This is a genomic window from Pseudooceanicola marinus (assembly GCF_020177265.1).
Classification (GTDB): domain Bacteria; phylum Pseudomonadota; class Alphaproteobacteria; order Rhodobacterales; family Rhodobacteraceae; genus Pseudooceanicola; species Pseudooceanicola marinus_A.
The window spans coordinates 277,608-390,140 of the sequence record NZ_JAIVMC010000004.1 but is presented as its reverse complement, the minus strand read 5'-3'; the positions used below and the strand labels follow the sequence as shown (position 1 = coordinate 390,140).

Sequence of the window (112,533 nt, the reverse complement as noted above, 5' to 3'; positions counted from 1 at the left end):
CGGACTTCGACGCGGCCCATGAACTGTTCAGCGATCTGCGCGCCCGCTGCCCCGTCGCCCACTCCAACGACATGGAGGGGTTCTGGATGCTGACCCGCTACGAGGACATCGAGACCGCGATGTCCGACCCGGCCCTCTACTCCACCGCCGTGCAGAACGTGGTGCCCCGCGTCGCCACCACCGGACGCCGCCCGCCGCTGCACCTGGATCCGCCGGAACACACGCCCTACCGCAAGGCCATCGCGCCACTGTTCCGCAAGGAACGGATGCAGCACTGGAACAAGGTGGTGCGCGAGATCTCGGACCGGCTGTTCAAGGACATCCCCGCCATGGGCCGCGCCGACATCTGCGGCGAGTTCTCCTTCCACCTGCCGATCCACGTCCTGGCCGAGTTCTTCATGATCTCGGAGGAAGGCGCCTTCCGCATCCGCAAAATCGGCCACGCCTTCAACCTGGCCCTGCAAACCAAGGATTTCGACGCGATCCAGAAGCATTCACTGGTGCTGTACGACATCGCCCAGGGGATCATCGACGACCGCAAGAAAAACCCCCGCGACCCCGGCGCAGACCCGGCCAGCGCCCTTCTGGCTGCGCGGGATTTCGACGGGGAACCTCTGCCCGACCAGGGCATCCTGGGCACCATTCGGCAGCTGCTGGTGGTGGGCATCATCGCCCCCACGACCTTCCTCGGCTCGGCCGCCGTGCATTTCTGCCGCCACCCCGAACACTTCCAGCTGCTGAAGGACCACCCGGAGAAAACGCCGCAGATCACCGAAGAACTGCTGCGCCTCTACACGCCCTATCGCGGCTTTGCCCGCACGCCGACGCGGGACGTGGAGATCGGCGGCGAAAAGATCTGCAAGGATGAGCCGATCGCGCTGTGCTTCACCTCGGCCAACCGTGACGAGACGGTGTTCGAATGCCCGCACGAGTTCCGCCTGGACCGCGACAACCCCAAGCCCGCCATCGCCTTCGGGCGCGGGCCGCACCGCTGCGCGGGAGAGCCGATCGGGCGGCTGATGATCGAGGCGGCACTGGAAAGCTGGGCCAAGTACTGCAACGGCTTCGAGGCCGATGGCCCCACGCCTATGACCACCTGGCCCGAATACGGCCCCTTCGCGGTGCCGGTCCGCTTTCTCTGAGCACACCTAGCGGGGCCCTAGCGGGCCTCGAACACCTCATCGGGCAGGCGCGCCACATGGGCGTTGCCGTCCCGCACATGGGTGCGCATGGCCACCTCGGCCGCCTCGGGCGCGCCCGCCAGGATGGCGGCGGTGATCACCCGGTGACCGCGGTTCGACCGGCCCACGGATTCCGCCACCTCCTCCCAAGGCATCTGCACCCGGATCAGCGGAATACGCACGCGCGTGATGAACTCCGAGGCATGCACATTGCCCGACAGTTCTTCGATCAGCCGGTGATAGGCGCGATTTTCCATACCGAAGGCATCTAGGTCGCCCGCCACCTCGGCCGCATCCATGCGCGCCTGCGCCGCCTCCAGCTCCTGACGCTGCACGTCGGTCAATGTCCGCTCGGCCGCCAGACGCGCCGCCAGCCCCTCCAGCACCTCACGCACGCGGCCCATCTCGATCAGCTCGACCCGTGAATAGCGCCGGACCAACACGCCGCGATTGGCCACGAACTCCAGGTAACCCTCGCCGGTCAGCATGCGAAAGGCCTCGCGCACGCGTCCGCGCCCGACCCCGAACTCCTCCGCCAGATCCATCTCGATCAACCGCTGTCCCAAGCCGTAGCCACCACTGAGGATTCGGCCGCGCAGCGCCGCCGCGATTCCCTCCGAACTCAGATCCTGTTTCGGCATGTCGTCCGCCATCCTGCGCCTCCCCCACGGGCTGTTCGGGCCATCATCTCGCGAATGGTCGACAAAGGCCAGCGCAAGATTGTTGACAATGAGAGGCAGTGATAGGACACTCAGGACACTAAAGGAGCGGCCCGCGACCGGGTTGCAGGGAGGAAAAATGAAACATCTGACACCGCGCCGCCGCGCGGCAGTGATGGGTGCGTCCGCGCTCGCGCTGCTCGCCGCCTCACCGGGGACGGCGGAGACACTGACCGTCGCCATCCCCACCTTCTCGGAACAGACCATGACCCCTTGGGCGGGGTCGGGTCAGCGCAAGACATACCTCGACCTGGTCTACGATTACCTCGTCTACCTGGATGCCGACGGCAACGCGCAGCCGGGCCTCGCCACCAGTTGGGAGATGAAGAACGAGGGCCAGACCTGGACGTTCCACCTGCGCGAGGGCGTGCCGTTTTCCGACGACAGCTGCGGCACCGTCACCGCCGAGGACGTGGCCTATTCCATCGAGCGGATCATCGACGAGGACAGCCGCGCCGGCCCCGCCTCGACCATGCGCCGGGTGATCGACAGCGCCGAGGTGGTGGATGAACACACGGTGCGCCTGAACCTGAAGGCCCCCGACTTCCTGCTGGCCACCGGCTACATGGGCGAGGCCCAGCAGGTCGGCATCGTTTGCAAATCCTACATCGAGGCCCAGGGCGAGGGCGCCGACAGCGCCATGCCCGTCGGCAGCGGTCCCTATGTGGTGTCAGAGTCCGTCGACGGATCGGAGATCACCCTGTCGCTGCGCGAAGGCGTCGAGCACTGGCGGGTCTCACCCGATTTCGACACGATCAGCTTCAAGGCCGTGCCGGAGGAGGCCACGCGCGTGGCCATGCTGCAGGCGGGCGAGGCCGACATCGCCCCGGTCAGCTTCGACTCGATCCCGGGCCTGGAAGGCAGTGACCTGCGGATCGTGTCGGCCGAGAAGACCTGGTCGCCGGTGATCCGCCTGGGCGGCATCGTCCAGACCGACCCCGAGAGGTTCAACCCCGACAACCCCTGGGCCGACGTGCGGGTGCGCCAAGCGATGAACTATGCCGTCGACAAGCAGACCATCATCGACGAGCTGTTCCAGGGCGAGGGCACCGTGGCCAACGGTGACACGCCCATCGCCGCCTGGGATTCGGTCGAGCCCTACCCCTACGATCCCGAGCGCGCCCGCGAATTGCTGGCCGAGGCGGGCTACGCGGACGGCTTCGACATGACGTTGAAGACCTTCACCACCACGCCCGGCGCGGAACTGCCGCTGATGGCCGAGGCGGTGGCGCTTTACTGGGCGGACGTGGGCATCAACGTGACGATCGAACCCGGCGACTGGCCCTCGATCCGCGCCGAATGGACCTCGGGCAAGCCGCTGGACTTCGCCATGACGCACCGCGGCTTCCCCTTCGCCAACCCCGAAAACGGGGTCGAGGCGGGCTTCTCGACCAAGTCGCTCTTCGCCTCCTTCACCTCGGACACGCTGGAAGAGAAGCTGGCGGGCCTCGGCGCCGAGACGGACCCGGCCAAGCGCACCCAGCGGCTGACAGACATCGGCCAGTACCTGCGCGACGAGGCCGCCAACGTCTTCATGGTGCTGGCCAACGAACCCTACGGCGTCGGGCCGCGCGTGGGCGACTGGGGGATCGACACCTCCTACGTATACAACTTCGACCAGGCGGAACTGGCCGAGTAACGGCCCCGTCCCGCCACGGGCGGTGGCTTTGTCGCCGCCCGTCGCAAGGAACCGGCGCGACATCCCCGGCACGGCCTACCCCGTGCCCGCGCCCCCAGCGAACAGGTTTCCCATGCTGAAACATCTTGCCGGCAGGCTGGCCGAGGCGCTGGTGGCGCTTCTGCTGATGAGCCTCGTGATCTTCCTTCTCAGTCGGGTCATCGGCGACCCGGTGGCGCTGCTGCTGTCGGATAGCGCGACCGAGGCCGACCGCCAGATGCTGATTGCCCAGCTGGGCCTCGATCAGCCCGGCTGGCGGCAATACCTGACCTTCCTCGGCAATGCCCTGAAGGGCGATTTCGGCCAATCCGTCACCGCCGGGCGCGAGGATGCGCTGCACCTGGTGCTGTCGCGCCTGCCCGCCTCGCTGTCGCTGGCCGGGATCGCGCTGCTGTTCACGCTGGTCGTGGGCATCCTGCTGGGCGTGCTGGCCGCCGTCACCCGCGGCACCGTGGCCGACCTGGCCGTGCGCCTGCTGGCCCTGCTGGGTCAGTCCGCCCCCAGCTTCTGGCTGGGCATCATGCTGATCTATCTCTTCGCGGTGAAACTGGGCTGGCTGCCCACCTCGGGCTTCGGCGGCGCCGTCTACTACGTGCTGCCCGCCCTGACGCTGGGGCTGTTCACCCTGGCCGCCATCACGCGACTGGTGCGCGCCTCGATGCTGGAGGCGCTCGGCTCGGAATACGTGAAGCTGGCGCGCATCAAGGGCGTTTCGGAATGGGCGGTGGTGCTGCGCCATGCGCTCGGCAATTCGCTGATCCCGGTGGTGACCTTCATGGGCACCTTCTTTGCCACGATGATCACCGGCGCGGTGGTGGTCGAAACCGTCTTCGCCTGGCCCGGCATCGGGCGACTGGCCTACGAAAGCATCATGGCCCGCGACTTCCCCGTCATCCAGACCGTCGTGCTGGTCATCACCGCCTTCTTCATCCTGGCGAACCTGATCGTCGATCTTCTGTACCTCGCCATCGACCCGCGGATGCGGGCGCGCAGCTGAGCGGCGCGAAAGGACCCATCATGCCCCGTGACCTGTCTTTCAAATTCGCCCTCGGCCTGCTGATCCTCTTCGCGATCGTGGCGCTGATCGGGCCGTTCTTCCTGGAACATGACCCGCTGCGCGGCTCGCTGCGCGCGCGCCTCGACCCGCCCGCCTGGGCGCCCGAGGGGTCGGCCACCCACCTTCTGGGCACCGACCGACTGGGCCGGGACGTGCTGGCGCGCATCGTGCAAGGCGCGCGGATTTCGCTGGCCGTCTGCGTCGTAGTCATTGCCATCGCCGGCACCATCGGCACCGCACTCGGCACCCTGTCGGGCTATGTCGGCGGCTGGCTGGACAGGGTCCTGATGCGGGTGGTCGACCTGGCGCTGTCGCTGCCCGTCATCCTGCTGGCGCTACTCTTTGCCGCCGTCGTCGGGCCGTCTTTCCTGAACATCGTCATCGTCATCTCGCTGGTGCTCTGGTCGCAATATGCCCGCATGTCGCGAGGCGAGACGCTGCGAGTGAAGAACGAAGATTACGTCGACCTTGCCCGCACCTCGGGCCTCGGCCACGCCGCGATCATCTTTCGCCACGTGCTGCCCAATATCGCGCCATCGCTGATCGTCGTGGCGACCCTGCAGGTCGGCGTCGTCATCATCCTGGAGGCCTCGCTGTCCTTCCTGGGCGTGGGCGTGCCGCCACCGAACCCCAGCTGGGGCGGCATGGTGGCCGAGGGCCGCAGCTACATCGTTTCCGCCTGGTGGGTCTCGGCCCTGCCCGGCCTGGCCATCGTGCTGGTCGTCATGGCCGTCAACGTGGTGGGCGACGCCCTGACCGACCGCATCAACCCGGGCCTAAAAGGACGTGGCGCATGACCGATCCCCTTCTTTCCATCCGCGACCTGACGGTGCGCGTGGGCAAAAGGGCGGACGCGCCCTCGATCCTCGACAAGGTATCGCTGGACCTGATGCCGGGCGAAACCCTGGGGCTGGTCGGTGAAAGCGGTTCGGGCAAATCCACTCTGGGCATGTCCGTGCTGCGGCTGACCTCGCCCACGCTCACCGCCGGCACCACCGGGCGCATCGCCTGGAAGGGCGACGACATCCTGACCATGCCGAACCGTAAGCTGCGCCATATCCGGGGCGAAGAGATCTCCATGATCTTGCAGGACCCCATGGCCTCGCTGAACCCGGTGCAGTCCATCGGCACCCAGCTGCAGGAGGCCTTGCGGCGCGGCGGCAAGCGCAACCTGTCGGCTGCGGCCGAGGCGGCGCTGTCAGAGGTCAATATCCCCTCCCCCGCGGAGCGGCTGCGCGCCTTCCCACACCAGATGTCGGGCGGGATGCGGCAGCGCATCGTCTCGGCCATCGGGCTGGCGCAGGACCCCGAGCTGCTGATCTGCGACGAGCCGACCACGGCGCTGGATGCCACCATCCAGTACCAGTTCCTGGAGCTGCTGAAGGCGCTGCGCGCGGCGCATCACATGGCGATGCTCTTCATCACCCATGACTTCGGCGTGGTGGCCCGGATCTGCGACCGGGTGGCAGTGATGTATGCGGGGCGCATCGTGGAGACCGGCCCGGTGGCCGAGATCTTCGCCCGGCCCGCGCACCCCTACACCAAGGCGCTGCTGGCCTCGGTGCCTTCCACCGGCCACGCGCCGCATCGCCTGCCGGTGATCGAAGGCGCCCCGCCCGCCGTGGGCCACCGCCCCGAGGGCTGCCCCTTCCACCCGCGCTGCGCCGCCGCCTCGGCCCATTGCCGCCAGGCCCCGCCCCGGACGGAGCTGCGCCCGGGCCACACCCTGAATTGCTGGCATCCGCAGGAGCACCCCCATGAAATCGCCTGATCGCGCCCTTCGCGTCGTGCCCAGCCCAGAAACCCCGCCCCGCGCCGCACCCGCCGGCCCCGCCATCCTGGAAACCCGCCGCCTTGGCCGGGCCTTCAAGGTGCGCGGCGGGCTGTTGCATGCCCTGTCGGAGGTCACGCTAGCCTGCACGCCGGGCACCTCGCTGGGGATCGTGGGGGAATCGGGCTGCGGGAAGACCACGCTGAACCGGCTGCTGCTGGCCCTGGACCAGCCAACCAGCGGGGCGGTGATGTTCAAGGGCAAGCCCCTGTCAGACCTGAGCCGCCCCGAGCTGCGCGCCTATCGCCGCGCCGTGCAGCCAGTGTTCCAGAACCCCTATTCCTCGCTTTCGCCCCGGATGAAGGTGCGCCGCATCATCGCCGAGCCGCTGTCGGCCTCGGGCGAGATGACCCGGGCCGAGATCGACGCGCGGGTGATCGAGGTGCTGGAACAGGTGGGCCTGTCAGCCGACGTGGCCGAGCGGCTGCCGTCCGAGTTCTCGGGCGGTCAGCGTCAGCGGATCGCCATCGCGCGGGCCCTGGCCTCGCGTCCCGAGCTGCTGCTGCTGGACGAACCCGTCAGCTCTCAGGACATCTCGATCCAGGCGCAGATCCTGAACATCCTCAAGGACTTGCAGGAAGACTACGGGCTGGCCACGCTGTTCGTCAGCCACGACTTGGCCACCGTGCGTTTCATGTGTGACGAGGTGGTGGTGATCTACCTCGGCCGGGTGGTGGAACGCGGCCCCGCCGCGCGCATCTGCACCCGCCCCGATCACCCCTATACCGCCGCCCTGCTGGCCGCTGCCCTGCCCGCCGACCCCGCCGCGCCGCCCACGGCCACGCCGCCCATGGGCGAGCTGCCCTCGCCGCTGAACCCGCCTTCGGGCTGCGCCTATCACACCCGCTGCCCCTTCGCGCAGGAGGTCTGCAAGCGCGACCGCCCCGCTTTGAAGGAAACCCCGCGCGGCCAGGTCGCCTGTCACCGGGTCACGGCGGAGGGTTGGACATGAGCCTGCGCTTTGTCGCCGTGGGCGACGTGGCCCCGGATCGCGACGATCCGGCGTCCATCTTCGACGCCGTGCGCGACCGGCTGACCGCTTCGGACCTGGGTTATTGCCAGTTGGAGGTGAACCTGACCACGCGCGGCACCCGGATGCCCCAGGCCCGCCACACCATGCGCGGCAAGCCCGAGATCGCCGAGGCCCTGGTCGGCGCCGGGCTGGAGGTGGTCAGTTTCGCGGGCAACCACACGATGGACTGGGGCCCCGAAGGCATGTTCGATACGCTTGCCAACCTGGAACGCGCCGGCGCGCATCACATGGGCGCCGGCGCCACCATCGCCGAGGCCCGCGCCCCGGTGATCGTCGAGCGGGGCGGTATCACAGTGGGGTTCCTGTCCGTGAACTCGATCCTGCCCGCCAACTACTGGGCGGAGGAGGACAAGCCCGGCTGCGCCCCCATGCGCGGCCATACGATTTACGAGCAAATCGAGACGGACCAGCCCGGTACCCCCGCGCGCATCCATACCTTCCCGCACCGCGAGGATCTGGCTGCACTGGTGGCCTCGATCCGCGATCTGAAGGCGCAGGTCGACGTGGTGATCCTGTCGCATCACGCGGGCATCCATTTCGTCCCTGCCGTGATCCCCGACTATCAGCGCGACGTGGCCTTCGCCGCCATCGACGCGGGCGCCGACATGGTGCTGGGCTGTCACGCGCACATCCTGAAGGGGATGGAGTTCTACAAGGGTCGGCCGATCATCCATTCCCTCGCCAACTTTGCGCTGGATCTGAAGATGGACGCGAAACATGCGGCCTCGAAGGGATTCCGCGAGATCCAGAAGCTGAACCCCGACTGGGTGCCGGATCTGGACAGCAGCTATAATTTCCCGCCCGACAGCGCGATGTCGATGATCGTGGAATGCACGCTAGACCGGGGCGGGGTGCAGGACCTGCGGCTGGTGCCCGTCTGGATCGAGCGGGATGCCGTGCCGCGCATCGTTCCGCCCGAGAATCCGCGGTTCGACCGCATTCTGGCCTATCTGCGCGAGATCACCGCCGAAGCGGGGCTGGGCACCACCTACACGCCCGAAGGCGACCGGTTTCGTCCCTACCTGGGCGCATGAGCCTGACCCGGACAGTCGCCACGCGGGCGCTGGCGATCCACGCCTTGCCGCCCCGCGCCGCCAATGCGGCGCGGCTGTCGCTGCTGGACGGGCTGGCCACCATGGCCGCCGCCGTGACGCTGGAACCCGCCACCCGGCCCTTCGCCGATATGGCGCGCGGCCCGGGCGCCGCGACGCTGCTGGCCGGCGGCACCGCCCCGCCCGGGCTGGCCGCGCTGGCCAATGGCGTCCTGTCCCACGCGCTGGACTTCGAGGACACCTTCGACGCCACCGGCATGCACCCGAACGCCGTCGCCATCCCCGCCCTCCTGGCCCTGGCCGAGGCCGAAGGCGTCTCGCTGACCAACCTTCCGACATCGCTGGCGCTGGCCTGCGACCTGACCTGCCGGATCAGCCTGTCCCTGGCCGACGACCCCGCCGCACATGGCTGGTATCACCCGCCGATGATAGGCTGCGCCGGGGCGGCCGTGGGCGCGGCGCACCTGCTAGGCCTATCGCCCGATCAGGCCGTCGCGGCGGTCTCTCTCGCGCTGGTGCAGTTTTCGCTGACCGACGCGCTGAAACGCAGCCCGACCAGCGACCTGCGCGCGGTGCGTGACGGTTTCGCCGCCCGGGCGGCGGTCGAGGGCGCCCTGCTGGCCCGCGCCGGCGTCACCGGCACCACGGATCCACTGGCCGAGGCAGGCGGGTTGGGGCCGCTGCTGACGGGCAGCCAGCTGCAGGCGACCGCCTTCGACGATTTGGGCCATGTCTTTCATGGGGAGCACGTCACGCTGAAGCTCTGGCCCTGCTGCCGGGGGACGCACCCGGCCACCGCTCTTGGCCTGGCGCTGCGCGCCGAAGGCATAGCTCCCGAAACGCTGGCGGCTGCCGCCTTCACCCTGACCCCACCCGACGACATGCTGTTTCACCCGCTGGCAGATCGGCAACGGCCAAGCTCGGCCATCGGGGCCAAGTTCTCGATCCCCTATTGCTTCGCCCATGCCTGGCGGCGGGGCGCACCCAGTTTGGCCGCCTTCGCCGGCGGTCCGCGCAACGACCCCGGGACCCTGGCTTTGGCCGCGAAAATCGCCATGCGGGACTGCGCGCCGGGGCTGAAACCTGCCGCCCACCTGCGCTTCGCGGACGGGCGGGAGGAGACCCGCCCCCTCCCGGCCCCGCCTGTCCTGCCCGCCGGGACGGCGCAATTGTCGGACCTCAGGGCGAAGCTTGCCGATTGCCGTGCCCATGCCCCTGCGGCGGCCCGGCCCTTGCTGGGCGCTCTGACCGAAGACGCCCTGCCTGAGAGCTTGGCGCCCCTGCTGACGCCCCTCCGGTCATGAAAGAGGGGAGGCCATCGACCTCCCCTCGCACCAGGTCCCTGCAACAGGTCAGTCCCGGAACAGGGCCTCGATATGGGCCGGGCCGACGGGGCGGATACGTGTCGGGTTCAACGCCTTGATGGCGTAGTAGCCCCGGGTGATGTGATCCATGTTCACCGTTTCGCGGATACCCGGCAGGTCCAGCACCCGCTGCGTGTAGGTCCAGAGACGGGGATAGTCCTTCACCTGCCGCAGGTTGCACTTGAACACCCCATGGTAGGCCGCGTCGAAACGGATCAGCGTGACGAAGGTACGCAGGTCGGTCTCCGTCAGGCGCTCGCCGAAGAGGTAGGGCCCCTCGGCCAGCCGGTCCTCCAGCATGCTGAGCGTCTCGAACACGCCAGCCACGGCCTCGTCATAGGCCTCCTGGCTGGAGGCGAAACCGGCCTTGTAGACGCCATTGTTGAAGCGATCGTAGACTTGGGCGTTCAGCGCGTCGATCTCCGGGGCCAGGTCTTCGGGGTAGAGGCGCAGATCGGAAGGCACCAGCCCCTCGAAGGCGGTGTCGAACATCCGAACGATGTCGGCGCTTTCGTTGTTCACCAGCACGTCGCGCTTCATGTCCCACAGAACCGGCACGGTGGCGCGACCGTTCACATGGGGATCGGCGCGGGTGTAAAGCTCATGCATGTAGCGGGCCCCGTGCTGAGGGTCCTCGTCGGCGCCCGGATAGCCGCCGAACTCCCACCCCTGCGGCCCCAGCACGGGGTTCACCACGGTCACGGGAACGATCTCCTCCAACCCCTTCAACTTGCGCGCCATCAGCGTGCGCGAGGCCCAGGGGCAGATATAGGCAACGTAAAGGCGATAGCGCCCTGCCTCGGCCGGGAAGCCGCCCTCGCCCGTCGGGCCGGCGGACCCGTCCGGCGTCACCCAGTTGCGGAAGGTCGAGACCTGGCGCACGAACCGCCCCTTGGCGTCCGCCTTCTGAACCGGGTCCCAGTCCTTGGTCCATTTGCCATCTACCAGCATCTCTGTCTCCTTCGGATCGTCATTGCGTCTGTTGCGGCCCCGGGCCGCGCGGGCCCGGGGAAGGTCATATGGGGGCGTCAGTAGTAGACGAAGCTGCGCATCGAGACCGAGCCGAGGTCGATGTCATCAGTCATGAACAGCAGGCTGTCCCTGGCATCCGCCGCCCCCGCCACGGTCAGCGCAGGCAGGTAGTGGTCGACCGAGGGGTGCGCCATCTGCAAGAGCTTGCCCAGCTTGCCGCGGTCGGCCAGCGTGTCGATGTCCCCCGCCCCAAGCCGGTCGGCAAAGAGGCCGTCAAACTCCTCGGCCCAGTCCCAGGCCGCGGCGCCCTTGTCCCAGCGAACGGCCCGCAGGTTGTGCACCACGTTGCCCGAGCCAAGGATCAGCACGCCACGGTCGCGCAGCGCCCGCAGGGCCTGGCCGATCTCGACGTGGTGCGGCAGGTCCTTGGTCATATCGATCGACAGCTGGAACACCGGCACATCGGCACCCGGGTAGAGGAACTTCAGCACCGACCAGGCGCCGTGGTCCAGGCCCCAGGTCTCGTCGCCCTCGGCATGGTGGCTGGCCAGGATCGACACGACCTCCTTCGCCACGTCGGGCGCGCCGGGGGCCGGGTATTGCTGATCAAACAGCTGCTGCGGGAAACCGTAGAAATCGTGGATCGTCTGCGGCATGGCCGAGACGTTGACCAGGGTGGATCCCCGGGTCATCCAGTGGGCCGAAACCACCAGGATCGCCTGGGGCCGCGGCAGGGTTTCCCCCAGCTTGGTCCAGCTGCGGGAATATTCGTTATCCTCGATCGCATTCATGGGCGAGCCGTGGCCGAGGAAGACCACCGGCAGCCGGTCGGAACGTTGCAGGCCCTCGGCCAGCTTCCGCAGATCCTGTGCAATGGACATGGGTCCGATCCTTTCCTCCTGGGGCGCCGGGTCGGGTCGACCGCCGCGCGCCCTGTGGTTTCGTGTTGCAGGCAAGATGCCCCTTGCGACGCTCGAATGAAATGGGGAGGATATGGAATGACTACGACCGATTTGTTCCGAATGGAAATGGCATGGACCTGATCGACGGGCTGCGCGCCTTCGTGGCCACGGCCGAAACCGGCTCCTTCACCGCCGCCGCCGACCGGCTGGGGCTGTCGAACCGGCTGACCTCGAAATACGTGGCGGAGCTGGAGGAACGGCTGGGCACGCGCCTGTTGCAACGCACCACCCGGCGTGTCGGCATCACACCCGCGGGCGAGACACTGCTGGCCCGCGCCCCCGCCCTGCTGGGCGAGATGGAAGCGATGCTGCAATCGGTGACCGAGGACAGCCGCGGCTTTTCCGGCACCCTGCGCATCTCCGCCCCCGTGACCTTCGGTGAGGTCTACGTGGCGGGCCTGCTGGCGCGCTTTGCCGCGCCGCATCCGGAACTGACGATCGACCTGCGTCTCAGCGATGCCTATGTCGACCTGGCGGCCGAGGGCGTCGACCTGGCCTTCCGCGTGGGCGACACGGCCATCCCATCGCTCAAACGCCGGCGCCTGGGCCAGATCGGCAGCCTCGCCGTGGCCGCGCCGGCCTACCTGGAGGAGCATGGCACGCCCGAGACCCCGCAGGATCTGGCCGGGCATCAGTGCATCGCCGACACCAACCGCGCCGATCCGGCCCGCTGGGTCTTCCTGCACGAGGGGCAGGAGGTGGTCGCCCCCATCGCCTCCCGCTTCCTAGTCAATTCGGCCCGCGCCGCGCGTGACATGGCAGAGGCAGGGCGCGGCATCGCCTATTGCCCGCGTTTCATCCTGACGCAGGCCCTGGAGGCCGGGCGGCTGGTGCCCCTGCTGCCGGGCTACGAAGGCCTGCCGCACCCCCTGCACGTGGCCTACCTGGAGGGCCGCGCCCTGCCGCCCAAGCTGCGCGCGCTGATCGACTTCGCGGTGAAGGACGTGCACCAGGCCCCTGACCTGTAGGGCGCGGCACGCAGGCGGAGGAGGAGCGCATCAGTTCAGCGCCGCACCCGGTGACCGACATTGCAGACGGGGAACACTCGGGGCGTTGAAGGACTGCCCGCTTCCGTTTCTCTTTGCCAGAAGCTCCCCTCAGCCAACGGCGCGGGCCAGGTATTGCGCGGTGAAAAGATCCAGATGCGCGCCGCCGGCGTTCTTGCACACCGTGATCTCCGCGTCGCTGCGACGGCCCGGATGGCGGCCCGCGCAAAGGTCGAAGAAATCCGCCTCGACCCCGGGCACGAGCCCTTCGGCCACCGGATCTATCCCGTCACCGGACAGGGCGAAGACGGGACGATTGTCGGCGTAGATGCGCCCGGCGCGGCGCAGGGTCTCGGCATCGGCCTCGCGCATGTCGGGGCGGTAGGCCCCCACGAGGTCCACATGCGCGCCGGGTTTCAGGCATCGACCGTCGATCAAGGGCTGGGTCGCCATGGTGACCGTGCTGACGATGTCGGCCTGTGGCAGAGCCTGGGTGAAGGCGTCGACCGCCTCGACGGCCAGCCCCGGGCGCGCCAGCTGCTCCGCCATCGCCTCGGCCCGCACCCGTGTCCGGTTCCAGATCAGCACGCGCCGGATCGGACGGACAGCGCAGATCGCCTCAACCACATGGGGGGCCAGCCCGCCGGCGCCGGCAATGGCCAGCACCTCCGCCTCCGGGCGCGCCAGAAGATCGACCCCAAGCGCGGAATCCGCCGCCGTCTTGCGGTAGGTCAGTGCCGCCCCGTCGCAGCTGAGGATCGGGCGTCCCGTCTGCCCGTCGAACAGCACCACCAGCCCCTGCACCGAAGGTTCCGGTGGCAGACGGCCCGGGTTGCCGGGGAAGACGCCGACCAGCTTCACCGCCACCGCCCGACCAGCGGACCAGGCGGTCAGGTTCACGAACTGGTCGCCGCCACCGTCCGGGGCATCGAAATGGCGGGCATCACTGAGAGGCATCTCCTGCGTGGCATGCGCCATCCGCAGGGCCTCGACCAGACCGCGCCAGGGCAGCGCCGCATGCACCGCCTCCGCATCGAAATACTGCATGCCCCACCCCTCTGCCGTGCCGCGTCACAGGGATGTTCCCCCTGTGGCGAGCGAAGGCAAGGGTGGCGGGACCTGAGGACCCCGCCTCGGGCCGTACCTGCCGAAAGGATGACCAGGGCCGGCCACAATCCCCGGCCAGCCCCCGCCGGGATCCGCCGAACCGCCTTGTCCCCGCGCCGCTGCGGCGGTACCGCAGGACACACCCCCAGGCCGCAGAGGACCATCATGCTGAAAACGCCGGAAACCCCGCTCGTCGTCGCCCATTGGGGCAGCTTCCGCGCGGAATTGGAAAACGGCCGCCCCACACGCCTGATCCCCCTGGCCCAGGACCCGGACCCCTCGCCCTTGGGCGACAGCATGATCGAGGGGCTGAACGCGCCGTCCCGCATCCGCAGGCCCGCCGTGCGGGCCTCTTTCCTCGCCGCGCGCGAGGCCGGCAAGATCGAGACCCAAGGCGCCGGGCGCGGGCGCGAGCCCTTCGTCGAACTGCCCTGGGACGAGGCGCTGGACCTCGCGGCGCAGGAGATCGAGCGGGTCCGGCAACAGCATGGCAACCGCGCCATCTATGGCGGTTCCTACGGTTGGGGCTCTGCCGGGCGGTTCCACCATGCGCAAAGCCAGGTGCACCGCTTCCTCAACAGCGTCGGCGGCTACACCCGGTCGGTGCAGAACTACAGCTATGCCGCCGGGGATACGATCGTGCCCCATGTGATCGGGTCGAAACGCGGGCTGGTCAGCCACCACACCTCCTGGCCGCGCATCGCGGAAACGACGGAGACGCTGGTGATGTTCGGCGGCGTGCCGGCGAAGAACGCACAGATCTGCTCGGGCGGGCTGTCGCGGCACATCCTGACCGAGAACCTGGAGCGGCTGCGGGCCCGCGGCGCGCGGATGATCTCGATCTCGCCCATCCGCGACGACACCGTGGTCGACGGCGTCGAATGGCTGCCCCTGCGCCCGGGCACCGACACAGCGCTGCTGCTGGCCATGGGTCATGTGCTGCTGGGCGACGGCCTGGCCGACCGTGCCTTCCTGCAAAGCCACACCACCGGCGCCGCTCAGCTGGAGGCGCATATCCTGGGCCAGGACGACGGCACGCCCAAGACGCCGGACTGGGCCGCCGGTATCACCGGCATCCCCGCCGAAAGTATCGCGGATCTGGCGCGGACCATGGCTGCCACCCGCAGCTTCGTCATGATGGCCTGGTCCCTGCAACGCTCTGACGGAGGCGAACAGCCCTACTGGGCCGCCATCGCCCTGGCGGCGATGCTGGGCCAGATCGGCCTGCCCGGCGGCGGCTTCGGCTTCGGCTATGCCTCGACCAACGGCATCGGCAACCTGCGCCCCGCCTTCTCTTTCCCGGCGCTGCCGCAGCTGTCGAACCCGGTGACCGATCATATCCCCGTCGCCCGCATCGCCGACGCCCTGCTGGAGCCCGGCGCGCCCTACCCGTTCAACGGGGCCGAGCGGCACTATCCCGACCTGCGGCTGATTTACTGGGCCGGGGGCAACCCCTTCCACCACCACCAAGACCTGAACCGGCTGGCCCGCGCCTGGCAGCGGCCCGAGGCGGTGATCGTCAACGAAAGTTGGTGGAACCCGCTGGCGCGGCACGCCGACATCGTCTTCCCCGCCACGACGGCGCTGGAACGCAACGACATCGCCTATTCCAGCTACGACCGCTTCATCTCTCCCAGCCACGCGGTCGCCCGGCCCCATGCGGAGGCGCGGGACGACTACGCCATCTTCGCCGGGCTGGCCGAGCGCCTGGGCGCGGGGGAGAAATTCACCGAAGGCCGCGACCCCGAGGGCTGGCTGCGCCATCTCTACGCGCGCGGGCAACGGGTGGCCGAAGCCGCCGGACAGAGCCTGCCCGAGTTCGACGATTTCTGGACCGGCCCGCAGATCCTGCTGGAGCCAACCGAGGACAGCCGCCACGGCGACCTGATGCAGGCCTTCCGCGCCGATCCCGAGGGCGCGCCGCTGACCACGCCGTCGGGCCGGATCGAGCTTTATTCCCGCACGATTGCCGGGTTCGACTATGACGACTGCCCGCCGCATCCGACCTTCCTGCCGCCGCAGGAATGGCTGGGATCCGAGGCGACCGCGCATTTCCCGCTGCATCTGATGTCGAACCAGCCGGCCACGCGGTTGCACAGCCAGTACGACATGGCCGGCGTGTCGCGCGCCTCGAAGGTCGAGGGGCGCGAGGTGATGCGCATGCACCCCGATGACGCTGCCGCGCGGGGGCTGAAAACCGGGGACGTGGCCCGCGTTTTCAATGATCGCGGCGCCTCCCTGGCGGCGGTGGAGACCTATGACGGATTGCTGCCCGGGGTGGTGCAACTGTCCACGGGCGCCTGGTGGGATCCCGATCCGACCGCACCCTCGGATGCGCTGCCGCTGGACCGGCACGGCAACCCCAATGTGCTGTGCCCGGACCGGCGCACCTCGAAGCTCAGCCAGGGGCCGTCGGCCCATTCCTGCCTGGTTGAGGTGGAGGCCTTCACGGATCCTCTGCCCCCGGTCGAGGTCTTCGATCAGCCCCGTTTCACCGGCCGCGACTGACCCTTCGTGCGGCAAGGGGTGCGGCCGTCCCAGTTCGTGCTATGAACCTGCCTGAAGGGATGGCGGGACGGCTGCGGCCGGCCTGCGGCGCAGCCCCGTTGACATGAATCACATGCGCGTCAATTATTTTCGCGCGTAAACTTACTTAAGCCGCAGGCGCGGTCAGGGACGGCTGAATGGGTCAGGAAAGAGTTCGCACGATGGAGGAGCTGGCCACGGTCAGCGGCATTTCCCGTCCCACTTTGTCGAAGTATTTCAACGATCCGACATCGGTGCGGCAATCCACCAAGATCCGCATCGAGGCGGCGCTGGAACGCTACGAGTACACCCCCAATGTCCACGCCATCAACCAGAACCGCCACCTGACGCGGAACATCGGGATCGTGGTCCCCTTCCTTGCGGACCCCTTCTTTGCCGAGATGGCGCGGAACCTGGAAATGCTCTGCACCTCGGCGGGATACAACCCGATCCTGCTCAGCTCCCACGGGGAACCGGACCGGGAGATCGCGAACCTTGAAAGCCTGCGCGGCATCCGCCCTGCCGGCGTCCTGCTGGGTCCCATCGGACGCCTGTCGCGGCGCGAGGCACTGGACGCCTTCTGCCGCGACGTGCCGACCGTCCTCTTCGACTGCGACGTCGAGGATGTGGGCGACGCGATGTTCGGCACGAACTACAAGCAAAGCACTGGTGTCATTGTGGAATATCTCGCCCGTACGGGCGAGCCACCGGCCCTTTTCGAGATGCGCAACGCCCCCAATCCGAACGCCAACAAGCGGCGCGCGGTCTACGAGGACACGATGCGCCGCCTGGGTCACGAACCGATGCTGCTGGTGGCCGAGGGCACCGGCTGGGCCTTCGAGGAAATCGCCCACCGCGAGGCCACCCGGATGATCGAAGAGCGCGCCCTGCCCACCAACACGGTGCTGTGCTCCAACGACCGACTGGCCATCGGCTTCCTCGCCGCCGCCTACGAACAGGGGCTTCGCGTCGGCATCGGCGATGGCCACGCCATGCGCATCGCCGGACACGACGACCACCCCGTCGCCCGCTTCACCTGCCCGGCCCTGACCACGGTGTCGCAGGACTATGACCGGATCACCGGGCGCAGCCTTGAAAAGCTTCTGGAAATCATCGCCGAAGGGGCCCGCCCGGAGGCGAAAATCTCCACGCTTTTCGACGGCACCCTGGTCCTTCGCAAGTCGGCGTAACTTTTCGCGCGTAAAATTTTAGGTTGACGCGAATCTGTGCATTGGCCTACCGCTACAGGCATCACATCCAATTCAGGGAGGATACGGATGTCACTGAAGCGCGTTCTCGGCGCCACTACGGCGCTTACCCTGTGCTCGGCTGCTGCCGCCTTTGCACAGGACACCACGATCACCATCGCCACCGTCAACAACGGCGACATGATCCGCATGCAGGGTTACACCGACCAGTTCACCGAAGAGACCGGGATCGGCGTGGAATGGGTCACGCTGGAGGAAAACGTGCTGCGTCAGCGCGTCACCACCGACATCACCACCAAGGGTGGCCAGTTCGACATCATGACCATCGGCATGTACGAGACCCCGATCTGGGGTGCGAACGGCTGGCTGGTGCCGCTGGACGACCTGTCGGAAGAGTATGACGTCGATGACATCCTGCCCGCCATGCGCGACGGCCTGAGCCATGACGGCACGCTCTACGCGGCGCCCTTCTACGGCGAAAGCTCGATGATCATGTACCGCACCGACCTGATGGAAGAGGCCGGGATGGAAATGCCCGACGCCCCCACCTGGGAGTTCATCCGCGAAGCGGCCGCCGCCATGGATGACGACGCCAACGACATCAACGGCATCTGCCTGCGCGGCAAGGCCGGCTGGGGCGAAGGCGGGGCCTTCATCACCGCCATGTCCAACTCCTTCGGCGCGCGCTGGTTCGACGAGGACTGGACCCCGCAGTTCGATCAGCCGGAATGGAAGGAAACGCTGTCCTTCTTCACCGACATGATGAACGAATCCGGCCCCGCCGGCTACGCCACCAACGGCTTCAACGAAAACCTGTCGCTGTTCCAGCAGGGCAAGTGCGGCATGTGGATCGACGCCACCGTGGCGGCCTCCTTCGTGACCAACCCCGAGGACTCCACCGTGGCCGACCACGTCGGTTTCGCCCTGGCGCCGAACAAGGAAGGCGTCGAGAAGCGCGGCAACTGGCTCTGGGCCTGGGCGCTTGGCATCCCGGCCGGTACGCAGAAGGCGGACGAGGCCAAGCAGTTCATCGAATGGGCAACCTCGAAGGACTACATCGAGCTGGTGGCCGAGAACGAAGGCTGGGCCAACGTGCCCCCGGGTGCGCGGACCTCTCTCTATGAGACGCCCGAATACCAGGAAGTGCCCTTCGCCGAGATGACGCTGAACTCGATCGAGGCCGCCGATCCGACCAACCCGACGGTCGATCCGGTGCCCTACGTCGGCGTGCAGTTCGTCGCGATCCCCGAGTTTGCCGGGATCGGCACCCAGGTGAGCCAGGAGTTCTCCGCCGTCTACGCCGGCCAGCAGTCGGTCGACGAGGCGCTGGAGAAGGCCCAGGCCATCACCCAGGAAGAAATGGAAGCCGCCGGCTACTGAGCCCCGCTCCCCCGCGGGCGGCGTGACTCCGCCGCCCGCATCCCCTGACGTTCCCGACCAACTGCGAGCCAGGCAAAACGCCTGACCGGAAAGGCTTCCCCGATGGCCACCCAGCATTCCCGCTCTGCCGCGCGCCTGATGATGGCCCCCGCCGTGATCCTGCTTCTGGGCTGGATGCTGGTGCCTCTGACCATGACGCTGTGGTTCTCCTTCCGCCGCTACCTGCCGCTGCGAGGCGGCGACCTGGGGTGGGCAGGCTTCGACAACTTCACCCGTTTCGTGACCTCCTCCGCCTTCTGGCCCAGCGTGCAGACGACGCTGGTGATCGTGGGCGGCGTCCTTGTTATCACCATCGTCCTGGGCGTCCTGCTGGCGCTGCTGCTGGATCAGCCGATGTGGGGCCAGGGCATCGTGCGCATCTTGGTCATCGCGCCCTTCTTCGTCATGCCCACCGTCTCGGCGCTGGTGTGGAAGAACATGTTCATGGATCCCACCAACGGGCTTCTGGCGCACCTGTGGCGCTTCTTCGGGGCCGATCCCATCGCCTGGCTGTCCGAGGTGCCCACCACCTCAATCGTGATGATCGTGTCGTGGCAATGGCTGCCCTTCGCCACGCTGATCCTGCTGACCGCCGTGCAGTCGCTGGACCGTGAACAGCTGGAGGCGGCGGAGATGGACGGGGCCAGCCCGCTGTCACGCTTCACCTACATCATCCTGCCGCACCTGGGCCGCGCCATCACCATCGTGCTGCTGATCCAGACGATCTTCCTGCTTTCGATCTTCGCCGAGATCTTCGTGACCACCGGCGGCGCCTTCGGCACCCGCACCCTGACCTACCTGATCTTCCAGCGCGTGCTGGAAAGCCAGAACGTGGGCCTGGGCAGCGCAGGCGGCGTCTACGCCATCATCCTCGCCAATATCGTCGCCATCTTCCTGATGCGCATCGTCGGCAAGAACCTGGACCGCTGAGGAGATCCCGCCCATGGCCCGTGCCGTCTCGACCCGCCGCAAGACCATCGCCACCGCCGCCGCCTGGGGCATCGGTCTGCTGGTCTTCTTCCCGATCCTCTGGACGATCCTCACCAGCTTCAAGACCGAGGCCCAGGCGATCGCGGATCCGCCGATCTTCCTCGGTTTCGACTGGACGCTGGAGAATTACCGCGTGGTACAGGAACGCTCCGACTACATGCGCTTCCTGTGGAACTCGGTCATCCTGGCGGGGGGCTCCACCATCCTCGGCGTCATCATCGCCGTGCCCGCCGCCTGGTCCATGGCCTTCGTGCCCAGCAAGCGGACCAAGGACATCCTGCTGTGGATGCTGTCGACGAAGATGCTGCCCGCCGTGGGCGTCCTCTACCCGATCTACCTGATCTGCATCCGCTTCGGCCTGCTGGACAGCCGCGCGGCGCTGGTGGCGATCCTGATGCTGATCAACCTGCCGATCATCGTCTGGATGCTCTACACCTACTTCCGCGAAATCCCGGGCGAGATCCTGGAGGCCGCGCGCATGGACGGGGCCGGGCTGAAGGAGGAGATCCTCTATGTCCTCACGCCCATGGCCGTGCCCGGAATCGCCTCGACCCTGCTGCTGAACTTCATCCTCGCCTGGAACGAGGCCTTCTGGACGCTGAACCTGACGGCGGCCAATGCCGCCCCGCTGACGGCCTTCATCGCCAGCTACTCCAGCCCCGAGGGCCTCTTCTACGCGAAACTTTCGGCGGCCTCGACCATGGCCATCGCCCCCATCCTCATCCTCGGCTGGTTCAGCCAGAAACAACTCGTGCGCGGCCTGACCTTCGGCGCCGTCAAGTAAAGGAACAGTTCAATGGGACAGATCACGCTCGAGCAAGTCACCAAGTCCTTCGGCGACGTCCAGGTCATTCCGCCCCTGGACCTGACCATCGAGGACGGAGAGTTCTGCGTCTTCGTCGGGCCATCGGGCTGCGGCAAATCCACCCTGCTGCGCCTGATCGCGGGGCTGGAGGATATCTCCTCCGGGGCGATCCGCATCGACGGCACCGATGCCTCTTCCACCCCGCCGGCGCGGCGCGGCCTGGCCATGGTGTTCCAGAGCTACGCGCTCTACCCGCATATGTCCGTGCGCCGCAACATCGCCTTCCCGATGAAGATGGCAGGCGTGCCGAAGGCCGAACAGGACAAGCGGATCGAGGCCGCGGCCAAGGCGCTGAACCTCACCGACTACCTGGACCGGCGCCCGGGCCAGCTGTCGGGCGGTCAACGCCAGCGGGTCGCCATCGGCCGCGCCATCGTGCGCGAACCCGCCGCCTTCCTCTTCGATGAACCGCTGTCGAACCTCGACGCCGCCCTGCGTGTCGGCATGCGGATGGAGATCGGCGAGCTGCACGCCAAGCTGAAGACGACGATGATCTACGTCACCCACGACCAGGTCGAGGCGATGACCATGGCCGACAAGATCGTCGTGCTGCGCGCCGGCAACATCGAACAGGTGGGATCGCCGCTGGAGCTTTACCGCAGCCCCCGCAACCTCTTCGTCGCGGGTTTCATCGGCTCGCCGAAGATGAACCTGCTGGAAGGCGAGGTGGCGGCAGCGCAGAACGCCCATACCATCGGCATCCGCCCCGAACATATCGACGTGGTCGACAGCGGGCCGTGGTCGGGCACCGTGGGCGTGGCCGAACACCTGGGATCGGACACCTTCCTGCACGTGCATGACACCGGCCTGGCCGAGACCGTGACCGTGCGCGCCACCGGCGAGGTCGGGTTGCGCCACGGCGACCGGGTGTCGCTGGCCCCGCGCGAGGATCTGATCCACCGCTTCGACGCCCAGGGTCTGCGGATCGACTGAGGCAGAGGCCAGGAAGGACCCACATCATGACCCAGGACCCCGTCCGTCTCGGCCGTGCCATGCTTGGCACCCTGCCCGAGGATATCGCCCGCCCCGGCTATGACGCGGCCGACCTCAGCCCCGGCATCGTGCATATCGGCACCGGCAACTTTCACCGCGCCCACCAGGCCTGGTATCTGCACCGTCTGATGCAGCAGGGGCTGGCCCAGGACTGGGCCATCATCGGCGCGGGTGTCCGTCCCGGTGACGCCGCCATGCGCGAGCGTCTTCTGGCCCAGGATTGCCTGACCACGCTGATCGAGCTGAGCCCCAAGGGCACCAGCGCCGAGGTCTGCGGCGCGATGATCGACTTCCTGCCCGTGGCCGAGGACAATGCGCCCCTGATCGCCCAGATGGCCGATCCCGCGATCCGCATCGTGTCGCTGACGGTGACCGAGGGCGGCTATTTCGTGAACCCCTCGACCGGGCACTTCGACCCGGCCCATCCCGACATCGCCCATGACGCGGCCAACCCGGAAACGCCCCGCACGGCCTTCGGCGCCATCGTCGCGGCCCTGCGCCTGCGGCGGGCGGCGGGCCACGGCCCCTTCACCGTGCAAAGCTGCGACAACCTGCGCGGCAACGGCGCCATCACCCGCGACGCGGTCGTCGGCCTGGCGCGCCTGTCCGACCCGGACCTGGCCGACTGGATCGAGGGCGCCTGCACCTTCCCCAACTCCATGGTCGACTGCATCGTCCCCGCCACCGGCCCGGCGGAGATCGAGGCCGCCCGCGCCTTCGGCATCGAAGACGCGGCGCCGGTGACGCATGAGAACTTCCGCCAGTGGGTGATCGAGGATGCCTTCTGCGCCGGGCGCCCGCCCTGGGACAAGGTCGGCGCGACCTTCACCGCAGAGGTGCATGACTACGAGGCGATGAAGATCCGCATCCTCAACGCCGGGCACCAGGTGCTGGCCAATGCGGGCGAACTGCTGGGCTGCGCCACCATCGACGACTGCATGAACGATTCCCGCATCGCCCCCTTCTGGCGCCGGGTCGAAACCACCGAGATCGTGCCGCATGTGGCGCCCGTGCCCGGCATGACGCCCGCGGCCTACATGCAGCTGATCGAGACCCGTTTCGCCAACCCCGCGATCCGCGACACCACCCGCCGCGTCGCCTTCGACGGATCATCGCGGCACGCGGGCTTCGTCCTACCGATCCTGCGCGACGCGCTGGACAAGGACGCCCCGGTGGAGGGGTTGGCCCTGGTCGAGGCGCTCTGGGCGCGGATGTGCGCAAGCACCCGCGAGGACGGCAGCGAGATCGCCCCCAACGATCCCCACTGGGATCAACTGCGCGCCACGGCCCTCATCGCGCGCGACAGGCCCGCCGCCTGGCTGGCCCAGCCCGCGACCTATGGCGACCTGGCCAAGGCGCCCCGTTTCGCCAAGGCATTTGATCGCTGGCTGCGTATGATCTGGGCCGAGGGCACCGAAGCCGCGCTGGCGGCCTACCTGGCCGGCGACGCAGCGGCCTGAGCTGCCCCTATGGAGCAGGGGCGCCGCCCCCCGGACATGCAAACGCCCGCCCCTTTCTTTCGGGGGCGGGCGTCTTTGAAATTGGCGACCGGGATCAGGCGAAGTGGATGGTCTTGCCTTCCAGGTAGTTGTCCAGCCCTTCGATCCCGCCTTCGCGGCCGTAGCCCGACTGCTTCACGCCGCCGAAGGGCATGGTCGGGTCGATGATATTGCCGTTGATCGTCAGGCCGCCCGATTTCACCCGGCGCGCGATCTGGTAGGCGCGTTCGCTGTCGGTGGAGTAGATCGCACCGTTCAGGCCGTAATCCGTGGCATTGGCCTTGGCGATGGCGTCCTCATCGTCCTTGTAGGTGATGATCGACACCACGGGGCCGAAGATCTCCTCGCGGGCGATGGTCATCTCGGGCGTGACATCGGTGAAGACCGTCGGCTCGAAGTAGAAGCCTTTCTCCATCCCGTCGGGCGTGCCGCCGCCCGTGGCGATCTTGGCGCCCTCTTCGAGGCCGGCCTTGATGTAGCCCTCGACCCGCTCCTTCTGGCGGCCCATGGCCAGCGGACCCATCTGGGTCGCCGGATCCGCCGGGTCGCCCACCTTGATGCCCTTCACCGCGCCGACGAAGAGGTCAGTGAACTCCTTCGCGCGGCTTTCCGGCACCAGGATCCGGGTCAGCGAGAAGCAGACCTGCCCGGTGATCGGCATGGTGTAGACCATCAGCGAGGGTAGCGCGGCCTCGAAATCGGCGTCATCCAGCAGGATCGCCGCCGACTTGCCGCCCAGTTCCAGCGAGACGCGCGCCAGGCGTTCGGAACAGACCGCCGCGATATGCTTGCCCGCCGCGGTGGAGCCGGTGAAGGCCACCTTGTCCACGTCGGTGTGGCGCACCAGGTAATCGCCCACCTCGCGCGCCGCCGGCACCAGGTTGAAGACGCCCGCAGGCAGGCCCGCTGCCTCGATGCACTCGGCCAGGATATAGGCCTCCAGCGGGGTTTCGGGCGAGGGTTTGGCCACGAAGGTACAGCCCGCCGCTAGACCGGCCGCGATCTTGTAGGTCAGCAGCACCATCGGCGCGTTCCACGGCGTGATCGCGGCGCAGACGCCCACGGGTTCCTTGGCCACCACCACACGGCCGCCATCGGCGCGTTCGCGTTCATCGGTGAAGCTGTAGGAATTGCTGTCGATCAGATCGGCGTAGTAGCGGAACAGGGTCACGTTCTGCGGCGCCAGGATTTTCGTCAGGGAAATCGGCGCGCCCATCTGGCCGGTCCAGCTGGAGGCGATTTCGTCCAGCCGTGCCTCGATGTTGTCGGCCACCTTGCGCAGATAGCCCGCGCGTTCCTTGGGGCTCATCCGCGGCCAGGGGCCGTTGTCGAAGGCATCGCGGGCCGCGGCAACGGCATCATCCACGTCGGCGGTCGAGGCCTCGGGATATTCCATCACCTTCTGTTCCGTCACCGGAGAGATCACCTCCAGCGTCTTGTCACCCTTGGGGGCAACCCACTTGCCACCAATGAAGAACTGCGTCGGGGCCCGAAGGCCGGGGTTTTGCACGTTCATGGTCTCACTCCTCCATCAACCAATTGTTCATTTCTCTACATCGTGCCCGGCAGCCAGAGTGCAAGGGCCGGGAACAGGCACAGCGCCAGAATGCGCACCAGGTCGGCGCCTACGAAGGGCAGCACGCCGCGGTAGATCTCGGTCAGTTTCACATCCCGCGCGATCGAATTGATCACGAAGACATTCATCCCCACGGGCGGAGAGATCAACCCGATGGAGATGGTGGTGACCAGGACGATGCCGAACCAGATCGGATCGAAGCCGAGCGCCTGCATCGCCGGGAAGACGATGGGCACCGTCAGCAGGATCACCGCCAGTTCGTCCATCACCGCGCCAAGGGCCAGGTAGACCAGCAGGATCAGGCCCAGCACGCCCCAGGCGGGCAGCGGTACCTGGGTCAGGTAGGTGGTTAGGTTCTGGGTCACCTGGGTCACGGTCAGGAAATAGCCGAAGAGCGTGGCACCCACGGCAATGGTGAAGATCGCGGCGGTGATCTGCAGCGCATCCACCAGGCAGCGCAGGATCACCCGCGGCGGCAGCTTGCCGCGCGCCACGCCGATCAGCAGCGCGCCCACGGCGCCCACCCCCGCCGCCTCGGTCACGGTGACGAAACCGCCGTACATGCCGACGATCACCAGCGCGAACAGCAGCAGCGTAGCCCAGAGCCCGCGCAGCGCGGCGAAACGCTCGCCCCAGCTGGCGCGCCGCCCGTGCGGCATGCTGTCGGGGCGGCGACGCGCGATGATCTGCACCACCAGCGCGTAAAGGCCGAGGCCCAGAAGGCCGGGGATCACGCCGGCCATGAACAGCTCGGCCACGTTCTGTTCGGTGATGATCCCGTAAAGCAGCAGGAAGACAGAGGGCGGGATCATCGACCCCAGCGTGCCGCCTGCGGCAATGACGCCCGCCGCCAGCCCTGGCGCATAGCCTGCGCGCCGCATCTCCGGCAGGGCGACGGTCGTCATGGTTGCCGCGCAGGCCACCGAGGACCCGTTGATCGCCGCAAAGCCGCCGCTGGCCGCCACGGTGGCCGTGGCCAGCCCGCCGCGCACATGCCCCAGCCAGGTGTTGGAGGCATCGAACAGCTCGCGGCTGAGGCCCCCGGCCCCGGCGAAGACCCCCATCAGCACGAACATCGGCACCACGCTCAGCGAATAGTCCGACATCATCCGGTAGGGGGCATTGACCAGCAGGTTCAGCCCGGCGGACCAGTTGACCACGGCGGCGAAACCGCAGACGCCCACGACGCCCATGGCGATCCCGATGGGCACCCGCAGGATGATCAGCAGGAACAGGCCACCAAAGCCCAGGAAGGAAAGCAGTGTCGGGTCCATCAACGGGTCCTGAAGTCCAGAATGTCACGGCCCAGGCGCAGCAGGCCCAGGATGGAAGCGGCGGCGATGCCGGCGGCGGTGGCCCCAACCACCGGCCAGAGCGGCAGCAGCAGGTCGGCAGAAACCTCGCCGCTTTCGAGGCTGCTGGCGGTCTTGCGCCAGAGCATGATCATCAGCGTCAGCATCGCGGCGAAGGTCACTGCCGAGGAGAAGACGTTCATCGCCTTCTGCACGGCCCTCGGCGACAGCTCGTAGATGGCATCGACGGTGATGTGGCGGCGCGTCCAGGTGGTGCAGGCGATGCCCCATGCGATGGCGATCCCCTGCAGCGCGGTGGCGCCGACGTAGGCATCGGGGATGCGCATGCCCAGGGCATAGCGCAGGGTCGCCTCGGTCACCGTCAACGCGGCGATCAGCACGAGGAAAATCCCGGCCACCATTTCGATGGCCGAGATCAGGCGGGCCATGCGGCCCGCCTCCGGGATCATGACGCGATCAGAGGCCGGCATCGTTCTCGGCAATCGCCGCCTCGATGGCCGCCTCTGCCTCGGCGGCATCCACTTCGGACGCCTCGACCTGCTCGCGCCAGCGCGCGATGGCGGGGTCTGCCGCCTCCAGCCAAGCGGTACGCTGCGCCTCGGTGGGCGCGCTGAAGGTATGCGCGCTGTCCTCTTCCAGCACCGCACGCTCCTCCAGGTCCTCCTCGGCCCAGAGCTCGACGATGCGGCCGGCCCAGTCGGTCGAGCAATGCTCGTCCATCACCGCCTGCTGCGCCTCGCTCATCCGGTCCCAGGCCATGGGCGAGATCACGTAGACGAAGTTGGCCGCATACATCGGCATGTCCAGGTGATGGGTCGCGGCATCGGCAATGCCCCAGGTCACCAGCGAGCTGTAGGGGCTCGCGGTGCCATCGGCGGTGCCCCGGGTCAGCAGGTCGCGCATCTCGGCCGCGGAGGCCTGGATGGTGGTGGCGCCCAGGCTGGACAGGTAGTTGCCCAGGGTGCCGTTGGCCGGGCGGATCGACAGCCCGTCCAGATCCTCCGGCCCGCTGACCGGGCTGGTGGTGTGGATCGTGCCGGGCGAATGCATGAAGGCCATGCAGAACTTCACCTCCGACATCTCCTGATCGGCATAGGCGCGATACCACTGGTCCAGAGCGCGAGAGCCCGCCACCGCGTGGTTGAAGCGGAAGGGCAGCTCACCATAGGAAATCACCGGGAAGCGGCCGGCGTTGTAGCCGGGGTTCACCAGGGTGATGTCGGCGATCCCGTCACGGGCCAGGTCGTAGTGGTCCACCGCCGCGCCCAGCTGGCGCGAGGGGTAAAGCGTGATCTCGATCGACCCGTCAGAGGCCTCCTCGATCGCATCCATCCAGGCCTGGGTGCCTTGCATCAGCGGGTGGGTCGGCCCGACCCAGACGCCGAAGCGCAGGTTGACGGGGTCGTCCTGGGCGGCCAGCGGGGCCGCCATGGTGGTTGCGGCTGCTGCCGCCAGAAGTACAGAACGCATCATCTCTTCCTCCTCCTAGAGAGTGTTGCCTTGGTCTTGGTCGCGCAGGTCGCGTCGGGGCGGTCAGCCCCGGTCGATCATGACCTCCACGAGGCGCGGCCCTCCTCCGGCCGCGAATGCTTTGCTCAATACGCCATCCAGCTTTGCCGGGTCCGTCACCTGCTGCGCCGGGCATCCCTGCCCTTCTGCAAGCGCCGCCAGCGACAGGTGACCGATGTCGCAGCCGACCACCTCCTTGTTACCGGCAAAGCCCTTCAGCGCGGCATAGCCGCCGTTGTTGAGCACGACGAAAAGCACGTCAGCGTCATGTTCTACCGCGCTCCAAAGTCCCTGGACCGAGTACATGGACGACCCGTCGCCCAGAATTGCAAGAACCGTCTCGCCGGGGTTGGCCATTGCCACCCCCACGGCGGCGGGCAGCGCATAGCCCAACCCCCCGCTGGCCGTGGCGAAGAAGCCCCCGGCGCGATCGATGGGCAGGTGGTCGTGGACGTCATCGCGGCTCGAGGGCGCCTCCTCCACCACGATGCCGTCGGCGGGGCGCAGCCGCCGCAGCGCGTCCAGCGCCATGGCCGAAGATATTCCCTTCGCGGGCCCCGGTGCCTGGATCTCCCGCAGGGGTGCGGGGCGTTTCGGCCGGGGGGTCGCGGCGCCGGCCTGCAACGCGCGCAACGACAGCTCCAGATCGCCGACCAGCGAGGTGCCGCAGACCGCCGAGGCCGCCTGTTTCGGATCGCTGACGATCTGCACCAGCGTCGCGCCCTCGGGCGGGATCTGCCCCGGCATCTCGTAGTGATAGGTAAAGACCGGCGCGCCCAGCGTGACGATCAGGTCATGCCCGGTCAGCAGGCGCGAAATATCCGCCTCGTTCGCGGGCAGGAAGCCGGCGAACAGGGGGTGGCTTTCGGGGAAGGAACAGCGCGAGGACAGCGGCGCGACCCAGACCGCCGCCTGATGGTGTTCGGCCAGCTCCACCGCCGCGTCCCAGGCGCCGTCGGCGTCCAGCCCCGCGCCCACGACGAACACCGGATCGGCGGCCCCGTTCAACTGCGCGGCGATCTCCGCCAGCGTAGCCGCGTCGGGCTGCGCCCGGCCCGTGACCTCCCGAAGGGCGGGCAGATCGCAGGGCTGCCCCCAGTCATCCAGCGGGATCGACACGAAGACCGGCCCGGCGGGCGGCAGGCAGGCCATGTGGATGGCCCGCGCAATGGCCGCCGGCACATCCTCGGCCCGTGCAGGTTCGATCGCCCACTTCACGTAGGGCTGCGGCAGCTCGGTCGGCGCCTCGGAGTAGAGGAAAGGATCGGCGCGCAGCAACGGGCGGCTCTGCTGACCGGCGGTGATGACCACCGGCGCCCGGTTGCGAAAGGCCGAATAGATGCTGCCCATGGCATGGCCCACACCGGCGGCCGAATGCAGGTTCACGAAAGCCGGCCCACCGGAGGCCAGTGCATGACCGTCCGCCATGGCGACCACGATGGATTCCTGCAACCCGGTGACATAGCGGAACCCCTCCGGCAGATCGCTGAACAGCGGCAACTCGGTCGAACCGGGATTGCCGAAGATCGTCGTCATGCCATGGTGGCGCAGCAGCTGGAACACAGCCTCGCGCACGGTCGTGCCATGCGCCGAACCCGATCGGGTCATATCTCCTCCCCACCCCGGACAAGCCCGGGGGTCTTCCTCTTCATGCATACATCTTCGCAGATCCGAAACACCAAAGGGAATTGTCATTCTATGCGCATACCCATACCGTTTCGGTATGACCTGGGATCAGCGCACGCTTTCGACCTTCCTCGCCACCGCGAAACACGGCAGTTTCGGCCGGGCCGCGCGGGAGATGCACCTGACACAGCCCGCCGTGACCCGGATCATCCGGCGGCTGGAGGCGCATCTGGGTGCCCCGCTGTTCGACCGCACCACCACCGGCGTGACGCTGAATGTATACGGCAAGGCCTTCCTGCCCTACGCCAGCACCGTCGATGCCGAGATGGCCAATGCCGAGGACCTGCTGGATTCGCTGCGCGGCGCCAGCAAGGGCGTGGTGCGCGTGGGCGGCGTCGGCAGTGTGGTCTCGGGTCACCTGGCGACGGCGCTGCAATCGCTGCTGGCGGACCAGCCCGGCCTGCAGGCCCAGGTCACCGAAGAGATCGAGGACAAGCTGCTGACGGCGCTGAAACGGGGCGAGGTTGACCTGGCGATCTCTCCCGAACCCTATCTGGACGACGAGATCACCCTGGCCTGCCCCGATCCCCTGCACGACTTGGTCGAGGTCTTCGCATCGCCCCACCACCCGCTCGCGGGCCGCGACAGGATCCCCCTGCCGGAGGCCGCCGGCCACCCCTGGGCCCTGCCCCCGCTCGACACGCCGATCACGCGCGAATTGCAACGCCGGTTCTTCGCCCGAGGCGTCGAAACGGTGGAGATCGGGGTGCTGTCACGTTCAGTGAACATGCTGAAAAGCATGACGGTCCAGGGCGGCCAGATGTGCTGGATGCCACGCGGCCTGGTCGCGCTGGAGGTCGAAGCGGGCGATCTGGTCGCCCTGCCGATTCCGGAACTGACCTTCCGACGCACCTTCCAGATCTACCGCCGCCGCATGGGCCAACTGCCCCCGGCTGCGGTCAAGCTGCTACGCGCCCTGCAGGCCCTGGCGCACAGCCAGGCGGAAAGCACGACCGATCAGGACCGAGGGGCCTAGTCCCCGGCACAGCCCGACCGGGGCGGCGCCACCGACTCTGGAATGTTGTGAGGTATGGCGGAGACGAAGGGATTCGAACCCTCGAGACGGTTTCCCGCCTACTCCCTTAGCAGGGGAGCGCCTTCGACCACTCGGCCACGTCTCCGCCGACGCGTATATCCAAGCAAACCCGGAGAGTACAAGGCGAAAGTGCCGCGATTGGCAAAAAGTCCCGGGCGCGGAAAAGAGGAGCCGACAGCTGTCGGAGGGAGCGGCCAGGGACAGGAGCCAGGCAGAGACGCCAGGGGCCTGAAACGACGAAGCCGCCCCGGAACGGGGCGGCTCGTGATCTTGCGGGAGCGGCGGCGCAGGCCGGCAGCGGACCTCAGGTGTTGAAGAGGAAATGCAGGACGTCGCCGTCCTTCACCTCGTAGGCCTTGCCCTCGGCGCGCATCTTGCCCGCTTCCTTGGCGCCGCTTTCGCCCTTGCAGGCGATGTAGTCGTCAAAGGCGATGGTCTCCGCCCGGATGAAGCCCTTCTCGAAATCGCCGTGGATGACGCCGGCGGCCTGGGGTGCCAGGGTGCCCTGCCTGATCGTCCAGGCGCGCGCCTCCTTCGGGCCAACGGTGAAGTAGGTTTCCAAGTGCAGCAGATCGTAGCCGGCGCGGATCAGGCGGTCGAGGCCCGCTTCCTCCAGGCCCATCTCGCCCAGGAACATCTCGGCTTCCTCGGCGTCGAGCTGGGAGATCTCCTCCTCGATCCGGGCGGAGATCAGCACGGTGCCGGCGCCCTGCGCGGCGGCCATCTCTTCCACGGCTCGTGAGAACTGGTTGCCTGCCGCTGCGTCTTCCTCGTTCACGTTGCAGACATAGAGGACGGGTTTGGTGGTCAGCAGCTGCAGGCCCTTCCAGGCCTTCAGGTCCTCTGCGTCCACCTCGACCACGCGGGCGGGCTTGCCGTCTTCCAGCGCGGCCTGGGCCGCGGCCAGCAGACGGTCCTGCTGCTGCGCTTCCTTGTCGTTGCCCTTCAGCTTGCGCACCAGGTTGGCGCGGCGCTTCTCGATGCTTTCCAGATCCGACAGCATCAGCTCGGTCTCGATCACCTCGGCATCGGCCACCGGGTCCACCCGGCCGTCGACGTGGGTGATGTCGCCATCCTCGAAGCAGCGCAGCACATGGGCGATGGCATCGGTTTCACGGATGTTGGCGAGGAACTGGTTGCCCAGGCCTTCGCCCTGGCTGGCGCCCTTCACAAGGCCCGCGATGTCGACGAAGGTCATCCGCGCGGGGATGATCTGTTTCGATCCGGCGATCTCGGCCAGCGCGTCCAGACGGCGGTCCGGCACGTTCACCTCGCCCACGTTCGGTTCGATCGTGCAGAAGGGGAAGTTGGCGGCCTGGGCCGCGGCGGTCTTGGTCAGCGCGTTGAACAGGGTCGACTTGCCGACGTTCGGCAGCCCCACGATGCCCATCCTGAAGCCCATGGCGTTACTCCAATCTAAGGTTCCTGCGCCTCATAAGACCCAAGGGGCTTTGTCGCAAGCCGATCCGTGATATGATGGGCACTGGTGGGGGCTCTCTCCGTTGCGGAGACGAGACCGGGATTTTTCAGATGTCCATTTACCTGTTCTTCAACGGCCAGGCGCGCAGCGCGTTGAATTTCTATGCCGAAGTGCTCGGGGGTGAGATCGAGCATGTGCTGACCTATGCCGACATGCCGGAACCCCCGCCCCTGCCTCGGGAGAAACATCACTGGCTGATGCACGGCCACCTGACCTCCTCCTACGCCGAGATCATGGTGTCGGACCGGGACGGGCCCGAGGCACCGATCAACTACATGGGGTTCGCGATCGAGATCGACGACGAGGATCCCGGCATCGCCCATCACCTGTTCCTGCGGCTGTCGGACCGGGGCGAGGTGATCCTGCCCTTCGCCCCGAATTTCTGGGCCCAGGGGTTCGGCACCTGCCGGGATCGCTTCGGCGTGCCCTGGATGATCAACTGCGATCGCTGAGGTGTCAGAAAAGGCATGACCGCGGCGTGACGTGGGATGTGCGCCGCGGCCATGCGACTCAGCGCGGGGACCGCTGAGCCTTGACGGAGGCCAGGAAGGGGCGAGCCCAGGCCTCATCCGGGGTAACATCCGAGTTTTCCGCCGCCAGCTCCGCCAGGATCTTGCGGTATTCCACCGTCATCCGGTCGGCGCGGGTGTGCATCTCGGTCTGCATGTCCAGGGGGAACTCGGGGCGGACGCCGGCCAGCAACTCCTTGTCCTCGGACTGGATGCGACGGTCGAGGGCGACGATACCCGCCACCTTTTCCGCGTCCGGGTTATCGTTGCGGGCGATGAACTGGCAGAACAGCGTATGGCTGTCGTCCACCGGCGTGGCGGTCTTGTAGAGGACGTGGCGCAGCCCGTTCTCGTATTCCATCACGTCCTTGTACATCAGCGGCTGCACCAGCTGCGAATTGGTGACCCGGATGGTGTAGTCCCCTGTCAGCCCGGTATTCTTGCGCAGTGCCTCGGTTACCCGGGCGCGATAGCTGATGCGCGCCGACAGGTCGTGGCCATCGCGGAAGATCTCGAAGCTCTCGAATTGCGAGGCATTGCTGTCACCGATGGTGTTGCGGTGCGTCCAGGCAACGTGGGAGATGTCCAGTGCGTTGTCGATGACCCGCGGCGCCGAGGTGTCCCAGACCTCCATCATCTCGTGGATCAGGGTAAAGCCGCCCTCCTCCAGTTCCGGCAACAAAGGGATGTCTTCGCGGGGCATGCCGACACAGACCCAGATCAGCCCGTATTTCTCCTCCACCAGCATCGGCAGGGTGCGGGCGCGCGGCGGGATCGGCTTGTCCGGGTCATTCTGCGGAATGCGCGTGCAGGCGCCCGAGCCGTTGAAGGCCCAGCCGTGGTAGGGGCAGATGATGTCGCCCCCCTCGACCCAGCCCTGCGACAGGCGGGCGGCCCGGTGCGGGCATTCGTCGACGGCGCAGGCCACCTTGCCCCCCTCGCCGCGCCAGATGACGTAGTTGTCGGACAGCAGGCGCACGGCGCGGGGCGCGTCGGTCAGATCGCTGCTGTAGGCCACCGGATACCAGTAGTCGCGCAGGGCGGGGATTTCACTGACATACATCGGACGTCTCCGTGATCTTGGGCGGGCTCAGGCCCGGCGGAAGGGTTTGCCGACGTCGGCGGGGCCGGTGGCCCGTCCGACGAAGGTGGCCAGCGCGACCAGCGCCAGCACGTAGGGCAACGCGAACAGCAGGTCATGCGGCAGGTCATGGGTGAAGATCTGGGCGCGCAGGGCGATGGCATCGGCCAGGCCGAAGCCCAGGCAGACCAGGAAGGCAGGGCCGACGCGCCATTTGCCAAAGACCATGGCGGCCAGCGCCAGGAAGCCACGCCCCTGGGTCATCGAGGCCTGGAACAGATCCAGCGTGACAATCGACAGGTAGGCCCCACCAAGGGCGGCCAGCACCCCCGACAGGGTGACGGCGATGAAGCGCACCCGGGTCACGTCGATCCCGGCGGCATCGGCGGCGGCGGCGCTTTCTCCGCAGGCGCGCAGGCGCAGGCCCATGTCAGTGCGCATCAGCACCCACCAGACGGCGCCCACCAGGGCAAAGGCCACCAGGTCGATGGCCGACAGCTCTGCCAGCAGCGGACCAACCAGGGGGATCTGCCCGACGAAGGGCAGTTCCGGCGTCGGCACCTTGGGCACCGAGGGCGTGGTGCCGTCGATCCCCCAGATGATCGGCACCAGCGCCGCGGTCAGGCCCGCGCCGACCAGATTGATGGCCGTGGCCCCGATCACCTGATCGCCGCGCAGCAGCACCGACATGGTGGCCAGGATCACCCCCGACAGTAGCCCGGTGCCCACGGCGCCCAGAAGGCCCAGCCAGGGATTGCCGGTGACATAGCTGAAGGCCACGGCGCCGAAGGCTCCGCCCAGCATCATGCCCTCCAGCCCGATGTTGATGACGCCCGAACGTTCGCACAGCAGGCCACCCAGCATCGGCAGGATGATCGGCACCGCCAGGTGCAGGGCCGAGGCGAAGAGGGCGATGGTGAAGAAATCGCTCATGTCGCGTCTCCGGTGTCGGTCAGGGTCACGGGGGCGCCGGCCTCGCGCCGGGTGCGACGCCGGGCGCGCATCCGGTCCAGCCCATGAAGCAACCAGGGCTGGATGGCGACGAAGGCCACGACCAGACCGGAGACCACGCCGACCATCTCTCGGCTGACCCCGGCCACGGCCTGCATCTGCACCGCGCCACTGTCGAGCATGGCAAAGAAGAAGGCCGAGATGATCAGTGCGAAGGGCGACAGCGCGGCCAGCAGGGCCACCGCGATGGCGTCCCAGCCGTAGCCGGCCGAGAAGGCGTCGAAGAAGCGGCCGTAGACGCCAAGCACCTGCACCGCGCCCGCCAGGCCGCCGAAACCGCCCGAGATCAGCAGCGTGGTGATGATCGTGCGTTTCACCGACACACCACTGGCCCGCGCGGCCCCGGCGTTCTTGCCCATCAGGCGAATGCGGAAGCCAAGCGGCGTGCGGTAAAGAAGCCACCACAGGCCCAGCACGGCGACCAGGGCGATGATGACACCGGCATGCAGGCGGGTGCCGTCCCAGATGGTCGGCAGGCGCGCGTCACGCGGGATCTTCTCGGTGGCCGAGGGCTGGGTGGCAGCCACGAAGGGCCCGGCGGGGGCCACGGCATAGATGGCGAAATAGGTCGCGACGAAGTTCATCATGATGGTGGTCACCACCTCATGCACGCCGCGATAGGCCTTCAGCAGGGCAGGCACCAGGGCCGCCAGCGCGCCGCCTGCGACCCCACCCAGAAGGACCAGCACCGACAGGATGAGCGGCGGGGCCTCGACCTCCGCCCCGATGATCCCGGCCACCAGGCCGCCGAAGATCAGCTGCCCCTCGACGCCCATGTTGAAGAGCCCGCCGTGGAAGGAGATCGCCACGGCCATGCCGGCGATCAGCAACGGGATCATCTGCACCAGCGTCTCGGCGAAGGCGAACTGCGAGCCCAGGCTGCCGTTCAGGAAGGCGCTGAGGGTCACACCCAGCTCGGCGCCGGACAGGAACAGGAAGGGCAACGTGCAGATCACCGCCGCCGCCAGGGTGATGACAAAGACCAGCACCCGGCCCGCGACGCTGCGGGTGCCGTCGCGCATCTGCGCCACCATCGCCTCGACCGAGAAGGGCTGGGCGCGGCGCGCGTCGATACCGGCGCGGACTTCGGGATCAAGCCGCAAGTCGCCCTCATGGGGCAGCGGCGGACGTTTGAAGATCATGCGACCTCCTGTTTCCTGGGGGCCGTGGCGGGCGTTGTGTCAGGCGTTGTGTCCTGGGCGCCGGACATCCAGCGGCCAATCTGGTCAATATCGAATTCCGCCGCCGTCATGGCGCCTGCAATCTGCCCCTTGCGCAGCACGACCAGCCGGTCGGCCAGGGCAAAGACCTCGGCCAGGTCCAGCGACAGAAGCAGCACGGCGGCGCCACGTTCGCGCAGGCCCAGCAGGGCATGGTGCACCGCCGAGGCCGAGCCGATGTCGAGGCCGCGCGTGGGCTGCGCCGCCACCATCAGCCGGGGTGAGCGGGCCAGTTCACGCCCCACCACCAGCTTCTGCTGGTTGCCGCCCGAGAGCGACGACATGGGCAGCAGCGCCGAGGGCGTGCGCACCTTGTGACGTTCGATCAGCACCTCGGTAAAGCGGACCCGGTCGCGCCAGGCCAGATACCAGGGGCCGGGGCTGAAGGGTTCGCCGTCGAGGTAGCCGATCGAGGCATTGTCGGCGAGGCTCATGTCATTGGCGACACCGGAGGCATGGCGGTCTTCGGAAATATGCGCGATCCCGGCGGCCAGGCGTTTCTGGGTGGACCAGTCGGTGACATTGCGGTTGTCGATGGCGATCAGCCCGTCGGTGGGTTTAGACAAACCCATCAACAGGTCGACCAGCTCGGACTGACCGTTGCCCTCGACGCCCACCACGGCGACGATCTCGCCCCCGTGCAACTGCAGGTCCAGCGGGCCCAGGCGGTGGCCATCGCTCAGCCCCCGCACGTCGAGGATCAGCGGCCCCTCCTGCGGGGCGCGGTCCGGCAGGGCGGGGCTTTCGCGACCGATCATCATGTCGACCATGCGCGCCTCCAACTCGGCCCGGACCTTCGGATCGGTGGTGTCGCGCGCGGAAATCTCGGCGTTGCCCACCACGGCGCCGTCGCGCAGCACGGTGACCCGGTCGCACAGGCGCATGACCTCGGGCATCTTGTGGCTGATCAGGACAATGGTCCTGCCCTCGGCGCGCAGCTTCTCCAGCACGGCATAAAGCTCATCCGCCTCGGGCGGCGACAGGGCGGCGGTCGGCTCATCCAGGACCAGGGTGCGGGCCCCGCCCCAAAGCGCCTTCAGGATCTCGACCTTCTGGCGCGCGCCGACCGACAGGGTGGACACCTTCGCCCAGGGGTCGATGCCGAAGCCGAAACGCTCCGACAGCTCGGCCGCGCGGGCGGCGGCGGCGGGCAGATCCAGCTTGCGCGTCAACCGTGACAGGGCCGAGCCCTGGGCGCGACCCATGATCAGGTTCTCGACCACGCTGAAGGCCCCGATCAGTGAGAAGTGCTGTTGCACCATGCCGATCCCGGCGGCCAGCGCCTCGGCGGAGGAGCGGAAGGAAACGGGGGCGCCGTCGATCTCGACCGTGCCCGCGTCGGCATGGATCATGCCAAAGAGGATCTTCATCAGGGTCGACTTGCCCGCGCCGTTCTCGCCAAGCAGGCCATGGATCGACCCGGGCGCCACGCGCAGGTCGATGGCGCGGTTGGCGTGGACCGCGCCGAACCGCTTGTCGATCCCGGCCAGATGGATGGCCGGGATCTGGTTTTCGGGCGCGCCGCTCACAGGGCGCCGGGCTCGAAGGCGTCGAGCTCTTCGTAGCTGCCGGGGATGACCAGATCACCGGCGATGATGGCGGCCTTGGCGGCCTCGACCTTCTCCATGATGTCGGCGGGGATCTCGTCGATGTTGTCGGCGCACAGGCCCACGGCGCCCTCGGCCAGACCCAGCGATTGCGGGCCGCCTTCGAAGGTGCCTTCGACCAGGGCCTTGTTCTCGTAGAAGACGGCACCGGCCACGTCCTTGACGGCGGCGGTCAGGAAGTTGTCGGGGGCGAGGTGGCCCTTGCAGGTGTCGACCGAGATCGCCCAGGTGCCCTCGCCCTCGGTGATGACGGCGTCATAGATGCCACGGCCACCGCCGCCGGCCACGTCCATGATCACATCGACACCGGCGTCGAACATGCCCTCGGCCAGCACCTTGGCCTTGGCCGGATCGCGGAAGGAGCCGACGAAGGCATGGGCCACCTCGATCTCCGGGTCCACGGTGGCGATGCCGGCGGTGTAACCAGTCAGGAAGCGCACGACGGGCGGGGTTTCCATACCGCCGATGAAACCGATGTGATCGCTTTCGGTGGTCATTGCCGCGACCATGCCGGCGAGGAAGGCCGCCTCCTGTTCGCGGAAGGTGACCGAGGCGACATTGGGCAACGGGTTGCCATCGTCATCCACCGACACGGCGTCGATCAGGGTGAAATGCGCCTCGGGACGGTCCAACGCCACCTCGGTCACCGCGTCGTTCAGCAGCGAACCCACGCCCACCACCATGGTCGAGCCCCCGGCGACGGCCTGCAGCAGGTTCGGCACGAACTGCGACTGGTCGGTGGACTGGATGACCTGGGCGCGGCCGCCGAAGGCCTCGACCGAGCGGTCCAGGCCCAGCTTGGCCAGGTCGTTGAACCCATGGTCGCCCAAGCCGTTCTGGTCGGTGATCATGGTCCAGATCGCATCCTCCTGAGCGCCGGCGGCCAGCGGCGAGAGGCTGGTGGCCAACGCGGTGGCGAGGGTCAGCGCCAGGGCGCGGCGGCGGGATCGGGAGGGGCGGTGGTCATTGCGGGCTAGGGTCATGGTTGGCTCCGTTGGATCAGTGTGAGTGGTGGCTTTTCTTCTTTTTGGTCTTTCGTCGTCCTGGGCCGGTCTCGGGCACGCCTCCGCGCCCCGGCCCGAACCGGGCGGATCACCCCCCGGCCCAGCCTGTCAGCGCCTCCAGCTTGGACCCGCTGCGCGGCTCCTCGGCACGGGACAGGGCAATCTCGACCGCCTCACCGGGGGTCTTGGCAAAGCTGACGGGCAGCACCCGCCGTTCGTCCAGGTAGCGGCCGTCGTAGAGAGTGGTGCGCAGCCGGTCGGACCAACCGCCGCAACCTTCCAGCGCCACCACGGGCACGCCCGCGTCATAGGCCACCGTCAGTTCGTTCAGGGTGCCGACGCCGCCGCCCAGCATGATCAGGCTGTGGCAGCAACGCGCGGTCAGCACGTTGCGGATCGTGCCCATGCCGGTGGGAAAGACGAGGTCGCAGAAGGCGTTGGCCTTTTCCGCGTCGCCATAGGGCAGGAACCCCACAGTCAGCCCGCCCGCCGCCTTGGCGCCCCGGCTGGACGCCTCCATCACGCCGCCCGTGCCGCCGGTGACCAGCGCCGCCCCGGCCTCCGCCACGACGCGGCCCACGGCCTCCGCGGCCTCCAGCAGGTCGGGCGGCAGGGTCTCACCCGCACGGGCCGAGCGGCCGATCAGGCCGATGGTGGTCATCCGGGTCATGCGGTCGGATCCTTTTCCAGCATCACGGCGGCGCCCGCCGTTTCGGGGAAGACTGCGGTCAGCATCGTGGCCTCCTGCATCAGGCTGTCCATGCGGCGCAGGACCTCGGCCCGCCCACCCTCCAGCAGATCCAGCGGGTCGGCCGTTTCCAGCGCGAAGGACGCGCAGGCAGAACCGAGCGCGGCCGCCGCCACCAGGTCCGCGCCCTGGGCACGGGCCACGAGGAAGCCGCCGCAGAAGGCATCCCCGGCCCCGGTCGGGTCGATGGGCGTCGCGGGCCAGGCGGGCATATGGGTCAGGCGACGGCCCTCCAGCACATAGACGCCGTCGGCGCCGGCCTTCAGAACCACCGACCGCGCCCCATGGGCACGCAGCGCCTGCAATGCGGCCCGCGGGTCTAGGTCGGGGGCGAAGACATCCAGATCCGACGTGGAGGGCAGGAAGACGTCGATGGCAGGCAGGCTGGCGGCCAGCCTCTCAAAGGGGGCGCCGACCAGGGCGGCCCGGGTCGGGCAATCGGCCTGGACCTGCCCCGGCGCGCTTGCCAGGGCGGCCACCAGGGCGCGATGCCGCGCCAGTGGCAACAACGGCAGGTGCCAGTGACTGACCTCGGCCAGCCAATCCGCGGGGATGTCCTGCGGCTCAGGCGCGCCTTCGACCAGGGTTTCCGGGGAATGGGTGGTATCGACGAACTCCGCCCGGTCCTCGGCCGACAGATGGGCCAGCAGGGCCTCGGGCACCGGCTGCACCCGATCGCCGTTGGGACGATGGGCATAGCTGACGCGCACCGGATGGGTCCGCTCCAGCCGGATCAGCGAGTCGAGGTCGAAGCCCGCCCCGGCCAGCCGCTCCAGCACTGCGGCGGGATAGTCGCGACCCACTCGGGCCACGATCCGCGGCGTCTGCCCCGCCAGATGCGCCCCCATGGCCGACCACAGCGCATTGCCGCCGGGTTTTGCCGGCAGCGCGGTGTCGTCCGGGGCCACCACGCTGTCGATCGAGAAGGACCCGACGATCGCGATCGGGGCGATCACGGCAGTCCGGCGCGCGGCGGGCATCGGCAAGGCGGGGCGGTCCGTCATCTGGGGCAACTCTGGTCTGTCGTCTGTGTCATGAGGGGAGCCTACGCGGTCACAGCCATTGTTCAACAATGATATGTTTGCAGATGAGATAAAACGGTCACGGGACGGGTAACGCATATTTTCTGAGCTTTTTTGCCCGGCTTCCGGGGCCTCTCGTGCGCTTTGCAGGCAGGATCGGACTACCCCGGCGTCCGGTCCGAGCCGATCAGCGGCGACGGGCTGACAGCGCCAGCCCTTCAGGCACCCAGCCGGCATTACGCGGATCCACGTTGCGCCCCGGCGCCACAACCGCGTCGATCCGGTCCAGCAGGTCGGGGTCCAGGGTCACGCCGACGGCGTCCAGCAGCGCGTCCAATTGCGCCTCGGTTCGCGGACCGATCAGCGTGCTGGTCACATCCGGATGCGCCTGTGTCCAGGCAAGGCTCATCTGCGTCAGGCTGAGGCCGGCCTCGGCGGCGAGCGGTGCCAGCTGCTCCACCACCTCCAGCTTGGCGGCATCATCAGCCCGCACGAAGGGATTGCCGCTGGCCGCGCGTGACCCCTCCGGCGCCGCCGCATCGCGCCGGTACTTCCCGGTCAGCCAGCCGCCGTTCAGCGGGCTCCAGCACAGCAAGCCCAGACCGTAGCGGCGACAGGTCGGCAGAACGTCTGCCTCGATTCCCCGCACCAGAATGGAATAAGGCGCCTGCTCCGATACGAAACCCGTCACCTTCTCGCGTTCGGCCGCCCATTGCGCCCGCACCAGCATTTCCGCCGGAAAGGTGGAGCTTCCAATGTGGCGCACCTTGCCAGCGGCGATCAGGTCCTCGAAGGCACGCAGACTTTCTTCCAGCGGCACCTTCGGGTCGGGGCGATGCATCTGGTAAAGATCGATATGATCCACCCCGAGGCGGCGCAGCGATCCCTCGACCGCCTCGGTGATCCAGGCCCGACCGCCGCCGGACTTCGCCGCATCGCCGCCCATGGGCAGGCCAACCTTGGTCGCCAGCACCACCTCGTCACGGCGCCCCTTCAGGGCCTTGCCCAGAACCTCCTCCACCGCGCCGTTGTCGTAGATATCGGCGGTATCAACCAGGTTGATGCCGGCATCCAGCGCCCGATGCACCAGCCGGATCGCCTCCGCCTCGGTGTTCGAGGTCAGCAAGGCCATGGTGCCGAAAGCGAAGGAGGAGACCGGGAGGCCGGTCCGGCCGAGAGGGTTCATCTGCATGTTCATCGTCCTGGAAATGGGGCTGGGCTCGGCATCACCCTTGCAGAGTCACCACCATTGTTCAACAATGGATTGTCAATGTGACCTCTCCGCAATGCTCCCGTCAGGATTGTGTGCTGTCCGGAGAGGCGCTAGACAGGATGCATCACGTCCACGTGACGAAGGACCCCCCATGCCCGAAGATCAGCAGCTCAAGTTTCAGCGCGTCAGAGACAAGCGTGCGCTGTCCGTCCAGGTCTACGACCAGCTGGTCGAGGTGCTGCGCAACAACGCGGAGCCCGGCGCGCTGATCCCGCCGGAGATCCGCCTGGCAGAGGACCTCGGCGTCAGCCGGACCGTGCTGCGCGAGGCGCTGCGCCTGCTGGAGGAAGACGGGGTGATCGAACGCGCCGCCGACCCGCGCCGGCGCCAGCTGGCCGCCTCGGGCAAGCGCCCGCCTGCCTTCTCCGCCCCGCTCGAAGATATCGTGTCGGGCACGGGCGAGCTGCGCGCGCGGGTCGTCCGCGATGGACCACTGGCCAGCACCAACTGGTCGCGCACGCTGCTGGACATCGCGCAGCCGGACACGCAGCTCTACACCCGCGAGACCCTGTTCCTGCGGGGCGAGCAGACCTCCGTGGTCTCCGCCTTGGAGGCCGTACCGATGGAGGTGCTGCGCGACGCTCGCCCGCTGGATGCGGCCAACCCTTCCGGCAGCCTGTTGAACGACCTCGGGCCGAAGTTCCGTTCCAAGTGCGTCACGACCCTGTGGCGCCTGTCGGATGCCGCCACGGGCGGGCGCCCGCGCAGCGGCTTTGCCGATCTGCCGGCCAACGTGCCACTGGTCTCGCTGACCACCGTGCTGTCGCGCAACGGCCGCCCGGCCTTCGTCGCCAAATATCTGCTGCGCCTCGACCTGGTGTCGCTGACCGTCGGCGACATGGGCGAGGAGGCGGAGATACCCGACGCCTGACCGCCCACCCACACCGGGCACCGGCGCACCTTTTCCTGCCAAATGAAAAGGGGCGGCCCCAGCGGAGCCGCCCCTTCCTGTTTCAACCTGCCACCGGATCAGTGCAGCGTGGCCTCGTCCGGCGTGTCCCGCTCGGAGGTGCCGACGCGATTGCCGATGATCAGCCCCTCGGCCCCGGCGGTGACCGGGACCAAAGCGCCATCGCCGATCTCGCCGGCCAGCAAGGCCTCGGCCAGCGGATCCTGCAGCGCGCGCTGGATCACCCGTTTCAGCGGCCGGGCGCCGAACACCGGGTCGTAGCCCTCGTCGGCCAGCCACTTGCGGGCATCCGCGTCCAGCTCCAGCCGGATCTTCCGGCCGGCCAGGCGTTTTTCCAGCCGCGACAGCTGAATATCCACGATGCCGCTCATGTCCTGGCGATGCAGGCGATCGAAGACGATGATCTCGTCCAGCCGGTTCAGGAACTCGGGGCGGAAGTGGGCCCGCACCGCGTCCATCACGTCACGTTTGGCATCGCCGCTGTCGGCGCCGTCGGGCAGCATCGAGAGGGCCTGCGCGCCGAGGTTCGACGTCAGGATGATCAGCGTCTGCTTGAAGTCCACGGTGCGGCCCTGACCATCAGTCAGCACACCGTCATCCAGCACCTGCAACAGCACGTTGAACACGTCCGGATGCGCCTTCTCGACCTCGTCGAACAGCACCACCTGGTAGGGGCGCCGCCGCACGGCCTCGGTCAGCACACCGCCCTCGTCGTAGCCGACGTAGCCCGGCGGGGCCCCGATCAGACGGGCGACGGAGTGCTTCTCCATGAACTCGCTCATGTCGATGCGCACCATGGCGTTGTCATCGTCGAAGAGGAACTCGGCCACGGCCTTCGTCAGCTCCGTCTTGCCGACGCCGGTCGGCCCGAGGAACAGGAAGGACCCCAGCGGGCGATTCTCGTCGTTCAGACCGGCACGCGCCCGGCGGACGGCATTGGCCACCGCCTTCACGGCTGCGTTCTGTCCGATGACCCGATTGTGCAGGCCGTCTTCCATGCGCAGCAGCTTCTCGCGCTCGCCCTCCAGCATCTTGGCCATCGGGATGCCCGTCCAGCGTTCGACAACGCTCGCGATCTGCTCGGGGCGCACGGCCTCTTCGACCATGACCTCACCCTCGGCTTCGGCGGCTTCCGCCTCGCCCAGCTGCTTTTCCAGCTGTGGGATCACGCCGTAGGACAGCTCCCCGGCCTTCGCCAGATCACCTTGCCGCTTGGCAATGTCCAGATCGGCCCGGGCGCGGTCCAGCTGCTCTTTCAGCTCGCGCGCACCGGCCAGCTTGTCGCGTTCGGCCTGCCAGCGGGCGGTCAGGGCGTCGGCCTTCTCCTGAAGTTCCGACAGCTCTTTCTCCAGAGCCTCCAGCCGGTCCTTGGACGCGGCGTCGTCTTCCTTCTTCAGGGCCTCCGCCTCGATCTGAAGTTGCAGGATATGCCGGTCGAGCTGATCGAGCTCCTCGGGCTTGCTGTCCACTTCCATCCGCAGACGGCTGGCCGCCTCATCGACCAGGTCGATGGCCTTGTCGGGCAGGAACCGGTCAGTGATGTAGCGGTTCGACAGCGTCGCCGCGGCCACCAGGGCACTATCCGAGATCCGCACACCATGGTGCAGCTCGTATTTCTCCTTGATGCCCCGCAGGATGCTGATCGTGTCCTCGACTGTCGGCTCGTCCACCATGACGGGCTGGAACCGACGGGCCAGGGCCGCATCCTTCTCGACGTACTTGCGGTACTCGTCCAGCGTGGTGGCGCCGACGCAGTGCAGCTCCCCTCGCGCCAGGGCAGGCTTGATGAGGTTGGCCGCATCCATGGCGCCATCGGTCTTGCCGGCGCCGACCAGGGTGTGCATCTCGTCGATGAAAAGGATGATCTCGCCCGCGGCGGCCTCGATCTCAGACAGGATGGATTTCAGCCGCTCCTCGAACTCGCCCCGGTATTTCGCACCGGCGATCAGCGCGCCCATGTCCAGCGCCAGAAGACGCTTGTTCTTCAGGCTCTCGGGCACGTCGCCGTTGATGATGCGCAGGGCCAGGCCCTCGGCAATCGCGGTCTTACCCGTGCCGGGTTCACCGATCAGGACCGGGTTGTTCTTGGTTCGGCGCGACAGCACCTGCATGGCGCGACGGATCTCGTCGTCGCGACCGATGATCGGGTCGATCTTGCCTTCCTCGGCGGCCTTGGTCAGGTCGCGGGCATATTTCTCCAACGCCTCGAAGGTATCTTCGGCGCTGGCCGTATCGGCGGTGCGGCCCTTGCGGATCTCGTTGATCGCGGCGTTCAGTTTCTGCGCGCTCAGGCCGCCGGCCTCCAGCGCGGTCTTCGCACCGGATTTCACCAGCGCCAGCGCGGTCAGCAGCCGTTCGACGGGCACGAAGCTGTCCTTGGCCTGCTTGGCGACCTTCTCGGCCTCCGACAGGACCTTGACGGTGGCATTGTCCATGTAGGTCTGGCCGGCATCGCCGCTGACCACCGGTATCTTCGACAGGGCCAGGTCACAGGCCTGGGTCACCGCCGCCGGGTCACCACCCGCCTTGCGGATGAGGTTGGCCGACAGCCCCTCGTCATCGTCCAGCAGCGCCTTGAGGATGTGTTCCGGGACCAGGCGCTGATGGCCTTCCCGAATGGCAATGGTCTGGGCCGCCTGGATGAACCCCCGCGACCGCTCCGTGAACTTCGACAAGTCCATGGCATTTCTCCTTTTCCCAAGCGTCCCGAGTCGTTTCGCACCCTCTTCGAGGCATGCACAGGTCCGGGACCTCACGAGAATGAGATGGGGATGCGTATGGCCCTGTTCAAGCGGGATTCAGCCCATTCCGGCGCAAAAACGGAACCCGGCGCCCGCGCCCTTCGTTTCTTCTGCAAGCGCGCCGGTTGTGGCGCCGGATGAAGGAGGCCCAGATGCCCAAGATGGAAAAGGACCAGCCCACCCCCGACTACCTGACCCGGATCGCCACGATCCGTTACAACCCAGCCGCGCGCGCCTTCGAGGCTGCGGTGGCGCTGCATGACGCGGGCGAGGTCTTCACCTACCCGGTCTCCCTGCGCGCCCCGATGGACGCGGATTACGAAACGGTGACGCGCAGCCTGGCCGAGATGGCCTGCCGCCATCACGCCCGGGGCCGGACGGAGTTTCGCGCACAACGCCGGGAACAGCTTCTCGATCATGTCCCGCCAAAGGTGCAGGCCGCGACCTCTGCCCTGTGGGATCGGCTGCTCAACCGCGCGGCCTGATCGCGGCGCGCGGTCGCGCTGCCGGCCCTGCATGGCTTGACCTGCGCCGCCCTCTGGCCCAACAGGGGGAAAATCGCGGAGACAGCCATGACCCAGACCCAGACGCCCGCCGACGACCGCCTGATCGTCGCCCTCGACGTGCCCAATGCCCTGCAGGGGCTGGAACTGGCCGAGAAGATCGGCGACGCGGTCTCCTTCTACAAGATCGGCCTCGGCATGCTGACCGGCGGCGGCATGGCGCTGGCCAATGAGCTGAAGCAGGAACATGGCAAGCGCATCTTCCTGGACATGAAGCTGTTCGACATCGGCCAGACGGTGGAGAACGCGGTGCGCGGCATCGCCCAGTTCGACCTCGATTTCCTGACCGTCCACGGCGACCCCCACGTGGTGCGCGCCGCCAAGCAGGGGGCCGCCGGCAGCAACCTGAAGATCCTGGGCGTGACCATCCTGACCTCGCTCGACCGCGCCGATCTGGACGACGGCATGATGGTCGCCGGGGACGTGCCCGACCTGGTGGTGGAACGCGCCGACCGCGCTCTGGACGCCGGCGCCGACGGCATCATCTGCTCCCCCAACGAAGCGGCAGCGATCCGCGCCCTACCCTCCTCCGACGGCCGGCTGATCGTGACCCCCGGCGTGCGCCCGGCGGGCAGCGCCTCGGATGATCAGAAACGCATCGCCACCCCGGCCTCCGCCGTGGCCGCCGGCGTCGATCACATGGTGGTCGGCCGCCCTGTCTGGCGCGCCGAGGATCCCCGGGCCGCGGCCCAGGCCATCGTCTCGGAACTGCGGGGCCTCTAAGGCCCCTCCCCCGACGGCCAGACCCGGCGGCGTGCCTCAGCCGAGGCCGCCCCGCGCCTGCCAGCCCAGGTAGAGACGCAGCCGGGCGCCCAAGGTTGGGATATGCCGGGGATGCGACAGGAAGGCCTCGGCGCTCATCAACTGCCAGGCCTGCCCTTCATCCCCCAGCCTGAGGTCCGCCGCCCGCCCGGGCGCGAGATGGGCGGCGAAGAACCACACCTCCTCGCCGCCGCTGCTTTCGTGCATGGCCCCGTAGTGCAGATCGCCGGGCGCCAGATCCAACGCCAGCTCCTCCTGCGCCTCGCGGATCACGCAATCCACGGCGCTTTCCCCCGGATCGCGACCACCGCCGGGCAGGTCCCACATATCTGGATAGGGGATGTCGGGCCGGTCATCGCGCAGAAGCACGGCCATCTGGCTGCCGAAGAAGACCGCCGCCTTGGCCCCCGAGAAGACCCGTGCGCGATCCCGCGCCGCTGCGGGAATGGCTGTTTCGCTCGTCATGGTGGCGGTCTATCATCTTCCCTCATCCCGTCCCAGCCGAGTCCGCCATGGATGCCCTCTGTCGCGATTGCCTGCACAGTTTCACCGCCAGCGCCCCGGGGCGGCTGCGCTGCCCGGCCTGCGGCTCGCCCCGCTGCCTGGGCCATGAGGAGCTGTTCTCGCTGTCCATCGCGCACATGGATTGCGACGCCTTCTATGCCTCGGTCGAGAAACGCGATGATCCCTCTCTCGCCGACAAGCCCGTGATCATCGGCGGCGGCAGGCGCGGCGTTGTCTCGACCGCCTGTTACGTCGCCCGCATCCGCGGTGTGCGCTCTGCCATGCCTATGTTCCAGGCGATGAAGCTCTGCCCGGACGCGGTGGTGATCCGCCCGCGCATGTCGCGCTACGTCGAGGTGTCGCGCCAGATCCGCGCGATGATGGAGGAGTTGACACCCGCGATCGAGCCGCTGTCGCTCGACGAGGCCTTCCTCGACCTGACCGGCACCGCCCGGCTGCATGGAACGCCGCCGGCGGTGCAACTGGCGCGACTGGTCAAACGCATGCGCGACGAACTGGGCGTGACCGGCTCCATCGGGCTGTCGCACAACAAGTTCCTGGCCAAGATCGCCTCGGACCTCGACAAGCCGCATGGCTTCGCGGTGATCGGCAAAGCGGAAACGATGGACTTCCTCGGCCCGAAACCCGTCAGCCTGATCTGGGGCGTCGGGGCGGCCGGTCAGGCCTCGCTGGACCGGGCAGGCATCCACACGATCGAGGACCTGCGTCGTTGGGAGCTTTCGGACCTTGTGGCCCGCTTCGGGTCCATGGGGACGCGGCTATACCACCTGTCCCGCGGCGAGGATCGCCGCCGCGTGTCGCCGCATGCGCCGGTGAAATCGGTATCGAACGAAACCACCTTCTTCGAGGACATCGGTGATCCGGACCTGCTGGACGGGCACCTCTGGCGGCTGGCCGAACAGGTCTCCGACCGGCTGAAGGCGAAGGAGATCGCGGGCCGGACCGTGGTGCTGAAGCTGAAGCGCGCCGATCACTCGTTGCTGACCCGCCGCACCGGGCTGCGCGACGGCACCCAGCTGGCCGACCGGATCTACCGCGAGGCGCGCGGGCTGTTCGACAAGCTGAGCGACCGTGGCCCCTACCGGCTGATCGGCGTGGGGGTCACCGACCTGGGCTCCGCCGCCGATGCCGACCGCTCCGGTGACCTGCTAGACCCGGACGCAGGCCGCCGCACTGCCGCCGAACGCGCCTCGGACCAGATCCGCGCGCGCTTCGGCAAGGATGCCATCCGCAAGGGCCGGGCGTTGCGCTGAGCTTAGGGGGCTATTCGGCGGCCAGGGGCATGTCGCGCCGGCCCAGCTCCGCCAAGTCCGCGATGACGCTGCGAATCACCTCGGCGAAAGCGTCGAAATCCGCGCGCGGCTCGATTCGCGCCTCGTCCATGTAGAGCGCGCGGTCGATCTCCACCTGAACGGCATGGCGCCGCCGCGCCGGGCGCCCGTAATGCTGCGCCACGTAGGCCCCGGCAAAGGGGGCGTTGCGGATCACCGTCAGCCCGGCGCCGACGAAAGCGCCCTCGATCCGGTCGACCAACTGGCTGTCCGCCGAGGCGCCGAAGCGGTCGCCGATCACCACGTCAGGCCGACGGCGCGAATTGCGCCGGATCGAATCAAGCGCCTCATGCGGCATGGAATGGCAATCGATCAGGACAGCCTCGCCAAACCCGCGATGCACCTCCGCCAGCAGGGTCTGCAAGGTGGCGTGATAGGGGTGCCAGCAGCGATCCAGCCGTGCCTCCGCCTCCTGCAGGGAAATCTTGCCCTGATAGATTGGCCGCCCGCCAGCCACGACACGGGGAATCACCCCCAGCCCGGAGGCGATGCGTGGATTGTGCCCGCGCCGCCGGGCACCTTCGACCAGGGCCGGGTCCAGTTCATCCGCGGCCCGGTTCAGGTCAACATAGGCCCGGGGCACCCGCGCACAGAGCAGCGCCGCCCCCTGCTCCACCGCCGGGGCGAAGAGCCGGTCGACGAAGGCGTCTTCCGAGCTGCGGATCATCCTGGCGTCCAGCCGGGTCCGCGCCATAAGGTCCGCCGGGTAGTCGCAGCCCGAATGGGGCGAGGCGAAAACCACGCTGGTCGTCAGCCTTTCGGGCCGGTACAGCGCGTAGGATGACGGGTGTTCGGACACGGGCGGGGCACCTCCTGGGCAATGCCGAGGATAGTAGCGCAAAAAAGGATTGCCAAAAGCCCCTTGATCCCCCCGCCGACTCCTTTTATAGGACGCGAACCGGCGCGGTTATCCGCGCTTCTTCTTTGTCAGAGCGGCCCGGAAACGGGTCGGAACGGACCAGGCGGAAGCAAAGATTTTCGAGCCAGTGTGGGCGATTAGCTCAGCGGTAGAGCACTTCGTTGACATCGAAGGGGTCACAAGTTCGATCCTTGTATCGCCCACCATTCTATTCATCGGGACGCCTCCGGGCCTCCCTGCACGAAACCTGGCGCTAGCCGCGCCGCGACATGAGGAGAGAGGCCATGAAGGTCAAGAACTCGCTCCGCTCGCTGAAGCAGCGCCACCGCGATTGCCGCGTCGTGCGCCGCAAGGGCCGCGTCTATGTGATCAACAAGACGCAGCGCCGCTTCAAGGCCCGTCAGGGCTGAGAGCTGCCAGAGCTTTACACGAAAAGGGTCGCCTTCGGGCGGCCCTTTTTGCATTCGGGTTTTGCGTTCAGTGATCGCGCGCGGCGACATCTTGCCGCCGCCCCTTTCGCGTCCGGCAGCCCAGGCCTACCCTTTCCCCATGACAGATGAAGACATTGCCCGCCTGCGCGCCGCGCTGGCCGAGAGGGAGCCGGGCCCCTTCCATTTCCGCGACATCTGCGCGGGCTTCGATGAGATGTGGATCGGTGACAAGGTGAAGGCGGGCCACGCCTTCCTCGATGCTGTCCGCGCCGGACGCCTGCCCGGCGTCAGCGACACGGGCAGGAAGAAGGGGGGCGGGCGGCTGTACCTCTGGTCGCCGGACCGCGCCCACTAGCCGCTATCAGCCCGCGGGTCAGGCGAATGGGTCAGTCGTATTTGCGGCGATCCTCGATCACCAGCCCGTCGTTGGGCAGGCTGCCGGGCGACAGGATCTCGATTCGCGCCTTCAGCTTCAGCAGATCGGTCGCGCTGGCGGCAAAGACCGCTTCGTCGCCGCCCTCGGCCTCCACCTGAAGAGTCATCACATCCATCTCGCCTTCGCGTTCGGCCACGACACGGGCGCGGGTAACCTCCGGGTGGCGGGCGACGAAATCTGCCACCTGTTCAGGGCGCACGAACATGCCCTTGATTTTGGTCGTCTGGTCGGCGCGGCCCATCCAGCCCTTGATGCGAAGGTTGGTGCGGCCGCAGGGGCTGGTGCCCGGCAGCACCGCCGACAGGTCGCCGGTGGCGAAGCGGATCAGCGGGTAATCGGGGTTCAGGGTGGTCACCACCACCTCGCCGACCTCGCCCGGGGCGACCGGCGTGCCGGTGCCCGGGGTGACGATTTCCACGATGACGCCTTCGTCGACGATCATCCCCTCCATCGCGTCGCTTTCGTAGGCGATATTGCCCAGATCCGCGGTGGCATAGCATTGCAGGCAGGCGATGCCGCGCTCGGCGTATTCGGCGCGCAGGGATGGGAACAGCGCCCCGCCCCCCACGGCGGCCTTGGTGATCCGCAGCTCCATCCCCTGCGCCTCGGCGCGGTCCAGGATCACCTTCAGGAAATCCGGGGTGCCGGCATAGGCGGTGACGCCCAGGTCATGGGCGGCGCGGGCCTGCAGGTCGGTCTGGCCGGTGCCGGCGGGCAGCACGGTGGCGCCGACGGCCCGGGCGCCGTTCTCGAACATCATGCCGGCGGGTGTCAGGTGATAGCCGAAGCAGTTCTGCACCAGATCGCCCCGGCCGATGCCCGCCGCATGCAGGAAGCGGCCCATGCGCCACCAGTCGTGGCTGGCGCCCCCCGGTTCATAGATCGGCCCCGGGCTCTGGAAGACATGGGCAAAGCCCGTCAGCGGCAGCGCCGTCAGTCCGCCCAGCGGCGCCCCGGCGCCCTGCCGCTTCACCAGGTCCGACTTGCGGATCACCGGCAGATCCGCCAGCGCCGCGACGCTGGTCACCGCCCCCGCCTCGACGTCGACCAGCGCGGGCGCCGCGCCCGGCAGGGACTGGGCATTGGCCACCTGGCGCGGCAGGTCACGGGCGATCGCGGCCTCGCGCTCATCCGGGCTGCGGGTTTCGAGCGCATCGAAATGGTGGGTACGGGAATGGCGGGTCATCATGCTCTCCGGGGCGAGAATCGGGATAGGGGCAGGCTCAGCTCAGCCAACGCTTGCGGCGCCGGTAGGAACGCACATCGCGGAAGGACTTGCGGCCCTCGTCGGACATGCCGAGGTAGAACTCCTTCACGTCGGGGTTCTCCCGCAGGGCGGCGGCCTCGCCATCCATCACCACGCGACCCGATTCCAGGATGTAGCCGTAGTGGGCGAACCGCAGGGCGACGTTGGTGTTCTGCTCGGCCAGCAGGAAGGTGGCGCCCTGCTCCTCGTTCAGGCTTTTCACGATGCCGAAGATCTCCTCGACCAGCTGCGGCGCCAGGCCCATGGACGGCTCGTCCAGCAGGATCGTCTCGGGGCGCGACATCAGCGCCCGGCCGATGGCGATCATCTGCTGTTCCCCGCCGGAGGTATAGCCGGCCTGGGATTTGCGCCGCACCTTCAGGCGCGGGAAGTAGTTGTAGACCATCTCCAGATCGGCCTCGATTTCCCCCTTGCCGGAGCGCGTGTAGGCGCCGGTCATCAGGTTCTCCTCCACCGTCAGGTGTTCGAAGCAGTGGCGGCCTTCCATCACCTGGATCACGCCGGTCTTCACCAGGCTGGCCGGGTCCAGATCCTGGATCCGCTTGCCGCGATAGACGATGGACCCCTTGGTCACCTCGCCGCGCTCGCTGCCCAGGAGGTTGGAAATGGCCTTCAGCGTGGTGGTCTTGCCCGCGCCGTTGCCGCCCAGCAGGGCGGTGATGCCGCCCTTGGGCACGGACAGGCTGACCCCTTTCAGCACGAGGATCACGTGGTTGTAGATCACCTCGATATTGTTGACCTCCAAAAGCGTCTTGGCGGTCTTCGCGTCGTTCTGCATCGCGGTGTCCAGCATGGGCCCCTCCATCCGATGGCCGGAAAATTCACTTGTCCCGTGGCGTCACGGGGTGGGCAGCCCCCGCCTGGGGACCGCCCGGATCTGTCGCGATTACTCGCAGCCCGGCGTGATGCCGTTTTCCTCGGCATAGGCCATGCTGTCGGCGGTGATCAGCGGGTCGAGGACCGAACCGTCGGACGCGCCGTAGTCGGTGATCAGCGACCAGCTGCCGGCCTCCGCATCCCACTGCGCCACGGCGCCCAGGCCGTCGCCACCATGGTTGGAGCAGGAAACGTTGAAGGTCGGGCCGAAGTTCGGCAGGCCGAGACCGGCCATCTTCTCCTCGGTCATCTCCAGGGCTTCCATGCCGTCGCGCATCATCGCGGGCGTGATCTGGGCGGTGCCGTGGATCTCCTGCGCGGTGCGCGCGGCCTCTGCGGCCAGCATCGCGGCATACATGCCACGGTTATAAAGCGCCGTGCCCAGCTGATCGCCGGCCCCGGCGGCCATGCCCACGTCGACCACGTATTCCTTCAGGTCGTCGTAGACGGGGTAATCCATCCCGAGGTTGTGGAAGGTCAGCGCCTTGTAGCCGTCGGCGCCATCACCGGCGGGCAGCACGTCATTTTCAGAGCCGGACCACCAGATGCCGATGAAGTTCTCCATCGGGTAGCGGATGTTCACCGCTTCCTGGATGGCGACCTGGTTCATCACGCCCCAGCCCCACATGATCACGTTGTCCGGCTTCGCCCGGCGGATCTGGAGCCACTGGCTCTTCTGTTCCTGGCCCGGGTGATCCACGGGCAGCAGCAGGAGTTCATAGCCATGCTTCTCGGCCAGCTCCTCCAGCGTGCGGATCGGCTCCTTGCCGTAGGCGGAGTTGTGATAGACCAGCGCGATGGTCTTGCCGCTGATATCGCCGTCGTTCACATCCAGGATGTGGTTGATCGCATGGCTGGCGCCGTCCCAGTAGTTGGCCGGGTAGTTGAAGACCCAGCGGAAGACCTCGCCGTTCTTGGCGGAGGTGCGGCCATAGCCCATCGTGTGCATCGGGATGCCGTCAGCGGTGGCCTTCGGGATCAGCTGATAGGTGATGCCGGTCGACAGCGGCTGGTAGATCAGCGCGCCTTCGCCCTTGGTCGCCTCGTAGCACTCGACGCCCTTCTCGGTGTTGTAGCCGGTCTCACATTCGATGACCTCGATCATCTCGCCGCCGATACCGCCGTCACGTTCGTTCAGCAGGGTCAGGTAATCCTGGTAGCCGTCCGAGAACGGGATGCCGTTCGCGGCATAGGGGCCGGTGCGGTAGCTCAGGTCCGGGAACACCAGCTCGGCGGCGGCCGGGCCCGCGATCACCCCTGCGGCCAGCAGGGCGGCGCCCGCGACACTCATCTTCGTCTTCGCCATCTCAATCTCCTCCCTTGGAACGATGGTCCATCTGCCGGGGCTCCTCTGTCCCGGCGTCGCGACGCCTGCCTCTTCCGGGCTTGCGTCCTCGGCGCGTGCAGGGCTCCTCTTCCCCGCGGCGCGCCGGTCAGGCCCGCCCTAGTGCGGGAAAGGCCAAAGTCTCAGCTTCTCCTTGGCGACGCGCCACAGCTGCGCCAACCCGTGGGGTTCGGCCACCAGGAAGGTGACGATCAGGGCGCCCACGATCATGAATTCCAGATGCGCCGCCAGGTCCGTGGGCCAGCCTAGGCTGCCCACCAGCACGTTCTTCAGCAGCACCGGCAGCAGCACCAGGAAGGCCGCGCCCATCAGGGACCCGCCGATCCGGCCCAACCCGCCGATGATGATCATGAAGAGCACCAGGAAGGACTTGTTGATGCCGAAGGCCTCGCCCACCTCGACGGCGCCCAGGTAGACCGCGAAGAACAGCGACCCGGCGATGCCGATGAAGAAGGAGCTGACCGCGAAGGCTGACAGTTTCGCCGACAGCGGGTTCACCCCGATGATCTCGGCCGCGATGTCCATGTCGCGGATGCCCATCCAGCTGCGCCCCATGGTGCCCCGCGTCAGGTTCCGCGCCACCACGGCGGCGAAGATCAGGAACAGCAGGCAGAAGAGGTAGGTCACCCAGGCCTCGGCATTGGGGCCCGTCACGGCATAGCCCAGCACCTCGCGTTCCGGCGCGCTGATCTGACCGGACGCGGAGTAGTTGTAGAACCACGGCACCCGGTTGAAGAGCCAGACCAGGAAGAACTGCGCCGCCAGCGTGGCCACGGCCAGGTAGAAGCCCTTGATCCGCAGCGATGGCAGACCGAAGAGGACGCCCACGCCCGCGGTGATCCCGCCGGCCAGCAGCACGTGAATGATGATCGACACCTCCGGGAAGGCCGTCATCAGCTTGTAGGTGGCATAGGCGCCGACGGCCATGAAGCCGCCGGTGCCCAGCGAGACCTGCCCGCAGAAACCAACGAGGATGTTCAGCCCGATCGCCGCGATGGCGTAGATCAGGAAGGGCAGCGCCACGGCGTTGGCCCAGTAGTCGTTGATGAAGAAGGGCACCACCCCCAGAGCCAGCACCAGCACGACGCGCAGACCCACCCGGTCGAACCGGATCGGGAAGGTCTGGTTGTCAGCCTGATAGCTGGTCTTGAAATCCCCGGCTTCGCGGTAAAGCATTGATCAGACCTCGGCTTTCGGTGCGATGCGCTGTGTCGGCGCGATACGGTTGCAAAGCCCGAGGTGGCAGGCGACGCCCACCAGGAACCCCAGGGCGGCCAGCAGGGCGGCGATCAGGACCTCCCCCCGTGCCAGCTCGACGAACAGCGCGATCAGGCCGAAGGTCCAGAAGGCGCCCCAGGCGACCACGTTGGAAATGGCCAGCAGCTTCATGCGTCCTCTCCCTTCATCGCCCAGGTGATGCGGCGCGCGGCCGTCAGGTAGGTCAGCCAGGCGGCGACCAGGCCGATCACGACGATCACGGCATTGATCAGGTGATGCTGGCCCTCCAGGTGCCCCGGGCGCGCGGCCCAGAAGACAAAGCCCCAGTAGGCGACCCAGAACGCAGTTGCGGCGACCAGGCGGATTCCCTTCACGTCTTTCATGTCAAATCTCCTCCATGATGCCCCCCGGCTCCTCTTTCCGGGGGCCCCGGCCCGTCACCGCGACAAAGGCGCGCAGCGACGGGATGGGGTCTTTACACTCTTTCGATAATCCGTTCGCCGAACAAGCCCTGAGGACGGAAGACGAGGAACAGAAGGGCGAGCACATAGGCGAACCAGTTCTCCGTCGCGCCGCCGACCAGCGGTCCGATGGCGAACTCGAACAGTTTCTCCCCCACCCCGATGATCAGACCGCCGACGATGGCGCCCGGGATCGAGGTGAAGCCCCCCAGCATCAGAACCGGCAAAGCTTTCAGGGCGATGAGCGACAGCGAGAATTGCACGCCCGACTTGGTGCCCCACATGATCCCGGCGACCAGGGCGACGAAGCCCGCGATCGACCAGACCAGCACCCAGATGTAGTTCAGGCTGATCCCCACGCTCAGCGCGGCCTGGTGGTCATCGGCCACCGCGCGCAGGGCGCGGCCCTGCTTGGAATACTGGCTGAAAATGGTCAGCGCGATCACCAGGGCGGCAGCGATGCCGGTGGCCCAGAGGTCCAGGTTGTCGATGAAGAAGCCGTAGCCGAAGATCTCGTAGGTGCTTTCGTCGATCCAGGTGTTGATCCCCTGCGGCAGCCCCACGTCCAGCTTCTTGATGTCGGCGCCCCACATGATGTCGCCGACGCCTTCCATGAAATAGGCCAGCCCGATGGTCGCCATGAAGAGGATGATCGGCTCCTGCCCGACAAGGTGGCGGAAGATGAACCGGTTCACCGCCCAGGCGAGCGCGATCATCACCACGCCGGTCAGCACGATGGCCACGACTGCCGGCAGGTGCCAGCCGAAGTGATGGATCTCGGTCCCGAAGACCGCGTTGATCAGGTGGCTGAAGGGCACCTGCCCTTCCATGATCCCCACCAGGGTCAGCGCGGCGAACAGCGCCATCACCCCCTGGGCATAGTTGAAGATGCCGCTGGCCTTGTAGATCAGCACGAACCCCAGGGCGACGAGGGCGTAAAGCACGCCGGCCATCAGCCCGTTGAGGAAGACTTCCATTGCAAAGAGCAACTGATCGGGCATGGCTCAGACCTCCGGTTGCGCTGCGGGGCAGCAGGTGTTTTGGGCAGGACGGCAGGCGGCGGTCAGGCGCAGCTCAGCCAGGAGGGGCTCAGTCACGACATCAGTCATGGGCCACCCCCAGGTAGGCGTCGATCACGTCCTGGTTGTTGCGCACCTCGTCGGGGGTGCCGTCGCCGATCTTCTTGCCGTAATCCATCACCACCACACGGTCGGACAGATCCATGACCACGCCCATGTCATGTTCGATCAGCGCGATGGTGGTGCCGAATTCGTCGTTCACGTCGAGGATGAAGCGGCTCATGTCCTCCTTCTCCTCGACGTTCATCCCCGCCATGGGTTCGTCCAGCAGCAGCAGCGACGGCTCCGCCGCCAGGGCGCGGGCCAGCTCCACCCGCTTCTTCAGGCCGTAGGGCAGGCTGCCGACGGGCTTCTTGCGAATGTTCTGAATCTCCAGGAAGTCGATGATCTTCTCGACCTTCTCGCGGTTCTCGATCTCCTCGCGTTCCGCGCGGCCCTTCCACAGGGCCTGGGACAGGACGCCCGCCTTCATGTGGTTCAGACGGCCGGTCATCACGTTGTCCAGCACCGACATGCCTTCAAACAGCGCGATGTTCTGGAAGGTGCGGGCGATGCCCTGGCGGGCCACCTCGTAAGGGCGCATCTTCGGGCGCTTTTCGCCCAGGTAGAAAACGTCGCCTTCCTGCGGATTGTAGAAGCCGCTGATGACATTCAGCATCGAGGACTTGCCGGCCCCGTTCGGCCCGATGATCGCGCGGATCTCGCCCTTGCGGATGTCGAAGGAGATGTCCTTGATCGCCACCACACCGCCGAAGCGCAGGGTGATGTTCTTCATCTCCATCATCACCGCGCCGATCTGGCGCCCGTCGGCGGTGATCCAGCCACCGTCCTCGTTGTCACGTTCGTGACCAAGTACTTGTTCTGCCAGACTCATTCCGCTGCCACCTTCTTGCTTGCCACGGGCTGGACCGCCGCATCGCAGATGCTCAGCGTGGCCGAGATATGGCCCTTGCGTCCGTCCTCGTAGGTCACCTCGGTCCGGGTCGAGATGGTCTCGGTCCCGTCGTAGAGCGCCGTGATCAGGTCGTGGAACTTCTCCTCGATGACCTTGCGGCGCACCTTGCGGGTGCGGGTCATCTCGCCGTCATCGGCATCCAGTTCCTTGTGCAGGATCAGGAAGCGGTGGATCGGGCAGCCCGACAGCATCTCGTCCTCGGCGACGCTTCGGTTCACCGCCTCGACATGCTCACGCACCGTTTCCAGCACCTGGGGGTGCCCCGCCAGTTCCTGATAGCTGGAATAGGCGATGTTGTTGCGCTCGGCCCAGTTGCCGACGGCCGTGAGGTCGATGTTGATGAAGGCAGTGCACATCTCGCGGCCATTGCCGAAGACCACGGCCTCCAGGATGTTGGGGTAGAACTTCAGCTTGTTCTCGACGTACTTCGGCGCGAACAGGCTGCCATCGGCCATCTTGCCCACGTCCTTGGCGCGGTCGATGATCCGCAGGTGCCCGCTGCCTTCCTCGATGAAGCCCGCGTCGCCGGTGGCCACCCACCCTTCGGCATCCTTGGTCGAGGCGGTGCTGTCGGCATTCTTGTAGTAGCTCTGGAAGACGCCGGGGCTGCGATAGAAGACCTCACCGCTCTCGGCGATCTTCAGTTCCACCCCCGGAGAGGCCACGCCCACGGTGTCGGAGCGCACCTCGCCATCGGGTTGCTGGGTGATGAAAACGCTGGCCTCGGTCTGACCGTAAAGCTGTTTCAGGTTGATCCCCAGCGAGCGGTAGAAATCGAAGATCTCCGGCCCGATCGCCTCACCTGCGGTATAGCCCACGCGGACGCGGCCCAGGCCCAGGGTATCCTTCAGCGGGCCGTAGATCAGGAACTCGCCCAGGCGGTACTTCAGCCGGTCCATGCCGCCCACGGGGCGCCCATCCAGCAGATCGCCCCCCACCTTGCGGGCATGGGCCATGAAACGGTCGAACAGCCACTTCTTCAGCCGCCCGGCATCCTCCATGCGGATCATCACGTTGGTCAGCTGGGTTTCGAAGATGCGCGGCGGGGCGAAGTAGTAGCTCGGCCCGATCTCGCGCAGGTCGGTGGCCAGGGTCTCCACGCTTTCGGGACAGTTGACGCAGAAGCCGGTCCAGTAGGCCTGCCCGATGGAGAAGATGAAATCGCCGACCCAGGCCATGGGCAGGTAGGCCAGGACCTCTTCGCCCGCGCCCAGCTTGTCGAATTCGGCCGAATTCTTCGAGGTCTCGATGATGTTGCGATTGGACAGCACCACGCCCTTGGGCTTCCCGGTGGTGCCGGAGGTATAGAGCATGACGCAGATGTCGTCATAGGTGATGGCAGCGGCGCGCCGGTCCAGCTCGGCCGTCAGCTCATCTCGCAGGGCGTGGCCCTGTTCTTGCACATGGGTGAACTCGTGCAGATGCGTGTGGTCGTATTTCCGCATGCCGCGCGGGTCGAGGTAGATGATGTGCTCCAGCGCGGGCAGTTGCGCCTTCACTTCCAGCACCTTGTCGACCTGTTCCTGGTCCTCGGCGATCACCACCCGGGCGCCGCAATGGTCCAGCACATAGGCCATCTCTTCGGCGGCGCTGTCGTTGTAGACAGGCACCGGCACGGCGCCGACCATCTGCGCCGCCGGAATGGACCAGTAGAGATGCGGCCGGTTGGCGCCGATGATGGCGACGAAATCGCCCGGCCCCACCCCGAGGTTCAGAAGACCCCGCGCCAGGTTGCGGATCTCGCTCCGCGTCTCGGCCCAGCTCCAGCTTTGCCAGATGCCGAATTCCTTTTCGCGATAGGCCGTTCTGTCCGGCCAGGCTTTTGCATTCCGGTCCAGCAGGGCGGGCACGGATGTGACCGGCCCGCCCGCGTCGCGCGAGAGTTCTCCCACGATGTTCTCCTCCCTTGGCTCCGGTCCTCCCCGACCGGGCAACCGCCCTCCTCAAGGCGGGTCATCGGGGTCATCCCCCGGGGCATCCGACCCGGACGCTCCTGACAAGTCAAACTTTGCCGCGAAGTTTTGCCGCATCATTTCCGGATCCTTTCGAATTGTTACAGGTGCCGCAGGCGCGAAATCCACGCTGCAACTGCAAAGCGAACCCCTTCCTCGACGGCCCGTTTCCCAGTAGGTCTGACCCGGGGAGTGGAGGAATTATGACGAGCCATCAGGCACGTACCGACCGGATGACCATGGCCGGGCTGAACATGATTCAGCAGGCGCTGTCGATCTACGATCAGGATCTGCGGCTGGTGCAGTGCAACCGGCGCTTCCGGTCAATGTTCGATCTGCCCGCCGAACTGACCCGCCCCGGCGCGGGTTTCGAAGACACGATCCGGTTCTTGTGCGAATCCGGCGAATACGGCCCCATCGACGACTTGGAGGAGGCGATCCGCGTGCGGGTCGAAAAGGCCCTGGCCTTCGAGCCCCACTACCTGGAACGCCCCCGCGCCAACGGCCGCGTCATCTCAGTCGAGGGGGCGCCACTGCCCGAGGGCGGCTGGGTCACCGTCTACACCGACATCACCGAGACCAAGCGCCAGGAACGCCTTCTGCGCGCGCGCTCGGCCGAGCTGTCGGCGGAACTTCTGACCCGCGCGGAGGAGCTGGCGGCCACCAACCGCGCGCTTCAGGCCACGAACTCGGCGCTGGAAGAGGCCAAGCGCGAGCTGACGGAGATGGAGGCGCGCACCCGGCTGACCACCGAGATGCTGCCCGCCCACGTGGCCCATGTGAACCCGGACCGGATCTACACCTATTCCAACCGCCGCCTCAGTCGGATCATGCCGGGACGCCCGGCGCATATCGTGGGGCTGCACATTGCCGACGTGCTGGGCCGGCAGGCCTACGAGGCGGTGCGCCCCTACCTTGATGCCGCGCTGGCGGGGCAGCCCGGCACCTTCGAGTTCACCGACGAGGCCAGTTCGCGCCGCATCCGCACCGCGCTGACCCCCAACGGGGCCGACGGGGCCTATATCATGTCGATGGACGTGACCGAGGAAACCCAGACCCGCGCGGCGCTGACCCAGACCCGGCGGCGGGAACTGGCGGCGCAGATGACCTCGGGGATGGCGCATGATTTCTCCAACCTGCTGACCATCATCCTCGGCCTGCAATCACAGCTGTCGCGCATGGACCTGCCGGAGCCCGCCCAGGGGCTGGTCGGCGCCACCCTGGCGGCGGCGAAACGCGGCGGGCGCCTGCTGGACCGGATCGCCGACACCACCAGCGGGCGCGATCACACCCCCGGCCCCGTCCTCTGGTCCGACTTCCTGCGCGACTTCGCCACCCTGGCACGTTCGGCCCTGACCGAGGACATCTCGCTGGTACTCGACGATGACCTGGGCGCGCGGCGGTTGTGGCTGGACAGCGGGCTGTTGCAGGACAGTCTGCTGAACCTGGTGCTGAACGCCCGCGACGCCCTGGCCGGCCAGCCGGGCGAGATCCGCCTCGAAAGCCGCTGTCTGAAGGACACCTGGCTGGAGATCACCGTTTCGGACACCGGCCCCGGCTTCACCGACAAGGCGCTGGAGAAGGCGCTGACTCCCTTCTTCACCACCAAGGGCGCCGAGGGGTCGGGGCTGGGCCTGTCGATGGTCTATGACATGACGCAACGCGCCGGCGGACGGATGCGCCTGGCCAATGCGGGCGGCGCGCAGGTCACGCTGGACCTGCCCTGGCGGGAGGCGCCGCAGCCGGTGACGCCGGGCCTCGCACTGCTGGTCGAGGACAGCCCCGAGCTGCGCCGTTCGATTCGCGACATGCTGGTCGCCATGGGCTATTCGGTGATCGAGGCCAGCGCGGCGGAGGAGGCGCGCGCCATCGCACGTGACCTGCCGGATCTGGTGATGATCCTGTCGGACCTGACGCTGGAAGGCGGATCGACCGGGCTGGACCTGCTGGAGGCCCTGCCCGAGGCACCGCCACAAGACCGGCCGCCGCTGTTCTTCATGACCTCGCTGCGCCCCGACCACCCGCTGCACCGCCGCGCCGCCGCCCGTGCGCCCGTGCTGCAGAAACCCTTCGACCAGGAGGCCCTCACCGGCTTCCTCTCTCTGGGAGGAGAGCCATGACCGCGCCCCTGATCGCCATCCTTGATGACGAACCGGACATCCGGACCATCCTGTCCTCGGCGCTGGAGGAGGCAGGGTTCCGCAGCCAGGCCTTCGGTCGCGCCACCGAGTTCGAGGCGGCCCTGCGCCACATGACGCCGGACCTGTGCCTGGTGGACCTGTCACTGCCCGACCGCGACGGGCTGACCCTGGTGCACCGACTGGCGCTGGAAAAGGGCGCGACGGTCATCATCATCTCGGGGCGCGCCCAGGTGCAGGACCGGGTGACCGGGCTGGAGCTGGGGGCAGATGACTACATCATCAAGCCCTTCGATCCGGCGGAGGTCGTGGCCCGCGTCCGCGCCCGCCTGCGCCGCGACCGCCCCGGCACCGGCGAGGCCAGCCAGACCGCGCGTTTCGCCGGCTGGACCGCCCATTTCGACCGGTTCACGCTGGAAGACGCCGAAGGCGCCGAGACGCCGTTCAGCCAGGCCGAAGGCGAGGTGCTGCGCCTCTTCCTCGACCGCCCGAAACGGCTGGTCAGCCGGGCGACGATGCAGGAGGTGCTGGGGGGCGCCGCCGGCGAAAGCTTCGACCGGGCGATGGACGTGCGCATTTCGCGGCTGCGCACCAAGCTGCGCGAGGATCCGAAGAACCCGCGCCTGATCAAGACGATCTACGGCGCGGGCTACATCTTCCTCGGCGACGTGACCTGGGACTAGGCTGTCACGCCCGGATCAGACGAGGATCAGGCCAGTGTCATGCCAGTCGCGTCGCGGCCTCGGCCAGCACCTTCAGCCCGGCGGCCAGATCCGCCTCGTCGGTATCCTCGGCAAAGGCATGGCTGATGCCGTTGATCGAGGGCACGAACAGCATCGCCACGGGCATCAGCCGGCCCACGCTGGCCGCGTCATGCAGGGCGCCCGACTGCATCTTGCGCCAGCGGCCCGGCACCTGGTCCTCGGCAGCCCCTTCCAGCGCGGCACGCAGGCCTGCGTCCATCGGCACCGGCTCAAGTCCCAGCATGCCGGAGGTCGACAGGGTCATGCCGGTCTCCTCCGCCACTTCGGCCGCGGCGGTGCGGATGATCTCCTCCATCCGGTCCAGACGGTCCTTGTCGCCGTCGCGCCACTGCATGGAGAAGCTGCAGCGCCCCGGCACGATGGAATGCGATCCGGGGTGCAGTTCGACGTCGCCGGTGGTCCAGACGGTTTGCGGCGTAACCACGTTGCGGAAGCGATCATCGATCAGCGCCTGGAAGCGCAGCATGGCCTGGAAGGCGTCGCGGCGGCGGTGCATCGGCGTGGTGCCGGCGTGGTTCTGTTCCCCCTCGAAGGTCATGGTCATGTCGCGGATGCCCACGATGTCGCTGACCACGCCCACGGCCTCCCCCGCCTCATACAGCCAGGGGCCCTGTTCGATGTGGCATTCCAGGAAGCCGGTGAACCGGCTGGGATCGACCGGACCGGTCACCATGTCGGCCATCCGCGCGCGCGCCTCGGCGAAGGTCACACCGTCGCGGTCGACCAGCTGATCCGCCTCCTCCAGAGAGGTATTGCCCGACCAGACCCGACTGCCCGTCGTCACGCCGAACCGCCCCTCCTCGTCCTGGAAGGACACGGCGGAGATCGGCACCCCGGCGGCGGCGCCCGCGCGCGCCAGTTCCAGCCCGCAGATCACGCCAAGCGCCCCGTCCAGCCAGCCGCCCTCGGGCTGGCTGTCGGAATGGCTGCCCACCAAGAGCGAGCGGCCCGGCGCCAGGCCGAAGACCGACCCGCAGGGATCCACCGCGACCTCCAGCCCGGCGTCGGCGTATTGCTCGGCCAGCCAGCGGCGCGCCGCGATGTCGGGATCGGAATAGGCCGGGCGCACGACCCCCTTGCCGACACCCGCCGCGCCGAAGCTGCGCAGGGTGTGCAGGTCTGCCAGAAATCGCTCCGGGTTCACGGGAATCATGGGGGGCCTCCTGTCTGTCTCCGGTCCGAGACAACAGCTTTGTGCCACTAAAGGCAAATCGCGGCGCTTCGGGGGGCCTGCCACCTCGATACGGCACCGCTTTGATTGCATCCCAGAGGCGGCCCGCTATACCGGGTGACCGAAAGGAGCCTCTCATGACCCACATCTGGCTGCGCGCCGAACAGCGCCCCAACGAAGACCGGGCCGGCCTGACGCCCGAGGGCGCGCGCGCGCTGATCGAGAAGGGCTTCCGCCTGAGCGTCGAGGAAAGCCGCACGCGCATCCTGGACATCGAGGGCTACCGCGATGCGGGGGCCGAGATCGTGGCCGAGAACAGCTGGCCCGAGGCGCCCGAAGACGCGATCATCTTCGGCCTGAAGGAGCTGCCCGAGGACGGCACGCCCCTGCGTCACCGCCACATCATGTTCGGCCATGCCTACAAGGGTCAGCCCGCGGGGCAGGAGTTGCTGAAGCGGTTCCGCGCGGGGGGCGGCACGCTCTATGATCTGGAATACCTGGTGGATGAAACGGGGCGCCGCGTCGCCGCCTTCGGCTACTGGGCCGGGTATGCCGGGGCCGCCGTCTCGCTGATGTGCTGGGCCGCGCAGCAACAGGGCACGCTCTGCCCGCCCGTCGGCGCCTACCCCGACAAGGAGGCCCTGCTGTCGGACCTCTCGGAACGGCTGACGCCCTACGACCGGCAACTGCCGCGTGCCATCGTCATCGGAGCCAAAGGCCGCGTCGGCACCGGCGCCTCGGACCTCTGTGCCGAAATGGGCTGTGACGTGACCAAGTGGGACATGGCCGAGACCGCATCGGGCGGCCCCTTCCCCGAGATCGCGGAGCACGAGATCTTCGTGAATTCGATCCTGGCCATGCCGGGCACGCCCGTCTTCGTGCCCGTGGCCATGGCCGATGGCCCGCGCAAGCTGACCGTCATCGGCGACGTGGCCTGCGACCCGACATCCGATTTCTCGCCGATCAAGGTCTATGACCGCACCACCACCTGGGCCGCTCCGGCCCTGCGGGTGCGCGACACACCGCCCCTGGACGTGATGGCGATCGACAACCTGCCCTCGATGCTGCCCAAGGAAAGCAGCGAGGATTACGCGGCCCAGCTGCTGCACTCCCTGCTGACGCTGGATGCGCTCGACGCAGGGGTCTGGGGGCGCGCGAAGGCCGAATTCGACACGCATATGGAGGCATTGGCATGAAGATTCATTGGTGTGGCACGGGCCTGTCGGCCGTCCCCGGCCTGCGGCGCCTGCTGACGGGCAACTACCCCGTCGTGGTCTGGAACCGCACGGTGGCGAAGGCCGAGGCCGAGGTGGGCGACCTCACGAAGGACATCCGCCCCTTCACGCTGGAGGCCGTGGCGCAGGCGCTGGAGCCCGGCGACATCGCCGTCTCGATGCTGCCCGCCGACCTGCACGTCCCGCTGGCCAAGGCCTGCCTGGAGAAGGGCGCGCATTTCGTCTCCTCCTCCTACGTTGCGCCCGAAATGGCGGAGTTGGACCAGGCGGCGAAGGACAAGGGCCTGAGCTTCGTCAACGAGGTGGGGCTGGACCCGGGCATCGACCACATCCTGGCCGATGATCTGGTGGCCCGGCTGAAGGACAGCGGGCTGGGCGAGGGCCTGGACATCTCCTTCACCTCCTACTGCGGCGGCTTCCCCAAGGTTGCCAACGACTTCCGCTACAAGTTCAGCTGGTCGCCCTTGGGCGTGCTGAAGGCCCTGCGCTCGCCCTCCAAGTCGCTGAAGGGCGGCGAGGAGTTGAACGTGGCGCGCCCCTGGGATGCGATCACCCGCTACGAGAACCCGCTGCCCGGCGGCGAGGTCTTCGAGGCTTACCCGAACCGCAACTCCCTGCCCTTCATCGACCAGTACGGCTTCGACCCGGCGTGGAACGTGCAGGACTTCGTGCGCGGCACCCTGCGGCTGGACGGCTGGTCGACCGCCTGGGCGGATCTCTTCAAGGAAGTGGAAACGCTGGAAGGCCCCGAGGGCGACGCGCGCCTGCGCGAGATCTCCGAAGGGCTGTGGAATGACCACGCCTATGACGAGGGCGAGGCCGACCGCGTGGTGATGTTCGTGCGCCTGACCGCCACCAAGGACGGCGCGCCGGTCTTCGATCAGGCCTGGGCGATGGATGCGTCGGGCAAGGACGACGGCAGTGCCATGGGCAAGCTGGTGTCGATCACCGTCGCCATGGCGATCGAGGCGCTGGTCGCCTCGCGCCTCGCCACGGGCGTCGTCACCGCGTCGAACGCCGCCGACCCGATGTTCGCCGAGGACATCCGCCGCGAGTGGATCGCCGAGGTCGAGGGCATGGCCGACACGCTGGAACGGATCGACTACCTGGCCTGAACTGCGCAAACGGAACGTGACGAAAGGGGCGCCGCAGCGATGCGGCGCCCCTTTTCCATTGCGAAGACTACAGGAGGCACAGCCCCTGCGGGGCGGCAGACCACGTCCCCAAGGATCGGTTTCAGCCGCCGCGCACCAGGTCGTCTTCCTCGTCCGAGGCCGACAGGCCAAGCGCATCGAGGCCGTTTTCCAGGTGATCCGACAGATGCGGCGTGCCCAGCAGGTAATCCGCCGTGGGCGTGCTCGCCTCGGTCTTGGCGGTGGCGATGGCCTCCTCCAGGTCGTCGGCATCGAAGCTTTCGCGCCCGATCCACATGATCGCGACCAGGCTGGCCAGTTCATCCTCGTTCAGATTTTCGAGGAAGGCACGCAGTTCTCCCTCGGCGCGGTTCAACTCCCGCGCCATGAGGATGACATTGGCGACCTTGGAGATGGAAATTTCTAGCATGGCGTTTCCTCCTGTTCGTCGCGGAGCATGCAGGCAAAAGCCTACGCCCTTCCTTGATTTGCCGCAAACTCAGGTTTTTCGCCTCAGCTTTTCGGCGGATCCTGGGTGAGGCTTTCCAGTGGGCTGTCGGCCTCCGGCGCCAGCTCCTCGAAGTCGAAATTGTCGAGCTTCAGCGCACGTTTGCCGGCCCGTTCGGCGGCGGTGCCGATGCCGTCCAGGTCCTTGCGGGCCTGGGTGAAATGGGTGTCCAGCTTGGCCACCCGTTCCACCACGATCTCCACGTCGCGGTGCAGCAGCGACAGGGTCTTGCGGATGGCGCCGGCCTGTTCGCGCATGCGCGCGTCCTTCAGGATGGCGCGCATGGTGTTCAGCGTCGCCATGCAGGTGGTGGGCGAGACGATCCAGACCCGGGCGGCGAACCCCTCTCGCACGATTTCGGGAAAATTGGCGTGCAACTCGGCATAGACCGCTTCCGAGGGCAGGAACATAAGCGCGCCGTCGGCGGTCTCTCCCTCGATGATGTACCGCTCGCAGATCGCCTTGATGTGGGCGCGCACCGCCTGGCGGAACAGGGTCTGGGCGCGGGCCTTCTGGTCCTGGGTCTGGGCGCCGCGCAGGGCCTCGTAGGCCTCCAGAGGGAACTTGGCGTCAATGACGATCGGCCCCGGCGGGTTGGGCAGGTGGATCAGGCAGTCGGCGCGGCGGTCGTTCGACAGCTTCGCCTGCACCGTGTAGCTGTCCGAGGGCAGCGCCTTGCCCACGATGTCATTCAGCTGGATCTCGCCAAAGGCGCCGCGGGTCTGCTTGTTCGACAGGATGTCCTGCAGCGACAGCACGTCGCCCGACAGCTTGGTGATATTCTCCTGCGCGCGGTCGATCACCTGCAGGCGCTGTTGCAGCTCCGCCAGGCTTTTCGTCGTCTTTTCCGACCCGCCGCGCAGCTGCTCGTTCATCTTCTCCTGCATCTCGGCCAGGGCGCGGGCCTGCTGCATCGCGTTGGCATGCAGGCGGTCGTTCATCTGGCTCTGCACATGGGCCAGCCGCGCCTCCATGGTCTGCACCATCCGGGTCTGGCCGTTGGTCTGCGCATCCGACACGGTGCCCAGGCGCCCGGCCAGCTGCTCCTGCCCCGACGCCAGCCCCTCGACCGTGCGCGACAGCTGGCTCATCTGCCAGATCACCGGCTCGGACGAGCGGCCGGCGGCGCGGATCGCGAAGACGATCAGGACAAGCAGCACCAGAAAGGCCACGCCGCCGATGACGGCGGCGAGGGCAAGGGGGTCGGACAGGTCGATCTGGGTGGTGCCGATCTGGATCATGTGCGGCCAAACAGCCTTTCGATATCGGAGAGCTTCAGCTCTACGTAGGTGGGGCGGCCGTGGTTGCATTGCCCGGAATGGGGGGTCGCCTCCATCTGCCGCAGAAGTTCGTTCATCTCGGCCACCTGCATCCGCCGGCCCGAGCGGATCGAGCCGTGGCAGGCGACGCGGCTGAGGATCGCCTCGATGCGCGCCTGCAGGGTCAGGCTGTCGTCCTGATCGGTCAACTCGTCCAGCACGTCCCGCAGCAGGGCCTCGGCGTTGATCTCGCCCAGGATGGCGGGGGTTTCGCGCACCGCGATGGCGCCGCCGCCGAAGGGTTCGATGACCAGCCCCATGCGCGCCAGGTCGTCCGCGGCGTCCAGCAGGCGCTGCGCGTCGCCCTGCGACAGCTCGATGATCTCGGGGATCAGCAGGGCCTGGGCGGCCACGCCGTTCTCGGCCATCTGGCGTTTCAGCTTCTCGTAGACCAGCCGTTCGTGGGCCGCGTGCTGATCGACGACGACCATGCCACGTGTGGTCTGGGCGACGATGTAGTTCTCGTGCAGCTGTGCGCGGGCCGCGCCCAGGGGGTGTTCTTCCAGCGGGGTCTCATTGGTGCCCTGCGGCAGATCCTCGACCACCGGCTCGAACCGGGCGGAGGGGCCGGTGTCGAGGCTGGGCAGCCCCCAGTCGGGTGCCAAGGTTTCCGCGAACCCTGCCTCGCGCTGGCCGCCGAAGGTCGGGCGCACCGGCGCCTCCCGCCGGTACTGGCTGTCGTACTGGTAGACCCGATTGGCGCTGCCCTCGGGGGCCTGCGGCGCAGGCCCAAGCGCGCCCATCGGCGACGCGCTGCCCCCTGCGGGTTCGGGCCGGAAGGCCCCCAGCGTGGCGCCCGCGACGGTGGTCGAGGCGCGATGCCCGGCCTCGGCCAGCGCATGGCGCAGGCCCGAGACGATCAGCCCCCGCGCCGTGCCCGGGTCGCGGAACCGCACCTCGGATTTCGCCGGGTGGACGTTCACGTCGACCAGATGCGGATCACAGTCGAGGAACAGCGCGGCAGCCGGGTGCCGGTCCCGCGACAGGAAATCGAAATAGGCGGCGCGCAGGGCGCCGGTCAGCAGCTTGTCCTTCACCGGGCGGCCGTTGACGAAGAGGAACTGCGCCACCGCTGCGCCGCGCGAATAGGTCGGCAGCGCCGCATAGCCGGTCATGCGGATGCCGTCGCGCGTGGCGTCGATGGCCAGGGCATTCTCCGCGAACTCGCGCCCCAGGATGGAGGCGAGGCGCCCGTGCAGCGCATCGAACAGGTCCCCGGTCTCGGGATCGGCGCGGAAGGTCACCCGCGCGTCCCCGCCCTTGCCCGAGGCACCGGAGGCGTCGCGCAGGGTGAACCCAACGTGCGGCTCGGCCATGGCCAGGCGCTTGATCACGTCCGACACCGCCTGCATCTCCGCCCGGTCGGTACGCAGGAACTTCAGCCGCGCCGGCGTGGCGTAGAAGAGATCGCGCAGCTCGACCACCGTGCCCTTGTTCAGGGCCGCCGGCTTCACCTCCCCCAGCTGGCCGCCGGACACCCGCAGTTCGGCCGCGTCATGGCCCTTCGCGCGGGAGGTCAGGGACAGCCGCCCCACGGCCCCCAGCGAGGGCAGCGCCTCGCCCCGGAAGCCGAAGGAGTGGATGTTCAGCAGGTCGGTGCCGTCGATCTTCGAGGTGGCATGGCGCGACAGCGCCAGCGGCAGCGCCTCCGGCGTGATGCCGCAGCCATCGTCGGCCACGCGGATCAGGGTCTTGCCGCCATCGGCCACGGTCACGTCGATCCGGGTGGCGCCCGCGTCGAGGGCGTTTTCCACCAGTTCCTTCACCGCCGAGGCCGGGCGTTCGACCACTTCGCCGGCGGCAATGCGGTTGATCGCGGCATCGTCGAGCTGACGGATGACGGGCTGAGAATCGAGGATATGGGGGTCGGGACGCTGCATGCCGCCAAATGTAGCAGGTGCCGAATGAGTCGGAAATGGGGGCTGCGCCCCGGAGAACGGTGGTCAAAGGGCCCCTCTCCCGCACAGGCTCCTTTTTCCCAACACCGTCCTCCCCGCATGCCATGCATCCCCCAGAAGCCGGGCTGCGCCCTCCCCTGGGTGGGCGCGCAAACATGCGAGCGAAGCGATCCACCCGCTAGGCCAGGGTCCGTTCCGCTATCCACACCCCGTGCAAATGCGCCCTCCCGTGGGGAGGGGAGGGCGCAGCCCGGCGTGCCGCCGGGCAGAAGGGGGCTATAAGCGGGCGCTTTGAGCTACGCGACATGCGGCCCAGAACCAGAGCCTGTCGCAGTCCCACGATCTCTCGCAACAAAGCGCCCCCAAAGCCCTCCGCGTCGAGTGAACGAGACGCACGGCGTGCAGTCTCTGCTATGAACGGGCCATCACTCCCGCGCCTGTGGCCAGGCCGCCGGATTGGTCAGGCAGATCGTCCGGTGCGCCTTCTCTGGTGCGTCGGTCAGGTAGATGGTCAGCTCGGCCAGTGCGGCAAAGGCGACAAGGCGCACCCGCGCCGGATCCTCGGCAGCCGGACAGGCGCCCGCCACATGCCATATCTCCTGCGCCTCGGCGCGGAACGGGCGGATCGACACCGCCAGAGGAGTGCCAAGGTTGCTGATGGTCACGGTCACCGGCGCGGCCAGGATCTCGGCCCCGGCCTGCCCCGCCGGCAGCAGCGACACGAGCACCCCGAGCAGAGCCAGACGAAACCTGCGGCGCATTGCGGCCTCCTGTAACCTCGCGGTCAGGGCGGCCCAAGCGGTCGTCAGCCCTTGATCGCCGCCTTGTACCAGTCGCGGATGGCCTGACGTTCCTCCTCTTCGATGAAGGAAACGTTAGCGGGCGGCATGGCATGGGTCAGCCCGGCCTGCAGGTAGATGCCGCGGGCGTTGCGCACGATGTCGGCCTCGGTGTCCAGGCGCACGCCCTTGGGCGCCCAGAGGATCCCGTCCCAGAAAGGTTCGGCGCCGTGGCACATGGAACAGCGGCCCATCACGATGTCATGCACATCCTCGAACCCCTCGGCCTCGGCAAAGCGGCTGAGGTGGGCCGAAGCCTCCTCCTCGTAGACGTCCGAGCGGAACAGTGGCGCGGTGGACAACCACATGATCAGCAGGAAGATCAGCGCGGTCAGCAGCCAGGTCCAGTAGGGCATCCCTTTCTTCGCATGCATGCTGTTGAAGAAATGCCGGATGGTGACGCCCATCAGGAAGACGAGGCTGGCGATGATCCAGGTGTACTCGGTCGAGAACGCCAGCGGGTAGTGGTTGCTGAGCATCATGAAGATGACCGGCAGCGTCAGGTAGTTGTTGTGGGTCGAACGCTGCTTGGCGATCTTGCCGTACTTGGCATCCGGGGTGCGGCCCGCCTTCAGATCCGCCACCACGATCTTCTGGTTGGGGATGATCACCATGAAGACGTTGGCCGACATGATCGTCGCGGTGAAGGCACCCAGGTGCAGCAGCGCGGCGCGGCCTGTGAAGACCTGAGTGTAGAAATAGGCCAGCGCCACCAGGATCACGTAGAGCAGCAGCATCAGCCGGGTGTTGTTGTCGCCGAACTTCGATTTGCAGATCGTGTCATAGGCCAGCCAGCCGAAGCCGAGCGAGGCCAGCGAGATCGCGATGCCGCCCCAGGCGGGGATGTCCAGCACGTTGGGATCAACCAGGTAGAAATCGGCGCCGAGGTAATAGACCAGCCACAGCAGGGCAAAGCCCGACAGCCAGGTGGCGTAGCTTTCCCATTTGAACCAGACGAGATGATCGGGCAGCGCATCGGGGGCGACCAGGTACTTCTGGATATGGTAGAAGCCACCGCCGTGCACCTGCCATTCCTCGCCATCTGCAGGGCCGGGGATGGACCGGTTCAGGCCCAGGTCCAGCGCGATGAAATAGAAGGACGAGCCGATCCAGGCGATCGCCGTGACCACGTGCAGCCAGCGCACGGCGAATTCCAACCAGGCCCCGATGGCCACCAAATCGTACATATGTCCCGTCCCCCGGTTCTTGTCTTTTCGTCAAAGCATAAGCACGGATCCCGGAGCGCGGCAATCGGACGGGGCCGTGCGGTGCGGAATGGACGCAGCGGCGCCCAGCGACAGGGCAGACCCCGGGCCCCGTCGTCGTCGCAGCAGGGCCAGCGGATTTCTGCGATGCGGCGAGCCGCCACGGGCGCTGGCCCTCCTCGACCGGGCGGGACGGCCCTACATCCATGACAGACGCGGGCGATGGCAGGCCATTGGCTCCCCGGACCTGCCCTGCCTCGCGTCATGACCCTCACATCACAGGAGAGAGCAATGGAATCGGAAACCGTGGACGGCGTCGAACTGGAAACCTGGACGCCGCAGGAGGTGCATGACGCCCTGGCCGAAGGGCACATCGTGCTGATCGACGTGCGTACGCCACAGGAATACATGTTCGAGCATGTGGTCGGATCGCTGCTGATGCCCATGTCCTTCTTCGCGCCGCACTACCTGCCCTCCCAGGGCACCAAACGGATCGTGCTGCACTGCGGCTCCGGCGTCCGATCGGAGAAGATGGCCCGCGCGGCGATCGCGGCGGGCATCGACAAGATCGCGCACATGGGCGGCGGTTTCGGCGCCTGGAAGGAGGCCAAGCTGCCCTACATGGGCACCGACATGGGCACCGGCGCCCCCAGCATGGTGAACCCGGAATAGACACCGGGGGCGCTCCCGCCTCGGATCGAAAAGGGGTCTGCCGCAAGGCAGGCCCTTTTTCATGTCGCGTCACCCTGCCGGAAAAGAAAAAGCCCGGGCGCGAACGCCCGGGCAGGTAGTGGCTGAATATGGAAGGAGGATCAGCCTTTCGAGAACTCGGGGTAGGCTTCCATGCCCAGTTCCGCCATGTCGAGGCCAGCGATCTCGTCTTCTTCGGAGACGCGGATGCCCATGACGGCCTTCAGGATGAACCAGACCACGGTGGAGGCCACGACGGTTGCCGCGCCGATCACCACGATGCCGTACAGCTGGTCGCCGATGGAGGCGGTGCCGGTCAGGACGACGGCCAGGGTGCCCCAGATGCCGCAGATCAGGTGGACCGGGATGGCGCCAACGACGTCGTCGATCTTCAGCTTGTCCAGCAGCGGGACGGAGAAGACGACCAGGATGCCGCCGATCATGCCGATGATGGTCGCCAGGCCCAGCGAGGGGGCCAGCGGTTCGGCGGTGATCGACACCAGGCCGGCCAGGGCGCCGTTCAGCACCATGGTCAGGTCGACCTTCTTGTACATCAGCTGGGTCAGGATCGCGGCCGCCACGGCACCACCCGCAGCAGCGGTGTTGGTGTTGGCAAAGATGCGCGACACGTCAGCCACGTCACCGACGGAGCCCATGGCCAGCTGCGAACCACCGTTGAAGCCGAACCAGCCAAGCCACAGGATGAAGGTACCCAGGGTGGCGAGGGTCAGGTTGGAACCGGGGAAGGCGTTGACGCGACCGTCGGTGTAGCGACCCAGGCGCGGGCCCAGGATGATGGCACCGGTCAGAGCAGCCCAGCCGCCGACAGAGTGCACGATGGTCGAACCGGCGAAGTCGGAGAAGCCTGCTTCACCCACGAAGCCGCCGCCCCAGGTCCAGGATGCGGTGATCGGGTAGATGACCGAGGTCAGGATCACGGTGAAGATCAGGAAGGGCCACAGCTTGATGCGCTCGGCCAGGGTGCCAGAGACGATCGAGGCGGTGGCGGCACAGAACATCAGCTGGAAGAAGAAGTCCGAACCGGTGGAGGCATAGCCGTAGTCGTCCGCGGCTTCGGCGGTCACGCCGACAGCTTCCAGGACGCCGGGGCCGAACACGCCGGACAGGACGCCGTCAACGGCCCAGGTGCCCAGCGGGTACATCAGGTTGTAGCCGATCAGGTAGTAGAAGATCGAGGCGACACCGAAGAGCACCACGTTCTTGGTCAGCTGCATGGCCACGTTCTTGGAACGGACCAGGCCCGCTTCGAGCATGGCAAAGCCGGCGGCCATGAAGAAGACCAGGAAGCCGGCCACGAGGAACAGCAGCGTGTTCAGGATGAAGACGACGTCGGTCGGCACAACGGCCGGCGCAGCGGCCTCGTCTTGAGCAAGGCCCAGGCTCGGCAGCGCGATTGCGGCTGCGGCAAGACCCAGTTTTGCGAAGGTTTTCATTGGATTAGTTCCCTTTCCCTGTCGGAGCGTCTCAGAGCGCGTCGTCGTTGGTTTCGCCGGTCCGCACCCGAACCGCCTGCTGGATGTCCAGCACGAAGATCTTGCCGTCGCCGATCTTGCCGGTCTTGGCGGTGGAGGTGATGGTCTCGACCACCTGGTCGGCCATGGCCGCGCTGACGGCGATCTCCAGCTTGATCTTCGGCACGAAGTTCACCGCGTATTCCGCCCCGCGGTAGATCTCCGTGTGACCCGACTGGGAGCCGAAGCCCTTGATTTCAGTCACCATCATCCCGCGCACGCCGATCTCGGTCAGCGCCTCGCGGACCTCCTCCAGCTTGAACGGTTTGATTGTCGCAATGATGAGTTTCACTACTATCCCCTTCCTTCTTCGGGCTATCGCGCAGTCCGCGCCCGCCCTTTGGCACCGGCAGCTAAGCCGTGGAGCCCCCTTTTTCGGAACAGAAGGCCGCCCTGACCAGTGCAAAACGCCCGATATGTGCCTTCAAAATGCGCAGATCCCATTTTTTGCTCATTATTTATGCTTTATGTTAACCGTGTGACGGGCACGCGGTCCCTCAACATTCCGGCGCGCAGGCTGTATCCTGACAAAAATCAAGAAGCACCGGGCAGGCAGCATGAGTGATTCACGACGGCGCAAACCGCCTTTGGTGGCGGACAAACGCTATGGGGGAAAACCCCGGGCGAAACCGCCGGCGCGCGGCAAGACGACCGCGCGCAAGGGCAGCGGTGGTGGTGGCGGCAAACGGCCGGGCCCGCCCCGCAAACCCGCGCGCCGCAAGAGCCCGCAGAAGCACCGCAACCCGGTGGTGGCCTTCGTTCTGGGCCTCTTCGGCTGGATCTTCGGCCTGATCTGGCGCGTCACCTGGCGTCTGGTCGCGGTGACCGTGGCGCTGGTGGTGCTGGCCGCCGGCATCAGCGGGCTGACCATGCCGCCGATCGATGACCTCTATGACGGGCGCGCACGCGGTTCGGTGACCATCCTGGATGACCAGGGGGAGGTCTTCGCCTGGCGCGGCGACCAGTTCGGCGGCGTCGTCACCGCCGACACCGTCAGCCCGCACCTGAAGAACGCCATCGTCGCCACCGAAGACAAGCGGTTCTATCGGCATTGGGGCGTCAGCCCGCGCGGTATCGCCAGCGCCATCCGCATCAACCTCAGCGAGGGACGCGGGCCGCTGTCGGGCCACGGCGGTTCGACCATCACCCAGCAGACGGCGAAACTGCTGTGCTTCGGCCAGGCGTACGATCCCGAACAATGGGACAGCGAAGCCGCTTACGAGTCCGACTGCCGCCAGGGCACCCTGCTGCGCAAGGGCCGCGAGGCGATCTATGCCCTGGGCATGGAGATGCGCTATTCCAAGGATGAGATCCTGGGCCTCTACATGAACCGCGCCTACCTGGGCGAGGGTACCCGCGGCTTCGAGGCCGCCAGCCAGCGCTATTTCGGCAAGTCGGCGGCCAATGTGACCCCGGCCGAGGCCGCCATGCTGGCGGGCCTTCTGGTCGCCCCCACCCGGTATGCGCCGACCAACAACCTGGCCCGCAGCCAGAGCCGAGCGGCAACCATCGTGCGGCTGATGGAGGATCAGGGCTATCTGTCGGCCAGCGCCGCGCAGAACGCCATCGACCATCCCGCGCAACTGTCGAAACGGGCACAGGACCAGTCGGGCGGGTATTTCGCCGACTGGATCATGTCCTCGACCCCGGACTTCCTGACCTCGAAGACCACCGCCGACGTGATCCTGCGCACCACCCTGGACCAGCGGATCCAGACCGCCGCCGAGGATGCCCTGAAATGGGTCTTCGACGAGAAGGTCCGCGAAGGCTCCGAGGCGCAGGCCGCCGTGGTGGTGATGAGCGCCGATGGCGCCGTGCGCGCCATGGTGGGGGGCCGCGACGTTCAGGCCTCGGGCGTCTTCAACCGCGCCACCCAGGCGCTGCGGCAGACCGGGAGCAGCTTCAAGCCCTTCGTCTATGCCACCGCGCTGGAACTGGGCTGGCATTACAACGACATCGTCGAGGATGCGCCGCTGACCATCAACATTCCCGGCTCCGGCCCCTGGAGCCCGGAAAACTATGACCACCAGTTCCGTGGCCCCGTCACCCTGGAAGAGGCGCTGATGAAGTCGCTGAACATCCCGGCGGTGCGCGTGGCCGAGGCGGCCGGCCTCGACAACGTGCGCCAGATCGCCAGCGACTTCGGCATCGAAAGCGACCTGGCCGCGGGTCCCGCCCTGGCGCTCGGCGCCTCCGAAAGCACGTTGATCGAGATGGTCGGCGCCTATGCCGGCATCCTGAACGGCGGCTCCTCGGTGACGCCCTACGGCCTGCAGGAGGTGCGCCTTCAGGGCGACGCGGAGCCCCTGATGGGCAGCGAGGGCGGCATCGGCGAGCGGGTGATCCGCGAGGATGCCGCGCGCGAGCTGATCTACATGATGCGCCAGGTCGTCACCCAGGGCACCGGCGGCCGCGCCGGCCTGCCGGACCGCGAGATCGCGGGCAAGACCGGCACCACCCAGGCGGCGCGCGATGCTTGGTTCATCGGTTTCTCCGCCGATTATGTCGCGGGCGTCTGGATGGGCTACGACGACAACACGCCGCTGACCGGCGTGACCGGCTCCGGCCTGCCGGCGGAGATCTTCCACGAGGTCATGGCCCGCGTCCACGACGGCCTGCCGGTGCATGAACTTCCGATGCTGCACCCCGCGCCGGAACCCGCGCGGACCATCGCCGACAACGGTCGCGGCGGCAGCTCCGGCGGAGGCGGCGGGGGTGGCGGCCTGGAAACCGCCATCGAACGCGCGCTGAAGGACATCTTTGGCCTGAACTGAGGCGCCTGCCGACACCGACAAAAGCAGAGGCCCCGCGATTTCCACCGCGGGGCCTTTTCACATCCTGAACAGGGTTCGGGCCCGGCCGGGCCGCCCTTGAGGGCTTAGCCCGTGCGCTGCAGCTGCGCCGTCAGCGCGCCCACGTCGCCGCGCTGCGCGTCCAGCATGGCGCCGATCTCGGACCGTTCCGTGGCCAGCATCGATACGCCCTCGATGATCATCTCGTAGAAGAGCCTGTTGCCGCCGCGTTCCGCCACCAGGAAATCCACGTCGAACGGCGCCTGGCCACGCAGGTTGAACACCGTCTTCACGATGAAGCGATCCCGGTAGGGTTCGGCCCCGGTCACGGTGATCTGGGCGCCGATGAACTCGCGGAACCGCTTGCCGTATTTGCGGGCAATGTAGCCGGTGAAGGCCTCGGTGAAGGCCGACAGCTCGCCCGAGGACAGGCTGCGCGCCTCCGGCCCGAGGCAGGTGCGCGCGATGGCAGTGACATCGGCGTAGCGGCGAAGCATCGCCTCGAACTGAGGGATCATCTGCGCCTCGGAACCGCCCGAGTTGATCACGCTGTTGATCTCCGCCACGACGCGGTCGACCAGCTGGGTGGCCTCCGACGCGCTCAGTGCGCGGGCCGGCGCCGCCGGTAGAAACGCCGCCGACGAAAGGCCGGCCAGGCCGGTCAGCGCCGCCCGGCGCGAGATCCGCTCACTCCGCATAGGGGTCAATGTAGAGGTCATCCGCATAAGGGTCGATATAGGCCGCATCGCTGTCCGTCCCGTTGTCATCATAGGGGTCCACATAGGACTCCTGCTGCGCATCGCCAAGTTGATGGCGACGATTTTGCAGGTAGATCAGGCGCAGCTGCGCGTAGCTGTCGGCGCTGTCCTGAAGGATCGAATCGACCGTGCCGGCCTGATAGCCGCGTTCCCCCACCCTGCTGACCACGGCGCTGCCGCGCTTCAGCCGCCGCTCCGACGCATCCAGCGCGGTGTTCAGCGGGTTGGTCGCCAGGTCGACGATCATCCCCGCCGTCGCCCGCTCGGTCGAGGGGCCGAAGACCGGCAGTTCCTGGTAGGCGCCCTGGGGGACGCCCCAGACGGCCAGCGTCTCGCCGAAATCGGTATCGCGCGGTGCGATGCCGAAGGCCGTGGCCGCATCTAGCAGACCGCCGACGCCGATGGTCGAGTTCATCACGAAACGGACCGTGTTCACCGCCGCATTCTCGAACCGGGCCTGCAGAAGGTTGTTCACCACGTCCGCCGGAGTGCCGAGGTTGTCGGCGAAATTGCCCACCATCTCGTTCACCGGCTTGGGCACGACGGTCGCATAGGTCACGCCCACGGGACGCAGCACGGCGCGGTCCAGCCCCTTGTTGAAGGCATGCACCTGGCGGTTCTGCGCCTCGTAGGGATCATAGGGCTCACCCGCGCGGGTCACGCTGCCCGGTTCGGGCGTGCTGCAGCCGGCGGCGGCCAGCAGGGCGAGGCCGGCCAGCGAGGGGGCTAGAGACCGCAGGGCACGGCGCGCGGAGGGGGTCGGGCTTGGCTGTGTCATGAATGGCGATCTCGTTTCACTGGTCTCGACTGGCGGGCAAAAGGGCGGGCCCGGGCGCAGGATGCCCGACAGGCTTTATCTATTCTTTAAAGGCTCAGGTGCCATAGCTGCAAATACCCCGAACGCGGGGTTGTGGCCACAAAGCGACAAGCCGCCGCTCGCGGACCGGGCCGAAACGCCGGCATCGCAGCGTGTCGTTCCTGGATCTGCACCGTAGTGCCGGGCGGGTGGGACCAGCTCTGACTGAACCCCGAGCCTGCAGGCCGGAGGTAAGGCACCGGCGGTGCGAGGGAAACCGGGCATTTCCGCGCAACGCCCTGCGCGGGCGTGCGCAATGCAGGATCGAAGGGGCGCACCGGCGCGCTCCGCATTGGGGGCCGTGCGGCTTGCGGCGTCGGTCACCGGCCCGAGGGGACGCAGGTAGCGGCGTTATCGGACAGATGCCTACGCAGTGGGCAACCGGGGACCAGCCAGCCCGCAATCAGAGAGGAGTGGCGCGTGACGACAGACCAGCGGCAGGAAGGCGCAAGGGAACTGCGCCGGATCAGGGCCGAGAACCGGCACCTCTACTGGCTGATCGGCCTGTTTTCCGTCTTCTGCAACCTGCTGATGCTGACAGGACCACTCTACATGCTGCTGGTCTATGACCGGGTTCTGTCGTCCCGCTCGGTCGAGACGCTGATCGCGCTGACGGCGCTGGTGGCTTTCCTCTTCGCCGTCATGGGCGTGCTCGACGGGGCGCGGTCGCGGCTGATGGCGCGGATCGGCGCGCGTTTCCAGGCACGCCTGGACCGGCGGGTCTACGAGGCGTCCCTGCTCCGCGCCTCCGACCGGCGCGATCCTAGGGCGGAGACGGCGCTGCAGGATCTCGACGCGATTCGCGCCCTGCTCGGCTCGCCGGTGCCCGCCGCCCTGGCCGATCTGCCCTGGACGCCGCTCTTCCTGGGCGGCATCGCCCTCTTCCACCCGGCCCTCGGCCTGCTGGCCCTTGCCGGCGGCGCGGCGCTGGTGACGCTTGCGGCCCTGGGCCAGGGCTTCGGCCGCGACCGGCAGGCGGCGGGGTTGTCGGCCGGGTTCGCCGCGCAGGCCCAGGCCGACCAGATGCGCGCCGAGGCCGGCCTGGTGCGCGCCATGGGCATGCAGGGCGCCGCCTGGCGCCGCTGGCAGCACCTGCGCTCGGACGCGCTGTCGCAGATGACCGGGGCCGCCGATCTGACCTCCGCGCTGACGGCGATGAGCCGGGCGCTGCGCCTCTTCCTGCAATCGGCGATGCTGGGCCTGGGCGCCTGGCTGGCCCTGCGGGAACTGCTGTCGCCGGGCGCCATGATCGCCGGGTCCGTCCTGCTGGGCCGGGCGCTGGCCCCGGTGGAAACCCTGGTCGGCCAGTGGCCGCTGATGAGCCGCGCGCGCCGGGGCTGGGCCTCGCTCGCCACCCTGCTGGGAGAAGCACCGCCCGCGCCACCGCAAACCGCCCTGCCCCGCCCCAAGGCCCGGCTGGAGGTGGCCCAGGCCAGCATCGTGCCCCCGGGCGACCGGCAGGCGGCGCTTCGCATGGTCACCTTCACGCTTTCCCCGGGACAGGCCTGCGGCGTCATCGGCCCCTCCGGCGCGGGCAAGTCGACGCTGGCGCGCGCCCTGACCGGCGCCTGGCCCTGCGCGGGCGGCACGATCCGGCTGGATGGCGCAACGCTGGATCAATACGACCCCGACACGCGCGGCACGCTGATCGGCTACCTGCCGCAACGGGTGGAACTGTTCGAAGGCACGATCGCCGAGAACATCGCGCGCATGGCCGAAAACCCCGACGATGCCGCCGTCGTCGCCGCGGCGCAGAAGGCCGATGCCCACGAGATGATCGTCAAGATGCCCGAGGGCTACGACACCCGGGTCAGCCCCCGCGGCGGGCGGCTGTCGGGTGGGCAGATCCAGCGCATCGGCCTGGCCCGCGCCCTATACGGCACGCCGGTGCTTCTGGTGCTGGATGAACCCAATTCCAACCTCGACAACGAGGGCAGCCAGGCGCTCAACCAGGCGATCCGCGCCCTCAGGGCCGAGGGCGGCGCGGTGCTGATTATGGCGCACCGGCCGGCGGCGATCCAGGAATGCGACCTGCTGCTGATGCTCGACAACGGCCAGCGGGTCGCCTTCGGGCCCCGCGACGAAGTGCTGCGCAAGGTGGTGGCCAACCACAGCCAGATCCAGGCCAGCGCCGGCAACGGCGCGGGGGGGCTGAGATGAGCCGCCGCGACGGGCGCGGCCCCGATCCCCTGGTCGTGCGCGGCCCGGTCATCGCCGGGCTGGTGACCCTGGCGCTTCTGATCGGCGGCTTCGGCGGCTGGTCGGTATTGACGCAGATCGCCGGCGCGGTGATCGCCCCGGGCCAGATCGAGGTCGAAAGCAACCGCCAAGTCGTGCAGCACGCCGATGGCGGCCGGGTCGATCAGATGCTGGTCGAAGAGGGCCAGACGGTCCCGCGCGGCGCCACGCTGGCGCGGCTCGACCCCGGGGCGCTGCGTTCGGAACTGGCCATCGTGGAAGGCCAGCTGCATGAGCTGATGGCCCGCCGCGCCCGGCTGGAGGCGGAACGTGACGGGCTGGACGCGCCCCGGTTCGATCCCGAGCTGACAGCCAATCCCACGCCGGAGGTCCGCGCCCTGATGGAGGGACAGCGCCGCCTGCTCCTGACCCGCCGCGAGGCCGCCGCGCAGGAGGGGGCCCAGCTGGAGAAACGCCAGGGCCAGATCCGGGCCCAGCTGTCCGGGCTGCGCGCCCAGGAGGCGGCGCTTGGCACCCAGGCCGCTCTGGTCGGCGAAGAGCTGGCAGTGCAGCAGAACCTGCTGGACCGCGGGTTGAGCCAGCTGGCCCGGGTTCTGGCCCTGCGCCGGGAGGCCGCCCGGCAGGAGGGCCAGCTGGGCGAGCTGGCCGCGGCCCGCGCCGAGGCGGAGGGGCGCATCACCGAGATCGAGCTTCAGATCCTGGCCCGCGCCACTGCCCGCCGCGAGGAGGCCATTGCCACCCTGCGCGACCTGCGCGTGCGCGAATTGGAGCTGGCCGAGCGCCGCCGCGCCCTGCGCGATCGCCTCGACCGGCTGGAGATCACGGCGCCGGTCGCAGGCGTCGTTCACGGGCTGCGTGTCTTCGGCCCCGGCGCGGTGATCCGCCCGGCGGAACCGCTGCTGTACCTCGTGCCGCAGGACCGGCCGCTGCTGATCGCCGCCCGGGTCGAACCGATTCACGTAGACGCCCTGCACCTCGGCCAGGAGGTGCGGCTGCGGTTTTCCGGCTTCGACCGGCGCAGCACGCCCGAACTGACCGGGACGCTGACCCGCATCTCCGCCGATGCCTTCACCGACGAGGTCACGGGGCGCAACTTCTACCGGGCCGAGATCCGCCTGGCCGAGGGGGAGCGGGAGCGGCTGCCCGAGGGGCTGGTGCTGATCCCCGGCATGCCGGTGGAGGCCTTCCTGCGCACCGAGGATCGCACACCGCTGGCCTACCTGGTGAAGCCCTTCGGCGACTACCTGGCCCGGGCCTTCGTCGAATAGCAGCCCCGTTGCACAAGGGACCGCCCGTGCCGGGCGGTGCCTCCGGCGTAAGTATTTGCGACAAGGTGAAGACAGGGCGGGGCGCAGGAAGACGCAGACCTGCGGCGGGATGGAGAGGTTACCGCACGGGGCTTGGCGCGGCTTGCGGCGCTTCGAAGTGTGGTTGGCCCTGAAGCGGGAAAGCCGGGGGTGGGCGATGCCGGGTAGCGCCTTTCATCCTTGCCCGTCGGAAGTCCCGGGAGAACTGGCCGATGAAGCCTCGGCGATGTCAGGATTGGTGCGCCGCATCGGACCGCACGTCCCGTCTCCCGCGCGCCCGAGGCCCGCCCCGGAAGAGATGGGCCAAGCCCCGGCAGTCGCAACCGCCCAGGCCATCGAGAGGGCCCTTCCGACACGGCATACGACGGCAGCCCATGACAGGCATACGGCCCGGACCTTATGGCCAGGGAGACCAGCGCTATGGATCACCCGCTTCGCCCCGGTAGCCACCGCGCACAGGCGCCCTCCCTTCGGCGGCGCATGGCCGATCCGCAACGCCCAGCAACAGACGGGCCTTTGGGCTTGCAATCGCAGGTCTGCCCGCTAGCGTCGCGGCCGACAGCCTGAGAGGAGCTACCCATGAGCAATGCGATCGAAACCCGCCTGGCCGAGCTGGGCGTGACCCTGCCCGACGCCGCCGCCCCCGCCGCCAACTACGTGCCCTTCGTGCAGGTCGGCAACCTGCTGCACATCTCCGGCCAGGTCAGCATGGACGCCAGCGGCCTGGTGAAGGGCAAGCTGGGCGACGACATGGATGTCGAGGCCGGCGCCGCCGCCGCCAAGCTGTGCGCCATCGGCCTTCTGGCCCAGGTGAAGGCCGCCTGTGGGGGCGATTTCACCAAGCTGAAGCGCGCGGTGAAACTGACCGGCTTCGTGAACTCGACGCTGGACTTCGGCGACCAGCCCAAGGTGGTCAACGGCGCCTCCGACTTCCTGGTCGAGGTGCTGGGCGATGCTGGCCGCCATGCGCGCTCTGCCGTCTCCGCCGCCTCGCTGCCCTTCGGCGTCGCGGTCGAGATCGAAGGCATCTTCGAGATCGAATGACATGACCGCCCTGCCCCAGGACTTCCTGCGCCTGCCGATCGCCCACCGGGCCTACCATGACCGGGACGCGGGCCGCCCCGAGAACAGCCGCGAGGCGATCGAGGCCGCCGTGGCGGCAGGCTACGGGATCGAGATCGACCTGCAGCTGTCGGCGGACGGCGAGGCGATGGTCTTTCACGACTACACGCTGAACCGGGTGACGGCGGAGACGGGCGACGTGGACGCCCGGGACGCGGCGACGCTGTCCGCCATCCCGCTGTCGGGCGGCGAGGCCGGCATCCCGACCTTCGCCGAGGTCCTGGCCCAGGTCGCGGGCCGCGTGCCCCTGCTGGTGGAACTAAAGGACCAGGACGGGCGCGACGCCCATGCCCCCGGCACGCTGGAGGCCCGCGCCGCCCAACTGGTCGAGGGGTATGACGGGCCGCTGGCCTTCATGTCCTTCAACCCGCGCATGGTCGGCCGCTTGGCCGAGCTGGCCCCCGACTGGCCGCGTGGCCTGACCACCTGCGCCTACGAGGGAGAGCATTTCGCCCATCTCTCGGCGGAGGAGAAGGCCTACATGCAGGCCCTGGGCGCGGTCGAACCGACGGGGTCGTCCTTCATCAGCCACGAATGGAAGGACCTGACCCGCGACAGCGTGACAGCCCTGCGGGCGAAGGGCCTGCCGGTCTTCTGCTGGACCATCCGCTCGGCGGAGGAAGAGGCACAGGCGCGGATCCATGCCGACAATGTGACCTTCGAGCACTTCGCGGCCGAAGTTCCCGCTTGAACACCGGGCGGGGCGCGCCAGATTATCGCGAAATGGAACGCCCCGACCCCACCCAGGACCCGACCGCTGCCGATACCGCCCCCGGCGCCACGGCGGAGATCGAGATCAGCACGCTCAACAGCCTTGGCGGCATTGCCGAGGCCGAGTGGGACGGCTGCGCCTGTCCCGAGGCCGCGGACGGCGGCCCTCCCGTCGATCCCTTTACCACCTGGCGCTTCCTGAAATCGCTGGAAGACAGCGGATCCGTCGGCCCCGGTACGGGGTGGGAGCCGCACTACCTGTTGGCCCGCCAGGGCGGCGAGCTGATCGCCGTGGCGCCGCTTTATGCCAAGGGGCACAGCCAGGGCGAATACATCTTCGATTTCAACTGGGCCCATGCCTATGAACAGGCCGGCGGCGACTATTACCCGAAGCTGCAGATCGCCGTGCCCTTCACCCCCGCCACCGGCCGCCGTTTCCTGGTGAAACCGGGCCACGAGGCCGCGGGGATGAGCGCGCTGATCCAGGGCGCGGTACAGATCGCCGCCGATAACGGGCTGTCCAGCCTGCATGCCACCTTCTGCACGGAAGGAGAGGCGCTGGCCGCCAAGGCCATGGGGTTGATGCACCGCACCAGCCAGCAGTTTCACTGGCTGAATGACGGCTACAGCGATTTCGACGACTTCCTGTCGAACCTCAGCTCGCGCAAGCGCAAGAACATCCGCAAGGAACGCGCCCAGGCCCAGGCCTTCGGCGGCGAGATCCTGGCACTGACCGGCGACGCCCTGCGCCCCGAACACTGGGACGCCTTCTGGGGCTTCTACCAGGACACCGGCGCGCGCAAATGGGGCACGCCCTATCTGACGCGCGCCTTCTTCGACCTGGTGCAGGACCGCATGCGCGACGACGTGCTGCTGGTGCTGGCCCTGCGCGACGGCGAACCCGTCGCGGGGGCGCTGAACTTCATCGGGCGCGAGGCGCTCTTCGGCCGCTACTGGGGCGCGCTGGAGCACCATCCCTGCCTGCATTTCGAACTGTGCTACTATCAGGCCATCGACGCCGCCATCGCCCGCGGGCTGAAACGGGTCGAGGCCGGGGCGCAGGGCGAACACAAACTGGCGCGGGGCTACATGCCCAGCGTCACCCATTCGGTCCACTGGGTTGCCGATCAGGGCTTTGCCCGCGCGATCGCGCAATACCTGGAGGCCGAAGCCCGCGCCGTGGACGAGGACATCGAGGTCCTGACCGCCTACGGCCCCTTCCGCCGCGACAGACAGGAGGAACAGGAGTGACTGAAATTCTCGACGAATCCGTAAGGGCAACCCTGCTGGGGCCCCTCTTCGACACCGGCTGGGAGGTCGAACGTGACGGCGACGTGCTGGTCAAGACCTTCACCTTCGCCGATTTCACCGAGGCCTTCGCCTTCATGACCCGCGCCGCCCTCTGGGCGGAGAAGTGGGACCACCACCCGGACTGGAGCAATGTCTACAAGACGGTCACTGTGCGCTTGACCACTCATGACATGGGCGGCATCACGGCAGCTGACGCGAAACTTGCACGAAAAATGGATCAATTGGCGTAATGAACATGGATAGCCTGAACGGCCTGCTGCAAACCGAAATCTGGAACGGACGAACCCTGGGCGATCTTCTGACCCTGGATTTCCTCGCCGGCATCGTCGGCAATGTGCTGGCCGCGCTGGTCATCCTCTTCGTGGGCTTCTTCATCGCCGGCTGGGCGAAGCGGCGGATCACCCATATCTCGGAACGCTACGAACAGCTGGATGACACGCTGTTCGAGTTCCTGGGCTCGATCCTGCGCTACGCGATCATCGCCTTTGCCTTCCTCTTTGTCCTCAATACCTTCGGGGTGCAGACCACCAGCGTCGTCGCCGTCATCGGTGCCGCCGGGCTGGCCATCGGTCTGGCCCTGCAAGGAACCCTGTCGAACGTGGCCGCGGGCGTGATGATCATCTTCTTCCGCCCGATCAAGAACGGCGACTTCGTCGAGGTCAACGGCCAGATGGGCACGGTGAAGAACATCAGCCTGAACTTCACCGAGCTGGCGAGCCTCAGCAACACCCAGATCATCATTCCCAACAGCGAGGTCTGGGGGAACACGATCGTCAACTACTCGATCTACCCGACGCGCCGCGCCGAGTGGACCTTTGGCGTGGGCTACGGTGCCAACCTGAAGGATGCCGAGCAGATCATCCGCGACACGATTCTGTCCGATCCCCGCGCCCACAAGACGCCCGAGCCCTTCATCCAGGTGAACAACCTGGGCGATTTCAGCGTCGATTTTCTGGTGCGTGTCTGGTGCGACAGCGGCGATTTCTTCGCCTTCCAGGCGGACATGAAACGCAAGGTGAAAGAGGCGCTGGACGAGGGCGGTGTCGACATCCCCTTCCCCACGCGCACCCTGCTGCAGCCCGATGTCGAGGCCGGCAAGAAGGACTGAGCCAGGGCCACCTTGCACCTGCGACAAACGAAAGGGGGCCACGGTGGCCCCCTTTTTCGTTGCGCTCGCTGTCAGGGCGTGGCCGGATGCGCGACGCCCCCGCGTCGGGCTCGCCCTCAGCCCTGTGGGTCGAGGCCCGTCATGTGCGACACCGGCAGCTCCGTCAGCTTGGCCAACAGCGGGATGGGGTCCCCGGCCTCTGCCAGGGCCACGCAATCGTCCAGCCTGTCCCGGAAGATCGCGAAGCGATCATCCAGCTTCGGCCGGTCGGGATGAAGGCCCCAGCGGACCTGCCGCCAGTAGGCGGACCGCAGGGCGGTGGCCAGGATATGATCGCCCACCAGCCAGACGGTTGCCTCCAGGTAGGCCGACAGCGCCCGGATCAGCGCGGAATCGGCGCCGACCGAGCGGTCCAGAAAACGCCGTGCATCCCGCAGCCGGTCCAGGACCTGCCCCGCGATGTGTTCCTGATCGGTCGGGCATTTGCCGCAGGCGGTGAGGATGGCGGCGAAGGCGCGGAAATCGGCCTCCATCTTGCCTGGATCCAGCGGGGTGGCGATGGTGCCAATGCCGGACCGGGTCTCGACCAGGTTTTCATAGGCCAGCATCTGCAAGACCTGGCGGATCGGCGTGCGCGACACCCCGAACTCCGTGGCCAGCTGTCCCTCGTGCAGCAGAATTTCGCCGGCGCCCCCGTTCAGGCAGATCCGTTCTCGGACCTCGGCGGCGATCTCGGCGTTGGTCTTGCGCATCGTTCAGGTCACTCGTACGCGGCCACCCGGCCCGTTCCTTTGGAAAAGCATTCACAGCAGGGGATATTTATGTCCCTTTGGGTTGAGCTTGGCAAGCAATGGGCAACTTTTGAAGGAGATATCAGTGCGGATTGCCACTCGTGACAGCTCTGCCGTCAGGGCCGCCATCCCCATGCCCCGGGGGGGCGCCTGCCTGATGACCGGGTTTCCAGGTCTGGAAACCGGGGTGGATGGCAGCGGCTATATCGACCCGATCGCGCTGGAAGACACCTTTGCCGATCTGGCCGATCACGGGGTCCGCCTGCTGCTGGTCCTGCCCGAGGAATGCGAACTTCCCGAGGGCAGCTTCGCCTTGCTACGCGCGCAGCTGGCGCGCCAGGGGATCGAGGGGCTGTTCCTGCCGGTGGCGGATTTTCACGCGCCCGATGCCGACTTCCTGCAGGAGTGGGCCGATCTGGGCCCCACCTTGCACCACATCATGGCCGAGGGCGGCCGCATCGCCGCCTGCTGTCAGTACGGCGCCGGGCGCAGCGGTCTGACCGCCGCCTGGCTGCTGATCGAACAGGGCCTGGACGCCCCCGCTGCCGTGGCGCTGGTCCGCAGCCATTTCGAGGAAGCCGTGGAAAGCGAGGCGCAGCTGAAGTTCCTGCAGTCGCGCGCGCCTGGCGCCGTCACCGGGACGCCTGGCCAGACCCGTGGCCAACATTCGCATTCAAACAAGTGATTGACCTCTCGCCTGTATACAGTTTAGCCTGTCCCCACGTCAGCTCACTGGGCACACCGGGGGTTGGCGGATCGCACCGATCCAATTGCAATGGGCCTGCCGGGTAGGGGACATACCCGCGCGCCCAGGTGCGGACGGGGTAGAAGCGCCGTATCGGGACTGCGGCCCTTCAAAAGCGCCCGGAGCCTCCACCAAGGCTCCGGGCGTTCTCTTTTCATCCAGGTCTGTCACCGCGCCCGTCGGGAGCGGCGCGCGGAGTTACAGCTCGGCCAGCAGGGTCTCACCGGCGGAAATCTCGCAGGCGCCGGGGTTCTCTTCCAGGTGCAGCACCTTCACCACGCCATCCTCGACCAGCATCGAGAACCGCTTGCAGCGGTCGATCAGGCCCGCCGGCGGGGCGGAGAAGTCCAGGCCCAGGGCCTTGGTCAGCTCCGACTGGGCATCGGCCAGGAAGGTAATCGCCTCGTCCGCGCCGGTGGCGCCGGCCCAGGCGGCCATCACGAAGGGATCGTTGACCGAGATGCAGATGATCTCGTCCACGCCCTTCTCGGCGAAGGCGGGCGCGTTGCGCAGGAAGCTGGGCACATGGGCGGTGGTGCAGACGCCGGTAAAGGCGCCAGGCAGGCCAAAGAGCGCAACCTTGCGGCCCTTGGTCTTCTCGGCCATCGACACGGGCGTCGGGCCCTGGTCGGTCATGGTCAGCAGGGTCGCCTCGGGGAGCGTATCGCCGGTGGAAATGGTCATCTGTCCGTCCTGTGGTTGATTTGCGTTTTCCCTGCGAAGGACTATAGCTGCCTGCGCGCCGACAACCAGCGGGGAGGTGAAAAAGTGAGCCATTTTGCCGTGATCGGGGCCGGTCAGGCCGGGGCCAGCCTGGTGGCTCGTCTGCGCGCGCAGGGCTTCGACGGGCAGATCACCCTGCTGGGCGATGAACCCGTGCCCCCCTATCAGCGCCCGCCGCTGTCGAAGAAGTTCCTGCTGGGCGAGATGGCCGAAGAGCGGCTCTACCTGCGGCCCGAGGCCTGGTACGCCGACAACGGCATCACCCTGCGCCCCGGATGCGAGGTCGAGGCCCTCCTGCCCGCCGCCCGCGAGATCGTCCTGACGGGCGGCGAGGTCCTGCGCTACGACACGCTTGCCCTGACCACCGGCGCGCGGCCCCGCCCCCTGCCCGGCGCCATCGGCGGGGACCTGGCCAATGTCTTTTGCGTCCGCGCCCTGGATGACATCCGCCGGCTGGCGCCCCATGTGGTGCCCGGCGCCCGCGTCCTGATCGTCGGCGGCGGCTATATCGGGCTGGAGGCCGCGGCGGTGGCCGCACAGAAGGGAATGCAGGTCACCCTGATCGAACAGGCCGAGCGGATCCTGGGCCGTGTCGCCGCCCCCGAAACCGCCGCCTATTTCCGCGCCCTCCACCAGGCAAACGGCGTGCAGATCCGCGAAGGCACCGGCCTGGAACGTCTGCTGGGCGACGACGCGGCCAGCGGCGCCATCCTCAGCGACGGCACGCATCTGGATCTGGACCTGGTGATCGTCGGCACCGGCATCCTGCCCCGGACGCGGCTGGCCGAAGAGGCGGGCCTGCTGCTCGACAACGGGATCGCCTGCGACGCGACGGGCCGCACCTCGGATCCGCATATCTGGGCGGCGGGCGATTGTGCCAGCATCCCGCACGGCGTCGGGCGGCTGCGGCTGGAAAGCGTGCAGAACGCCATCGACATGGCCGAATGTGTCGCCGACAACATGCTGGGCGCCGGGCGCGACTATGCGCCCCATCCGTGGTTCTGGTCCGACCAATACGACGTGAAGCTGCAGATCGCGGGCCTGTCGACCGGCTATGACCGGCTGGTCACGCGCCGGGACGACCGGGGCGCCCGGTCGCACTGGTACTACGCCGGCGACCAGCTTCTGGCCGTCGACGCGATGAACGACCCGCGCGGCTACATGGTGGGCAAGCGCCTGATCGAGGCGGGCCGCACCGCCGACCCTGGGCGCATCGCCGATCCCGCCACTAACCTGAAGGAGCTTCTGACCCCATGAGGATCATCGCCGGAGAGTTCCGCGGCCGCCGCCTGGCGGCGCTCGGCAAGGGCGACGCGGGCGCCCACCTGCGCCCCACCACCGACCGGGTGCGTGAAAGCCTGTTCTCGATCCTGACCGGCGGCCGTTTCGGCGACCCGCTGGAGGCTGCGGTCGTGCTGGACCTTTTCGCCGGCACCGGCGCCCTGGGGCTGGAGGCCTTGTCGCGCGGCGCGGCGCAGGCCACCTTCGTCGACGATGGCCGCGTCGCCGGGCGCCTGCTGGCGGAAAACATCCGCGAGTTGGGGGTGAAGGACCGCACGACGATCCTGCGCGCCAGCGCCACCCGCCTGCCGCCCTGCGCCGACGCCCCCGCGACGCTGGTCTTCCTCGACCCGCCCTATGGCAAGTCGCTGGGCGAACCGGCCCTGGCCAGCGCCCTTTCGCAGGGATGGATCGACGATAGCGCCCTGATCGTCTGGGAAGAAAGCGCCGAGATCACCCCGCCCGAGGGCTGGGACATCCTCGACCGCCGCCGCTTCGGCGACAGCGCCATGACCTTCCTCGAAAAGGCCTGAGGCCAGCGCGCGGCCTTCCAGCCAGCCCCCCGCCCCTGTCTTCACGTCGTCAAAAATCCTCCGGGGGTGAATTGAGCCGCAGGCTCAAGAGGGGGCAGCGCCCCCTCCCCCTCTCCAAACGCAAAACGGCCCGCCCCGATGGGACAGGCCGCCGCCTCACGCCAAACCCGCCGCGCCTCAGTTCTGCGCGTAGGTCGGGTGGAACAGGCCACCGGGCGAAAGGGTGAAGATCTCGCAGCCGTCCGCGGTCACGCCCAGCGAATGCTCGAACTGCGCCGACAGCGACTTGTCGCGGGTGACCGCGGTCCAGTCGTCCGACAACACCTTGGTCTCGGCGCGGCCCAGATTCACCATCGGCTCGATGGTGAAGAACATGCCCTCTTCCAGCACCGCACCGGTGCCGGGACGGCCATAGTGCAGCACGTTCGGCGGCGCGTGGAACACCTGGCCCAGGCCATGGCCGCAGAAGTCGCGCACCACCGACATGCGGTGCGCCTCGACATAGGTCTGGATCGCATGGCCGATATCGCCGAAGGTATTGCCGGGCTTCACCGCCTCGATGCCGATCATCAGGCTGTCGTGGGTCACCTGCAGCAGCCGCTCCGCCTTGCGCGACAGCTTGCCGGCCACGTACATGCGGGAACTGTCGCCGTACCAGCCATCCAGGATCACCGTCACGTCGATGTTCAGGATGTCGCCATCCTTCAGCTTCTTCTCGCCCGGGATGCCGTGACAGACCACGTGGTTGATCGAGATGCAGGAGGCGTGCTGATAGCCGCGATAGCCGATGGTGGCCGAGGTGGTGCCGTATTCCGTCACCTTGTCCTCGATGAACTTGTCGATCTCGGCGGTGGTCCGGCCCGGTTCGATCATCGGGATCACGTCATCGAGAATCTGCGCCGCAACGGCGCCTGCCTTGCGCATGCCCTCGAAATCCGAGGCGTCGTGAATGCGGATGCCTTCGCGCGTCGTGCGGCCTTTGTGTTCCTGTTCCAAAACCATATTCCCTGAAAGCTTGCCCATAGGGCGCGCGGGCCCGGGCGACAGGCCCCGAAGGGCGGCGCGGGGCGCTATGCGCGTCGGGGGCAGAAATAAGCGCTTTTGCCCGGAAAGGCCAGAGAGGGGAGACAGCTGCGCCGCCGACCATAGGCGCTGAGCGCAGCGGCGACCCGGAGTGAGCGATATCGCCGCCCCTCAGCCCTCCGGCGCAGGCAGGGGCGCCCCCAGGGTGATCTCCTGCGGAGAAATGTTGCAGCCAAAGGCCAGCGCCTCGACCCCGGCGGCGCGGGCGGCGGCGAAGCCGGCGGCATAGGCCGGGTCGATGTCGGCCGCCAGGCCCGTGCGTTCCGCGTCCGTCCGCTGCACCAAGAACAGCATCACCGCGCGGTGCCCCGCCTGGGCCATCTGCGCCAGCTCCTGCAAATGCTTCAGCCCGCGCGCGGTCACGCTGTCGGGGAACTCGGCCAGGCCGGGCTGGCGCGACAGGGTCACCGACTTCACCTCGACATAACAATCGGCCCGCGCCGGGTCGCTCAGCAGAAAATCGATGCGGCTCTTCTCGCCGTATTTCTGTTCCGGGCGCACCGTGGCGTAGCCCTCCAGCCCCGGCACGCCACCCGCCAGCAGCGCCTCGCGCAGGGCGCGATTGGGCACGGCGGTGTCGACGCCGGTGAAATGGCCATCAGCATGTTCCACCAGACGCCAGCCGTATTTCAGCTTCTTCTTCGGATCGTCGTTGGGCTCCACCCAGATCCGGCTGCCCGGCTCGGCCAGCCCCATCATCGAGCCGGGGTTGGCGCAATGGGCCGTCACCTCCTGCCCGTCCTCCAGCCGGATATCGGCCAGGAACCGCTTGTATCGGCGCAATAACGTCGCGGGCAGAAGAGGGGTTTGAAAGCGCATGGTGCGGGCCTATAGCTTTGTCCACCCACCAGAAGCAAGGAGAGGTGTCATGGGCAACCCCACAGCCGCGATGATCGTGATCGGCGACGAGATCCTGTCGGGCCGCACCCGGGACGCGAACATGCACCACCTGGCCTGCGAGCTGACCAAGGTGGGGATCGACCTGATGGAGGTGCGCGTGGTCTCCGACGATCAGGCCGCCATCGTCGGCGCGGTGCGGGATCTGTCGGACAGGTACGACAGCGTCTTCACCTCCGGCGGGATCGGGCCGACCCATGACGACATCACCGCCGATTGCGTGGCCGAGGCCTTCGGCCGCAGCATCGACGTGCGCGACGATGCCCGCGACCTGCTGGTGGCCCACTGGGAGGCGCGCGGCGTCGAGGTGAATGAGGCGCGGTTGCGCATGGCGCGCATCCCGGCCGGTGCCCGGCTGATCGACAACCCGGTTTCCATCGCACCCGGTTTCACCATCGAGAACGTGCATGTCATGGCCGGTGTGCCGGCCGTCTTCGAGGCGATGGTGGCCACCGTGCTGCCCACCCTGACCGGGGGCACGCCGCTGATGTCGCAGAACCTGCGCATCGAGCGTGGCGAGGGAGAGATCGCGGAGCCCTTGGCGGCCCTGGCGGAACGCTATCCGGATCTGTCCATCGGCAGCTACCCCTACCAGCGTGACGGGGTCTACGGCGCCAATATCGTCATCCGCGGCACCGATGGCGCCCGCGTCGATGCCGCCATGTCCGAACTGGCCGGGATGTTCCCGTGACCGGGACCGACCCCGCGCAGGCCCCGGACCGCACCGAGGAGATGATGTCGGTGGTCGATACCACCTGGCCCCCCGCCGAGATCCGCCGCGCCGACCCCTTCGTGCTGCGTCGCGGCAGTGGCGGGGGCAAGCGCGTCTCTTCCGCCTCGGCCCTGCGCGGCGAGGTGACGGCGGCCCAGATCGACGCCGCCGAGGCGGCGATGCGCGAGATGGGCCAGGTGCCCCTCTTCTCCCTCCGGCCAGGCGACGCGGCGCTGGACGCCGCGCTGGAGGCGCGCGGCTACGCCGTCTTCGACCCGGTGTGGATCTATGCCCGCGCCACGACCGAGCTGGCGGAGCTGGACAAGGGCGCCAGCCCCGAACGGGTCAGCCTGACCGCCTGGGAACCGTTGGCGATCCAGCGCGAGATCTGGGCCGCCGGCGGCATCGGCCCGGCCCGGCTGGAGGTGATGGCCCGCGCCACCTGCCCCAAGACCTCGCTGATCGGACGCTACGACAACAGCCCCGGCGGCACGGCCTATATCGGGATCGACGGCGACATCGCCATGCTGCACGCGCTGGAGGTCGCGCCGGAGGTGCGCGGGCGCGGGATGGGCCGGGCGATGATGATCGACGCCGCCCGCTGGGCCCGCGACCAGGGCGCGCGCGAGCTGGCGGTGGTGGTTACCCGCGCCAATGCCGGCGGAAACGCACTTTATCGCGCGCTCGGCATGGCGCAGGTCGGCACGTATCATTACCGTCAGGGGTCATGAGGAGAGGAGAGACCCCATGACCGACCAAGTGACCGCGCTCGACCTGCCGATGGTGGACCCGCTGCCCGAACGGACGCAGAAGTATTTCGATGTCTGCCAGGACAAGCTCGGGATGGTGCCCAACGTGCTGAAGGCGCATGCCTTCGACATCGCCAAGCTGGAGGCCTTCACCGGCCTGTATAACGACCTGATGTTGGGCGAGAGCGGGCTGTCGAAGCTGGAGCGCGAGATGATCGCGGTGGTCGTCAGCTCGATCAACAGCTGCTTCTACTGCCAGACCGCTCATGGCGCCGCCGTGCGCGAAATGGGCACGCCCGAGCTGGGCGAGATGATGGTGATGAACTACCGCGTGGCGGATCTGGAGCCGCGCCAGCGCGCCATGCTGGATTTCGCCGTGAAGGTGACCGAGGCCAGCGCCCGGATCGAAGAGGCCGACCGGCAGATCCTGCGCGACGCAGGCTTCAGCGACAGGGACATCTGGGACATCGCCAACGTGGCGGGTTTCTTCAACATGACCAACCGGATCGCCAGCGCCGTCGACATGCGCCCGAACCCCGAATACCACGGCCAGGCACGCTGAATGGCGGCGGGGCGGGGACAGCGGCGGTGGCGCCTGGCGGCGCTTGCGCTCGGCCTGCTGGCCGTCCCGCTGGCCCTGCCCGGCAGGGCGCGCGCCGAGGTCCTGCCCGATGACCTGCCCTATGCCGCGCGCCAGACTGCCACCAGCCGGCGCGCGCCCGACAGCTACGCCTTTCCCACAGGCCCCGCCACCGGCGCCGCCGCGCCCCCGATGCAGGCCATCGAGGGCGCCATCAGTCGCCGCGCCTGGGTCGTCCCGGCCTCCGACGTGACCAGCCTGCAATTGCTGCGCCCGCTGCGCGAGCGGCTGCAGGACAACGGCTTCGAGGTGGTGCTGGACTGCGCCGCGCAGCGCTGCGGCGGTTTCGACTTCCGCTTCGCGCTGGAGGTGATCGAACCGCCGGCGATGAACGTCGATCTGTTCGACTATCGCGCCCTGACCGCCCGCCGCGGCGGCACGGCGGAGGCGCCCGCGCAGATGGTCTTCGTCCTGGTCAGCCGCAGCAGCAGCGCAGGCTACGTGCAGGTGGTGGAGGCCGACACGAAGGGCGCCGACACAGCCCCCGATCCGGGCGATGGCGACGACGACGCGCCGACCAAGGGCCTGCCTGCCCTGCCCCCGATCAACAGCGTCACGCCGAAAATGGACGCCGCCGCTGCCGATGTCATCGCCACGCTGGACCGCGACGGGCGCGTGGTGCTGTCGGACCTGCGGTTTGCCACGGGCGCCGTGCGGCTGGAGGACGGCCCTGCCACCTCGCTGGATGCGCTGGCACAGGTGCTGGCGGCGCGCCCGACACAACGGCTGCTGCTGGTCGGTCATACTGACAGCGAGGGCAGCCTGGACACGAACCGCACCCTGTCGCGCCAGCGGGCCGAGGCCGTCCGGCAACGGCTGATCCAAGCCCATGGCATCGCGCCCGATCGGATCGAGGCCCATGGCGTCGGCTACCTGGCCCCCATAGCCAGCAACGCCACCGAGGACGGCCGCAAGGCCAACCGCCGGGTCGAGGCGATCCTGCTGCCCTGACCCCCCTGATCGCAAAAGAAAACCCCGGCCAGTGGCCGGGGTGTAAGGTCCGTGACTGAGACACGGGAGGGGGAGGATCGGCTGGGCCCGCTCACCAGTTGAGCGGGCCCTTGTTCTGGAAGGCCTCGACCAGGAAATCGATGAAGGCGCGCACCTTGGGCTGAGTGAACCGGCCCGGCGGATAAACCGCATAGATGCCCTGCATCTCGGTCGGCAGATCGGGGATCGCATCCTCGACCAGGCCCTGTTTCATCGCCTCGTGGTAGAGGAAGGACGGCAGGTAGGCGATGCCCAGCCCCGCGATGGCCGCGTTCAGCAGGGACTGCCCGTCATTAACCGACAGCCAGCCGGCGGTGCGGATCTGGCGTTTCTCGCCCGAGGGCGCCGTCAGCTTCCACACGTTGCCCGAGGCCTGGCTGGAGTAGTGCAGCAGCTTGTGCTCGTTCAGGTCGTCGATCTTGGTGGGCCGGCCGTATTTCTCGAAATAGGACGGGGCGGCGATCATCCGCTGCGCCGTCTCGGTCAGCTTTCGGGCCCGCAACGAGCTGTCCTCCAGCTCGCCAATGCGAATCGCCATGTCGAACCCTTCGGAAATCAGTTCGACGTAGCGGTTGTTCAGCACCATGTTCACGGTGATGTCGGGGTATTCCTGCAGGAAGCGGCCCAGTACCGGCGACAGGTGGTTGACCCCGAAATCGGTGGCGACCGAAATCCTCAGGATCCCCGAGGGCGCCGATTGCATCGAGGTCACCAGCGCATCGGCTTCGCCCGCGTCATTCAGCACGCGACGGGCGCGGTCGTAGTAGGCCAGGCCGATTTCCGTCGGCGAGACGCGGCGCGTGGTGCGGTTCAGCAGGCGGGCGCCCAGGCGCGCCTCCAGCGAGGAGACATGCTTCGAGACGGCGGATTTCGAGATCCCCATCTTCTTCGCCGCGTCGGTGAACCCGCCCTGGTCCACCACCGTCGCGAACGCCTCCATTTCCGTCAGCCGATCCATAGTCCTACCTGTATTACCGGGTGGTCAGCGACGTTTATCAGCGTCGATCAAGGCAGGAAGTGGGCAGGCAGCCGACAATATCGCGATTTTCCGCGGGATAGTTGCAACTGAGGAAACGGGCGGCGCCGAATGGCGTCACCCCGGTAAAACCCGCGCGGCGACCGGGGTTGCGGTCAGGCGGCGCCGGTTTCGACGCAGTGGCGGCGGAAGGCGCGTTTCAGCATGTCCAGTTCCGCCCGCAGCAACAGGATCTCGGCCTGGACGGTATCGCTGACCTCTTCCCCGGCCATGACCACGAAGGAATTCAGCACCGCGTCGGTGGCCCGGTCGCGTATCAGGAAGATCTGCACGCCGTCCGACAGGACCTCGGGCGGGATCGGCACGGTCACGGCCCAGTCGCCCGGCGCCTCCATCTTGGCCACGGCCACGTCGTCGATGCGTTCATCATGCACCACAACCTCGATCTGCGGCGCCGGCGCACCGTCGGGCACGGACAGTACCCCTTCCCACTGGCCGGCGAAAAGGCGGGTCTTGGTCAGGGTGGTCTGGCTGGTCATCGGGGCACCTTGATCGGGGATTGGGAGCGGGGTCTGCGAGGCCGGGTCACAGATCGGCGCGGGGCCGGCGGCTGAGGGTGAAGTCGCGCAGCGTGACCTCGTTCATCTGCGGCCCCTCGAAGATCAGGTCGATCCAGGCCTTTTCGATCCGCTTCTCGTTGATGTCGGAATAGGCCAGGTCGAACTCGACCATGCGGTCGGCCTCGTGCAGGGGCAGTTCGCGGATCAGCTGTTCGGTGTTGGGGCCGTGCTTGATGTTGAGCCGGGCGAAGATCGCCAGCGGCTTTTCCATCTGCACCAGCGTGTCGAGGCGGATCAGGTGGCGTTTGCGCAGCCCCTTCAGCGCCTCGTCCGGCAGGTTGACCACCAGCGACAGGAAGGACCCGTCGAAGGCGAAGACATCCATGCGCAGCGCATAGGGCGCCAGGTCGCTTTCCCGGTGGTTGCGCACCTGGCGCAGGGTCAGCTCGGACGTTTCGCAATCGTGGAACATCGTCACCTCGTCGCCCAGCTTCTCGCCGGAGGCGACGGCGGTCAGCCCGTGCTGCGCCAGCGGGCCGCGCCACAGCTGCGGCCGCCAGGACCAGTCGGTGCCATGAGGCACCGGGAAGGCGTTCGACCCGATGCTGGGCAGGGCCAGGCGGCTGTCGCCGAAATAGATCAGGTAGTCGAGGTTGCCGCGCAGGGCCCGCGCCTGGTTGCGCTGCGCGCGCAGCTCGGACAGGGGCGCGGTATGCACCTTGCGCGCGCGACCGTTCCAGCGGCGCAGTTCGGACCGGTTCACCAGCCTGTCGAGGAATGAGCGTCGTGGTCCTGCCATCTTGCCGTCGGTCCGTCCTGTCTCTGCCTGCCGCTCTGGGCACTCTCCCGGCCCCAGGGGCATCGCCGCCCGTGGTCACCGCATCAGGTTACCCCAGCCGGGCCGGGAAACAACCATGTGCGGCGGCGGCGCTGCATCGCAGAGCACCGTCTATGGCCTTTCTGCCGCGCCGGTCGGCGCGTCAATCGGGCGCGTTCAGAGTCGTGCCCAACCCTTCGGGCTCCTGCGCGGCCAGTTCGGCCCCATCGGTGGCGGCCTCGGCGGCCGGGTCCTGGCCGCCCGGCCGGTCGGGGCTGGCGGCCCGGATCGCCCGGGCCATGGCCAGCAGGATCGGTCGTCCGGCGGCACCGGCGACCGAGCTGTCCTTCGGCCCGTAGGCCGCCAGCGACACCGCGTAGCCGTTCAGCAGGAAGGTCGCCCGCCATTGCCGGGGATCGGCGGCCGGCACGCGCGCATTGCCGCCCTTGCCCAGGTGCAACAGGCGCACGCCATCGCGATCCATCACCTCCAGCACGTCCATTGCGGCTAAATCCGCCGCCAGCTGGCGTGCCGGGGGCAGTTCCGTGCCCTCGTAGGGGGTGACCGTCGCGGTCAGCAGCGCCAGGGCCACCGGGTCGCCCATCTCGCCACCCGACAGGATGTCACAGCGGGCCAGCAGAGCGAAACCGCCCCGCGCCCGGGTCTTCAGACTGCGCCCCTCGATGCAGTAATCTTCCGGCCCGCGGATCACCACGTCACCCGCCGCGGTGGCGGCCGTGACCAGGACCGGCCCGACGGGCCGCCGCATGGAGGCGAAGAAACCGCCGCCCCGGCCCTGTTCCTCAACCTGGCGGAACCCGGCAGACGGTGTGCCGGCGGTTTCCAGGCAGCCCGACAGCACCAGGCAGAGCGGCAGCAGAAACGCCGCACGCCAAGGGCGCGCGGCGGTGATCAGGGCACGGGCCGCGCGGGATCTGCCCCGCCCGGCCCGGAGCCGATCAAAGATCGGCGTAGACATGCTTCTCGGCCTTGCCGCCGGGATGGGTCACGGCGCCCAGGTAGGTCGAGCCCACGAGCTGGGCGTATTTCCACAACGCACCGGAGGCATAGATCGTGTCCTTCGGCCCGGCCCAGTCGGCCTTGCGGGCCTCCAGCTCGGCCTCGGGCAGGTCCACATCGATGGTACCCTTGATGGCGTCGATGGTGATCATGTCGCCGTTCTTCAGCAGGGCGATCGGACCGCCATGGGCCGCCTCGGGGCCGACGTGGCCGACGCAGAAGCCGCGCGTCGCGCCGGAGAAGCGGCCATCGGTGATCAGCGCCACCTTCTTGCCCATGCCCTGGCCCGACAGGGCCGCGGTGGTGGCCAGCATCTCGCGCATGCCGGGACCGCCGGAGGGGCCCTCGTTGCGGATGACGATCACTTCGCCTTCCTCATAGCCACGGTTCTGCACCGCCTCGAAGGCATCTTCCTCGCATTCGAAGACGCGCGCGGGGCCGGTGAAGACCTGCTGCTCGGCGGCCATGCCGGCGACCTTCACGATGGCGCCCTCGGGGGCGATGTTGCCCTTCAGGCCGACGACGCCGCCGGTCTTGGTGATCGGCGTGTCGATGGAATAGATCACCTTGCCGTCGGCCTCGCGGTCGATACGGTCCAGTTCCTCGCCCAGCGAACGGCCCGAGGCGGTCATGCAGTCCTCGTAGATCAGGCCCGCCTTGCGCAGCTCCTTCATCACCACGGGGATGCCGCCGGCGTCGAACAGATCCTTGGCGACATAGGTGCCGCCGGGCTTGAGGTCGACGAAGTAGGGGGTGTCGTGGAAGATGTCGCAGACGTCGAACAGGTTGAAGTCGATCCCGGCCTCATGCGCAATCGCGGGCAGGTGCAGACCGGCGTTGGTCGAGCCGCCGGTGCAGGCCACGACGCGGGCCGCGTTGATCAGCGATTCCTTGGTGACGATGTCGCGGGCGCGGATGTTCTTCTCGATCAGGTTCATCACCGCGCGGCCCGAGGCCTCGCCGTACTGATCGCGGGATTCGTAAGGGGCGGGCATGCCCGACGAGTTCATCAGCGCCAGGCCGATGGCCTCGGACACGCAGGCCATGGTGTTGGCGGTGAACTGGCCGCCGCAGGCCCCGGCGGAGGGGCAGGCCACCCGTTCCAGCATCGCCAGCGCGGCATCGCTCAGGTCGTGGTTCTGGTGACGGCCCACGGCCTCGAACATGTCCTGCACGGTCAGATCGCGCGAACGGAAGTCCTCGGGGATTTCGTCGACCTGGGGCGCCTTGCCCGGCAGGATCGAGCCACCGTAGATGAAGACCGACGGCACGTTCAGGCGCACCATGGCCATCATCATGCCCGGCAGCGACTTGTCACAGCCAGCCAGGCCCACGACCGCGTCGTAGCAATGGCCGCGCATGGTCAGTTCCACCGTGTCGGCGATGGCTTCGCGCGAGGCGAGCGAGCTGCGCATGCCCTCGTGGCCCATGGCCATGCCGTCGGTGACGGTGATGGTGGTGAATTCGCGCGGCGTGCCCTCGGCGGCCTTCACGCCCAGTTTCACGGCCTGGGCCTGACGGTTCAGGGCGATGTTGCAGGGGGCGGCCTCGTTCCAGCAGGTCGCGACGCCGACCAGCGGCTGATGAATCTCGTCCTCGCTGAGGCCCATCGCGTAAAGGTAGGAGCGGTGCGGCGCGCGCGACGGACCTTCCGTGACATGGCGGCTGGGCAGTTTGGACTTGTCGAACTTCGTCATGGAAGCAGCTCCCCCGATCTTGTGGCTGGCATGGGGATAAATGACCGCCCCGCCCCGCACAAGCCCGTCCGGCGCAGATGCGACACGGCGGCCCGCCCGGCGCAGGCGCCTTTGTGCCGCGGGGCACGGCGCGAGAAGCGCGATTGCGGGCGCCCCGGGGGGGCGCTAGCTTGCCCCGCATGACAGGCCCTTCCCCCGACTCGACACCGCCCTGGCGGGACACCCCGCCCGCCCTGTGGCGCACCGGCGCGGGACTGCTGATGTTCGTCGTCTTCTACGCGGTGCTGCTGTCGTTGTGGTTCATCGCGCTGACGCCGATGATCTCGGCAATGCTGGCGGGGCGCCAGGTGGCCACCCTCGTCATGCTGTCCTCCTTCGCGGTGGCGCTGCTGGCCCTGGAACTGGTGCTGCGGCTGCTGCACGGGCGCGGGCTGGGCGTGCTGATCGGATCGCTGCCCCTGACCCTGCTCCAGGGCGGGCGGGTCCTGCTTTACGCGCTGCCGGTGGTCCTGGTGATCTCGCTGCTGCCCATGTCCGAGGCGCTGGAGCCGCGCCGCTACCTGTCGACCGGCACCTGGCTGCGCTGGCTGGTGCCGGGGCTGGTGGCGGTGGCGATCCAGGTCTCGGCGGAGGAGTTCCTGTTCCGCGGCTACCTGCAAGGACGGCTGCAGGCGCGGCTGGATCACCCCGCGCTGTGGCTGGGCCTGCCCGCGCTGGTCTTCGGGGCGCTGCATTTCGACGCCACCGCGGGCGACAATGCCATCTGGTTCGTTGTCTCTGCCGCCGCCTTCGGCCTGGCCGCCGGCGACCTGACGGCGCGGGCTGGCAGCCTGGGCCCGGCGCTGGCGCTGCATTTCCTCAATAACTGCATCGCCCTGCTGGGGGTGTCCTTCGGCGACGAACTGGGCGGGCTGGCCCTTTACCACCTGACGATCCGCCAGGACGATCCGGCGCTGCTGCCGCTGATCCCGGTGGAACTGGCGAGCACCTTCGTGCTGTGGCTGACCGCACGGTTGGCCCTGCGGCGATGAGCGCCTTCTTCGACCCGGCCCGCGCCTACCACCGCCACGGCGCCTTTGCCGCGCCCGCCCTGCAAAGCCCCGAGTTGTGGCGGATCGTCCTTGGCCTGACGGCGATCGAGGCGATCTTTGCCCTGGCGATCCGGGGCTTCGACGCGGCGCTGGACAGCCTGGCACCGGCCCTGGCGATTGCCGTCTTCGAGGGCACGACGCCCGCCGGGCTGATGGTGCAACTGGCCAGCTACGGCTTCCTGGGCCTCGCCACCGCCTTCGTCACCGAGCGGCTGCACCGCCGCCCCGCGCGCAGCCTCATCGGTGCGCGCGGACAGGCCCTGCGACTGATGACCCGCGGCTTTCTCGGCGCCATGGCCTTCTACATGGTGGTGCAGTTCATGCCGCCCTGGAGCGACTTCGCCGCCATCGAGGAGATCCGCCCCGCCGGTCCCTGGCTGCTGGCCCTGCCGCTGGCGCTGGCGGCGCTGCTGGTGCAGACCGCCTCCGAAGAGCTGCTCTACCGCGGCTACCTGCAACAGCAGATCGCCGCGCGGTTCGCCCATCCCGCGATCTGGATGGTGGTGCCCAACCTGATCTTCGCTTCGGTCCACTGGAATGAGGGATCGGGCTGGGCCGACAACTGGCAATATGTCATCTGGGCCTTCTGTTTCGGCCTGGCCTGTTCCGACCTGACGGCCCGGGCCGGCAACCTCGGCCCCGCCATCGGGTTGCACCTGGCCAACAACGCCTATGCCTTCCTGTTCTTCGGCGAGGTGGGCGGGCTGGACAGCGGGCTGTCGCTGTTCCTCTTCCCCGCCACCCCCGAGATGCCGGACATGGCCGGGGCGGGCGCCAACGGGCCGATCCTGACCCTGATGCTGGCCGTGGAACTCTTCGTGCTGGCGCTCGCGTGGCTTTCAGCCCGCCTTGCCATCAGGCGCTGATTGCAATCCCCGCCCCGCACGCTTATTTCAGGGCGCGACGGAAACGCCCCAAAGAGGCCACGATGAACTGGATCAGCAATTACGTCCGGCCGCGGATCAACTCGATCTTCTCGCGCCGGGAAGTGCCCGAGAACCTCTGGTCCAAGTGCGACAGTTGCGGGACGATGCTGTTCCACCGTGAGCTGAAGGAAAACCTGAACGTCTGCACCAGCTGCGGGCATCACATGGGGATTTCGCCGCGCGACCGCTTCCGCAACCTGTTCGACGGCGGCATCTTCACCGAGGTCTCCGTGCCGGAACCCGTGGCCGACCCGCTGCATTTCCGCGACCAGAAGAAATACCCCGACCGCATGCGCGAGGCGCGCCGCAAGACCTCCGAGAAGGAGGCGATGCTGGTGGCCGAGGGCGAGATGGGCCGCGCGCCGGTCGTCGCCGCCGCGCAGGACTTCTCCTTCATGGGTGGCTCCATGGGGATGTACGTGGGCAACGCGATCATCGCCGCCGCCGAACGCGCCGTGCAGAAGAAGTGCCCGCTGGTGCTGTTCTCCGCCGCCGGGGGCGCGCGGATGCAGGAAGGCATCCTGTCGCTGATGCAGATGCCGCGCACCACCGTGGCCGTGCAGATGCTGAAAGAGGCCGGGCTGCCCTACATCGTCGTGCTGACCCACCCGACCACCGGGGGCGTTACCGCCTCCTACGCGATGCTGGGTGACGTGCAGATCGCCGAACCCAATGCGCTGATCTGCTTCGCCGGGCCGCGGGTGATCGAACAGACGATCCGCGAACAGCTGCCCGAAGGCTTCCAACGGGCGGAATACCTGCTGGATCACGGCATGCTGGACCGCGTGACCCCGCGCACCAAGATGCGCGAAGAGCTGATCACCATCACGCGCATGCTGATGGGTCTGCCGCCCGCCGTGGCCGGTGACCTGCCCCCGCCCGCCCCGATGACCGAGGCCACCGAAGCGGAAGCCGAGGCCGAAGCCGCCGAAGCGAAGGCCGCCGCCGAGGCCGAGGCGGAGAATGCAAAGGCCGAGGCCAAGCCCGCCGAGGCCGGCAAGAAGAGCAAGTCCGAAAAGTGACGGCAGCGACGTCCGACGCGCTTCTGGCGCGCATGATGCAGTTGCACCCCAAGGTCATCGACCTGGTGCTGGACCGTGTCTGGCGGCTGCTGGCCGCGCTGGATCATCCCGAGGAAAAGCTGCCGCCGGTGATCCACCTGGCGGGCACCAACGGCAAGGGGTCGACCCAGGCCATGCTGCGCGCGGGCATCGAGGGGGCGGGGAAGACGACCCATGCCTATACCTCGCCGCACCTGGTGCGCTTCCATGAACGCATCCGCCTGGCCGGCACGCTGATCCCCGAGGACGAGCTGACGGCGATCCTCGATGAATGCCTGGCGGCCAACGGCCCCGAGGCGATCACCTATTTCGAGATCACCACCGTCGCCGCCCTGCTGGCCTTCGCCCGCACGCCCGCCGACTGGTGCCTGCTGGAAACCGGCCTGGGCGGACGCCTGGACGCCACCAACGTCGTGGCGCAGCCGGCGATGACCATCATCACCCCCATCTCCATGGATCACGAGGCCTTCCTTGGCGACACCCTGGCCCGGATCGCCGCCGAGAAGGCCGGCATCCTCAAGCGGGGCGTGCCCTGCGTCGTCGGCCCCCAGCCCGAGGAGGCTCTGGAGGTGATCGAGGCCCGCGCCACCGCCCTGGGCGCGCCGCTGCTGGCCTACGGGCAGCACTGGCATGCCTGGGAAGAACGTGGGCGGCTGATCTTCCAGGACGAAAACGGCCTGCTGGATCTGCCCCTGCCCGCCCTGCCCGGCGCCCACCAGATCCAGAACGCCGGCGCCGCCCTGGCCGCGCTGCGCTACCTGGGCTTCGACGAGGCCGCCTGCGAGGCCGCCGTCACCGGCGCCACATGGTCCGCGCGGCTGCAACGGCTGACGACCGGCACCCTGGCCGAGGCCGCCCCCGAGGCGGAGATCTGGCTCGACGGCGGGCACAACCCGGCCGCCGGCAAGGCGCTGGCCGACTTCCTGTCCTCGCGCCCGGCGCGGCCGACCCACCTGATCTGCGGCATGCTGAACACCAAGGATGCCAGCGGCTACCTCGGCCCCCTGGCCGCCTGCACCGACAGGCTGACAGCGGTGACGATCGCGGGCGCGGATGCCGCCCTGCCCGCCGACACCCTGGCGCAAACGGCGCGCGAATGCGGGATGCAGGCGCAGACGGCCCCGAGCATAGAGGCAGCCCTGGCGGCCATCGTCGCCGAGACGCCCCAGGCACGGATCATGTTCTGCGGATCGCTTTATTTCGCGGGCGACGTGCTGCGGATCAACGGCTGACCCGGCTTCGGCGCGGCGACAGCCCCCATGGCCCGGAGCCTGCGGAAATTTCCGTCACTTCAAGAGTGACTCGTAAGACGCTGTTCCGAATCGGGTTTCCGAATCACTTCTTGACCGGCGGGACGAAACCGCCCGTAAACCGATTCGTTTTGCATTGACCGTTTCGATTCGATTCGCATAAAGTCCTTACAGATCAGGCGTTCATCTGCATGGGACGGCTCGCACAGCAGCCTATCACCGCGTGTCGGACCATGTCGCAGACTTGGGATCTATCGGGCAGAACACAGGGGGTCGGACAACGACCCCCTTTTTCTTTTCAGGCGGCCATTCAGGTCGACGGGTCGGACAACGGCCCCCTTCTTGCAGTCAGGCGCCCCGCCCCAAAGGTCAGTCGTCCTCGGCGCCCCAGTCCTTGTCCTGCATCTCGCGCAGGCGGCTGGCCGTGCGCTCGAACTCGAACACCCCCTCGCCCTCGCGATAAAGGCTTTCGGGCTGGTCGGCGGCGGAACAGATCAGCCGCACCTTCGCCTCGTAAAGCGCGTCGATCAGCGTGACGAAGCGTTTCGCCTCGTTGAAGTTCGACCGGCCCAGGCAGGGGATGTCTTCGAGGATCAGCACCTCGACCGCCTCGGCCACGGCCAGGTAATCCCCCGGCCCCAGCATCGCGCCGCAGAGGTCGTGGAAGGACGCCCGCCCCACGCCGGAGCGATAGGCGGGGATCGTCACCTCGCGCCCCTTCACCTTCAGCACCAGCGGCTCGCCCGCGCCGGTGTCGCCGGTCAGATCGTGCCAGTAGGCCTCGATCTGGCGACGCGCCTCGGCATTGGCGGGGGTGAAATAGACCTGCTGGCCGGACAGGCGGTGCTGGCGATAGTCATGCGGGCTCTCCAGCTCATGCACCACCAGCCGGTCCTTGATCAGCTCGATGAAGGGCAGGAACAGCTGCCGGTTCAGCCCGTCCTTGTAGAGGTCATCGGGCACCCGGTTGGAGGTCGTGACCACCACCACGCCCGCGTCGAACAGCGCCTCGAACAGGCGGCCGACGATCATCGCGTCGGTGATGTCGGTGATCTGCATCTCGTCGAAGGCCAGCACCTTCACGTCCTCGACCACCTTGGCGGCGACGGGGGCCAGGCTGTCCTCGGTATTGGCCTTGCGGGCGGCATGCATGCCCTCGTGGATCTCCTGCATGAAGGCGTGGAAGTGGACCCGGCGCACCGGCACGTCCAGGCTTTCGACGAAGAGATCCATCAGCATCGACTTGCCGCGCCCGACACCGCCCCACAGATACAGCCCCTTCGGCGCCTCGGGGGCCTTCCTGCGGCCGAAGAAGCCGCGCTTCACCGGCTGGGCGGTCAGCCCCTCGCGGATACGGTCGAACTCGGGCAGGACGTGTTCCTGCGCGGGGTCGGGGCGGATCTCTCCGCTGGCGACGCGGGCGTGGTAGATGTCGGACATGCTCTGGCTCATGGGGGGCTAGATAATACGCCACCCCCGGCTGGGAAAGCGCACATTCGCGAATGACCCGCCTCACGAAGGCTGAATTGACTGTCCCCGGGCAAAGTCTAATCTGCGCCCAATCTTTGGGAGGACCTCCGACATGACAGCCGCCCCGCGCCTGCTGACCCCCGTGCTGATCGTGGGCTGCCTGATCATCCTGGTGAACTTCGCCATCCGCGCCAGTTTCGGGGTCTTCCAGATCCCGATCGCCGAGGAATTCAACTGGATGCGCGCCGACTTCTCGCTGGCCATCGCGATCCAGAACCTGGCCTGGGGGATCGGCCAGCCCCTGTTCGGCGCCTTCGCCGAGAAGCTGGGCGACCGGCGGGCGATCATCCTGGGGGCGGTGATCTATGCCGCGGGCCTCGTGGCCTCCTCCTTCGCCGTGACGCCCGAGGCGCATTGGGGGCTGGAGATCCTGGTGGGCTTCGGCATCGCCGGCACGGGCTTTGGCGTGATCCTGGCGGTGGTGGGCCGCGCGGCGGCACCCGAACACCGGTCCATGGCGCTGGCCATCGCCACGGCGGCGGGCAGCGCGGGCCAGGTCGTCGGCGCACCGGTGGCCGAATTCCTGCTGGGGATGATGCCCTGGCAGAACGTCTTCCTGGTCTTCGCCGCCGCCATCCTGGCCGTGCTGCTGCTTCTGCCGATGATGCGCAGCCCGGCCCCGCCCGCGACCAAGGCCGAGCTGGAGGAGACCCTGGGCCAGATCCTGGTGCGCGCGGGCAAGGATCCGACCTTTGCCATGATCTTTCTTGGCTTCTTTTCCTGCGGCTACCAGCTGGCCTTCATCACCGCGCATTTCCCGGCCTTCGTGACCGAGCTGTGCGGGCCCATTGCCTCGGGCGGGATCCTGGCGTCGCTGGGCATCACCACCACCTCGGCGCTTGGCGCCATCGCCATCTCGCTGATCGGGGTGTTCAACATCGGCGGCACGCTCTTCGCCGGCTGGCTGGGCAATCGGCTGCCGAAGAAGTACCTTCTGGCGGGCATCTACACCCTGCGGACCATCGTGGCGGGCACCTTCATCGTGCTGCCGATCACGCCGGCCTCGGTACTGATTTTCTCGGCCCTGATGGGCGGGCTGTGGCTGGCGACGGTGCCGCTGACCTCCGGTCTGATCGCCCATATCTACGGGATGCGCTACATGGGTACGCTCTACGGGATCGTCTTTCTCAGCCACCAGATCGGCGGCTTCCTGGGGGTCTGGCTGGGCGGCAAGATGTACGACATCCACGGCGATTACACGCTGGTCTGGTGGGTCGGCGTGGGCGTCGGCGCCTTCTCGGCCCTGATCCACCTGCCGGTGCGGGAAAACCGGCCCGGCCTGCCGACCTCGGCCGCAGCCTGAGGGAAAGTTGCGGCGGGATCAGATCTCGCCGTCTTCCCACAGCCAGTCGCGGAAGGCGCGCACCACCGCCTCGGGGTGCGACAGGGGCAGCCAGTGCCCCGCGCCCGGCACCTCCTTCTGCACCGAGGCCCGGTTCCAGCGCGAGATAACGCCCATGCCGTCCAGCGGAATCACCTGATCCTCGCTGGCCCAGATCGACAGCATCGGCAAGCCCGCCTTGGCGATCTTGCGGTGTTCCAGCTCCATCGGATCGCGCAGCACGCCGCGCAGGGAGGACAGGACCGCGGGGGCAAACCCGCGCCAGTCGACCTCCGCCGCCTGCATCCGGGCGTATTTGCGCGGCACGCCCTGGGCCTCGGCCCGGCGCGAGGCGCGGCGGTGCTGACCGGGGAACAGCAGGTAGAACAGCCAGCGCCCGGTCGCGCCGCCATCGCGGATGCGGCGGGTCAGCCCGGTCGGATAGCCCCCCATGCCGGCGGGCGCCACCAGCACCAGCTTCTCGATCTGCGTCGGATAGCGCGCGGCAAAGGCGGCGGCGATGGCCCCGCCCATCGAATAACCGAAGAGCGTGACCGGCTCGGCCACGTCCAGCGCCTCCAGCAGATCCACGAGCTGGCCAACGAAGAAATCGGCATCCTGCCCGCCCTCGGGCCGGTCGGACCAGCCGCGCCCGTAGAGGTCATAGCTCAGCACGCGATAACCCATGGCCACCAGCCCCGGCACGACCCCGTCCCAGGCATAGGCGGGCGTGGTCAGCCCGTGGACGAGCACCGCAACCGGGTCATCCTCATCCCCGTGCCACTGGAAATGAATGCGCCCCCGGGGCAGATCCGCGATCTCACCCGGGGGGCTGTCGCGCCGCCCGGCCACCTTGGGGCGCAGGTCTTCGCGCAGGAAGGGCGCCCAGGCCAGCGCACCGCCGCCCAGGACCAGGCCGATCAGGGGCGCGACGCTCACCGCGCCTCGCGCCAGGCGTCGAGGACGTGGCGGGCGGTCATCAGGTCCAGATGCGCGCCTCCGCCGTTCTTGAACAGGGTGATCTCCTCGTCGTCTGTCCGGGTGAAGGCGGCGAGGTCGTAGTAATCCGCCACCAGATCGGCGCGGGTGATCGCGCCGCTGTCCAGCGGGATCTGGATCTCGCCGATATGTCCGACGGTGGTGTCGAAACTGTCGACGAAGATGCGGGCGCGCTGCAACGCGCCGTCCATCGCCTCGCGCATGTCGGGGCGATAGGCGCCGATCAGATCGACATGGGTGCCCGGCGTCAGCCAGGCACCGTCCAGGTAGGGCGCGGTCGCCATGGTCGCGCAGGTCACGATGTCGGCCCGCCCCACGGCGGTGGGCAGGTCGGTCACCGCCTCCATCGCCGGATCGCCCTGGGCCAGGGCCTCGGCGCCGGCGGGCGTGCGGTTCCACACCAGGAAGCGCGCCTCCGGGAAGGCCGCGCCGTAGGCCTGGCGCAGAGAGGCCGCGACGGCGCCTGCCCCCACGATCAGGATCACCCGGCTGTCAGGCCGCGCCAGGCGGCGGGCGGCCAGCAGGCTGTCGCCGGCGGTCTTCCACTTGGTCACCAGGTGGAAATCGACGATGGCCTCCAGCGTGCCATCTTCATCGGACATCAGGTTGACGGCACCGTTCACCGCCGGTTTGCCGACCGCCTTGTTGCCCGGGTAGATCGTCGCGGCCTTCACCGCCACGCCCAGCCCGTCGATCCAGGCGGAGCGGGTCAGCAGCGTGTCCTCGCCGCGATAGAGGAAGGTATCCCCGATCTCGGCCTTGGGCAGATCATGCGCTGCAGCCAGCGCATCGGTCAGCCGCAGCCAATCGAGGACGCGCTCGCCCTCTTGATAAGAGATCATGGCAATGTCGCTCATGCGGCCTCCTCTTCGCTCAGCAGCCCCTCCGCCACCAGGCGCGCGGCCCAGCCCTCGGGGTGCTCGAATTGATGGGTGCGCCAGCCGCGCGCGGCGGCGGCGGCGATGTTGTCGGCCCGGTCGTCGGTGAACAGCAGCGCCTCACCCGACAACCCGCTGCCTTCTTCCAGGATCTCGTAGATGCGTGGATCGGGCTTGATCACGCCCAGGTGACCGGAGACATAGCCCTGGTCGAATTCGTTCAGCACCGGGTATTCGGCGCGGGCGATCTCGTAGGTGCCGATGCCGAAGTTGGACAGCGAAAAGACCGGGATGCCCTTGCCCCGCAGGGCGCGCAGCAGGCGCCAGGAATGCGGGATGGCGGGCGAGCACATGGTCAGCCAGTCCTCGTGCCAGGTCATGATCTCGTCATGCCATTCTGGATGATCGGCGGCCAGGCGGCGGGTCAGCTCGCCCATGTCCTCGCCGCGATCCACGCGGTCGTTCATTGCCGCCAGATCGACGGCGGCAAAGATCTCCCGCCGCTTCTCCTCCCCGTACTTGGCGTCGTAATGCGCCTCCGGGTTCCACTCCAGCAGCACGTTGCCGATGTCAAAGACGACGGCCTTGATGGGCGTTGCGGTCATAGGTCTTGGGTCCGTTTGCTATTTCGCAGCGCTGCGCAGTGCGGTTTCCAGAGCGTTCAGAAAACGAGAGCGGTCGGCCTTTGTAAAGCCCTTGCCCCCGCCGCCCGCACCCAGCGGATTGGCGGCGCGCAGATCGGCCATCAGATCGCGCATCGCCAGTTGCTGGCCGATGTTGGCCGCGGTGAACTTCTCGCCGTTGTGGCGCAGGCAGGTGGCCCCGGCGGCCACGCATTTCGCCGCCAGCGGGATGTCCCCGGTGACCACCACATCGCCCGGGCCAGCCCGGTCAGCGATCCACATATCGGCCACGTCCGGCCCTTCGGCCACGATCTGATGCCGGACGTAGGGATTGGCCGAGGGGCGCAGCCCGCCGTTCGACACCATCCACAGGGTCACCTTGTGGCGCGTCGCCACCTTCTCGGCCTCGGCCTTCACCGGGCAGGCGTCGGCATCAATGTAGATCTCGGTCATCGGGCTCCGTTTCAGGTCAGGGATCAGGGGTCAGGGACAAAGGGTCAGGATCTCGTCCAGGGGTTTCTTGATCTTGGCCACCTGGGGCACGGTGGCGTCTGCCGCCGGGTGGCCCACGGCCAGGATCATCACCGACTTTTCGTGCTCGGGCCGGTCGCACAGCTCGTTCAGAAATCGCATCGGGTTGGGCGTATGGGTCAGGCAGGACAGGCCCGCGGTGTGCAGCGCGGTGATCAGCATCCCCGTGGCGATGCCGACGCTTTCGGGCACGTAGTAGTTCTTGTAGCGCTCGCCCTCCTGGGTCAGCCCGTAGCGCTGCGCGAAGATGACGATCAGCCAGGGCGCGACCTCAAGATGCGGCTTGGCCACCCCCGTCCCGATGGGTTCCAGCGCGGCCAACCATTCGTCGCCCGCCCCGCCGGCATAGAACTTCTCCTCCTCCGCCTCGGCCGCAGCACGGATGCGCGCCTTCATCGCCGGATCGGCAATGGCGACGAAATGCCAAGGCTGGTGGTTCGCACCTGAGGGCGCAAGCCCGGCGGCGGCAACGCAGGTGGAGATCACCTCGGCCGCCACGGGCCGGTCGCTGAACTCACGCACCGAATGGCGCTGCGCCATCAGCGCGCGGAACGCCTCGGCCGCCTGCTGCATCTCCTCTGGCGCCAGCTCTCGCCGGTCCGGCAGCGGCAAAGCCCGGTAGGCCACCTTGCCCTTGCTGTACATCCATCCCCCCTCGGGCCGGAACGCCCGTTTCCTTTGCGCCGGATCATCGCAGAGAGGCCTGTGGCGTCAACCTCTGGCCGCACCCCTTGCCGCGGCCCGGCACAAGCGCCATTATCCCCCGGCAAGCGCGGAGGTTACATGACCCGTCAAACATCCCCCGGTCGTCGGGGGCGGAAATACGATCAGGTTCTGGAAGGCGCCCGGCGCATCTTCCTGAAGGACGGGTTCGACAATGCCAACGTCGATGACATCGCCCGGGAGGCCGGGGTGTCGAAGGCGACACTTTACAGCTACTTCCCCGACAAGCGGCTGCTGTTCATCGAGATTGCCCGCAGCGAATGCCACCGCCACGCGGATCAGGCGAAGCACTTCGTCCTGCCCGACCTGCCCGCCGAGGAAATGCTGACGGCCATCGCCCGGCGCACCGTGCAGGACCTCAGCCACCCGATCGTCGTGTCGATGTACCGGCTGGCGACCTCGGAATCGAACCGCTTTCCGGATCTGGCCCAGGCCTTCTACGAGGCCGGGCCGCAGCTGACCTTGACGAAGCTTTCGACCTACCTGGCGGAAGCGACCGAGCGGGGCGAGCTGCAGGTGCACGACCCGGGTCTGGCCGCCGACCAATTCCTCGGCCTGTGCAAGAGCACGCTGATGCTGAAGCTGCAATTCGGTATGATCGACGCCCTGCCCGCCGCCGAGGGCGAAAGAATTGCCGACGAGGCCGTGAAGACCTTCCTCTGCCGCTACGGCGCCCCCACCAAGGAAACCGCATGAAACCTGCCCCGCTCGCCCTGGCCCTGGTCCTGCTGACCTCGGCCTGTGCCACCGCCATGAGCCCGGGCCCCAAGACGCCCTGCGGCCTGGAAACGCTCGACCATGTCATCGGCCAGCCCTGGTCCGAAGACCTGCTGCCGCCGCGCGACGGCCGTGTGCGGGTCCTGCGGCCCGGTGACATGATGACGATGGAGCACCTGCCGGAGCGGCTGAACGTGCATCTCGACGATGAGGACCGGGTGAGCGAGCTGCGCTGCGGCTGAACCGCAGCGCGCTCGCTTCCGCGACCCTGGCGCGCCTCAGTCGACGCGATAGCCCTGGTGGCAGGCGCCACAGGCCGCGCCGATCGGGCGGAACCCGGCCTGCACCCCTTCCAGCGATCCGGTGTCCAGCGCCGCCACGGCGGTCTGCATTTCGGACGCGATGGTGGTGAACCCGTCCCAGTCTTCCCAGATCGCCGGGGCGGCTTCGGATTCGGGGTCCATCTCGTTGGCCTCGAACTTCGTCGGGATCATCGCGGCGGAGGCCTCCAGCGTTGCCTTGGCATCGGCTGCGGCTTCGGCGTCGAAGGCGGTCTTGCCCTGCACCATGCCGCCCAGGGTCGCGAAGGAAGCGCGGATATCGCCCATCAGGTCCATCCGTTCCTTGACGACGGGGTTCTCGACATCGGCATGGGCCAGGGCGGCGGCGCCCATGGTGACGGTGACGGCCGCAAGGGCGAGGGTCTTCAGCTGCATCGGAGGGTCTCCACGTTGCTAGGGTGCGCGTTGCCGTCACCTTACAGGCATTGCGGGATCCGCCAAACGCCGCGTGCGGCGCATCACGAAAAGGTCAGAGCCCGTGGGACCGTTGCGCGCCGCGCCCGC

At 67.9% G+C, this 112,533-nt stretch carries 107 protein-coding genes and 2 tRNA genes (1 of these 109 cut by a window edge); 52 read left to right on the top strand and 57 right to left on the bottom strand.

Annotation, left to right across the window (positions count from 1 at the left end; genetic code table 11):
• On the top strand, positions 1-1,142 hold the 3' portion of the coding sequence (locus LC066_RS08950) for a cytochrome P450 (protein WP_224898099.1). The gene continues 88 nt to the left of window position 1, outside the view; only the last 1,142 of its 1,230 coding nucleotides appear in the window; the start codon falls outside the window, past its left edge; it ends in the stop codon at positions 1,140-1,142.
• 17 nt (positions 1,143-1,159) lie between these two features.
• Here LC066_RS08950 and LC066_RS08945 read toward each other — a convergent pair whose 3' ends face one another.
• Positions 1,160-1,834, bottom strand: coding sequence for a GntR family transcriptional regulator (locus LC066_RS08945; RefSeq protein WP_224898098.1), 675 nt, complete (start codon positions 1,832-1,834; stop codon positions 1,160-1,162).
• 145 nt (positions 1,835-1,979) lie between these two features.
• On the opposite strand from LC066_RS08945, the gene LC066_RS08940 reads away from it, so the two are divergent.
• The 7 genes from LC066_RS08940 (at position 1,980) to LC066_RS08910 (ending at position 9,855) form a co-directional block, all read left to right on the top strand.
• On the top strand, positions 1,980-3,539 hold the full coding sequence (locus tag LC066_RS08940) for an ABC transporter substrate-binding protein (RefSeq protein ID WP_224898096.1): 1,560 nt from the start codon (positions 1,980-1,982) through the stop codon (positions 3,537-3,539).
• A 112-nt stretch (positions 3,540-3,651) separates the two neighbouring features.
• On the top strand, positions 3,652-4,575 hold the full coding sequence (locus LC066_RS08935; protein WP_224898094.1) for an ABC transporter permease: 924 nt from the start codon (positions 3,652-3,654) through the stop codon (positions 4,573-4,575).
• A gap of 20 nt (positions 4,576-4,595) precedes the next feature.
• Complete coding sequence (locus tag LC066_RS08930; RefSeq protein WP_224898093.1) at positions 4,596-5,432, top strand: ABC transporter permease; 837 nt, start codon at positions 4,596-4,598, stop codon at positions 5,430-5,432.
• Positions 5,429-6,406 carry an ABC transporter ATP-binding protein gene (locus tag LC066_RS08925; protein WP_224898090.1) on the top strand — a complete coding sequence of 326 codons (978 nt, stop codon included), beginning with the start codon at positions 5,429-5,431 and terminating at the stop codon, positions 6,404-6,406. Before LC066_RS08930 ends, LC066_RS08925 begins: the two co-directional genes overlap by 4 nt.
• A complete protein-coding gene (locus LC066_RS08920; RefSeq protein WP_224898089.1) occupies positions 6,393-7,418 on the top strand; it encodes an oligopeptide/dipeptide ABC transporter ATP-binding protein in 1,026 nt (341 codons plus the stop codon). Before LC066_RS08925 ends, LC066_RS08920 begins: the two co-directional genes overlap by 14 nt.
• Entirely contained in the window at positions 7,415-8,533 is a 1,119-nt protein-coding gene (locus LC066_RS08915) for a CapA family protein (protein ID WP_224898087.1), read from the top strand. The genes LC066_RS08920 and LC066_RS08915 overlap by 4 nt, the downstream gene beginning before the upstream one ends.
• Positions 8,530-9,855: an MmgE/PrpD family protein gene (locus tag LC066_RS08910; RefSeq protein WP_224898085.1), complete on the top strand. Its 1,326-nt coding sequence runs from the start codon at positions 8,530-8,532 to the stop codon at positions 9,853-9,855. The genes LC066_RS08915 and LC066_RS08910 overlap by 4 nt, the downstream gene beginning before the upstream one ends.
• A gap of 48 nt (positions 9,856-9,903) precedes the next feature.
• Here the strand turns inward: LC066_RS08910 and LC066_RS08905 are convergent, their stop codons facing one another.
• Positions 9,904-10,866 (bottom strand): glutathione S-transferase family protein, encoded by a 963-nt coding sequence (locus LC066_RS08905; RefSeq protein ID WP_224898083.1) that lies wholly within the window; start codon positions 10,864-10,866, stop codon positions 9,904-9,906.
• Between the two features lie 77 nt (positions 10,867-10,943).
• Positions 10,944-11,768, bottom strand: a complete 825-nt coding sequence (gene ygiD / locus LC066_RS08900) for a 4,5-DOPA dioxygenase extradiol (protein WP_222477603.1) — start codon at positions 11,766-11,768, stop codon at positions 10,944-10,946.
• A gap of 152 nt (positions 11,769-11,920) precedes the next feature.
• Here ygiD and LC066_RS08895 point away from each other — a divergent pair, with 152 nt between their 5' ends.
• Entirely contained in the window at positions 11,921-12,817 is an 897-nt protein-coding gene (locus LC066_RS08895; protein WP_224898081.1) for a LysR family transcriptional regulator, read from the top strand.
• 129 nt (positions 12,818-12,946) lie between these two features.
• Here LC066_RS08895 and LC066_RS08890 read toward each other — a convergent pair whose 3' ends face one another.
• Positions 12,947-13,882, bottom strand: coding sequence for an ornithine cyclodeaminase family protein (locus tag LC066_RS08890; RefSeq protein ID WP_224898079.1), 936 nt, complete (start codon positions 13,880-13,882; stop codon positions 12,947-12,949).
• 225 nt (positions 13,883-14,107) lie between these two features.
• Here LC066_RS08890 and LC066_RS08885 point away from each other — a divergent pair, with 225 nt between their 5' ends.
• The 7 genes from LC066_RS08885 (at position 14,108) to LC066_RS08855 (ending at position 23,403) form a co-directional block, all read left to right on the top strand.
• Entirely contained in the window at positions 14,108-16,450 is a 2,343-nt protein-coding gene (locus LC066_RS08885; RefSeq protein WP_224898077.1) for a molybdopterin-dependent oxidoreductase, read from the top strand.
• Positions 16,451-16,626: 176 nt separating this feature from the next.
• Entirely contained in the window at positions 16,627-17,658 is a 1,032-nt protein-coding gene (locus LC066_RS08880; protein ID WP_224898075.1) for a LacI family DNA-binding transcriptional regulator, read from the top strand.
• A gap of 87 nt (positions 17,659-17,745) precedes the next feature.
• Positions 17,746-19,056 (top strand): ABC transporter substrate-binding protein, encoded by a 1,311-nt coding sequence (locus LC066_RS08875; RefSeq protein WP_224898073.1) that lies wholly within the window; start codon positions 17,746-17,748, stop codon positions 19,054-19,056.
• A gap of 102 nt (positions 19,057-19,158) precedes the next feature.
• On the top strand, positions 19,159-20,025 hold the full coding sequence (locus tag LC066_RS08870; RefSeq protein ID WP_222477590.1) for a carbohydrate ABC transporter permease: 867 nt from the start codon (positions 19,159-19,161) through the stop codon (positions 20,023-20,025).
• 13 nt (positions 20,026-20,038) lie between these two features.
• Positions 20,039-20,869, top strand: a complete 831-nt coding sequence (locus tag LC066_RS08865; protein ID WP_224898071.1) for a carbohydrate ABC transporter permease — start codon at positions 20,039-20,041, stop codon at positions 20,867-20,869.
• 12 nt (positions 20,870-20,881) lie between these two features.
• Entirely contained in the window at positions 20,882-21,883 is a 1,002-nt protein-coding gene (locus tag LC066_RS08860) for an ABC transporter ATP-binding protein (protein ID WP_222477588.1), read from the top strand.
• Between the two features lie 26 nt (positions 21,884-21,909).
• Entirely contained in the window at positions 21,910-23,403 is a 1,494-nt protein-coding gene (locus LC066_RS08855; RefSeq protein WP_224898069.1) for a mannitol dehydrogenase family protein, read from the top strand.
• 94 nt (positions 23,404-23,497) lie between these two features.
• On the opposite strand, the gene LC066_RS08850 is transcribed toward LC066_RS08855, so the two are convergent.
• The 5 genes from LC066_RS08850 to mdlC are packed head-to-tail and all read right to left on the bottom strand — an operon-like array spanning position 23,498 to position 29,448.
• Entirely contained in the window at positions 23,498-24,958 is a 1,461-nt protein-coding gene (locus LC066_RS08850; RefSeq protein ID WP_224898067.1) for an aldehyde dehydrogenase, read from the bottom strand.
• Positions 24,959-24,993: 35 nt separating this feature from the next.
• Positions 24,994-26,292: a TRAP transporter large permease gene (locus LC066_RS08845; protein WP_222477582.1), complete on the bottom strand. Its 1,299-nt coding sequence runs from the start codon at positions 26,290-26,292 to the stop codon at positions 24,994-24,996.
• Complete coding sequence (locus LC066_RS08840; protein WP_224898065.1) at positions 26,292-26,801, bottom strand: TRAP transporter small permease; 510 nt, start codon at positions 26,799-26,801, stop codon at positions 26,292-26,294. Before LC066_RS08840 ends, LC066_RS08845 begins: the two co-directional genes overlap by 1 nt.
• Positions 26,788-27,804, bottom strand: coding sequence for a TRAP transporter substrate-binding protein (locus tag LC066_RS08835; protein WP_224898063.1), 1,017 nt, complete (start codon positions 27,802-27,804; stop codon positions 26,788-26,790). Before LC066_RS08835 ends, LC066_RS08840 begins: the two co-directional genes overlap by 14 nt.
• Before the next feature lie 60 nt (positions 27,805-27,864).
• Entirely contained in the window at positions 27,865-29,448 is a 1,584-nt protein-coding gene (mdlC, locus tag LC066_RS08830) for a benzoylformate decarboxylase (protein WP_224898061.1), read from the bottom strand.
• A 115-nt stretch (positions 29,449-29,563) separates the two neighbouring features.
• Between mdlC and LC066_RS08825 the strand changes: the two genes are divergently transcribed.
• A complete protein-coding gene (locus tag LC066_RS08825; RefSeq protein WP_224898059.1) occupies positions 29,564-30,502 on the top strand; it encodes a LysR family transcriptional regulator in 939 nt (312 codons plus the stop codon).
• Positions 30,503-30,557: 55 nt separating this feature from the next.
• Here the strand turns inward: LC066_RS08825 and LC066_RS08820 are convergent.
• Positions 30,558-30,647, bottom strand: a tRNA-Ser gene (locus LC066_RS08820).
• 219 nt (positions 30,648-30,866) lie between these two features.
• Positions 30,867-31,964: a redox-regulated ATPase YchF gene (gene ychF / locus LC066_RS08815; RefSeq protein WP_224898056.1), complete on the bottom strand. Its 1,098-nt coding sequence runs from the start codon at positions 31,962-31,964 to the stop codon at positions 30,867-30,869.
• A 128-nt stretch (positions 31,965-32,092) separates the two neighbouring features.
• Between ychF and LC066_RS08810 the strand changes: the two genes are divergently transcribed.
• Positions 32,093-32,494 carry a VOC family protein gene (locus tag LC066_RS08810; RefSeq protein ID WP_224898054.1) on the top strand — a complete coding sequence of 134 codons (402 nt, stop codon included), beginning with the start codon at positions 32,093-32,095 and terminating at the stop codon, positions 32,492-32,494.
• Positions 32,495-32,552: 58 nt separating this feature from the next.
• On the opposite strand, the gene LC066_RS08805 is transcribed toward LC066_RS08810, so the two are convergent.
• The 8 genes from LC066_RS08805 to LC066_RS08770 all read right to left on the bottom strand — a co-directional run bounded on the left by LC066_RS08805 (position 32,553) and on the right by LC066_RS08770 (position 41,436).
• A complete protein-coding gene (locus LC066_RS08805) occupies positions 32,553-33,614 on the bottom strand; it encodes an aromatic ring-hydroxylating oxygenase subunit alpha (RefSeq protein ID WP_224898052.1) in 1,062 nt (353 codons plus the stop codon).
• A gap of 27 nt (positions 33,615-33,641) precedes the next feature.
• Positions 33,642-34,565, bottom strand: coding sequence for an ABC transporter permease (locus LC066_RS08800; protein WP_222477574.1), 924 nt, complete (start codon positions 34,563-34,565; stop codon positions 33,642-33,644).
• Positions 34,562-35,785, bottom strand: a complete 1,224-nt coding sequence (locus LC066_RS08795) for an ABC transporter permease (protein ID WP_224898050.1) — start codon at positions 35,783-35,785, stop codon at positions 34,562-34,564. Before LC066_RS08795 ends, LC066_RS08800 begins: the two co-directional genes overlap by 4 nt.
• Positions 35,782-37,392, bottom strand: coding sequence for an ABC transporter ATP-binding protein (locus LC066_RS08790; RefSeq protein WP_224898048.1), 1,611 nt, complete (start codon positions 37,390-37,392; stop codon positions 35,782-35,784). Before LC066_RS08790 ends, LC066_RS08795 begins: the two co-directional genes overlap by 4 nt.
• Positions 37,389-38,453, bottom strand: a complete 1,065-nt coding sequence (locus LC066_RS08785) for a BMP family lipoprotein (RefSeq protein ID WP_224898046.1) — start codon at positions 38,451-38,453, stop codon at positions 37,389-37,391. The genes LC066_RS08790 and LC066_RS08785 overlap by 4 nt, the downstream gene beginning before the upstream one ends.
• A 109-nt stretch (positions 38,454-38,562) precedes the next feature.
• Positions 38,563-39,144 carry a TIGR00725 family protein gene (locus tag LC066_RS08780; RefSeq protein WP_224898044.1) on the bottom strand — a complete coding sequence of 194 codons (582 nt, stop codon included), beginning with the start codon at positions 39,142-39,144 and terminating at the stop codon, positions 38,563-38,565.
• Positions 39,141-40,226 carry a carbohydrate kinase family protein gene (locus LC066_RS08775; RefSeq protein ID WP_224898161.1) on the bottom strand — a complete coding sequence of 362 codons (1,086 nt, stop codon included), beginning with the start codon at positions 40,224-40,226 and terminating at the stop codon, positions 39,141-39,143. The genes LC066_RS08780 and LC066_RS08775 overlap by 4 nt, the downstream gene beginning before the upstream one ends.
• 205 nt (positions 40,227-40,431) lie before the next feature.
• Positions 40,432-41,436, bottom strand: a complete 1,005-nt coding sequence (locus LC066_RS08770) for an aldo/keto reductase (protein WP_224898042.1) — start codon at positions 41,434-41,436, stop codon at positions 40,432-40,434.
• A gap of 172 nt (positions 41,437-41,608) precedes the next feature.
• On the opposite strand from LC066_RS08770, the gene LC066_RS08765 reads away from it, so the two are divergent.
• Positions 41,609-42,388, top strand: coding sequence for a winged helix-turn-helix domain-containing protein (locus tag LC066_RS08765; protein WP_224898040.1), 780 nt, complete (start codon positions 41,609-41,611; stop codon positions 42,386-42,388).
• 98 nt (positions 42,389-42,486) lie between these two features.
• Here LC066_RS08765 and clpB read toward each other — a convergent pair whose 3' ends face one another.
• A complete protein-coding gene (gene clpB, locus LC066_RS08760) occupies positions 42,487-45,108 on the bottom strand; it encodes an ATP-dependent chaperone ClpB (protein WP_224898038.1) in 2,622 nt (873 codons plus the stop codon).
• A 212-nt stretch (positions 45,109-45,320) separates the two neighbouring features.
• On the opposite strand from clpB, the gene LC066_RS08755 reads away from it, so the two are divergent.
• Both LC066_RS08755 and pyrF read left to right on the top strand, forming a co-directional pair.
• Positions 45,321-45,653 (top strand): hypothetical protein, encoded by a 333-nt coding sequence (locus LC066_RS08755; RefSeq protein WP_222477565.1) that lies wholly within the window; start codon positions 45,321-45,323, stop codon positions 45,651-45,653.
• 87 nt (positions 45,654-45,740) lie between these two features.
• Positions 45,741-46,454, top strand: a complete 714-nt coding sequence (gene pyrF, locus LC066_RS08750) for an orotidine-5'-phosphate decarboxylase (protein WP_224898036.1) — start codon at positions 45,741-45,743, stop codon at positions 46,452-46,454.
• Between the two features lie 36 nt (positions 46,455-46,490).
• On the opposite strand, the gene LC066_RS08745 is transcribed toward pyrF, so the two are convergent.
• Positions 46,491-46,958, bottom strand: coding sequence for an NUDIX domain-containing protein (locus LC066_RS08745; RefSeq protein WP_224898034.1), 468 nt, complete (start codon positions 46,956-46,958; stop codon positions 46,491-46,493).
• A 47-nt stretch (positions 46,959-47,005) separates the two neighbouring features.
• Here LC066_RS08745 and LC066_RS08740 point away from each other — a divergent pair, with 47 nt between their 5' ends.
• Entirely contained in the window at positions 47,006-48,271 is a 1,266-nt protein-coding gene (locus LC066_RS08740; RefSeq protein ID WP_224898032.1) for a DNA polymerase IV, read from the top strand.
• Between the two features lie 10 nt (positions 48,272-48,281).
• Here the strand turns inward: LC066_RS08740 and LC066_RS08735 are convergent, their stop codons facing one another.
• Complete coding sequence (locus LC066_RS08735; protein ID WP_224898030.1) at positions 48,282-49,148, bottom strand: N-formylglutamate amidohydrolase; 867 nt, start codon at positions 49,146-49,148, stop codon at positions 48,282-48,284.
• Between the two features lie 191 nt (positions 49,149-49,339).
• Between LC066_RS08735 and LC066_RS08730 the strand changes: the two genes are divergently transcribed.
• The 3 genes from LC066_RS08730 to LC066_RS08720 all read left to right on the top strand — a co-directional run bounded on the left by LC066_RS08730 (position 49,340) and on the right by LC066_RS08720 (position 49,994).
• A tRNA-Val gene (locus LC066_RS08730) sits at positions 49,340-49,414 on the top strand.
• A gap of 78 nt (positions 49,415-49,492) precedes the next feature.
• Positions 49,493-49,618: a type B 50S ribosomal protein L36 gene (gene ykgO, locus LC066_RS08725; RefSeq protein WP_012177066.1), complete on the top strand. Its 126-nt coding sequence runs from the start codon at positions 49,493-49,495 to the stop codon at positions 49,616-49,618.
• A gap of 139 nt (positions 49,619-49,757) precedes the next feature.
• A complete protein-coding gene (locus LC066_RS08720; RefSeq protein WP_222477560.1) occupies positions 49,758-49,994 on the top strand; it encodes a hypothetical protein in 237 nt (78 codons plus the stop codon).
• A 31-nt stretch (positions 49,995-50,025) separates the two neighbouring features.
• Here LC066_RS08720 and LC066_RS08715 read toward each other — a convergent pair whose 3' ends face one another.
• From LC066_RS08715 to LC066_RS08675, 9 genes are all read right to left on the bottom strand, one after another.
• Positions 50,026-51,261, bottom strand: coding sequence for a phenylacetate--CoA ligase family protein (locus LC066_RS08715; protein ID WP_224898028.1), 1,236 nt, complete (start codon positions 51,259-51,261; stop codon positions 50,026-50,028).
• 37 nt (positions 51,262-51,298) lie between these two features.
• A complete protein-coding gene (locus tag LC066_RS08710) occupies positions 51,299-52,135 on the bottom strand; it encodes an ABC transporter ATP-binding protein (RefSeq protein ID WP_224898026.1) in 837 nt (278 codons plus the stop codon).
• Between the two features lie 93 nt (positions 52,136-52,228).
• On the bottom strand, positions 52,229-53,524 hold the full coding sequence (locus LC066_RS08705; protein ID WP_224898024.1) for an ABC transporter substrate-binding protein: 1,296 nt from the start codon (positions 53,522-53,524) through the stop codon (positions 52,229-52,231).
• Between the two features lie 138 nt (positions 53,525-53,662).
• A complete protein-coding gene (locus LC066_RS08700; protein WP_222477556.1) occupies positions 53,663-54,739 on the bottom strand; it encodes a branched-chain amino acid ABC transporter permease in 1,077 nt (358 codons plus the stop codon).
• Between the two features lie 3 nt (positions 54,740-54,742).
• Positions 54,743-54,952, bottom strand: coding sequence for a hypothetical protein (locus tag LC066_RS08695; protein ID WP_224898023.1), 210 nt, complete (start codon positions 54,950-54,952; stop codon positions 54,743-54,745).
• Positions 54,949-55,164: a hypothetical protein gene (locus tag LC066_RS08690; RefSeq protein ID WP_085888988.1), complete on the bottom strand. Its 216-nt coding sequence runs from the start codon at positions 55,162-55,164 to the stop codon at positions 54,949-54,951. Before LC066_RS08690 ends, LC066_RS08695 begins: the two co-directional genes overlap by 4 nt.
• A gap of 92 nt (positions 55,165-55,256) precedes the next feature.
• A complete protein-coding gene (locus LC066_RS08685) occupies positions 55,257-56,243 on the bottom strand; it encodes a branched-chain amino acid ABC transporter permease (RefSeq protein ID WP_085888989.1) in 987 nt (328 codons plus the stop codon).
• A gap of 100 nt (positions 56,244-56,343) precedes the next feature.
• Positions 56,344-57,195, bottom strand: coding sequence for an ABC transporter ATP-binding protein (locus tag LC066_RS08680; protein WP_224898021.1), 852 nt, complete (start codon positions 57,193-57,195; stop codon positions 56,344-56,346).
• On the bottom strand, positions 57,192-59,168 hold the full coding sequence (locus LC066_RS08675) for an AMP-binding protein (RefSeq protein WP_224898019.1): 1,977 nt from the start codon (positions 59,166-59,168) through the stop codon (positions 57,192-57,194). The genes LC066_RS08680 and LC066_RS08675 overlap by 4 nt, the downstream gene beginning before the upstream one ends.
• A 263-nt stretch (positions 59,169-59,431) precedes the next feature.
• Here LC066_RS08675 and LC066_RS08670 point away from each other — a divergent pair, with 263 nt between their 5' ends.
• Positions 59,432-61,348, top strand: a complete 1,917-nt coding sequence (locus tag LC066_RS08670) for a PAS-domain containing protein (RefSeq protein WP_224898017.1) — start codon at positions 59,432-59,434, stop codon at positions 61,346-61,348.
• Complete coding sequence (locus LC066_RS08665) at positions 61,345-62,049, top strand: response regulator transcription factor (RefSeq protein ID WP_222477553.1); 705 nt, start codon at positions 61,345-61,347, stop codon at positions 62,047-62,049. The genes LC066_RS08670 and LC066_RS08665 overlap by 4 nt, the downstream gene beginning before the upstream one ends.
• Before the next feature lie 37 nt (positions 62,050-62,086).
• Here LC066_RS08665 and LC066_RS08660 read toward each other — a convergent pair whose 3' ends face one another.
• A complete protein-coding gene (locus tag LC066_RS08660; RefSeq protein WP_224898014.1) occupies positions 62,087-63,283 on the bottom strand; it encodes a hydantoinase/carbamoylase family amidase in 1,197 nt (398 codons plus the stop codon).
• A gap of 155 nt (positions 63,284-63,438) precedes the next feature.
• Here LC066_RS08660 and LC066_RS08655 point away from each other — a divergent pair, with 155 nt between their 5' ends.
• Entirely contained in the window at positions 63,439-64,497 is a 1,059-nt protein-coding gene (locus tag LC066_RS08655; RefSeq protein WP_224898012.1) for a saccharopine dehydrogenase, read from the top strand.
• Positions 64,494-65,651: a saccharopine dehydrogenase family protein gene (locus tag LC066_RS08650; protein ID WP_224898010.1), complete on the top strand. Its 1,158-nt coding sequence runs from the start codon at positions 64,494-64,496 to the stop codon at positions 65,649-65,651. The genes LC066_RS08655 and LC066_RS08650 overlap by 4 nt, the downstream gene beginning before the upstream one ends.
• A 121-nt stretch (positions 65,652-65,772) precedes the next feature.
• Here LC066_RS08650 and LC066_RS08645 read toward each other — a convergent pair whose 3' ends face one another.
• From LC066_RS08645 to LC066_RS08625, 5 genes are all read right to left on the bottom strand, one after another.
• On the bottom strand, positions 65,773-66,099 hold the full coding sequence (locus tag LC066_RS08645) for a DUF3775 domain-containing protein (RefSeq protein WP_222477549.1): 327 nt from the start codon (positions 66,097-66,099) through the stop codon (positions 65,773-65,775).
• 83 nt (positions 66,100-66,182) lie between these two features.
• Positions 66,183-67,418, bottom strand: a complete 1,236-nt coding sequence (locus LC066_RS08640) for a DNA recombination protein RmuC (RefSeq protein WP_224898008.1) — start codon at positions 67,416-67,418, stop codon at positions 66,183-66,185.
• Positions 67,415-69,376 (bottom strand): DNA mismatch repair endonuclease MutL, encoded by a 1,962-nt coding sequence (gene mutL / locus LC066_RS08635; protein ID WP_224898006.1) that lies wholly within the window; start codon positions 69,374-69,376, stop codon positions 67,415-67,417. The genes LC066_RS08640 and mutL overlap by 4 nt, the downstream gene beginning before the upstream one ends.
• A 443-nt stretch (positions 69,377-69,819) precedes the next feature.
• On the bottom strand, positions 69,820-70,155 hold the full coding sequence (locus LC066_RS08630; protein WP_224898004.1) for a hypothetical protein: 336 nt from the start codon (positions 70,153-70,155) through the stop codon (positions 69,820-69,822).
• A 44-nt stretch (positions 70,156-70,199) separates the two neighbouring features.
• Positions 70,200-71,420 (bottom strand): urate hydroxylase PuuD, encoded by a 1,221-nt coding sequence (locus tag LC066_RS08625; protein ID WP_224898002.1) that lies wholly within the window; start codon positions 71,418-71,420, stop codon positions 70,200-70,202.
• 309 nt (positions 71,421-71,729) lie between these two features.
• Here LC066_RS08625 and LC066_RS08620 point away from each other — a divergent pair, with 309 nt between their 5' ends.
• On the top strand, positions 71,730-72,110 hold the full coding sequence (locus tag LC066_RS08620; protein WP_224897999.1) for a rhodanese-like domain-containing protein: 381 nt from the start codon (positions 71,730-71,732) through the stop codon (positions 72,108-72,110).
• A gap of 140 nt (positions 72,111-72,250) precedes the next feature.
• Here LC066_RS08620 and LC066_RS08615 read toward each other — a convergent pair whose 3' ends face one another.
• Both LC066_RS08615 and LC066_RS08610 read right to left on the bottom strand, forming a co-directional pair.
• Positions 72,251-73,582 carry an ammonium transporter gene (locus LC066_RS08615; protein ID WP_222477539.1) on the bottom strand — a complete coding sequence of 444 codons (1,332 nt, stop codon included), beginning with the start codon at positions 73,580-73,582 and terminating at the stop codon, positions 72,251-72,253.
• 31 nt (positions 73,583-73,613) lie between these two features.
• On the bottom strand, positions 73,614-73,952 hold the full coding sequence (locus LC066_RS08610; RefSeq protein WP_085889004.1) for a P-II family nitrogen regulator: 339 nt from the start codon (positions 73,950-73,952) through the stop codon (positions 73,614-73,616).
• A gap of 265 nt (positions 73,953-74,217) precedes the next feature.
• Here LC066_RS08610 and LC066_RS08605 point away from each other — a divergent pair, with 265 nt between their 5' ends.
• A complete protein-coding gene (locus LC066_RS08605) occupies positions 74,218-76,434 on the top strand; it encodes a transglycosylase domain-containing protein (RefSeq protein WP_224897997.1) in 2,217 nt (738 codons plus the stop codon).
• A 104-nt stretch (positions 76,435-76,538) separates the two neighbouring features.
• Here LC066_RS08605 and LC066_RS08600 read toward each other — a convergent pair whose 3' ends face one another.
• Positions 76,539-77,150 (bottom strand): phospholipid-binding protein MlaC, encoded by a 612-nt coding sequence (locus LC066_RS08600; RefSeq protein ID WP_224897995.1) that lies wholly within the window; start codon positions 77,148-77,150, stop codon positions 76,539-76,541.
• A complete protein-coding gene (locus tag LC066_RS08595; RefSeq protein ID WP_224897993.1) occupies positions 77,140-77,988 on the bottom strand; it encodes a VacJ family lipoprotein in 849 nt (282 codons plus the stop codon). The genes LC066_RS08600 and LC066_RS08595 overlap by 11 nt, the downstream gene beginning before the upstream one ends.
• 498 nt (positions 77,989-78,486) lie before the next feature.
• Between LC066_RS08595 and LC066_RS08590 the strand changes: the two genes are divergently transcribed.
• The 7 genes from LC066_RS08590 (at position 78,487) to LC066_RS08560 (ending at position 85,824) form a co-directional block, all read left to right on the top strand.
• The gene (locus LC066_RS08590; RefSeq protein WP_224897991.1) at positions 78,487-80,226 is read left to right on the top strand and encodes a type I secretion system permease/ATPase; all 1,740 of its coding nucleotides are present in this window, start codon (positions 78,487-78,489) and stop codon (positions 80,224-80,226) included.
• Complete coding sequence (locus tag LC066_RS08585; RefSeq protein WP_224897989.1) at positions 80,223-81,533, top strand: HlyD family type I secretion periplasmic adaptor subunit; 1,311 nt, start codon at positions 80,223-80,225, stop codon at positions 81,531-81,533. Before LC066_RS08590 ends, LC066_RS08585 begins: the two co-directional genes overlap by 4 nt.
• Positions 81,534-82,151: 618 nt before the next feature.
• Entirely contained in the window at positions 82,152-82,616 is a 465-nt protein-coding gene (locus LC066_RS08580; RefSeq protein ID WP_224897987.1) for a RidA family protein, read from the top strand.
• 1 nt (position 82,617) lies between these two features.
• Entirely contained in the window at positions 82,618-83,385 is a 768-nt protein-coding gene (locus tag LC066_RS08575; RefSeq protein WP_224897985.1) for a glycerophosphodiester phosphodiesterase family protein, read from the top strand.
• A gap of 32 nt (positions 83,386-83,417) precedes the next feature.
• Positions 83,418-84,656, top strand: coding sequence for a GNAT family N-acetyltransferase (locus LC066_RS08570; protein ID WP_224897983.1), 1,239 nt, complete (start codon positions 83,418-83,420; stop codon positions 84,654-84,656).
• Complete coding sequence (locus tag LC066_RS08565; RefSeq protein ID WP_224897981.1) at positions 84,653-84,946, top strand: 4a-hydroxytetrahydrobiopterin dehydratase; 294 nt, start codon at positions 84,653-84,655, stop codon at positions 84,944-84,946. Before LC066_RS08570 ends, LC066_RS08565 begins: the two co-directional genes overlap by 4 nt.
• A 5-nt stretch (positions 84,947-84,951) precedes the next feature.
• The gene (locus LC066_RS08560) at positions 84,952-85,824 is read left to right on the top strand and encodes a mechanosensitive ion channel family protein (protein ID WP_224897979.1); all 873 of its coding nucleotides are present in this window, start codon (positions 84,952-84,954) and stop codon (positions 85,822-85,824) included.
• Between the two features lie 116 nt (positions 85,825-85,940).
• On the opposite strand, the gene LC066_RS08555 is transcribed toward LC066_RS08560, so the two are convergent.
• A complete protein-coding gene (locus LC066_RS08555) occupies positions 85,941-86,576 on the bottom strand; it encodes a winged helix-turn-helix domain-containing protein (protein WP_224897977.1) in 636 nt (211 codons plus the stop codon).
• Between the two features lie 196 nt (positions 86,577-86,772).
• Here LC066_RS08555 and LC066_RS08550 point away from each other — a divergent pair, with 196 nt between their 5' ends.
• Positions 86,773-87,300, top strand: a complete 528-nt coding sequence (locus tag LC066_RS08550) for a hypothetical protein (protein WP_224897975.1) — start codon at positions 86,773-86,775, stop codon at positions 87,298-87,300.
• Between the two features lie 258 nt (positions 87,301-87,558).
• Here the strand turns inward: LC066_RS08550 and LC066_RS08545 are convergent, their stop codons facing one another.
• The gene (locus LC066_RS08545) at positions 87,559-88,044 is read right to left on the bottom strand and encodes a peroxiredoxin (protein WP_224897973.1); all 486 of its coding nucleotides are present in this window, start codon (positions 88,042-88,044) and stop codon (positions 87,559-87,561) included.
• Positions 88,045-88,128: 84 nt separating this feature from the next.
• Here LC066_RS08545 and LC066_RS08540 point away from each other — a divergent pair, with 84 nt between their 5' ends.
• Both LC066_RS08540 and rsmD read left to right on the top strand, forming a co-directional pair.
• Positions 88,129-89,340, top strand: coding sequence for an NAD(P)/FAD-dependent oxidoreductase (locus LC066_RS08540; protein ID WP_224897971.1), 1,212 nt, complete (start codon positions 88,129-88,131; stop codon positions 89,338-89,340).
• Entirely contained in the window at positions 89,337-89,897 is a 561-nt protein-coding gene (gene rsmD, locus LC066_RS08535; protein WP_224897969.1) for a 16S rRNA (guanine(966)-N(2))-methyltransferase RsmD, read from the top strand. The genes LC066_RS08540 and rsmD overlap by 4 nt, the downstream gene beginning before the upstream one ends.
• 177 nt (positions 89,898-90,074) lie before the next feature.
• On the opposite strand, the gene map is transcribed toward rsmD, so the two are convergent.
• On the bottom strand, positions 90,075-90,893 hold the full coding sequence (gene map, locus LC066_RS08530; protein WP_412103233.1) for a type I methionyl aminopeptidase: 819 nt from the start codon (positions 90,891-90,893) through the stop codon (positions 90,075-90,077).
• Positions 90,894-91,091: 198 nt separating this feature from the next.
• The gene (gene sfsA / locus LC066_RS08525; RefSeq protein WP_224897966.1) at positions 91,092-91,799 is read right to left on the bottom strand and encodes a DNA/RNA nuclease SfsA; all 708 of its coding nucleotides are present in this window, start codon (positions 91,797-91,799) and stop codon (positions 91,092-91,094) included.
• A gap of 49 nt (positions 91,800-91,848) precedes the next feature.
• Here sfsA and LC066_RS08520 point away from each other — a divergent pair, with 49 nt between their 5' ends.
• From LC066_RS08520 to LC066_RS08505, 4 genes are read left to right on the top strand one after another with little or no spacing between them, the layout of a single operon-like run.
• Entirely contained in the window at positions 91,849-92,568 is a 720-nt protein-coding gene (locus LC066_RS08520; protein WP_224897964.1) for a competence/damage-inducible protein A, read from the top strand.
• Complete coding sequence (locus tag LC066_RS08515) at positions 92,565-93,320, top strand: GNAT family N-acetyltransferase (protein ID WP_318246708.1); 756 nt, start codon at positions 92,565-92,567, stop codon at positions 93,318-93,320. The genes LC066_RS08520 and LC066_RS08515 overlap by 4 nt, the downstream gene beginning before the upstream one ends.
• A gap of 16 nt (positions 93,321-93,336) precedes the next feature.
• Positions 93,337-93,900, top strand: a complete 564-nt coding sequence (locus LC066_RS08510) for a peroxidase-related enzyme (protein ID WP_085889023.1) — start codon at positions 93,337-93,339, stop codon at positions 93,898-93,900.
• On the top strand, positions 93,901-94,929 hold the full coding sequence (locus LC066_RS08505; RefSeq protein ID WP_224897962.1) for an OmpA family protein: 1,029 nt from the start codon (positions 93,901-93,903) through the stop codon (positions 94,927-94,929).
• A 91-nt stretch (positions 94,930-95,020) separates the two neighbouring features.
• Here LC066_RS08505 and LC066_RS08500 read toward each other — a convergent pair whose 3' ends face one another.
• The 5 genes from LC066_RS08500 to ilvD all read right to left on the bottom strand — a co-directional run bounded on the left by LC066_RS08500 (position 95,021) and on the right by ilvD (position 100,038).
• Entirely contained in the window at positions 95,021-95,926 is a 906-nt protein-coding gene (locus tag LC066_RS08500) for a LysR family transcriptional regulator (RefSeq protein ID WP_222477510.1), read from the bottom strand.
• Positions 95,927-96,099: 173 nt separating this feature from the next.
• Entirely contained in the window at positions 96,100-96,483 is a 384-nt protein-coding gene (locus LC066_RS08495; RefSeq protein ID WP_224897960.1) for a hypothetical protein, read from the bottom strand.
• 46 nt (positions 96,484-96,529) lie between these two features.
• Positions 96,530-97,303 (bottom strand): DUF6478 family protein, encoded by a 774-nt coding sequence (locus LC066_RS08490; protein WP_224897958.1) that lies wholly within the window; start codon positions 97,301-97,303, stop codon positions 96,530-96,532.
• Positions 97,304-97,484: 181 nt separating this feature from the next.
• The gene (locus tag LC066_RS08485; RefSeq protein ID WP_224897956.1) at positions 97,485-98,300 is read right to left on the bottom strand and encodes a hypothetical protein; all 816 of its coding nucleotides are present in this window, start codon (positions 98,298-98,300) and stop codon (positions 97,485-97,487) included.
• Positions 98,281-100,038, bottom strand: a complete 1,758-nt coding sequence (gene ilvD / locus LC066_RS08480) for a dihydroxy-acid dehydratase (RefSeq protein ID WP_222477504.1) — start codon at positions 100,036-100,038, stop codon at positions 98,281-98,283. The genes LC066_RS08485 and ilvD overlap by 20 nt, the downstream gene beginning before the upstream one ends.
• A 179-nt stretch (positions 100,039-100,217) precedes the next feature.
• On the opposite strand from ilvD, the gene LC066_RS08475 reads away from it, so the two are divergent.
• The 4 genes from LC066_RS08475 to LC066_RS08460 all read left to right on the top strand — a co-directional run bounded on the left by LC066_RS08475 (position 100,218) and on the right by LC066_RS08460 (position 104,348).
• Positions 100,218-101,069 (top strand): CPBP family intramembrane glutamic endopeptidase, encoded by an 852-nt coding sequence (locus tag LC066_RS08475; RefSeq protein WP_224897954.1) that lies wholly within the window; start codon positions 100,218-100,220, stop codon positions 101,067-101,069.
• Entirely contained in the window at positions 101,036-101,995 is a 960-nt protein-coding gene (locus LC066_RS21520; protein WP_224897952.1) for a CPBP family intramembrane glutamic endopeptidase, read from the top strand. The genes LC066_RS08475 and LC066_RS21520 overlap by 34 nt, the downstream gene beginning before the upstream one ends.
• Positions 101,996-102,057: 62 nt before the next feature.
• Positions 102,058-103,077, top strand: a complete 1,020-nt coding sequence (gene accD, locus LC066_RS08465; RefSeq protein ID WP_224897950.1) for an acetyl-CoA carboxylase, carboxyltransferase subunit beta — start codon at positions 102,058-102,060, stop codon at positions 103,075-103,077.
• Between the two features lie 32 nt (positions 103,078-103,109).
• A complete protein-coding gene (locus LC066_RS08460; protein ID WP_263625040.1) occupies positions 103,110-104,348 on the top strand; it encodes a bifunctional folylpolyglutamate synthase/dihydrofolate synthase in 1,239 nt (412 codons plus the stop codon).
• Between the two features lie 387 nt (positions 104,349-104,735).
• On the opposite strand, the gene zapE is transcribed toward LC066_RS08460, so the two are convergent.
• Positions 104,736-105,818, bottom strand: a complete 1,083-nt coding sequence (gene zapE / locus LC066_RS08455) for a cell division protein ZapE (RefSeq protein WP_224897945.1) — start codon at positions 105,816-105,818, stop codon at positions 104,736-104,738.
• A gap of 130 nt (positions 105,819-105,948) precedes the next feature.
• On the opposite strand from zapE, the gene LC066_RS08450 reads away from it, so the two are divergent.
• Entirely contained in the window at positions 105,949-107,199 is a 1,251-nt protein-coding gene (locus LC066_RS08450) for an MFS transporter (RefSeq protein WP_224897943.1), read from the top strand.
• Positions 107,200-107,217: 18 nt separating this feature from the next.
• On the opposite strand, the gene LC066_RS08445 is transcribed toward LC066_RS08450, so the two are convergent.
• From LC066_RS08445 to LC066_RS08425, 5 genes are read right to left on the bottom strand one after another with little or no spacing between them, the layout of a single operon-like run.
• Positions 107,218-108,156, bottom strand: coding sequence for an alpha/beta fold hydrolase (locus tag LC066_RS08445; RefSeq protein WP_224897941.1), 939 nt, complete (start codon positions 108,154-108,156; stop codon positions 107,218-107,220).
• Positions 108,153-109,073 carry an ornithine cyclodeaminase family protein gene (locus LC066_RS08440; protein WP_224897940.1) on the bottom strand — a complete coding sequence of 307 codons (921 nt, stop codon included), beginning with the start codon at positions 109,071-109,073 and terminating at the stop codon, positions 108,153-108,155. Before LC066_RS08440 ends, LC066_RS08445 begins: the two co-directional genes overlap by 4 nt.
• Positions 109,070-109,699, bottom strand: coding sequence for an HAD family hydrolase (locus LC066_RS08435; protein ID WP_224897938.1), 630 nt, complete (start codon positions 109,697-109,699; stop codon positions 109,070-109,072). Before LC066_RS08435 ends, LC066_RS08440 begins: the two co-directional genes overlap by 4 nt.
• 18 nt (positions 109,700-109,717) lie before the next feature.
• Positions 109,718-110,170, bottom strand: a complete 453-nt coding sequence (locus LC066_RS08430) for a YaiI/YqxD family protein (RefSeq protein WP_224897936.1) — start codon at positions 110,168-110,170, stop codon at positions 109,718-109,720.
• Positions 110,171-110,200: 30 nt separating this feature from the next.
• A complete protein-coding gene (locus tag LC066_RS08425; protein ID WP_224897934.1) occupies positions 110,201-110,893 on the bottom strand; it encodes a nitroreductase family protein in 693 nt (230 codons plus the stop codon).
• Between the two features lie 138 nt (positions 110,894-111,031).
• Between LC066_RS08425 and LC066_RS08420 the strand changes: the two genes are divergently transcribed.
• Both LC066_RS08420 and LC066_RS08415 read left to right on the top strand, forming a co-directional pair.
• Positions 111,032-111,667 (top strand): TetR/AcrR family transcriptional regulator, encoded by a 636-nt coding sequence (locus LC066_RS08420; protein WP_222477492.1) that lies wholly within the window; start codon positions 111,032-111,034, stop codon positions 111,665-111,667.
• A complete protein-coding gene (locus LC066_RS08415) occupies positions 111,664-111,930 on the top strand; it encodes an I78 family peptidase inhibitor (RefSeq protein ID WP_224897932.1) in 267 nt (88 codons plus the stop codon). The genes LC066_RS08420 and LC066_RS08415 overlap by 4 nt, the downstream gene beginning before the upstream one ends.
• A gap of 36 nt (positions 111,931-111,966) precedes the next feature.
• Here the strand turns inward: LC066_RS08415 and LC066_RS08410 are convergent, their stop codons facing one another.
• On the bottom strand, positions 111,967-112,404 hold the full coding sequence (locus tag LC066_RS08410; RefSeq protein ID WP_222477491.1) for a c-type cytochrome: 438 nt from the start codon (positions 112,402-112,404) through the stop codon (positions 111,967-111,969).
• Between the last annotated feature and the right edge of the window lie 129 nt (positions 112,405-112,533).

Bases quoted from the DNA above. Each gene is read 5' to 3' on its own strand.
- LC066_RS08910 (WP_224898085.1), top strand. From the start codon at position 8,530: ATGAGCCTGACCCGGACAGTCGCCACGCGGGCGCTGGCGATCCACGCC.
- LC066_RS08770 (WP_224898042.1), bottom strand. From the start codon at position 41,436: ATGCAGATGAACCCTCTCGGCCGGACCGGCCTCCCGGTCTCCTCCTTC.
- LC066_RS08605 (WP_224897997.1), top strand. From the start codon at position 74,218: ATGAGTGATTCACGACGGCGCAAACCGCCTTTGGTGGCGGACAAACGC.
- LC066_RS08895 (WP_224898081.1), top strand. From the start codon at position 11,921: ATGGACCTGATCGACGGGCTGCGCGCCTTCGTGGCCACGGCCGAAACC.
- LC066_RS08650 (WP_224898010.1), top strand. From the start codon at position 64,494: ATGAAGATTCATTGGTGTGGCACGGGCCTGTCGGCCGTCCCCGGCCTG.
- LC066_RS08655 (WP_224898012.1), top strand. From the start codon at position 63,439: ATGACCCACATCTGGCTGCGCGCCGAACAGCGCCCCAACGAAGACCGG.
- LC066_RS08720 (WP_222477560.1), top strand. From the start codon at position 49,758: ATGACAGATGAAGACATTGCCCGCCTGCGCGCCGCGCTGGCCGAGAGG.
- LC066_RS08510 (WP_085889023.1), top strand. From the start codon at position 93,337: ATGACCGACCAAGTGACCGCGCTCGACCTGCCGATGGTGGACCCGCTG.
- LC066_RS08430 (WP_224897936.1), bottom strand. From the start codon at position 110,170: ATGACCGAGATCTACATTGATGCCGACGCCTGCCCGGTGAAGGCCGAG.
- LC066_RS08935 (WP_224898094.1), top strand. From the start codon at position 3,652: ATGCTGAAACATCTTGCCGGCAGGCTGGCCGAGGCGCTGGTGGCGCTT.
- LC066_RS08575 (WP_224897985.1), top strand. From the start codon at position 82,618: ATGACCGCCCTGCCCCAGGACTTCCTGCGCCTGCCGATCGCCCACCGG.
- LC066_RS08860 (WP_222477588.1), top strand. From the start codon at position 20,882: ATGGGACAGATCACGCTCGAGCAAGTCACCAAGTCCTTCGGCGACGTC.
- LC066_RS08765 (WP_224898040.1), top strand. From the start codon at position 41,609: ATGCCCGAAGATCAGCAGCTCAAGTTTCAGCGCGTCAGAGACAAGCGT.
- LC066_RS08710 (WP_224898026.1), bottom strand. From the start codon at position 52,135: ATGCTGGACACCGCGATGCAGAACGACGCGAAGACCGCCAAGACGCTT.
- zapE (WP_224897945.1), bottom strand. From the start codon at position 105,818: ATGAGCCAGAGCATGTCCGACATCTACCACGCCCGCGTCGCCAGCGGA.
- clpB (WP_224898038.1), bottom strand. From the start codon at position 45,108: ATGGACTTGTCGAAGTTCACGGAGCGGTCGCGGGGGTTCATCCAGGCG.
- accD (WP_224897950.1), top strand. From the start codon at position 102,058: ATGAACTGGATCAGCAATTACGTCCGGCCGCGGATCAACTCGATCTTC.
- LC066_RS08555 (WP_224897977.1), bottom strand. From the start codon at position 86,576: ATGCGCAAGACCAACGCCGAGATCGCCGCCGAGGTCCGAGAACGGATC.
- LC066_RS08475 (WP_224897954.1), top strand. From the start codon at position 100,218: ATGACAGGCCCTTCCCCCGACTCGACACCGCCCTGGCGGGACACCCCG.
- LC066_RS08505 (WP_224897962.1), top strand. From the start codon at position 93,901: ATGGCGGCGGGGCGGGGACAGCGGCGGTGGCGCCTGGCGGCGCTTGCG.
- LC066_RS08870 (WP_222477590.1), top strand. From the start codon at position 19,159: ATGGCCACCCAGCATTCCCGCTCTGCCGCGCGCCTGATGATGGCCCCC.
- LC066_RS08845 (WP_222477582.1), bottom strand. From the start codon at position 26,292: ATGGACCCGACACTGCTTTCCTTCCTGGGCTTTGGTGGCCTGTTCCTG.
- LC066_RS08680 (WP_224898021.1), bottom strand. From the start codon at position 57,195: ATGAGTCTGGCAGAACAAGTACTTGGTCACGAACGTGACAACGAGGAC.
- LC066_RS08715 (WP_224898028.1), bottom strand. From the start codon at position 51,261: ATGACCCGCCATTCCCGTACCCACCATTTCGATGCGCTCGAAACCCGC.
- LC066_RS08550 (WP_224897975.1), top strand. From the start codon at position 86,773: ATGACCGGGTTTCCAGGTCTGGAAACCGGGGTGGATGGCAGCGGCTAT.
- LC066_RS08775 (WP_224898161.1), bottom strand. From the start codon at position 40,226: ATGACGGACCGCCCCGCCTTGCCGATGCCCGCCGCGCGCCGGACTGCC.
- LC066_RS08440 (WP_224897940.1), bottom strand. From the start codon at position 109,073: ATGAGCGACATTGCCATGATCTCTTATCAAGAGGGCGAGCGCGTCCTC.
- LC066_RS08645 (WP_222477549.1), bottom strand. From the start codon at position 66,099: ATGCTAGAAATTTCCATCTCCAAGGTCGCCAATGTCATCCTCATGGCG.
- LC066_RS08865 (WP_224898071.1), top strand. From the start codon at position 20,039: ATGGCCCGTGCCGTCTCGACCCGCCGCAAGACCATCGCCACCGCCGCC.
- LC066_RS08560 (WP_224897979.1), top strand. From the start codon at position 84,952: ATGGATAGCCTGAACGGCCTGCTGCAAACCGAAATCTGGAACGGACGA.
- LC066_RS08625 (WP_224898002.1), bottom strand. From the start codon at position 71,420: ATGTACGATTTGGTGGCCATCGGGGCCTGGTTGGAATTCGCCGTGCGC.
- LC066_RS08705 (WP_224898024.1), bottom strand. From the start codon at position 53,524: ATGGCGAAGACGAAGATGAGTGTCGCGGGCGCCGCCCTGCTGGCCGCA.
- LC066_RS08570 (WP_224897983.1), top strand. From the start codon at position 83,418: ATGGAACGCCCCGACCCCACCCAGGACCCGACCGCTGCCGATACCGCC.
- LC066_RS08890 (WP_224898079.1), bottom strand. From the start codon at position 13,882: ATGCAGTATTTCGATGCGGAGGCGGTGCATGCGGCGCTGCCCTGGCGC.
- LC066_RS08595 (WP_224897993.1), bottom strand. From the start codon at position 77,988: ATGACACAGCCAAGCCCGACCCCCTCCGCGCGCCGTGCCCTGCGGTCT.
- mdlC (WP_224898061.1), bottom strand. From the start codon at position 29,448: ATGACCCGATCGGGTTCGGCGCATGGCACGACCGTGCGCGAGGCTGTG.
- LC066_RS08825 (WP_224898059.1), top strand. From the start codon at position 29,564: ATGACCTGGGATCAGCGCACGCTTTCGACCTTCCTCGCCACCGCGAAA.
- LC066_RS08690 (WP_085888988.1), bottom strand. From the start codon at position 55,164: ATGAAAGACGTGAAGGGAATCCGCCTGGTCGCCGCAACTGCGTTCTGG.
- LC066_RS08485 (WP_224897956.1), bottom strand. From the start codon at position 98,300: ATGTCTACGCCGATCTTTGATCGGCTCCGGGCCGGGCGGGGCAGATCC.
- mutL (WP_224898006.1), bottom strand. From the start codon at position 69,376: ATGCAGCGTCCCGACCCCCATATCCTCGATTCTCAGCCCGTCATCCGT.
- LC066_RS08585 (WP_224897989.1), top strand. From the start codon at position 80,223: ATGAGCCGCCGCGACGGGCGCGGCCCCGATCCCCTGGTCGTGCGCGGC.
- LC066_RS08810 (WP_224898054.1), top strand. From the start codon at position 32,093: ATGTCCATTTACCTGTTCTTCAACGGCCAGGCGCGCAGCGCGTTGAAT.
- LC066_RS08945 (WP_224898098.1), bottom strand. From the start codon at position 1,834: ATGGCGGACGACATGCCGAAACAGGATCTGAGTTCGGAGGGAATCGCG.
- LC066_RS08500 (WP_222477510.1), bottom strand. From the start codon at position 95,926: ATGGATCGGCTGACGGAAATGGAGGCGTTCGCGACGGTGGTGGACCAG.
- LC066_RS08425 (WP_224897934.1), bottom strand. From the start codon at position 110,893: ATGTACAGCAAGGGCAAGGTGGCCTACCGGGCTTTGCCGCTGCCGGAC.
- LC066_RS08460 (WP_263625040.1), top strand. From the start codon at position 103,110: ATGATGCAGTTGCACCCCAAGGTCATCGACCTGGTGCTGGACCGTGTC.
- ilvD (WP_222477504.1), bottom strand. From the start codon at position 100,038: ATGACGAAGTTCGACAAGTCCAAACTGCCCAGCCGCCATGTCACGGAA.
- LC066_RS08435 (WP_224897938.1), bottom strand. From the start codon at position 109,699: ATGACCGCAACGCCCATCAAGGCCGTCGTCTTTGACATCGGCAACGTG.
- LC066_RS08840 (WP_224898065.1), bottom strand. From the start codon at position 26,801: ATGCCGGCCTCTGATCGCGTCATGATCCCGGAGGCGGGCCGCATGGCC.
- LC066_RS08420 (WP_222477492.1), top strand. From the start codon at position 111,032: ATGACCCGTCAAACATCCCCCGGTCGTCGGGGGCGGAAATACGATCAG.
- LC066_RS08785 (WP_224898046.1), bottom strand. From the start codon at position 38,453: ATGACCCTAGCCCGCAATGACCACCGCCCCTCCCGATCCCGCCGCCGC.
- LC066_RS08630 (WP_224898004.1), bottom strand. From the start codon at position 70,155: ATGCGCCGCAGGTTTCGTCTGGCTCTGCTCGGGGTGCTCGTGTCGCTG.
- LC066_RS08450 (WP_224897943.1), top strand. From the start codon at position 105,949: ATGACAGCCGCCCCGCGCCTGCTGACCCCCGTGCTGATCGTGGGCTGC.
- LC066_RS08410 (WP_222477491.1), bottom strand. From the start codon at position 112,404: ATGCAGCTGAAGACCCTCGCCCTTGCGGCCGTCACCGTCACCATGGGC.
- LC066_RS08670 (WP_224898017.1), top strand. From the start codon at position 59,432: ATGACGAGCCATCAGGCACGTACCGACCGGATGACCATGGCCGGGCTG.
- LC066_RS08885 (WP_224898077.1), top strand. From the start codon at position 14,108: ATGCTGAAAACGCCGGAAACCCCGCTCGTCGTCGCCCATTGGGGCAGC.
- LC066_RS08495 (WP_224897960.1), bottom strand. From the start codon at position 96,483: ATGACCAGCCAGACCACCCTGACCAAGACCCGCCTTTTCGCCGGCCAG.
- LC066_RS08740 (WP_224898032.1), top strand. From the start codon at position 47,006: ATGGATGCCCTCTGTCGCGATTGCCTGCACAGTTTCACCGCCAGCGCC.
- LC066_RS08880 (WP_224898075.1), top strand. From the start codon at position 16,627: ATGGGTCAGGAAAGAGTTCGCACGATGGAGGAGCTGGCCACGGTCAGC.
- sfsA (WP_224897966.1), bottom strand. From the start codon at position 91,799: ATGCGCTTTCAAACCCCTCTTCTGCCCGCGACGTTATTGCGCCGATAC.
- LC066_RS08915 (WP_224898087.1), top strand. From the start codon at position 7,415: ATGAGCCTGCGCTTTGTCGCCGTGGGCGACGTGGCCCCGGATCGCGAC.
- LC066_RS08940 (WP_224898096.1), top strand. From the start codon at position 1,980: ATGAAACATCTGACACCGCGCCGCCGCGCGGCAGTGATGGGTGCGTCC.
- LC066_RS08850 (WP_224898067.1), bottom strand. From the start codon at position 24,958: ATGAACGTGCAAAACCCCGGCCTTCGGGCCCCGACGCAGTTCTTCATT.
- LC066_RS08780 (WP_224898044.1), bottom strand. From the start codon at position 39,144: ATGACCCGGATGACCACCATCGGCCTGATCGGCCGCTCGGCCCGTGCG.
- LC066_RS08920 (WP_224898089.1), top strand. From the start codon at position 6,393: ATGAAATCGCCTGATCGCGCCCTTCGCGTCGTGCCCAGCCCAGAAACC.
- LC066_RS08930 (WP_224898093.1), top strand. From the start codon at position 4,596: ATGCCCCGTGACCTGTCTTTCAAATTCGCCCTCGGCCTGCTGATCCTC.
- rsmD (WP_224897969.1), top strand. From the start codon at position 89,337: ATGAGGATCATCGCCGGAGAGTTCCGCGGCCGCCGCCTGGCGGCGCTC.
- ychF (WP_224898056.1), bottom strand. From the start codon at position 31,964: ATGGGCTTCAGGATGGGCATCGTGGGGCTGCCGAACGTCGGCAAGTCG.
- LC066_RS08800 (WP_222477574.1), bottom strand. From the start codon at position 34,565: ATGAGCGATTTCTTCACCATCGCCCTCTTCGCCTCGGCCCTGCACCTG.
- LC066_RS08695 (WP_224898023.1), bottom strand. From the start codon at position 54,952: ATGAAGCTGCTGGCCATTTCCAACGTGGTCGCCTGGGGCGCCTTCTGG.
- LC066_RS08905 (WP_224898083.1), bottom strand. From the start codon at position 10,866: ATGCTGGTAGATGGCAAATGGACCAAGGACTGGGACCCGGTTCAGAAG.
- LC066_RS08925 (WP_224898090.1), top strand. From the start codon at position 5,429: ATGACCGATCCCCTTCTTTCCATCCGCGACCTGACGGTGCGCGTGGGC.
- LC066_RS08745 (WP_224898034.1), bottom strand. From the start codon at position 46,958: ATGACGAGCGAAACAGCCATTCCCGCAGCGGCGCGGGATCGCGCACGG.
- LC066_RS08545 (WP_224897973.1), bottom strand. From the start codon at position 88,044: ATGACCATTTCCACCGGCGATACGCTCCCCGAGGCGACCCTGCTGACC.
- LC066_RS08805 (WP_224898052.1), bottom strand. From the start codon at position 33,614: ATGTATGTCAGTGAAATCCCCGCCCTGCGCGACTACTGGTATCCGGTG.
- LC066_RS08795 (WP_224898050.1), bottom strand. From the start codon at position 35,785: ATGATCTTCAAACGTCCGCCGCTGCCCCATGAGGGCGACTTGCGGCTT.
- LC066_RS08755 (WP_222477565.1), top strand. From the start codon at position 45,321: ATGCCCAAGATGGAAAAGGACCAGCCCACCCCCGACTACCTGACCCGG.
- LC066_RS08580 (WP_224897987.1), top strand. From the start codon at position 82,152: ATGAGCAATGCGATCGAAACCCGCCTGGCCGAGCTGGGCGTGACCCTG.
- ygiD (WP_222477603.1), bottom strand. From the start codon at position 11,768: ATGTCCATTGCACAGGATCTGCGGAAGCTGGCCGAGGGCCTGCAACGT.
- LC066_RS08600 (WP_224897995.1), bottom strand. From the start codon at position 77,150: ATGCGGAGTGAGCGGATCTCGCGCCGGGCGGCGCTGACCGGCCTGGCC.
- LC066_RS08685 (WP_085888989.1), bottom strand. From the start codon at position 56,243: ATGCCCGATCAGTTGCTCTTTGCAATGGAAGTCTTCCTCAACGGGCTG.
- pyrF (WP_224898036.1), top strand. From the start codon at position 45,741: ATGACCCAGACCCAGACGCCCGCCGACGACCGCCTGATCGTCGCCCTC.
- LC066_RS08520 (WP_224897964.1), top strand. From the start codon at position 91,849: ATGGGCAACCCCACAGCCGCGATGATCGTGATCGGCGACGAGATCCTG.
- LC066_RS08700 (WP_222477556.1), bottom strand. From the start codon at position 54,739: ATGCTTTACCGCGAAGCCGGGGATTTCAAGACCAGCTATCAGGCTGAC.
- LC066_RS08875 (WP_224898073.1), top strand. From the start codon at position 17,746: ATGTCACTGAAGCGCGTTCTCGGCGCCACTACGGCGCTTACCCTGTGC.
- LC066_RS08855 (WP_224898069.1), top strand. From the start codon at position 21,910: ATGACCCAGGACCCCGTCCGTCTCGGCCGTGCCATGCTTGGCACCCTG.
- LC066_RS08490 (WP_224897958.1), bottom strand. From the start codon at position 97,303: ATGGCAGGACCACGACGCTCATTCCTCGACAGGCTGGTGAACCGGTCC.
- LC066_RS08415 (WP_224897932.1), top strand. From the start codon at position 111,664: ATGAAACCTGCCCCGCTCGCCCTGGCCCTGGTCCTGCTGACCTCGGCC.
- LC066_RS08640 (WP_224898008.1), bottom strand. From the start codon at position 67,418: ATGATCCAGATCGGCACCACCCAGATCGACCTGTCCGACCCCCTTGCC.
- LC066_RS08620 (WP_224897999.1), top strand. From the start codon at position 71,730: ATGGAATCGGAAACCGTGGACGGCGTCGAACTGGAAACCTGGACGCCG.
- LC066_RS08665 (WP_222477553.1), top strand. From the start codon at position 61,345: ATGACCGCGCCCCTGATCGCCATCCTTGATGACGAACCGGACATCCGG.
- ykgO (WP_012177066.1), top strand. From the start codon at position 49,493: ATGAAGGTCAAGAACTCGCTCCGCTCGCTGAAGCAGCGCCACCGCGAT.
- LC066_RS08660 (WP_224898014.1), bottom strand. From the start codon at position 63,283: ATGATTCCCGTGAACCCGGAGCGATTTCTGGCAGACCTGCACACCCTG.
- LC066_RS08835 (WP_224898063.1), bottom strand. From the start codon at position 27,804: ATGATGCGTTCTGTACTTCTGGCGGCAGCAGCCGCAACCACCATGGCG.
- LC066_RS08615 (WP_222477539.1), bottom strand. From the start codon at position 73,582: ATGAAAACCTTCGCAAAACTGGGTCTTGCCGCAGCCGCAATCGCGCTG.